The sequence below is a fragment of the Malikia spinosa genome, from assembly GCF_002980625.1.
Classification (GTDB): domain Bacteria; phylum Pseudomonadota; class Gammaproteobacteria; order Burkholderiales; family Burkholderiaceae_C; genus Malikia; species Malikia spinosa.
Map to the genome: position 1 here is coordinate 110,676 of NZ_PVLR01000007.1, position 88,910 is coordinate 199,585.

The 88,910-nt window shown below is 67.2% G+C and carries 89 protein-coding genes (1 of these 89 only partly in view); 49 read left to right on the top strand and 40 right to left on the bottom strand.

The genetic code is table 11. From position 1 onward, the window contains the following. Positions 1-412 carry the 3' portion of an amino acid ABC transporter ATP-binding protein gene (locus C6P61_RS02750; protein WP_425319730.1) on the top strand. 356 nt of this gene lie to the left of the window's left edge, so only the last 412 of its 768 coding nucleotides appear in the window; the start codon falls outside the window, past its left edge; it ends in the stop codon at positions 410-412. Position 413: 1 nt separating this feature from the next. Here C6P61_RS02750 and C6P61_RS02755 read toward each other — a convergent pair whose 3' ends face one another. From C6P61_RS02755 to rpmB, 6 genes are all read right to left on the bottom strand, one after another. Then, a complete protein-coding gene (locus C6P61_RS02755) occupies positions 414-2,315 on the bottom strand; it encodes a transthyretin-like family protein (RefSeq protein WP_105728399.1) in 1,902 nt (633 codons plus the stop codon). Between the two features lie 90 nt (positions 2,316-2,405). Beyond that, entirely contained in the window at positions 2,406-2,942 is a 537-nt protein-coding gene (locus C6P61_RS02760) for a hypothetical protein (protein ID WP_105728400.1), read from the bottom strand. 13 nt (positions 2,943-2,955) lie between these two features. After that, a complete protein-coding gene (locus C6P61_RS02765; RefSeq protein WP_105728401.1) occupies positions 2,956-3,828 on the bottom strand; it encodes an MbnB/TglH/ChrH family RiPP precursor modification enzyme in 873 nt (290 codons plus the stop codon). Next, positions 3,809-4,072, bottom strand: a complete 264-nt coding sequence (locus tag C6P61_RS02770) for a hypothetical protein (RefSeq protein WP_105728402.1) — start codon at positions 4,070-4,072, stop codon at positions 3,809-3,811. Before C6P61_RS02770 ends, C6P61_RS02765 begins: the two co-directional genes overlap by 20 nt. Before the next feature lie 214 nt (positions 4,073-4,286). Next, positions 4,287-4,457: a 50S ribosomal protein L33 gene (gene rpmG, locus C6P61_RS02775; RefSeq protein WP_105728403.1), complete on the bottom strand. Its 171-nt coding sequence runs from the start codon at positions 4,455-4,457 to the stop codon at positions 4,287-4,289. A gap of 19 nt (positions 4,458-4,476) precedes the next feature. Next, positions 4,477-4,710, bottom strand: a complete 234-nt coding sequence (gene rpmB / locus C6P61_RS02780; RefSeq protein WP_105728404.1) for a 50S ribosomal protein L28 — start codon at positions 4,708-4,710, stop codon at positions 4,477-4,479. A 264-nt stretch (positions 4,711-4,974) separates the two neighbouring features. Between rpmB and C6P61_RS02785 the strand changes: the two genes are divergently transcribed. Beyond that, complete coding sequence (locus C6P61_RS02785) at positions 4,975-5,898, top strand: bestrophin family protein (protein ID WP_105728405.1); 924 nt, start codon at positions 4,975-4,977, stop codon at positions 5,896-5,898. Positions 5,899-5,928: 30 nt separating this feature from the next. Here the strand turns inward: C6P61_RS02785 and trxB are convergent, their stop codons facing one another. After that, complete coding sequence (gene trxB / locus C6P61_RS02790; protein WP_105728406.1) at positions 5,929-6,876, bottom strand: thioredoxin-disulfide reductase; 948 nt, start codon at positions 6,874-6,876, stop codon at positions 5,929-5,931. Positions 6,877-6,972: 96 nt separating this feature from the next. Between trxB and C6P61_RS02795 the strand changes: the two genes are divergently transcribed. The 4 genes from C6P61_RS02795 to C6P61_RS02810 all read left to right on the top strand — a co-directional run bounded on the left by C6P61_RS02795 (position 6,973) and on the right by C6P61_RS02810 (position 13,485). Then, the gene (locus C6P61_RS02795; RefSeq protein ID WP_105728407.1) at positions 6,973-9,555 is read left to right on the top strand and encodes a DNA translocase FtsK; all 2,583 of its coding nucleotides are present in this window, start codon (positions 6,973-6,975) and stop codon (positions 9,553-9,555) included. A gap of 149 nt (positions 9,556-9,704) precedes the next feature. After that, positions 9,705-10,373, top strand: a complete 669-nt coding sequence (gene lolA / locus C6P61_RS02800) for an outer membrane lipoprotein periplasmic chaperone LolA (protein ID WP_105728485.1) — start codon at positions 9,705-9,707, stop codon at positions 10,371-10,373. A gap of 121 nt (positions 10,374-10,494) precedes the next feature. Then, a complete protein-coding gene (locus C6P61_RS02805; RefSeq protein ID WP_105728408.1) occupies positions 10,495-13,026 on the top strand; it encodes an ABC transporter permease in 2,532 nt (843 codons plus the stop codon). A 39-nt stretch (positions 13,027-13,065) separates the two neighbouring features. Further along, a complete protein-coding gene (locus C6P61_RS02810) occupies positions 13,066-13,485 on the top strand; it encodes a group II truncated hemoglobin (RefSeq protein WP_105728409.1) in 420 nt (139 codons plus the stop codon). Positions 13,486-13,541: 56 nt separating this feature from the next. Here the strand turns inward: C6P61_RS02810 and C6P61_RS02815 are convergent, their stop codons facing one another. From C6P61_RS02815 to C6P61_RS02835, 5 genes are read right to left on the bottom strand one after another with little or no spacing between them, the layout of a single operon-like run. Beyond that, entirely contained in the window at positions 13,542-13,886 is a 345-nt protein-coding gene (locus tag C6P61_RS02815) for a copper-binding protein (protein WP_105728410.1), read from the bottom strand. Positions 13,887-13,919: 33 nt separating this feature from the next. Further along, on the bottom strand, positions 13,920-14,390 hold the full coding sequence (locus C6P61_RS02820) for a DUF411 domain-containing protein (protein WP_105728411.1): 471 nt from the start codon (positions 14,388-14,390) through the stop codon (positions 13,920-13,922). 22 nt (positions 14,391-14,412) lie between these two features. Beyond that, positions 14,413-14,931: a cupredoxin domain-containing protein gene (locus C6P61_RS02825; protein WP_105728486.1), complete on the bottom strand. Its 519-nt coding sequence runs from the start codon at positions 14,929-14,931 to the stop codon at positions 14,413-14,415. A gap of 37 nt (positions 14,932-14,968) precedes the next feature. Then, positions 14,969-16,366 (bottom strand): multicopper oxidase family protein, encoded by a 1,398-nt coding sequence (locus tag C6P61_RS02830; RefSeq protein ID WP_105728412.1) that lies wholly within the window; start codon positions 16,364-16,366, stop codon positions 14,969-14,971. Between the two features lie 11 nt (positions 16,367-16,377). Beyond that, the gene (locus C6P61_RS02835) at positions 16,378-17,481 is read right to left on the bottom strand and encodes a hypothetical protein (protein WP_146114957.1); all 1,104 of its coding nucleotides are present in this window, start codon (positions 17,479-17,481) and stop codon (positions 16,378-16,380) included. Positions 17,482-17,625: 144 nt separating this feature from the next. Here C6P61_RS02835 and C6P61_RS02840 point away from each other — a divergent pair, with 144 nt between their 5' ends. Both C6P61_RS02840 and C6P61_RS02845 read left to right on the top strand, forming a co-directional pair. Continuing rightward, a complete protein-coding gene (locus tag C6P61_RS02840) occupies positions 17,626-18,312 on the top strand; it encodes a heavy metal response regulator transcription factor (RefSeq protein ID WP_105728414.1) in 687 nt (228 codons plus the stop codon). Continuing rightward, positions 18,309-19,688, top strand: coding sequence for a heavy metal sensor histidine kinase (locus tag C6P61_RS02845; RefSeq protein ID WP_105728415.1), 1,380 nt, complete (start codon positions 18,309-18,311; stop codon positions 19,686-19,688). The genes C6P61_RS02840 and C6P61_RS02845 overlap by 4 nt, the downstream gene beginning before the upstream one ends. Here C6P61_RS02845 and C6P61_RS02850 read toward each other — a convergent pair. Continuing rightward, the gene (locus C6P61_RS02850) at positions 19,663-20,502 is read right to left on the bottom strand and encodes an alpha/beta hydrolase (RefSeq protein ID WP_105728416.1); all 840 of its coding nucleotides are present in this window, start codon (positions 20,500-20,502) and stop codon (positions 19,663-19,665) included. The two genes, C6P61_RS02845 and C6P61_RS02850, sit on opposite strands and share 26 nt — an antisense overlap. A 223-nt stretch (positions 20,503-20,725) precedes the next feature. Here C6P61_RS02850 and C6P61_RS02855 point away from each other — a divergent pair, with 223 nt between their 5' ends. Further along, the gene (locus C6P61_RS02855; protein WP_105728417.1) at positions 20,726-21,625 is read left to right on the top strand and encodes a hypothetical protein; all 900 of its coding nucleotides are present in this window, start codon (positions 20,726-20,728) and stop codon (positions 21,623-21,625) included. Here the strand turns inward: C6P61_RS02855 and C6P61_RS02860 are convergent. The 3 genes from C6P61_RS02860 to radC form a co-directional block, all read right to left on the bottom strand. After that, positions 21,537-22,199, bottom strand: a complete 663-nt coding sequence (locus tag C6P61_RS02860; RefSeq protein WP_105728418.1) for a Smr/MutS family protein — start codon at positions 22,197-22,199, stop codon at positions 21,537-21,539. The genes C6P61_RS02855 and C6P61_RS02860 overlap by 89 nt on opposite strands. 97 nt (positions 22,200-22,296) lie before the next feature. Continuing rightward, entirely contained in the window at positions 22,297-23,757 is a 1,461-nt protein-coding gene (locus C6P61_RS02865) for a methyl-accepting chemotaxis protein (RefSeq protein ID WP_170067311.1), read from the bottom strand. Positions 23,758-24,151: 394 nt separating this feature from the next. Further along, a complete protein-coding gene (radC, locus tag C6P61_RS02875) occupies positions 24,152-24,826 on the bottom strand; it encodes a RadC family protein (RefSeq protein ID WP_105728487.1) in 675 nt (224 codons plus the stop codon). A 135-nt stretch (positions 24,827-24,961) separates the two neighbouring features. Between radC and C6P61_RS02880 the strand changes: the two genes are divergently transcribed. The 4 genes from C6P61_RS02880 (at position 24,962) to C6P61_RS02895 (ending at position 28,246) form a co-directional block, all read left to right on the top strand. Then, complete coding sequence (locus tag C6P61_RS02880) at positions 24,962-25,408, top strand: FKBP-type peptidyl-prolyl cis-trans isomerase (RefSeq protein WP_105728421.1); 447 nt, start codon at positions 24,962-24,964, stop codon at positions 25,406-25,408. After that, positions 25,408-26,358 carry a 4-hydroxy-3-methylbut-2-enyl diphosphate reductase gene (gene ispH / locus C6P61_RS02885; RefSeq protein ID WP_105728422.1) on the top strand — a complete coding sequence of 317 codons (951 nt, stop codon included), beginning with the start codon at positions 25,408-25,410 and terminating at the stop codon, positions 26,356-26,358. Before C6P61_RS02880 ends, ispH begins: the two co-directional genes overlap by 1 nt. Positions 26,359-26,408: 50 nt before the next feature. Then, complete coding sequence (gene serS / locus C6P61_RS02890; RefSeq protein ID WP_105728423.1) at positions 26,409-27,740, top strand: serine--tRNA ligase; 1,332 nt, start codon at positions 26,409-26,411, stop codon at positions 27,738-27,740. 245 nt (positions 27,741-27,985) lie between these two features. Continuing rightward, positions 27,986-28,246 (top strand): hypothetical protein, encoded by a 261-nt coding sequence (locus tag C6P61_RS02895; RefSeq protein ID WP_105728424.1) that lies wholly within the window; start codon positions 27,986-27,988, stop codon positions 28,244-28,246. A 35-nt stretch (positions 28,247-28,281) separates the two neighbouring features. Here the strand turns inward: C6P61_RS02895 and C6P61_RS02900 are convergent, their stop codons facing one another. Both C6P61_RS02900 and C6P61_RS02905 read right to left on the bottom strand, forming a co-directional pair. Next, positions 28,282-29,142 (bottom strand): EamA family transporter, encoded by an 861-nt coding sequence (locus C6P61_RS02900; protein WP_105728425.1) that lies wholly within the window; start codon positions 29,140-29,142, stop codon positions 28,282-28,284. Positions 29,143-29,169: 27 nt separating this feature from the next. Next, entirely contained in the window at positions 29,170-29,874 is a 705-nt protein-coding gene (locus C6P61_RS02905) for an FCD domain-containing protein (protein ID WP_105728426.1), read from the bottom strand. A 183-nt stretch (positions 29,875-30,057) separates the two neighbouring features. On the opposite strand from C6P61_RS02905, the gene C6P61_RS02910 reads away from it, so the two are divergent. From C6P61_RS02910 to C6P61_RS02930, 5 genes are all read left to right on the top strand, one after another. After that, complete coding sequence (locus C6P61_RS02910) at positions 30,058-31,089, top strand: putative 2-aminoethylphosphonate ABC transporter substrate-binding protein (protein ID WP_105728427.1); 1,032 nt, start codon at positions 30,058-30,060, stop codon at positions 31,087-31,089. 97 nt (positions 31,090-31,186) lie between these two features. Next, positions 31,187-32,254, top strand: coding sequence for a putative 2-aminoethylphosphonate ABC transporter ATP-binding protein (locus tag C6P61_RS02915; RefSeq protein WP_105728428.1), 1,068 nt, complete (start codon positions 31,187-31,189; stop codon positions 32,252-32,254). Continuing rightward, positions 32,251-33,954 (top strand): putative 2-aminoethylphosphonate ABC transporter permease subunit, encoded by a 1,704-nt coding sequence (locus C6P61_RS02920; protein WP_244908744.1) that lies wholly within the window; start codon positions 32,251-32,253, stop codon positions 33,952-33,954. Before C6P61_RS02915 ends, C6P61_RS02920 begins: the two co-directional genes overlap by 4 nt. Positions 33,955-33,997: 43 nt before the next feature. Then, the gene (gene phnX, locus C6P61_RS02925; protein WP_105728430.1) at positions 33,998-34,810 is read left to right on the top strand and encodes a phosphonoacetaldehyde hydrolase; all 813 of its coding nucleotides are present in this window, start codon (positions 33,998-34,000) and stop codon (positions 34,808-34,810) included. Positions 34,811-34,837: 27 nt separating this feature from the next. Then, the gene (locus C6P61_RS02930) at positions 34,838-35,962 is read left to right on the top strand and encodes a TIGR03364 family FAD-dependent oxidoreductase (protein WP_105728431.1); all 1,125 of its coding nucleotides are present in this window, start codon (positions 34,838-34,840) and stop codon (positions 35,960-35,962) included. A gap of 4 nt (positions 35,963-35,966) precedes the next feature. Here the strand turns inward: C6P61_RS02930 and gloA are convergent, their stop codons facing one another. From gloA to C6P61_RS02945, 3 genes are all read right to left on the bottom strand, one after another. Further along, the gene (gene gloA / locus C6P61_RS02935; RefSeq protein ID WP_105728432.1) at positions 35,967-36,380 is read right to left on the bottom strand and encodes a lactoylglutathione lyase; all 414 of its coding nucleotides are present in this window, start codon (positions 36,378-36,380) and stop codon (positions 35,967-35,969) included. 72 nt (positions 36,381-36,452) lie between these two features. Continuing rightward, positions 36,453-37,814, bottom strand: coding sequence for a sensor histidine kinase (locus C6P61_RS02940; protein WP_105728433.1), 1,362 nt, complete (start codon positions 37,812-37,814; stop codon positions 36,453-36,455). Next, positions 37,811-38,488, bottom strand: a complete 678-nt coding sequence (locus C6P61_RS02945; protein ID WP_105728434.1) for a response regulator transcription factor — start codon at positions 38,486-38,488, stop codon at positions 37,811-37,813. Before C6P61_RS02945 ends, C6P61_RS02940 begins: the two co-directional genes overlap by 4 nt. 321 nt (positions 38,489-38,809) lie before the next feature. Between C6P61_RS02945 and C6P61_RS02950 the strand changes: the two genes are divergently transcribed. Together C6P61_RS02950 and mepK are read left to right on the top strand one after the other, a co-directional pair. Further along, entirely contained in the window at positions 38,810-40,540 is a 1,731-nt protein-coding gene (locus C6P61_RS02950) for a L,D-transpeptidase family protein (RefSeq protein WP_105728435.1), read from the top strand. 10 nt (positions 40,541-40,550) lie between these two features. After that, positions 40,551-41,099, top strand: a complete 549-nt coding sequence (gene mepK, locus C6P61_RS02955; protein WP_105728436.1) for a peptidoglycan L,D-endopeptidase MepK — start codon at positions 40,551-40,553, stop codon at positions 41,097-41,099. A 137-nt stretch (positions 41,100-41,236) separates the two neighbouring features. On the opposite strand, the gene C6P61_RS02960 is transcribed toward mepK, so the two are convergent. Continuing rightward, positions 41,237-43,027, bottom strand: coding sequence for a DEAD/DEAH box helicase (locus C6P61_RS02960; RefSeq protein ID WP_105728437.1), 1,791 nt, complete (start codon positions 43,025-43,027; stop codon positions 41,237-41,239). A gap of 268 nt (positions 43,028-43,295) precedes the next feature. Here C6P61_RS02960 and ettA point away from each other — a divergent pair, with 268 nt between their 5' ends. The 4 genes from ettA to C6P61_RS02980 all read left to right on the top strand — a co-directional run bounded on the left by ettA (position 43,296) and on the right by C6P61_RS02980 (position 46,861). After that, complete coding sequence (gene ettA / locus C6P61_RS02965; protein WP_105728438.1) at positions 43,296-44,960, top strand: energy-dependent translational throttle protein EttA; 1,665 nt, start codon at positions 43,296-43,298, stop codon at positions 44,958-44,960. A gap of 91 nt (positions 44,961-45,051) precedes the next feature. After that, positions 45,052-45,615 (top strand): DUF1415 domain-containing protein, encoded by a 564-nt coding sequence (locus C6P61_RS02970; RefSeq protein ID WP_105728488.1) that lies wholly within the window; start codon positions 45,052-45,054, stop codon positions 45,613-45,615. A gap of 182 nt (positions 45,616-45,797) precedes the next feature. Beyond that, entirely contained in the window at positions 45,798-46,514 is a 717-nt protein-coding gene (locus C6P61_RS02975) for a response regulator (RefSeq protein WP_105728439.1), read from the top strand. An 8-nt stretch (positions 46,515-46,522) separates the two neighbouring features. Further along, entirely contained in the window at positions 46,523-46,861 is a 339-nt protein-coding gene (locus C6P61_RS02980; protein WP_170067312.1) for an Hpt domain-containing protein, read from the top strand. Positions 46,862-46,915: 54 nt separating this feature from the next. Here the strand turns inward: C6P61_RS02980 and C6P61_RS02985 are convergent, their stop codons facing one another. Next, positions 46,916-47,422 carry a YqaA family protein gene (locus tag C6P61_RS02985; RefSeq protein WP_105728441.1) on the bottom strand — a complete coding sequence of 169 codons (507 nt, stop codon included), beginning with the start codon at positions 47,420-47,422 and terminating at the stop codon, positions 46,916-46,918. A 165-nt stretch (positions 47,423-47,587) separates the two neighbouring features. Here C6P61_RS02985 and dusB point away from each other — a divergent pair, with 165 nt between their 5' ends. The 4 genes from dusB (at position 47,588) to C6P61_RS03005 (ending at position 52,176) form a co-directional block, all read left to right on the top strand. Continuing rightward, entirely contained in the window at positions 47,588-48,598 is a 1,011-nt protein-coding gene (dusB, locus tag C6P61_RS02990; RefSeq protein WP_105728442.1) for a tRNA dihydrouridine synthase DusB, read from the top strand. Next, positions 48,595-48,837, top strand: coding sequence for a helix-turn-helix domain-containing protein (locus tag C6P61_RS02995; protein ID WP_105728443.1), 243 nt, complete (start codon positions 48,595-48,597; stop codon positions 48,835-48,837). The genes dusB and C6P61_RS02995 overlap by 4 nt, the downstream gene beginning before the upstream one ends. 46 nt (positions 48,838-48,883) lie before the next feature. Then, a complete protein-coding gene (purH, locus tag C6P61_RS03000) occupies positions 48,884-50,479 on the top strand; it encodes a bifunctional phosphoribosylaminoimidazolecarboxamide formyltransferase/IMP cyclohydrolase (protein WP_105728444.1) in 1,596 nt (531 codons plus the stop codon). A gap of 353 nt (positions 50,480-50,832) precedes the next feature. Further along, complete coding sequence (locus C6P61_RS03005; RefSeq protein ID WP_105728445.1) at positions 50,833-52,176, top strand: flavin-containing monooxygenase; 1,344 nt, start codon at positions 50,833-50,835, stop codon at positions 52,174-52,176. Positions 52,177-52,289: 113 nt separating this feature from the next. Here the strand turns inward: C6P61_RS03005 and C6P61_RS03010 are convergent, their stop codons facing one another. The 6 genes from C6P61_RS03010 to C6P61_RS03035 form a co-directional block, all read right to left on the bottom strand. Then, entirely contained in the window at positions 52,290-54,665 is a 2,376-nt protein-coding gene (locus C6P61_RS03010; protein ID WP_105728446.1) for a trimethylamine N-oxide demethylase, read from the bottom strand. After that, positions 54,665-55,003 carry a P-II family nitrogen regulator gene (locus tag C6P61_RS03015; RefSeq protein ID WP_105728447.1) on the bottom strand — a complete coding sequence of 113 codons (339 nt, stop codon included), beginning with the start codon at positions 55,001-55,003 and terminating at the stop codon, positions 54,665-54,667. The genes C6P61_RS03010 and C6P61_RS03015 overlap by 1 nt, the downstream gene beginning before the upstream one ends. 46 nt (positions 55,004-55,049) lie before the next feature. Next, complete coding sequence (locus C6P61_RS03020; protein WP_202428137.1) at positions 55,050-56,360, bottom strand: ammonium transporter; 1,311 nt, start codon at positions 56,358-56,360, stop codon at positions 55,050-55,052. Between the two features lie 305 nt (positions 56,361-56,665). Continuing rightward, positions 56,666-58,348 carry an electron transfer flavoprotein-ubiquinone oxidoreductase gene (locus tag C6P61_RS03025; protein ID WP_105728449.1) on the bottom strand — a complete coding sequence of 561 codons (1,683 nt, stop codon included), beginning with the start codon at positions 58,346-58,348 and terminating at the stop codon, positions 56,666-56,668. 51 nt (positions 58,349-58,399) lie between these two features. Next, positions 58,400-59,209, bottom strand: coding sequence for an N-formylglutamate deformylase (gene hutG / locus C6P61_RS03030; RefSeq protein WP_105728450.1), 810 nt, complete (start codon positions 59,207-59,209; stop codon positions 58,400-58,402). After that, entirely contained in the window at positions 59,206-60,228 is a 1,023-nt protein-coding gene (locus C6P61_RS03035) for a LysR family transcriptional regulator (RefSeq protein ID WP_105728451.1), read from the bottom strand. The genes hutG and C6P61_RS03035 overlap by 4 nt, the downstream gene beginning before the upstream one ends. A 153-nt stretch (positions 60,229-60,381) precedes the next feature. Here C6P61_RS03035 and C6P61_RS03040 point away from each other — a divergent pair, with 153 nt between their 5' ends. The 4 genes from C6P61_RS03040 to C6P61_RS03055 are packed head-to-tail and all read left to right on the top strand — an operon-like array spanning position 60,382 to position 63,894. Then, positions 60,382-61,566 carry an NAD(P)/FAD-dependent oxidoreductase gene (locus C6P61_RS03040; protein WP_105728452.1) on the top strand — a complete coding sequence of 395 codons (1,185 nt, stop codon included), beginning with the start codon at positions 60,382-60,384 and terminating at the stop codon, positions 61,564-61,566. Between the two features lie 19 nt (positions 61,567-61,585). Further along, on the top strand, positions 61,586-62,341 hold the full coding sequence (locus C6P61_RS03045; protein WP_105728489.1) for an electron transfer flavoprotein subunit beta/FixA family protein: 756 nt from the start codon (positions 61,586-61,588) through the stop codon (positions 62,339-62,341). 27 nt (positions 62,342-62,368) lie between these two features. Beyond that, entirely contained in the window at positions 62,369-63,319 is a 951-nt protein-coding gene (locus C6P61_RS03050; RefSeq protein WP_105728453.1) for an electron transfer flavoprotein subunit alpha/FixB family protein, read from the top strand. Next, entirely contained in the window at positions 63,316-63,894 is a 579-nt protein-coding gene (locus C6P61_RS03055; RefSeq protein WP_105728454.1) for a HutD/Ves family protein, read from the top strand. Before C6P61_RS03050 ends, C6P61_RS03055 begins: the two co-directional genes overlap by 4 nt. Positions 63,895-63,912: 18 nt before the next feature. Here the strand turns inward: C6P61_RS03055 and C6P61_RS03060 are convergent, their stop codons facing one another. Next, complete coding sequence (locus tag C6P61_RS03060; RefSeq protein ID WP_105728490.1) at positions 63,913-64,512, bottom strand: helix-turn-helix domain-containing protein; 600 nt, start codon at positions 64,510-64,512, stop codon at positions 63,913-63,915. Between the two features lie 226 nt (positions 64,513-64,738). Here C6P61_RS03060 and glnT point away from each other — a divergent pair, with 226 nt between their 5' ends. Genes glnT through C6P61_RS03115 form a run of 11 tightly spaced genes read left to right on the top strand, consistent with a single transcriptional unit; the run spans position 64,739 to position 75,139 of the window. After that, positions 64,739-66,085, top strand: coding sequence for a type III glutamate--ammonia ligase (gene glnT, locus C6P61_RS03065; RefSeq protein WP_105728491.1), 1,347 nt, complete (start codon positions 64,739-64,741; stop codon positions 66,083-66,085). A gap of 10 nt (positions 66,086-66,095) precedes the next feature. Next, positions 66,096-67,004, top strand: coding sequence for a class II glutamine amidotransferase domain-containing protein (locus C6P61_RS03070; protein ID WP_105728455.1), 909 nt, complete (start codon positions 66,096-66,098; stop codon positions 67,002-67,004). Then, positions 66,992-67,681: a GltB/FmdC/FwdC-like GXGXG domain-containing protein gene (locus tag C6P61_RS03075; protein ID WP_105728456.1), complete on the top strand. Its 690-nt coding sequence runs from the start codon at positions 66,992-66,994 to the stop codon at positions 67,679-67,681. Before C6P61_RS03070 ends, C6P61_RS03075 begins: the two co-directional genes overlap by 13 nt. Position 67,682: 1 nt before the next feature. Then, complete coding sequence (locus C6P61_RS03080) at positions 67,683-69,056, top strand: FMN-binding glutamate synthase family protein (protein ID WP_105728457.1); 1,374 nt, start codon at positions 67,683-67,685, stop codon at positions 69,054-69,056. 15 nt (positions 69,057-69,071) lie between these two features. Continuing rightward, positions 69,072-69,656 carry a dimethylamine monooxygenase subunit DmmA family protein gene (locus tag C6P61_RS03085; protein WP_105728458.1) on the top strand — a complete coding sequence of 195 codons (585 nt, stop codon included), beginning with the start codon at positions 69,072-69,074 and terminating at the stop codon, positions 69,654-69,656. After that, the gene (locus C6P61_RS03090) at positions 69,653-70,606 is read left to right on the top strand and encodes a PDR/VanB family oxidoreductase (RefSeq protein WP_105728459.1); all 954 of its coding nucleotides are present in this window, start codon (positions 69,653-69,655) and stop codon (positions 70,604-70,606) included. The genes C6P61_RS03085 and C6P61_RS03090 overlap by 4 nt, the downstream gene beginning before the upstream one ends. Before the next feature lie 30 nt (positions 70,607-70,636). Beyond that, positions 70,637-71,716, top strand: coding sequence for a heme-dependent oxidative N-demethylase family protein (locus C6P61_RS03095; RefSeq protein ID WP_105728460.1), 1,080 nt, complete (start codon positions 70,637-70,639; stop codon positions 71,714-71,716). Between the two features lie 43 nt (positions 71,717-71,759). Next, positions 71,760-72,890 carry an aminomethyl transferase family protein gene (locus C6P61_RS03100; RefSeq protein ID WP_105728461.1) on the top strand — a complete coding sequence of 377 codons (1,131 nt, stop codon included), beginning with the start codon at positions 71,760-71,762 and terminating at the stop codon, positions 72,888-72,890. A gap of 8 nt (positions 72,891-72,898) precedes the next feature. Then, the gene (gene purU, locus C6P61_RS03105) at positions 72,899-73,762 is read left to right on the top strand and encodes a formyltetrahydrofolate deformylase (protein WP_211296915.1); all 864 of its coding nucleotides are present in this window, start codon (positions 72,899-72,901) and stop codon (positions 73,760-73,762) included. Positions 73,763-73,772: 10 nt separating this feature from the next. Next, positions 73,773-74,678, top strand: a complete 906-nt coding sequence (folD, locus tag C6P61_RS03110) for a bifunctional methylenetetrahydrofolate dehydrogenase/methenyltetrahydrofolate cyclohydrolase FolD (protein ID WP_105728462.1) — start codon at positions 73,773-73,775, stop codon at positions 74,676-74,678. A gap of 14 nt (positions 74,679-74,692) precedes the next feature. Further along, a complete protein-coding gene (locus tag C6P61_RS03115; protein WP_105728493.1) occupies positions 74,693-75,139 on the top strand; it encodes a dihydroneopterin aldolase in 447 nt (148 codons plus the stop codon). Positions 75,140-75,190: 51 nt separating this feature from the next. Here C6P61_RS03115 and C6P61_RS03120 read toward each other — a convergent pair whose 3' ends face one another. The 3 genes from C6P61_RS03120 to C6P61_RS03130 form a co-directional block, all read right to left on the bottom strand. Beyond that, the gene (locus tag C6P61_RS03120; protein WP_105728463.1) at positions 75,191-75,457 is read right to left on the bottom strand and encodes a hypothetical protein; all 267 of its coding nucleotides are present in this window, start codon (positions 75,455-75,457) and stop codon (positions 75,191-75,193) included. A gap of 279 nt (positions 75,458-75,736) precedes the next feature. After that, positions 75,737-76,513 (bottom strand): SAM-dependent methyltransferase, encoded by a 777-nt coding sequence (locus C6P61_RS03125; RefSeq protein ID WP_105728464.1) that lies wholly within the window; start codon positions 76,511-76,513, stop codon positions 75,737-75,739. After that, complete coding sequence (locus C6P61_RS03130; RefSeq protein ID WP_105728465.1) at positions 76,510-77,100, bottom strand: Maf family nucleotide pyrophosphatase; 591 nt, start codon at positions 77,098-77,100, stop codon at positions 76,510-76,512. Before C6P61_RS03130 ends, C6P61_RS03125 begins: the two co-directional genes overlap by 4 nt. Positions 77,101-77,168: 68 nt before the next feature. Here C6P61_RS03130 and C6P61_RS03135 point away from each other — a divergent pair, with 68 nt between their 5' ends. Genes C6P61_RS03135 through C6P61_RS03155 form a run of 5 tightly spaced genes read left to right on the top strand, consistent with a single transcriptional unit; the run spans position 77,169 to position 82,356 of the window. Then, positions 77,169-77,555, top strand: coding sequence for a Rieske (2Fe-2S) protein (locus tag C6P61_RS03135; protein WP_105728466.1), 387 nt, complete (start codon positions 77,169-77,171; stop codon positions 77,553-77,555). An 8-nt stretch (positions 77,556-77,563) separates the two neighbouring features. Beyond that, positions 77,564-78,562 carry a S49 family peptidase gene (locus C6P61_RS03140; RefSeq protein ID WP_105728467.1) on the top strand — a complete coding sequence of 333 codons (999 nt, stop codon included), beginning with the start codon at positions 77,564-77,566 and terminating at the stop codon, positions 78,560-78,562. Between the two features lie 47 nt (positions 78,563-78,609). Beyond that, positions 78,610-79,818 carry an FAD-dependent oxidoreductase gene (locus tag C6P61_RS03145; protein WP_105728468.1) on the top strand — a complete coding sequence of 403 codons (1,209 nt, stop codon included), beginning with the start codon at positions 78,610-78,612 and terminating at the stop codon, positions 79,816-79,818. A gap of 43 nt (positions 79,819-79,861) precedes the next feature. Beyond that, positions 79,862-81,478 carry a thymidine phosphorylase family protein gene (locus C6P61_RS03150; RefSeq protein ID WP_105728469.1) on the top strand — a complete coding sequence of 539 codons (1,617 nt, stop codon included), beginning with the start codon at positions 79,862-79,864 and terminating at the stop codon, positions 81,476-81,478. Beyond that, a complete protein-coding gene (locus C6P61_RS03155) occupies positions 81,478-82,356 on the top strand; it encodes a ribose-phosphate diphosphokinase (protein ID WP_105728470.1) in 879 nt (292 codons plus the stop codon). The genes C6P61_RS03150 and C6P61_RS03155 overlap by 1 nt, the downstream gene beginning before the upstream one ends. Positions 82,357-82,406: 50 nt before the next feature. Here the strand turns inward: C6P61_RS03155 and C6P61_RS03160 are convergent, their stop codons facing one another. The 7 genes from C6P61_RS03160 to C6P61_RS03190 all read right to left on the bottom strand — a co-directional run bounded on the left by C6P61_RS03160 (position 82,407) and on the right by C6P61_RS03190 (position 88,138). After that, entirely contained in the window at positions 82,407-83,333 is a 927-nt protein-coding gene (locus C6P61_RS03160) for a hypothetical protein (protein WP_105728471.1), read from the bottom strand. A gap of 15 nt (positions 83,334-83,348) precedes the next feature. Next, complete coding sequence (locus tag C6P61_RS03165; protein WP_105728472.1) at positions 83,349-83,924, bottom strand: LemA family protein; 576 nt, start codon at positions 83,922-83,924, stop codon at positions 83,349-83,351. Positions 83,925-84,043: 119 nt separating this feature from the next. After that, positions 84,044-84,679 carry an arylformamidase gene (gene kynB, locus C6P61_RS03170; RefSeq protein ID WP_105728473.1) on the bottom strand — a complete coding sequence of 212 codons (636 nt, stop codon included), beginning with the start codon at positions 84,677-84,679 and terminating at the stop codon, positions 84,044-84,046. Between the two features lie 8 nt (positions 84,680-84,687). Beyond that, on the bottom strand, positions 84,688-85,002 hold the full coding sequence (locus C6P61_RS03175) for a YkgJ family cysteine cluster protein (protein WP_105728474.1): 315 nt from the start codon (positions 85,000-85,002) through the stop codon (positions 84,688-84,690). After that, the gene (locus C6P61_RS03180) at positions 84,999-85,931 is read right to left on the bottom strand and encodes a class I SAM-dependent methyltransferase (protein ID WP_105728475.1); all 933 of its coding nucleotides are present in this window, start codon (positions 85,929-85,931) and stop codon (positions 84,999-85,001) included. The genes C6P61_RS03175 and C6P61_RS03180 overlap by 4 nt, the downstream gene beginning before the upstream one ends. 25 nt (positions 85,932-85,956) lie before the next feature. Beyond that, complete coding sequence (gene argF, locus C6P61_RS03185; protein WP_105728476.1) at positions 85,957-86,928, bottom strand: ornithine carbamoyltransferase; 972 nt, start codon at positions 86,926-86,928, stop codon at positions 85,957-85,959. 10 nt (positions 86,929-86,938) lie between these two features. Next, positions 86,939-88,138 carry an aspartate aminotransferase family protein gene (locus C6P61_RS03190; protein WP_105728477.1) on the bottom strand — a complete coding sequence of 400 codons (1,200 nt, stop codon included), beginning with the start codon at positions 88,136-88,138 and terminating at the stop codon, positions 86,939-86,941. A 266-nt stretch (positions 88,139-88,404) separates the two neighbouring features. On the opposite strand from C6P61_RS03190, the gene C6P61_RS03195 reads away from it, so the two are divergent. Then, complete coding sequence (locus C6P61_RS03195; protein ID WP_105728478.1) at positions 88,405-88,722, top strand: DUF3579 domain-containing protein; 318 nt, start codon at positions 88,405-88,407, stop codon at positions 88,720-88,722. Positions 88,723-88,910 lie beyond the last annotated feature (188 nt).

Sequence of the window (88,910 nt, forward strand, 5' to 3'; positions counted from 1 at the left end):
GGTCAAGGGCCTGAGCCGCGACGCCATGCTGCCGCTGGCCGAGGAGCTGCTGCGCAAGGTCGGCCTGTTCGACAAGCGCGACAGCTACCCGTCGCGCCTGTCGGGCGGGCAGAAGCAGCGGGTCGCGATCGCGCGCGCGCTGGCGATGCAGCCTGACATCCTGCTGTTCGACGAGCCGACCTCGGCGCTCGACCCCGAGCTGACCGGCGAGGTGCTGCGCACCATGCGCGCGCTGGCTGAGGAGCACATGACCATGGTGGTGGTTACGCACGAGATGGGCTTTGCCCGTGAGGTGGCCAGCCGCGTGGTCTTCATGGACGGTGGCCAGGTGGTCGAGGCGGGTACGCCGCAGCAGCTGTTCGGGGCCCCGCAGCAGCCGCGCACCCGCGCCTTCCTGGCCAACCTGCTCTGAGTCAGCCCTTGCAGAAGGCGATGTGATCCCAGGTCGTGGCGTGGGCAATGCGGCCCCAGCCCGAGGTCAGGTTCAGCGTCGCTTCCAGCCACAGCACATAGGCGCAGGGCGCCTGCGCCGAGATGTCGATCAGCAGCCCGCCCGCTGGCGAGACCGCCTCGCCCGCCACCAGGCTCAGCGCCGTGGCGGCCGGCAGCGGCGGGTTGCCCTCGAAATAGACCCGGGCGTTGCCGACGAAGGGGTGGTAGACCGTGTAGAGCGCGTGCAGCTCGGTGTCGAGCTTGCCGCAGCCCGCCGCACCGGGTCCGACCAGCTCCGCGATGTCTAGCGACACCACCGCGCTGCTGTTGACGATGCTGCCGGCCCATGACGGGTGGCGCTGGTAGCGGTATTCGGTGTTGCTGAACACGATCTTGTCGAGCGCGTTGCTGTCGGGCAGCGGCGCCAGGCTGACGGCATCGCGCGCCTCGAACCAGAGCTTGAAGGCATGGGCGCGCGACTTGGCTGGCGCCGGCAAGCCCTGGCCGGCTGCCAGGCCGGGCGCGGGCAAGGTCAGGTCATGGGCCTCGTGGGTCAGTTCAGCGGTTTTCAACACGGCCAGATTGCCGAGCGGAATGAAGCGCCCGCGTCCGCCCGGAATCAGGTTGTCCTCGCGCGGGACCTTGATCCAGCCCTGGGCGTCGATGTCCTGGTTGATGCTGACCGACAAGGCCGGGCCCGAGGGCTGGGGGATGCTGAGGGTCGCACCGGGGTGGTTGACCCAGTAGTCGGCGGCCCGGATCGTCCAGGCACTGTGCAGCGTGCTCCAGCCCCAGTATTCAAGCTTGCCGATCAGGGTCGGCTGCACCAGGCCTGCCGTCACGTCGACGGTGGCGCCCAGCGTGGTGCCGGTGCTGTCGTATTCGGCGACCCGGAACCGGTACTCGACCGCCTGGCTCGAGCTGCCGTCGGGCAGGATGCCGATCAGCGGGATGTTGCCGGTGAAGGCGTAGCTGGCGTCGCTGATCGTGGCCGTCGTCAGGCCCTCGGTGGTGAAGTCGCCGTAGGACGAGTCGACATGGTACTGGCCGACATTGGTGAACAGCGGCTGGGTCGGCGGATGCTGCGGATGCGGGGCCTCCTTGATGCAGAGCTTGACGCAGTGGCAATGCCCGATGTTCTCGCGTGCCGGCGTGCGCGCCTGCGCCCTGGCCTCGATCAGCAGCGGCGTGCCGTCAGCGGCCTCGATGCGGAAGTAGAGGTCCGGGCCGCCGCTCCATTCCAGATTGATCGAGGGCGAGAACGGGGTGCGCCGGAAGCTGGCGCCGCTGTAGTCGATCCTGAAATGTCCGTCCGAATCGGTCATGCCGCTGCCGAGCGGGTCGTCCTGTATCCAGTCGGCGTCGAAGGCCAGCACGCGCACCCCCATCACCGGGTCCTTGCGGTCGCAGACCGTGACCTGGCCGCAGATGGCCCAGGCGTCGAAGCGCGCGCGCACCGCGCACCAGTGGCGCTGCGGAATGCCGTATTCCCAGGCCGCGACCAGGCCGTTGTCGGTCTGGCGCCACAGCGGCTGCAGCGTCGTCAGCGTGCATTGCAGCGGGCTGGCCCCGGCCGCGGCGCCGCGCACCGTTTCACAGCGCAGGTCGAGCTCGAACGCCTCGCCGGCATATTTCTGCCGCTCGCCGAGCTCGAAGACGAAGTCGCCCTTCGCATCGGTCCTGACCTCGGCCAGCAGGCGCCCGGCCTTGGCCGTGACTGCCGGCTCGGACAGGATCGCGAAGCTGTCCTTGGCGGGTGCGACCGCCTGCGCCGTGACGTCGCTCCGTTCCGGCCGGTACAGGCGCACCAGCACGCCGGACAGCGCTTCCGGGCATTCCGGACAGATCAGGCCGCTCAGGCGGCCCTTGAAAAGATAGTTCATGGTTTTCTCTCCCTGTTGTCGATTGCCCTGGCGGGCGGGTGGTGGCCAGGTCCCCGCTTGGGGTCTGGCTTCTGCTGCTCGTGGTGTCATTCAGCCGGAGCCTGGCTCTGGCAGCGCTGTGCAGGCATAGCCTCCCGGCAGCGCGCGGCTGACCGTGACCCGGTGCGGGCCGGGTTGGCCAGTGATTTCGGGCTCGTGGCCGTCGAGGATGGCGGCCAGGATCGGCTCCGGGTCGCAGGGCCAGTCCACGCTCCGGTATTGGCCGGGATCGGTTCGGGTTTCGTGCAGCGCGATCTCGAAGCGGGCCAGCGCCTGCAGCAGCGGGTCGCTGTCGCGGCTGAGCTGGCGCATGAACTGCTGGCCGGCCTCGGCGACATCGGGCGAGAACTCGCCGCTCGCGATGAAGCGGCTGATCTCGTGCTCGAACCGGCCCTGGCGCTTGAGCCAGCCCGCGCTCAGCACGCAATAGCGCTCCAGCGCATGGGCGCGCCAGAAGCCGATCACCTCGCGCACGACCGCCAGCCCGGTCGATCCCGTCAGGCCCTGGGCGTAGGGCGGGTCGTCAGGCGTGGCAGTGCCGCCGATCACGAGCCGGCGCAGGCTGCGTTGGTAGCTCTGCAGGTCCATGGCGTGGCTCGGTTCAGGCGGCCATCAGCTGGTCGAGCCGTTCGACTTCGTCGGCCCAGGCCTGATGCCCGAGCACCGGCAGCGCCTCGGGCATGACTTCGTAGATGACGGCCTCGACCGCGGGCGCGCGCGCCAGCACCTCGGGCAGCAGCTGGCGCGTGCTGTCGCGCGTGAGCCGCGAGTGGATGTCGAGCATCAGCCCGCGATGCTCGGTGCCGCCGGCCAGATGGAGTTCGCGCACCGGGGCGAGGTCGAGTTCGGCCAGGAAATCAGCCGCCGCCCAGCCCTGGTTGTGCGCGTTGCACTCGAGGTTGTAGAGGTCGAGCAGCAGGCCGCAGCCGCTGTCATGCGCGAGCCGGTTCAGGAACGCTGCTTCGCTGAACTCGGCGGGCGGATCGGGCAGCAGGTTGACGGTGTTCTCGAGCAGGAAGGGCAGCGGGTAGCGCGCCAGCAGGTGCCGCGTGCGTTCGGCCACCAGGTCCAGCGCTTGCTGGGTGCGTGGCAAGGCCAGCATGGTGCCGGTGAAATGACCGTCGACATGGGTAAAGGCCAGGTGTTCGCTGTGCCAGGCGACCGGAACGACCTCCAGGATCTGGTCCAGCAGCCGGAAATAGTCATCGTTCCAGCTATCGGCCGAGCCGATCGAGAGTCCGACACCGTGCACGATCACGGTCGCCTGGGCGGCGATCAGCTCGAGCTGGCGCAGGGTCTGGGCCGGGATCTTGCTGCGCCGGCCCTCCCTGACGGCCAGCGTGTCGGGTATCACCTCGACGAAATCGAGCCTGGGCAGCAGGGCCTCGATGAAGGTCGGATCGAGCGCTTCATAGCTGGTCCCGATGCCGACCCGCGGGCCTGGGCCCGCTCGTTTACTGGTGGAAGCTGACATCGGCCACGGCCGGTATCTTTTTGAAGGCTTCGGCCAGGCGGGGGTCCTGCTGGCGGATCAGGATGTCGAGCCCACCGAGGCCGCAGGGTGCGCAGCCATGCAGGTGGATGATCGCGTCGACGATGTCGTGCAGCGACGCGCGCGTGACCGACGGGTTGACCGTGAGCTGCAAGGTGCCCGGACGCAGTTTGCCAGCGCCGAGCTGGGACGCGCTGATCGTTTCAGCTTTCTCGAGTTCCGACATGGATTGATCCCCCTGATGTTGTGAATGGCTATCGAAGTCATCATCCCGCAGTGGGAGTGACCGATCCAGTCTAGGTTCATTCAATCCGGAGTGTCAATTTTTCTTTTTATCTATTGGGTTGTCGTGGGAGGTGGCCGGATCGAACCCTGTGCCGCCCAGGGACGAAAAAAAACCGCCGGGGATACCAGCGGTTCTTTTCAGACAAGGGGCTGAATTACTTCAGCTTGATTTCCTTGTAGTCGACATGCTTGCGAGCCTTGGGGTCGAACTTCTTGATCAGCAACTTTTCAGGAGTGGTCTTTTTGTTCTTGTCCGTGGTGTAGAAGTGACCAGTGCCGGCTGTGGATTCCAGCTTGATCTTTTCGCGTCCGCCTTTGGTTGCCATGGTTCAGCTCCTTCAGTGATTAGGCTTGGCCACGTGCGCGCAGGTCGGCGAGCACAGCATCGATACCGTTCTTGTCGATCAGGCGCAGGGCAGCGCCGGAGACGCGCAGGCGAACCCAACGGTTCTCGCTCTCGACCCAGAAACGACGGGATTGCAGGTTCGGCAGGAACCGGCGCTTGGTTTTGTTGTTGGCGTGGGAAACGTTGTTCCCGACCATGGGCTTCTTGCCCGTGATTTCGCAGACGCGTGCCATGAGGACACTCCAGTGAAAAAATTAACGGCTGACGCCGCACCTCGCCCGTGTCCTGTGTTGTGCCGCCTGCCACTTCATCTGGTGTTGTGTGGACGGCTCCGGCTCGCGGGCGGTGAATTTTTACCGGACCGATGCACTGGCAAGCCAGCGGATAGATCCAGCAAACCGAGCATTATACCCATCGCGTCGGGAGCTGGGAACAGGCCCTTGTTTCGATCGGTTGGGCTCCGCTAACATCGGGCTTTACCCGACGCGCGTGACCCCATGATTGTTCGTCCCAAGCAGCATTGGCTGCGTCTCATCTTCGTCTGGCATGGTTCGGTGCTGCACCAGATCCTGTTCCGGCTGCTGCTGAACTTCGCCATGGCCGTGCTGGCGGTGCTGGGCATGTCGCAGTTCGCGGCCTGGGGCCTGCACATGTCGACGGCGCCGTTCAGCCTGATCGGCATCGCGCTGGCGATCTTCCTAGGTTTTCGCAACAGCGTCAGCTATGACCGGTTCTGGGAGGCGCGCAAGCTCTGGGGCATGCTGCTGGTGACGGCGCGCTCGCTGCTGCGCCAGGCCCAGACCCTGACCGGGCGCCGGCCCGACGATCCGGCCGTGCGCGAGTTCGCGGCGCTGCTGATCGCCTTCGCCTACCAGCTCAAGCACCAGTTGCGCCATACGCCGGCCCAGGCCGACCTGGCCCGGCTGCTGCCACCGGCACTGGTCCAGCGCCTGGATCAGGCCAGCTACCCCTGTGTGCTGCTGCTGCGCGAGATGGGGCTGTGGCTGCAGGCGCAACATGCCTCGGGTCATCTGTCGGATATCCGCTGGCAGGCGATGGATGCCAACCTCAACGAGTTGACGGCCTATCACGGCGGCTGCGAGCGGCTGGCCAGCACCCCGATTCCCTATGCCTACAGCGTGCTGCTGCATCGGACGGTCTATGTCTACTGCACGCTGCTGCCGTTCAGCCTGCTCGATTCGGTCGGGGTGCTGACCCCGCTGATCTCGGTCTTCATCTCCTACGCCTTCATGGCGCTCGATGCGATCGCCAGCGAGCTCGAGGAGCCGTTCGGCACCGAGCCCAACGACCTGGCGCTCGATGCGATCTGCATCACGATCGAGCGCAGCCTGCTCGAGCTCGACGACATCGCGCCGCTGCCCCAGCCGCACCAGCCGACCGAGGACCATGTGTTGACCTGAGGCAGCCCGCGCTGCCTGCCGGGCTTGGATTTAGCCGGCGTGTTGTTCCAGGAAGCGCTGCGCGTCGAGTGCCGCCATGCAGCCGGTGCCGGCGCTGGTGATGGCTTGGCGGTAGATATGGTCCTGCACGTCGCCGGCGGCGAACACGCCCGGCACGCTGGTCTGGGTCGCGAAGCCGTCCTGGCCGCCGTGGGTGCGCAGGTAGCCGTCCTTCATCTCGAGTTGGCCTTCGAAGATGGCGGTGTTGGGGCTGTGGCCGATCGCGATGAAGCAGCCCATCAAGGCCAGCTCCTCGGTGGCGCCGCTCTGGACGTTCTTGAGTCGCACGCCGGTCACGCCCGAGGCGTCGCCCAGCACTTCGTCGAGCACGCTGTGCAGCTTGAGCTCGATGTTGCCGTTCTTGACCTTGTCCATCAGCTTGTCGATCATGATGGCTTCAGCCTTGAACGTGTCGCGCCGGTGCACCAGCGTGACCTTGCGCGCGATGTTGGACAGGTAGAGCGCTTCCTCGACCGCGGTGTTGCCGCCGCCGACGACGCAGACATCCTGGCCGCGGTAGAAGAAGCCGTCGCAGGTGGCGCAGGCGCTGACGCCACGGCCCATGAAGGCTTCCTCGCTCGGCAGGCCCAGGTAGCGTGCCGAGGCGCCGGTCGCCAGGATCAGGCTGTCGCAGCTGTACTGGCCCGAGTCGCCGGTCAGCACGAACGGGCGCTTGGACAGGTCGACCGCGTTGATGTGGTCGAACACCATTTCGGTGTTGAAGCGCTCGGCGTGCTGCAAGAAGCGCTGCATCAACTCGGGGCCCTGCACGCCCATGACGTCGGCCGGCCAGTTGTCGACTTCGGTGGTGGTCATGAGCTGGCCGCCCTGGGCCATGCCGGTGATCAGCAGCGGGTTGAGGTTGGCGCGCGCGGCGTAGATGGCGGCGGTGTAGCCGGCCGGGCCGGAGCCGAGGATCAGGACTTTGGCGTGTTTCATCTGGGTGTTCTCTAATAGGAGCCGCTATTGTAGAAAAGCGGCCATGTCCTTGCCCAGCCATCGTGATCGCTCGGTTAAGCTTGCGCACCTGCATTTATGACATATTCACTCAATACCCTCAACGCCGACAGTGAAGGCCGGGGTCCTAGCGGCCTGGTCCGTTTTGTCCAGGATTCGAGCCTGCTGCTGGCGGCGGCCGGACTGCTGTTCTGGCTGATTGCCATGCTGAGCCACAACCTGGCCGATCCGGCCTGGTCGACCTCGGGCTCGCTCGGCGTGACCCACAACTGGGGCGGCCGCTTTGGTGCCTGGTTGTCCGATCTCAACTTCACCCTGTTCGGCCTGTCGGCTTGGTGGCTGCTGCTGGCCGCGCTGCGGGCCTGGCTGGCTGCGCTGGCGGTCTCGCTGCGTGGCGCCGCTCCGAAAGCCGAGTCGGCTGTCACTTGGCCCCAGCGTATCTGGCGCCAGTTGGGCCCCTGGTCCGGTTTCCTGCTGCTGATGGGCGCCAGTTGTGCGCTGGAATGGGCCTGGCTCTACCGCTTCGATCCGGTGCTGCCGGCGGGCGCTGGTGGTGCGCTCGGCGCCCAGCTCGGGGCCTGGAGCCTGCGCTGGTTCGGCGCCACCGGCTCCGTGCTGCTCGGACTGCCGCTGTGGCTGGCGGCTTCATCCCAGGTGTTCCGTTTCTCCTGGGCCACGCTGGCCGAGGGCGTCGGCGAGCGGCTCGAACGCGGCTTCCTGCGCGTGCGCCAGCGGCTCGCCGCCGGTGCGGACCAGCGCATTGGCCAGCAGGCGACGCGCCAGCGCGAGCGCGAGGAGGCGGCCTACCAGGCACAGACGCAGGCGCAGGTTCAAGCGCCCACGCCGCGTGCGCCGCGCGCCAGGACCGAGCCCGAACCCGATCCCGTGCCCTGGGATGACGGACTCGATCTCATGCCCGAGTCGGCGCCCGCTGACAAGCCCGGCAAGCTCGCGCGACTGGCGCAGCTGGTGCCGCGCATGCCGGCCCAGGAAAAGAGTCGCGAGCCGCTTGCCGCCCGGCTCGAGCCGGGGGCAGCGCAGTCCGGCTTCGACGCTGTGTCTGCCGAGCCGCCCAGGCCCGCCAGCCGTCCCGCCCAGGAGCGCCAGCCAGCCAAGCCAGCGCAGGAGGCGCAGCATCTGCAGGCCATCCCGTCGCACAAGCCCGCCGATTCCAGCCTGCCCCAGGTCGATCTGCTCGATCCGGCGCAGCGCCAGTCCTCGACCGTCTCGCACGAGACGCTCGAGATGACCAGCCGCCTGATCGAGAAGAAGCTCGGCGACTTCGGTGTCGAGGTCCATGTCATCGCGGCCCAGCCTGGCCCGGTCATCACGCGCTACGAGATCGAGCCGGCCACCGGCGTCAAGGGCTCGCAGGTGGTCAATCTGGCCAAGGACCTGGCGCGTTCGCTGTCGCTGGTGTCGATCCGCGTCATCGAGACCATTCCGGGCAAGAACCTGATGGCGCTCGAACTGCCCAATGCCAAGCGCCAGACCATCAAGCTCAGCGAGATCCTGGGCTCCTCGGTCTACCAGGACGCCAAGAGCCTGCTGACGATGGGACTCGGCAAGGACATCGCCGGCCAGTCGGTGGTGGCCGACCTGGCCAAGATGCCGCATTGCCTGGTCGCGGGCACTACCGGCTCGGGCAAGTCGGTCGGCATCAACGCGATGATCCTGTCGCTGCTCTACAAGGCCGACGCCAAGGATGTGCGGCTGATGCTGATCGACCCCAAGATGCTCGAGCTCAGCGTCTACGAGGGCATCCCGCATCTGCTGTGCCCGGTCGTGACCGACATGAAGCAGGCCGCCAACGGCCTGAACTGGTGCGTGGCCGAGATGGAAAAGCGCTACCGCCTCCTGAGCAAGGTCGGCGTGCGCAATCTGGCCGGCTACAACGCCAAGATCGCCGAGGCGCGCGAACGCGACGAGTCGATTCCGAATCCCTTCAGCCTGACGCCCGAGGCACCCGAGCCGCTTGAGCGGCTGCCGCACATCGTGGTCGTGATCGACGAATTGGCTGACCTGATGATGGTGGTCGGCAAGAAGATCGAGGAGCTGATCGCACGGCTGGCACAGAAGGCGCGCGCCGCCGGCATCCACCTGATCCTGGCGACCCAGCGCCCGAGCGTGGACGTGATCACGGGCCTGATCAAGGCCAACATCCCGACCCGCATCAGCTTCCAGGTCAGCAGCAAGATCGACAGCCGCACCATCCTGGACCAGATGGGGGCCGAGGCGCTGCTCGGCATGGGCGACATGCTCTACATGCCCAGCGGCACCGGCTATCCGACCCGGGTCCATGGTGCCTTCGTCAGCGATGACGAGGTGCACCGGGTGGTGAGCTACCTCAAGGAGCAGGGCGGCGAGCCCGACTACATCGACGGCATCCTCGAAGGCGGCAGCTCGGAAGGCGAGGGTGGCGATTTAGCCGCCGACGGCGAAGGCGGTGGCGACGGCGAGAAGGACCCGCTCTACGACCAGGCGGTTGCGGTGGTGCTGCAGGACCGCAAGGCCAGCATCAGCTATGTGCAGCGCAAGCTCAAGATCGGCTACAACCGTTCGGCACGATTGCTGGAAGACATGGAGAAGGCCGGCCTGGTCAGCGCGCTGACCACCAGCGGCCAGCGCGACATCCTGGTCGCGGCGCGCGGCGGCGACTGATCCTGCCCCCCGGCCCGGGCCCGGGCCCGGGCCCGGGTCGTAGGGGGGGGCCGGCTGGTCGCCAGCTGGCCGGTGTTACCCAGTTTTACATTCATGTCGCGGCTCGGCCGGAACCTGCTGGTATCGTGTGTGCTCACAGACCTATGCTCATGCTCAAATCCCTGTTGCGCTTCACCCGTCCCCTGGCTCCGCTGGCCCTGCTGGCCGCTGCCCTGAGCTGGACTCTGCCGGCGCGTGCCGACGGCCTGTCAGACCTCGAGTCCTTCCTGCGCCAGGCCCGCCAGGGCCGCGCCAGCTTCACCCAGGTCGTGAGCGCGCCCCGGCGCGACGGCGAGGCGGCCCCGCGCAGCAAGACCAGCAGCGGCAGCTTCGAGTTCCTGCGGCCGAGCCGCTTTCGCTTCCACTACCTCAAGCCGTTCGAGCAGCTGATCGTCGCCGACGGCCAGACCCTCTGGCTCTATGACGCCGACCTGAACCAGGCCACCGCCAGGCGCCAGCAGGAGGTGCTGGGCAACACGCCGGCGGCGCTGATCGCGACCGCGTCCGACCTCAAGGGCCTGTCCGCCCTGTTCACGCTGGCCAATGCGCCCGACGCCGACGGCCAGCAATGGGTGTTGGCGACGCCGAAGTCGCGCGACGGCCAGCTGCAGTCGGTCCGGCTCGGCTTCCGGCAGGGCCAGCTCGCGACGCTCGAGATGCTCGACAGCTTCGGCCAGCGCTCGGTGATGCAGTTCGGCCCGCTCGATACCCAGTCCGGCTTCAAGCCCGGCCATTTCGCCTTCCAGCCGCCAGCCGGCGCCGACGTGCTGCGCCAGTGAGCCTGGGGCGGCGCCAGCGTCTGCGCTGCCGGCCCTGATTGCCGGCCTTGATTGCGGCCTTGACGGCGCCACCATGACCCGCCACCCTGTGGGACCGATCGCCTTGCGCTAAGCTGGGCCCATGATCCGCAAGTTTTCTCCTTCTGTCTGGGCGCTGGCCTGGCGCTCGCTCTGGCGCGACTGGCGCGCTGGCGAATTGACCCTGCTGCTGCTGGCCGTCACGCTCGCGGTCGCCGCGCTGAGCGCGGTCGGTTTCTTTGCCGACCGGCTGCAGGGCGGCTTCAAGCGCGATGCCGGGGCGCTGCTCGGCGGTGACCTGGTGGTGCGCAGCGACCAGCCCTTGCCGGCCGATTTTCTGCAGCAGGTGCAGGCGCGCGGCCTGCAGAGCACGGCGCATCTGAGCTTTCCGACCATGGCGCGCGCGCCGGACGAACTGGGTGGCGCGGCCCGCCTGGTCGCACTCAAGGCGGTCGCGGCCGGCTATCCGCTGCGCGGCGAGTTGTTGCTGGCCGATCAGGCCGGTACGCCCGGTCGCCCGGTGCAGGCGCTGCCTGTACCGGGATCGGTCTGGGTCGAGCCGGCGCTGCTCGACACGCTGGGCCTGCAGCTCGGCCAGGAGCTGCTGCTGGGCGAGCACAGCCTGCGTATCGCGGGCCTGCTGCTGCAGGAGCCCGATCGCGGCGCCGGCTTCATGAGTTTTTCACCGCGGGTGCTGATGAACCAGGCCGATCTGGCCGCGACTGCCCTGGTCCAGCCAGCCAGCCGGATCAGCTACCGGCTCGCGCTCGTGGGCGACGAGGCGTCAGTGAAGTCCTATCGCGCCTGGGTCGAGGCCCGACTGGCCCGCGACGGCCTGCGCGGCATCGGGCTTGAGTCGCTTGAGAGCGGCCGGCCCGAGATGCAGCAGACGCTGGAGCGGGCCGAGAAATTCCTCAACCTGGTGGCCCTGCTGGCGGCGCTGCTGAGCGCGGTCGCGGTCGCGATGTCGGCCCGGCTCTATGCCTTGCGCCATCTCGATGACTGTGCGCTGCTGCGCGTGCTCGGGCTGTCCCAGGGCCTGATGGCACGCTCCTATGCGCTGGCCTTCGGCCTGGCCGGGCTGCTGGCCGGCCTGCTCGGGGTCCTGCTGGGTTATCTGGCGCATTACGGCTTTGTCTGGCTGCTGGCCGAGCTGATCCAGACCAGTTTGCCGGCGCCGAGCGCCTGGCCGGCCATCTTCGGTCTCGGCGTGGGCCTGACGCTGATGCTGGCGTTCGGCTTGCCGCCGGTGCTGCAGCTGTCCCAGGTGCCGCCGCTGCGTGTGATCCGGCGCGAGCTCGGGGCGCCGAAGCCGGCCTCGCTCGCGGTGCTGGGCCTGGGCGCGCTGGGCTTTGCCGGCCTGCTGCTGCTGGCCAGCCGCGACCTCAAGCTGGGCTTGATTGCGGTCGGTGGCTTTGCGCTGGCGCTGCTGCTGTTCGCGGCGCTGGCCTGGCTGGCCGTGCGGCTGCTGCGCCGCCTGCCGGGGCGGACCGGCACGCCGTCCTGGCTGTCGCTGGCGGTGCGGCAGTGGACTGCGCGCCCGGGCTATGCGGTGGTGCAGGTCAGCGCGCTGTCGGTGGGCCTGCTGGCGCTGGTGCTGCTGGTGCTGTTGCGCACCGACCTGATCGCGAGCTGGCGCGCCGCCACGCCGGCCGATGCGCCCGACCGCTTCGTCATCAGCATCCAGCCGGCGCAGGCCGATGCCTTCCAGCGCGAGCTGCGCCAGCAGGGCGTCGCGCGCTACGACTGGTATCCGATGATCCGCGGCCGGCTGGTCTCGATCAACGGCCGCCCGGTCAGCGCCCAGGACTACCGCGACGAGCGCGCCAGCCGGCTGGTCGAGCGCGAGTTCAACCTCTCGCACAGCACCGAGCTGCCCGGACACAACCCGTTGCTGGCGGGGCGCTGGCAGCCGAACGAGGCCGACGGCATCAGCCTCGAGAGCGGTCTGGCCGAGACCCTGGGGCTCAAGCTCGGCGACCGGCTCGGCTTCGACATCGCGGGCATGACGCGCGAATCGGTCATCACCAGCCTGCGCCAGGTCGACTGGAGTTCGATGCGGGTCAACTTCTTCGCGATCTATCCGGTCGCTGAGGTGCCCGGTGCGCCGCTGAGCTATATCAGCGCTTTCCGTGCGCCTGAGCAGCCCGGTTTCGATTCGGCGCTGCTGCGCGCCTTTCCCAATGTCACGCTGATCGACCTGAGCCGCACGCTGGTACAGCTGCAGCAGGTGCTGAACCAGGTGATTCGTGCCGTCGAGGCGCTGTTCGGCTTCACGCTGCTGGCCGGGTTGGTGGTGCTGTTTGCGGCGATCGCGGCCACGCGCGGCGAGCGCGAGCGCGAGTTCGCGATCCTGCGCGCGCTTGGGGCCCGCTCCAGCCTGCTGCGCCGGGTGCAGCGCGCCGAGCTGCTGGGCGCCGGCCTGCTGGCGGGCACGCTGGCGTCCTTGGTGGCGCTGGTGGTGAGCTGGGTGCTGGCGCGCCAGGTGTTCAACCTGGCCTGGAATCCGACGCCCTGGGTGCCGCTGGGCGGCGCGCTGGCCGGCGCCTTGCTGGCGCTGGCTGCCGGCTGGTGGGGATTGCGCGGCGTGCTGCGCACGCCGGTGGCGCAGACGCTGCGCCGCGCCAGCGACTGAGCGCCGCAGCAACAGTCGGTTCAGGTTATAAACGCCGCCATGCAGACCGACAACAGCAACGGGGCGGCCCAGCCGCCCGCGACCCCTTTCGACTGGATTGGCGGCGAAAGCGCCGTCCAGACCCTGGTCGAGCGCTTCTATGACCTGATGGAGCTCGATCCGGCCTACCGCGAGCTGCGCGCCAGCCATGGCGCCAGCCTGGACGAGGCGCGGCAGAAGCTGGCCTGGTTCCTGACCGGCTGGCTGGGCGGGCCGCAGCATTACGTCGAGCGCTTCGGCCACCCGCGGCTGAAGATGCGGCACATGCCGTTCAAGATCGGCATCGTCGAGCGCGACCAGTGGCTGGCCTGCATGGACCAGGCCATGGCCGAGACCGGCGTGCCCGAGCCGCTGCGCCAGCGCCTGCAACAGAGCTTTTTCCAGACCGCCGACTGGATGCGCAATCAGCCCGGGGCCTGAACCCGTCCCCGCGCGGCATCGCTCCGCGCCATCCGCCCGCGCTCAAAGGGCGGTGATCACTGCGCTGGCTGGATCTCGCTCACCAGGTATTTGCCGCCTTCGTTGCTGGCGACGAAGCGGATCCGATCGCCGACCTTGAGGTCGGCCAACTGGGACTTGTCCCTTGCCGTGAACACCATGGTCATCGGCGGCATGTCCAGGTTGCGGATCTCGCCATGGCGGATCGTGAGCTTGCCGGTCTCCGGGTCCAGCCGGCGGATCTCGCCTTCGCTCAAGGCGGTGGCCGGCCTGGCTTCAACCGTGCTGGGCGGCAGGCTGTTCGCCTGCGCAAAGCCCGACGCTGGCCAGATCACGCCCAGCGCGAGTGCGGAAATGGTCAGGAATTTCTGCTGGTGGTTCATGGGTGTCTCGGTGGAATTTGCGGGGCTGGAGCTTCAGGCGTGGCGCTGGAAGACCCGGGTGCTGCCGTCCTTGAGCACCAGCAGCACCTCGTAGCGGTCGCGCCGGCCGCCATAGGCCGGACCGTCCATGCCGGGCGAGCCGATCGGCATGCCGGGTACGGCCAGGCCCAGCGCCTTGGGTTTTTCCTTCAGCAGGCGCTGGATGTCTTTGGCCGGCACATGGCCTTCGATCACATAGCCCTGCACCAGCGCCGTATGGCAGGAGCCGAGCGGTTGCGGCATGCCGAGCCGGGCGCGGACCGCATTGTTGCCGGTCTCAAAGACCTTGGCCTTGAAGCCGTTCTGCTCCAGGTGGCTGATCCAGTCCTGGCAGCAGCCGCAGTTGGGGTCCTTCCAGACCTCGATGCCCTGTGCTGCCTGGGCACGGACCAGGCCGCTGGCTGCCAGCCCGAGCGCGGCAGCGCCAGTCAAGAGCAGACGACGCTGACGGTTGATGCTTTCCATGGCCTTGCTCCTGGTCGAATGATTACTTGCCGACGCTGACCTGGCCCTTCATGCCGGCTTCGTAATGGCCCACATGCAGGCAGGCGAAGTCGACCTTGCCGCTCCGGGTGAACTGCCAGATCACCTCGCCTTGCTGGCCCGGTTCGAGCGAGACCTTGTTCGGCTCGTCGTGCACCATGTCCGGGAACTTCTTCATCTGTTCGTAATGCTCTTCGAGCTCCTGCTTGGTGCCGAGGCTGAATTCATGCCGGATCTGGCCGGCATTGCGGACCAGGAAGCGCACCGTCTCGCCGCGCCTGACCTGGATGTTGGCCGGCGTGAAGCGCATGTCGTCGCTCATGACGACCTCGATGCTGCGCTTGACCCGGGCGGCGTCGCCGGGCTTGCCGTAAGACGTTTCCATGCTGGCGTGATGGTCCTGGTGGTCCGCGTGGCCGTGACCGCTGGCATGGGCGCCAGCCGCCCAGCTGCCGCTGGTGCTCAATGCCAGCAGGGCCGCCAGGCCCAGGGCGGGAAGGGAGCGGAATTTGTTCGAAGTCATGTCGTTTTTGGATCGGATGAAGGAAAAGGGCAGGGTATCAATGCCCGGCATGCGGGTTCGGCTTGCGGGCTTTCAGCACCGTGGCGTTGCCAGCCGGCTGCGATGTCGGGGTCGACGGCGGTCTGGTCGCTTCGGCTACCGGACCGGTGTATTCGCGCGCCACGGTGCCCACCGGATGCTTGAACCAGCCCGGGTCCTGGTAGTCGCCGGGCTGCTGGTCCGCCCGCACCTTGAGCACGCTGAACATGCCGCCCATCTCGAGCGGGCCGTAGGGGCCGCTGCCGGTCATCATCGGTGCGGTGTTGTCGGGCAGTGGCATTTCCATCTCGCCCATGTCGGCCATGCCGCGCTCGCCCATCACCATGTAGTCGGGCACCAGCTGCTGGATCTTGCCGACCAGGCCACGGTGGTCGACACCGACCATGGTCGGGACCGAGTGGCCCATCGCGCCCATGGTGTGGTGGCTCTTGTGGCAGTGGAAGGCCCAGTCGCCGAGCTCGTCGGCGATGAACTCGACCTGGCGCATCTGGCCGACCGCGACATCGGCCGTGACCTCGGGCCAGCGGCTCGCGGGCGGGGTCGGACCGCCGTCGGTGCCGGTGACGGTGAACTCATGCCCGTGCAGGTGGATCGGGTGATTGGTCATGGTCAGGTTGCCGACCCGGATCCGGACCCGGTCATTGAGCCGCACATTCAGGCTGTCGATGGCCGGGAAGGCCCGGCTGTTCCAGCACCAGATGTTGAAGTCGGTCATGGTGTTGACCTTGGGTGTGCGGCTGCCGGGCTCGACATCGAAGGCGTTGAGCAGGAAGCAGAAATCGCGCTCCACCTCGCTGATCTGCGGGTGCCTGGTCTTCGGGTGCGTGACCCAGAAGCCCATCATGCCCATCGCCATCTGCACCATCTCGTCGGCATGCGGGTGGTACATGAAGGTGCCGGGGCGACGCGCCTCGAACTCGTAGACATAGGTCTTGCCGACCGGGATCTGCGGCTGGGTCAGTCCGCCGACGCCGTCCATGCCGTTGGGCAGGCGCTGGCCATGCCAGTGGATGGTGGTGTGCTCGGGCAGCTGGTTGGTGACGAAGATGCGTACCCGGTCGCCCTCGACCACCTCGATGGTCGGTCCCGGGCTCTGGCCGTTGTAGCCCCACATATTGACCTTGAAGCCGGGTGCGACCTCGCGCAGCACCGGCTCGGCCACCAGGTGGAACTCCTTGACGCCGTCCTTCATGCGCCAGGGCAGGGTCCAGCCGTTGAGCGTGACGACCGGGTTGTAGGGCCGGCCGGTATTGGGAATCAGTGGCGCGGCGGTAGCGGCCGAGCTCTGGATCACCGGCTCGGGCAGGCCGGCCAGCGCGGAGCGCGACACGGCCAGGCCGGCGACGGTCGCCAGCGTGCCGGCAAAGAATTGTCTTCTGGAATGGGTCGGGTTCATGGGGGATTCCTTCAATGGCCGGCCGACTGGGGCGCGTCGCTGCCGCCAGCGCCGAGCGCGAGCGGACTGGCAATCTCGGCGCCCAGCAGCACCGATTGCAGGTCGATGTTGGCAAGCTCGAAGTCGCGCCGGGCTGCCAGCGCGCCGGCCTGGGCCTGCGCCTGGTTCTGCACCTCGGCCAGCAGGTCCCAAGTACTCTTGAGCATGCCGTTGTAGTGCAGCACGGTTTCCTCGCTGATGTATTGGCGCAGCGGCAGCAGCTCGTCCTGGCTGGCGCGGGCCAGCGCCAGGCTGGCCTGGTAGGCCACGAAGGCGAGCGGGGCATTGGCCTGGTTGCGCAGCCGGTTGCCGCGCGGCAGCTCGGACTGGATCGCGGCCAGGCGGCGCTGGAATTGCATCTCGGTCATGACGTCAGCTGGTAGCTCCGGCAATTGCGCGGGCAGGCCGACCGCGGCATGCAGGCCGCTGAGTCCCAGCGTCTTGAGCAGCCGGGCCTGGGTCTGGGCTGCCGCGTACTGGGCCCGGCGCAGGTTCATCTGGGCCTGGGTGCGGGCCAGCTGCACCGGGGTCTGCTGCAACCGGCTCCAGTTGCCGACGCTGACCATGCGCTGGCCGAGCTCGTGTGCCGCCTCGGCGGCCGCCAGCGCCTGGCGCAGCGGTGCCAGGGCTTGCTGGCTCAGCACGGCCTCGGTCCAGGCCTTGCGCGCCTGCACGGCGACTTCCAGCAGTTCGCCGAAATCATGGATGCGCCAGTTCAGGCTCGGGTCGAGTTCGAGCCAGCGCCCGCCTGCCAGCCGGTCGAGGTCTTGCGCGCCGAGCCGGGCCAGCGGACGGGCTAGCTCCCGGTGCGCGCGCCAGGCCTGGCGCACGGCCTGTTCGGCGGTTACCAGCGCCAGCTCAGGCACAGCCGGAGCTACCGGTGCGGCGGCCGGGGCCTGTTGTTGCTCCCACTTGAGCAGATCGGCATGTCCGCGCGGGAACTGGCCGACCGCCGCGTTAGCGTCGCGCCAGGCCGATTCGGGGCTGGTGGCCTGCGCCATGGCCCAGGCCGGCAGGATGAGCAGACCCGCTGCCAGGCAGAGCCGGGACGCGTTGAACAGAGAGGGGGGGATCACGGGCGCCGCTCCAAGGGAAATTGATCGGTAAGGCTGGATTCTGCGGTGGCGATGCCGTCAATCGGCTGTCGGGAAGATTACAAATCTGTCATCTGGCGGCGGCCTGGTCCGCCAGCGGCGAGAATTCTGGCCAGGAGAGCCAGCGTGAAGATATTGATCGTCGAAGACGAGCCCAAGACGGGCGACTACCTGAGGCAGGGACTGCGCGAGGCCGGTTTTGGCGTTGAGCTGGCCAGCGACGGCCTGGCCGGGCTGCAGTTGGCGCAGCAGCAGGATTTCGACCTGCTGATCCTCGATGTCATGCTGCCGGGGCTCAACGGCTGGCAGCTGCTGCAGCGCCTGCGCGAACAGGGCCATCTGGTCCCGGTGCTGTTCCTGAGCGCGCGCGACCAGGTCGAGGACCGCGTCAAGGGGCTCGAGCTCGGTGCCGACGACTACCTGGTCAAGCCGTTTTCCTTCGCCGAACTGCTGGCCCGGGTCCGCACCATCCTGCGGCGCGGGCGCTCGGGCGTGGAAGCGACTGCCCTGCAAGTGGCCGACCTCGAGCTCGACTTGCTGCGCCGGCGCGTCAGCCGGGCCGGCAAGCGCATCGAGCTGACCGCCAAGGAGTTCGCGCTGCTCGAGCTGCTGATGCGCCGCCACGGCGAGGTGCTGCCGCGCTCGCTGATCGCATCCCAGGTCTGGGACATGAACTTCGACTCCGACACCAATGTGATCGAGGTCGCGATGCGGCGCCTGCGCGCCAAGGTCGACGAGGGCTTCGAGCCCCGGCTGATCCAGACCGTGCGCGGCATGGGCTATGTGCTCGAAATCCCGGAACCGGCGCCGTGATCGAGCGCCTGTCGCTGACCACGCGGCTGACGCTGCTCTACAGCCTGGTGTCGGCCCTGCTGCTGCTCGGCATGGCGGGCCTGACGGCTGTCGCGGTGGATCGGCATTTCGAGGTGCTCGATCGCGACACCCTGCACGACAAGATCGAGCTGATCCAGGACAGCGTGGCCAAGGCGGGCTCGGCGACCGATCTGCAGCGTCGGCTCGACGATGCGCTGCAGAACCACCCGGGCCTGTTCGTGCGGGTCGACGACGCGGCCGGCAGCGTGCTGTATGCCAGCGCCCAGTTCAGTTTTCCCTCCGAGCTGGTCAGGGCGCACGGCATCAACGCCGGGCCGGCATTCTTCACCTGGCTGCAGGGCGAACGGGAATTCCGGGCCCTGTCCGCGGCCGCGCCCGCTCACGCTGGACTGCGCCAGGACATGCGGATCTGGGTCGCCCTCGACACCCTGCACCACGCCCATTTCATCAGCGCGCTGCGGGCGGCACTCTGGCTCTATGCGGGCCTGGCCGCCGGCCTGAGCGGCATGCTGGGCTGGTGGGCGGCGCGCACTGGTCTGGCGCCGCTGCGGGCCATGAAGGCCAGGGCGCAGGCGGTGACCGCGCACAAGCTCGACCAGCGCATGCCGGCCGAGGCCGTGCCGGTGGAAATGGCCGATCTGGCCCATTCGCTCAACGAGATGCTCGAGCGGCTGCAGCGCGATTTCCAGCGCCTGTCGGAGTTCTCGTCCGACCTGGCGCATGAGCTGCGCACACCGATCAGCAATCTGCTGACCCAGACCCAGGTCGCGCTGGCCCAGCCGCGCGACGCCGCCGCCTACCGCGAGATCCTGGCCTCGAATGCCGAGGAGTTCCAGCGCCTGGCGCGCATGGTGTCGGACATGCTGTTGCTGGCCAAGGCCGAACATGGCCTGCTGCTGCCGCGCACCGAGCCGATCGACCTGGCCGACGAGGTCCGGGCCCTGTTCGACTTCTACGAGGCGCTGGCGGAGGAAAAGCAGATCGAGTTGCACTGCTCGGGCACCGCCGTGCTGAGCGGCGACCGGCTGATGCTGCGCCGCGCGATCAGCAACCTGCTGTCGAATGCGCTGCGCCACACGCCGCCCTGCGGCCAGGTCGAGGTGGTGATCGAAAGCCGGCCCAGCGCGATCAGCCTGCAAGTCGGCAACAGCGGCAGCACCATAGCCCCCGAGCTGCTGCCACGCCTGTTCGACCGCTTCTTTCGCGCCGACAAGTCGCGCGCCCACCCCGATACCGAGGGCGCCGGCCTGGGCCTGGCGATCACCCAGGCCATCGTCCAGGCCCATGGCGGGCAGGCGGCGGTGACCTCGGCCGCTGGCTGGACCTGCTTTACGCTGCGGTTTCCGCTGTCCTGACGTGGCCCGGCGCAGGCCGGTCGGAGCTATCCGGGCGGCAGAATTCGGCAATCGCCCGCTGCACCTCGGGCCGCTTGAGCAGGCCACGGTGCCCGCTGTGCGCGATCGAGCATTCGCTCAGTTCGCCCGGCCAGGCGCGAAACAGGCGGCGCGAGGCCGCTGCCGGCACGGTCTGGTCGCGCTCGCCCAGCACCAGCAGGGTCGGGCAAGTCACGCGCTCGATATGCTCGACCGAGCGAAACTGGTCCTTGAGCATCCATTCCCGCATCAAGGGCAGTGCCGCGCGCACCGGCTCGATCAGCCGGGCGTAGGGCGAGACCAGCACCAGTCGGCGTACGGGGCGCAAGGCGCAGACCTGGATCGCGATGCCGGAGCCCAGGCTGCGCCCCGCGATCGCGAGTTCTGACGGGTCCAGCCCCAGGGTCGCAGACAGCCAGTCGAGCATGGCCACTCCATCGGCGACCAGGCGCGCCTCGTCGGGCTTGCGCAGCGAAGGCCCCAGCTTCTCGTAGTGGAAGCAGAGCAGATGCTGGTCGGGCATCTGGCCCAGGCAGCGGAAGATCGAGGTCGGGTGTTCGCGCCGGCCGTTGAAGTAGAGCAGGCCGCTGGGGCGGGCAGGCGCGTCGATCGGACTGGCCAGATAGGCGCGCAGCGACCGCTCGCCGACCGGGATCGCGAACTCCTCGATCCGGTGCGAGCTGGAGGCCAGCACCGCATTCTTCTTCGGTGCCGGAAACAGCAGGTTTCTCTGCAAGGCCAGCGGCAGCGTCAGCAGGGCGAGGGCAATGGCAAGCAGGAGCAATGGCAGCAGCAAGGGGATTTCAGCCTGGGCAGGCCATCCCGCCCGATGTCAGGCGCCGAGCCTAGCGGCTCGCGATGGCAGCCTGATGACTGGTGCGATCCGTGCGCCGGCCCTTGCCGACCCGGTCAAGCGCCAGTCACAATGTTCAACTGGAGTCGGCCCGGCTCGTTGCACCGCGTCGGCAGTCGCGCCCGCCATCGGGCTCGCAATCGGTCTACACTCACCCCAATCAGCCATGTCCCTGTCTGCCGAGATTTTCTCGTGGTGGTTGCTGCTCTGCGGGGTCAGCGCGGTCAATGTCATGGCCCTGCTGTGGTCGGCCCGCCTGCTGCGCCAGCGCCAGGCCCTGTTGCCGGCTCCGGTCTATGCCGCGCGCCGCTGGCAGCTGATCCTGTCGGCGGCCTATGTGCTGGGCTGCGCCTACCGTTCGGCCTTGCCGGTGTTCGACGTGCCGCGCTTTTGCCTGTTCGATTCCTGGTTCTCGAGCGTGATCGTCGGGCGTTCGGTCGCGACCCTGGCCGAGCTCTGCTTCGTCGCCCAGTGGGCACTGTTGCTGTGCGAGATCGCCCAGGTGACCGGCAGCCGGGTCGGCAAGGCCGTCTCGCAGTCGGTGATTCCGCTGATCGCGCTGGCCGAGTGCTTTTCCTGGTATTCGGTGCTGACCACCTCCAACCTCGGTCATGTGGTCGAGGAGACGCTCTGGGGCATGACGGCGGCGCTGCTGGTCGCGACGCTGGTGACGATCTGGCCGCGCTTTCCGGCCGCGCTGCGCCCCATCCTGGCCGGCACCTGCCTGGCCGGCCTGGCCTATGTGGCTTTCATGTTGCTGGTCGATGTGCCGATGTACTGGCAGCGCTGGCTTGCCGACGAGGCCAGCGGTCGGCGCTACCTGAGCCTGGCACAGGGCTTCTTTGACGCCTCGGGCCGCTGGGTGGTCTCGCACCGCTGGCAGGACTGGCAGAGCGAGATGGCCTGGATGACCCTGTACTTCAGCATTGGTGTCTGGTTCAGCCTGGCGCTGGTCCATGCGCCGGTCCTGACGCCGGTCAGTGATGCGGGTGGGGCGAAGGCCGCAGCAGCACGACCAGCGCGCCGGCTCCGCCCTCGGCCGGGCGTGCCTGCACGAAGGCCATGACCTCGTTCTTCTGCGCCAGCCAGCTGTGCACCCGGCTCTTGAGCACCGGTGTCTTGCCGGGCGAGCCCAGCCCCTTGCCGTGTACCACCCGCACGCAGCGCAGGCCGCGCTTGTGCGCCTCGCGGATGAAGTGACCCAGGGTCTCGCGCGCCTCGTCGGTGCGCAGGCCGTGCAGATCGATCTGCGCCTGCAGGCTCCAGTCGCCCTGGCGCAGCTTGCGCGCGACTTCGGGGCCGACGCCGGGGCGGCGAAAGCTCAGGTGTTCGTCGGTGTGCAGCAGCGTCTCGGCATCGAACAGGTCGCTGAGCGCTTCGCGCATCACGGCCTGTTCGTCGAGTTCGCGCTGCTGCGGCCGCGGCAGCGGCGGGTGCGGCCGGGCCAGGTGGCGGCCATGGTGCGGCAGGCGCTGCACTGCGCCGACCGTGCGCTCGAACAGCAGCCGGTCCTTGTGCAGGCGCTCCTCGGCCTCGCGCCGCGCCGCCTCGGCCGCGGCTCGCTCGGCGGCCAGGCGCGCAGCCTGCTCCGCCAGCGCCTTGCGCAGGGTCTTGAGTTCGGGCAGCGAGCGCACTTTCATGAGCCGGATTGTCGCGCACCGCCGCGTGCCATGCCGGGCTAGTGGCTTGTCATCAGGGCAGATTTCGCCCTGCCCAACCCAGCAGGGCTGGGGGGATTCAGAATCCCATGCGCTTGACCGTGGAGAGGACGTGCACCACGCTGCGCGTGGCGTTGCTGAACGGCGTGCCCGGTGCCAGGGCATCCTCGGCGTCGATGAAGCGCTGCGCGTTGATTATCTCGGCCACGCCGCCAGCCACCCGATGGAAGTCGCGGTGCTGCGACAACAGGTCGACAAAAGAGGGCCTGCCGCCAAAACGCCGCTCCCCGTCTCCGTAGATCCATTGACCCAGCGCACAGCAATCGTCGCGCTTGAGGGTCTCGGTATCGACCTTGTCGCGATTCTCGATCGCTTCGCGCAACTTGACTTTCCACTGTCTGTGCGCGTCGATGAAGGCGTCCATGTCCAGGCCCTCGACTTTCGAGCTGGAACTGACCCCGCCTGGCAGCCGGAATTCGTCCACCATCGCGGCCATCCTGATCGCGGCCGCCTGCTGGCTGCTCGCGGCGGCGGCGGTTTCCTCGACCAGCGCCGCGTTGGCCTGGGTGCTCTGGTCGAGCCCCTGGATCGCCATGCCGATTTGCGCAATGCCCTGGCTTTGCTCGCGCGCCGCCCGTGCCACCTCCTCCATCAGCTGGCGCACGTGATCCGCATTGGTCACGATCTCCTGCATCTCGTTCCCGGCCCCGCGCACCACATTGACCCCGTGGTTGATCTCGCCGACGCTGGCGTTGATCAGGTCCTTGATTTCGCGCGCGGCTGTCGCGCTGCGTTGTGCCAGACTGCGCACTTCTCCGGCGACCACGGCAAAGCCTCGGCCCTGCTCGCCGGCACGTGCGGCTTCCACGGCCGCGTTGAGCGCCAGGATATTGGTCTGGAAGGCGATGCCGTCGATCACGCCGATGATGTCGTTGATCTTGCTCGAGGAGAGCTGGATATGCTCCATGGTGCTGACCACGTCTGCCATCACCTGTCCGCCTCGCTGCGCGACCACGGCGTTGTTGAGCGCCAGCTCGGATGCCTTGGCCACCGATTCCGCGGTATGCGCCGTCACGGAGCTCGACTCATCGAGCGCGGCCGCCAGTTCCTCGAGCGCCGCCGCCGCCGATTCGACCCGGCTCGACAGATCCTGCGCACCTCCCGCGATTTCGGTGCTCGACTGGACCACCTCCGAGCTGCTGGACTGGACCAGCACCACGGTCTCGCGCAATCCGATCTGCATATTGTTCAATTCATGCATCAGCCGGGTGAACTCGTCCTTGCCCTTGGCCTGGATATCGTTGCGCAATTCACCCATCGAGATGTTGATCATGTGGCGCCGCAAGGCCTTCACGCCGCCGAGCACCGACAAGTGGAAACAGGTTCCCAGGTAGGCCGAGAGCGTCAGTCCCAAGCCGAGGCAGCCCCAGGCCAGCGGCGCTCCGACGACAGCGCTTGCCTGCCCGGCCAACCAGGCCGCAATCAGGACAATCGGAGCGAGCGTCAGGCCCATCTTGGCCGGAAACCTGAGCCCCAACATCAATTGCTTTGTTAATGAGAACATGTTCTAGAAGATTGCCCGTGGCGATGGTGCGATCGCGTTGATTTGTTGATCCAATGAAAACTGTGCTGGCGTTCTCGGTGCAAGACCCGTGGCGACCGACGCCGGTGCTCGACGACTCGGCAGCCAAGTCCAGCCGCGTACCGGCATGAAACTCCGAGAGTTTTTGCCATGACGAGAGCAATGTCCAGTTTTCTCGTGGGCAAACTGCAGCCCTTATTTACGAAGCAGTTTTGCTACAACATCTATATTAAACATTTTTCTCGGCGATTGTTCGAGACTCGCTCTGCATTTGACATTGATCAGAAGTGCCCTCGCGAGGCGTTCGCCGTTTCCACGCTCAAGGCGTGCGCCACCGTCTGATTGCGCAACTTCAGACCAGGCCGAGTTCGGCCATCGAGCGGCAGGCCGATGCGGTGACGACGAAATGGTCGAGCACGCGCACATCGACCAGCGACAGCGCGGACTTGAGCGTCTGCGTCAGCATCTCGTCGGCGCGCGAGGGCTCGGCGGTGCCGCTCGGGTGGTTGTGCGCCAGCACCACGGCCGCCGCGTGGTGGTGCAGCGCACGCAGCACGACCTCGCGTGGATAAACCGAGGTCTGTGCCAATGTGCCCCTGAAAAGTTCTTCGAGCGCCAGCAGCCGGTGCTGGCTGTCGAGAAACAGCACCGCGAACACCTCGTGCGGCTTGTGGCCGAAATGCAGCTGCAGGTAATGCGCGACCGCCTGCGGGCTGTCGAACAGCGGCTTTTGCCGGATTTCCTGCGCCAGCGCGCGGCGCGCGAGTTCGACCACCGCCAGCAGCTCGGCGCGCTTGGCCGGCCCCAGGCCCTTGACGCGCCCGAGCTCGTCGGCGCCGCTGTGCAGCAGGCCGGCAACGCCGCCGAAACCGTCGACCAGTTCCTGCGCCAGCAGCAGCACGTTCTTGCCCGCTGTGCCGGTGCGCAGCAGCAGCGCGAGCAGTTCGGCATCGCTGAGCGCCGAGGGGCCGCGCTGCAGCAGCTTCTCGCGCGGGCGCGAGTCGCTGGGCAGTCCTTCGAGTGCAATGCGCTTGCCGGCCATGCGGGGACCCTCCCTTTCCTACAATAGGGGTCTGGCGCCCCTGCCCGGGGCGTGCCTTGACGCACGCCTCCCGGTTTGTGCGGTGTTTTTACCATTTTTGCGTCCGCAGGTGTCAATCCCATGGCTCAAGTCGAATCCGATTCCTTCCTCACCTTGCATTACCGCCTCTCGGGTCCGGACGGGCGCGACTTCATCAATACCTTCGAGGCCCAGCCGGCCACGCTGAGCCTGGGCAGCGGCGAACTCTCGCCCGCGATCGAGGCGCGCCTGCTCGGCCTGGAGGAGGGCACGCAGACCGTGATCGAGCTCGCTGCTGGCGAGGCCTTCGGCGAGCGCCAGCCCGAGATGGTGCAGTGGGTCGCGCGCAAGCTGCTCGACCAGCTCGGCGACCGCAGCGAGCAATATGTGACTGGCGACGTGGTGCAGTTCCCGACCCCCGACGGACTCGGCAGCTATGCCGGCACCGTGCTCGAGGTCAACGCCGACGGCGCGGTGCGCTTCGACTTCAACCACCCGCTGGCTGGCCAGCCGGTGCGCTTCGAAGTCCAGCTGATCGGGGTGCTGTGATGACTGCCCCGCAGGAAATTCTGCTGGCCGAGCCGCGCGGCTTTTGCGCCGGCGTCGATCGCGCGATCGAGATCGTCGAGCGCGCGTTGGAGAAGTTCGGTCGTCCGATCTACGTCCGGCACGAGATCGTGCACAACACCCATGTCGTCAACGACCTGAAAGACCGCGGCGCCATCTTCATCGAGGAACTCGACGAAGTGCCGCCCGGCGCGACGCTGGTCTTCAGCGCGCACGGCGTGAGCCAGGCGGTGCAGCGCGAGGCCAAGGCGCGCGGATTCCGCATCTTCGACGCCACCTGCCCGCTGGTGACCAAGGTCCATGTCGAGGTCGCCAAGCTGCACAAGGAAGGCTACGAGTTCATCATGATCGGCCACAAGGGGCATCCGGAGGTCGAAGGCACGATGGGCCAGCTCGACAGCGGCATCCACCTGGTCGAGGATGTCGAGGATGTCGCCAAGGTGCAGCCGTCGCAAACCGACCGGCTCGCAGTGGTTACCCAGACCACCTTGAGCGTGGACGACGCGGCCGCGATCATGGCGGCGGTCAAGGCGCGCTTCACCCATATCCAGTCGCCCAAGCAGCAAGACATCTGCTATGCGACACAGAACCGTCAGGATGCGGTCAAGCTGCTGGCGACCCAGGTCGATGCGGTGGTCGTGGTCGGCAGCCCGACCAGCTCGAACACCAATCGCCTGCGCGAACTCGCCGAGCGGCTGGGCGTGCCGGCCTACATGGTTGATGACGCCAGCGAGCTGCAGGACTCCTGGTTCGAGGGCCGCCAATGCGTCGGCGTGACCGCCGGCGCGTCCGCCCCGGAAGACCTGGTGCAGGGCGTGGTCCAGCGCCTCAAGGCCCTCGGCGCGGTTTCGGTGCGCAGCCTCGACGGCGTGCGCGAGACCACCAAGTTCCCCTTGCCCAAGGGACTCAAGATCGAAGCCGATCCGGCCTGAGCGCTGCTGCGCCTGCCTCGGCTCCCCATATTTCATCAGGATCAGAACCCATGCTAGACATCACCCTGCTGCGCAAGGACCTCGACGCCGTCGTCGCCCGCCTGCAAACCCGCAAGAACCCGCAAGCCTTCCTCGACGTCGACGCCTTCCAGTCGCTCGAGCACGAGCGCAAGTCGCTGCAGATCCGCACCGAGGAACTGCAGTCGCGCCGCAACACCTTGTCCAAGCAGATCGGCATGCTCAAGGGCAAGGGCCAGCATGCCGAGGCCGATGCCGTGATGGCCGAGGTCGGCCAGTACAAGGCCGAGCTCGAGCATTCCGCCGCCCGGCTGGACCAGATCCAGGGCGAGCTGCTGGCGCTGCTGCAGGCGGTGCCGAATCTGCCGCACGAAAGCGTGCCGGTCGGTGCGGACGAATCCGGCAACGTCGAGCTGCGCCGCTGGAGCCCGCAGGGCGGTTTCGGCGCCAACCCGCCCGAGCTCGGCTTCGCGGCCCAGGACCATGTCGCGCTGGCCGAGCCGCTGGGCCTGGACTTCGAGACCGCGGCCAAGCTGTCGGGTTCGCGCTTTGCCGTCATGAAGGGTCCGGTTGCCCGCCTGCACCGCGCGCTGGCCCAGTTCATGCTCGATCTGCAGACCCAGCAGCATGGCTACACCGAGTGCTATGTGCCCTACATCGTCAACGCCGAGTCGCTGCGCGGCACCGGCCAGTTGCCCAAGTTCGAGGCCGACCTGTTCGCGGCCAAGAAGGGCGGCCAGGAAGGTGAAGAGGTGCCCGACACCCAGGCCCTCTACCTGATCCCGACCTCCGAGGTGCCGCTGACCAACTTCGTGCGCGACGAGATCGTGGCCGAGTCCGAACTGCCGATCAAGCTGACCGCGCACAGCCCCTGCTTCCGCTCCGAGGCTGGCAGCGCCGGTCGCGACACGCGCGGCCTGATCCGCCAGCACCAGTTCGACAAGGTCGAGATGGTGCAGATCGTCCATCCCGAGAAAAGCTATGAGGCGCTGGAGGAAATGACCGGCCACGCCGAGGCCGTGCTGCAGGCGCTGGGCCTGCCGTACCGCGTGATCGCGCTGTGCACGGGCGACATGGGCTTTGGTTCCGCCAAGACGCATGACCTCGAGGTCTGGCTGCCGGCGCAGAACACCTTCCGCGAGATCAGTTCGGTGTCCAACTGCGAAGCCTTCCAGGCCCGCCGCCTGCAGGCCCGCTTCAAGAACGCGCAGGGCAAGAACGAGCTCGTGCACACGCTCAACGGCTCGGGCCTGGCGGTCGGCCGCACCCTGGTCGCGGTGCTGGAGAACTACCAGAACGCCGACGGCAGCATCACGCTGCCGGTCGCGCTGCGGCCCTACCTGGGCGGCGCGGTCACGCTCTGATCGCGACCGGCTTGCCGGCCTGAACCACGCTCCCTGCTGCCGGGAGCGTTTTTTTTGGCTGCGCCCGCCATCGGCGCATTCCTGCGGGTGCAACGCTGGTGAAGCCGACTGAACGGTAGATTCGGCACCTATAACAAAAATGACATCAAATTCTGCATAGGGTTCCTTAGAATTGACAAGGTTAGTCCCCAGCAGCTGGCGTTTCATTCTCTCGGCCCAGCTGCAGCCGCCTTTAAAGGAAGACCATGCTCGCCATCAAGAAGGCCCGCAAGCTGATCGAAGCTGACCCCCAAGCCGCCAATGCCGTCACCCTGACCAATCTGGTGCTGGCCCTGCAGAACGACCACCCCTTCCAGCTTGGCAAGCTCTACGAACTCGAACCCAAGGACTTCGACCTGGCGGTCGAGATCATGCGGGAATGGACGCTCGACCGTCATTACGCGAAAAAGACGCGTTTGATCGATGTGGTCGTCAAGCTGGCCGAGGAACGCACGCAGGCCGACTGAGCCCCCCTCCAGCGGGCGGGCTGATGCCGCCCGCTTCAGCGCTTGAGCAGCAGCACCCCGGCCACGACGCAGAGGCCGGCCAGCAGGCCGGCACGCAAGCGCCCCTCCTTGAACCACAGGCTGCCGATCAGCACGGCAAAGATGACCGAGCTCTCGCGCATGGCCGCCACGACGGCGATCGGCGCCTGGGTCATGGCCCACAGCACGATGCAGTAGGCCGAGGTCGCCACTGCCGCACCCAGGAAACCGAGCGGCCAGTGCCGCCTGAAGTAATGCAGCACGGCGGGGCGGCGCCGGCGCAGCTGATGGGCCAGGATCACCAGCGGCTCGAACAGCGCCAGCGCCAGCACATAGCCGACCGGGTTGCCTGACAGCCGAGCCCCCTGGCCGTCGACCAGCGTGTAGGCCGCGATGATCGCGGCATTGAACAAGGCCGCCTGGCCCGAGGGATGGCGCAGCACCAGTCCGAGCGGCTGGCCCGAGGTCGAGGCGATGGTCAGCACCCCGACCAGGATGCAGGCGATTCCCAGCCAGGCCCCGAACGACAGGGTTTCGCCCAGCAGCGGCGTCGACAGCAGGCAGACCAGCAAGGGCGCCAGTCCGCGCATCAGCAGATAGCTGACCGCGAGCTGCCCGCCTTCGTAGGCCCGCATCAGACACAGGATGTAGGCGGTGTGCAGCAAGGCCGACAGGCCCAGGAAGGGCCAGCTTGCCGGGTCCGGTCCGCCCACGAACAGCAGTCCGACGCTGGCCAGCAGCGCGCTGCAGACATGGAGCAGCAGGGTGTAGAGCCCCTTGTCCGGCGCGCCACGGATCAAGGCGTTCCAGCTCGCGTGCATCAGCGCGGCGGCCAGCACCGCCAGCACCACGTTGGCGGGGATCTGGCTCAGCACCATGGCGGACCTGCCTCGCCGGGTCCGTTTTCAGCGGCCATCCGGCACCCCGGCCAGTTCGCCGTCTCTGAGCATGCGCGCGCGTCCGCCCCGGGCATGCTCGAACAGCGCTTGCGCGCAGCCCGCCCCGTCGCGCGCGGCCAGCAGGTCGACGATTGCGCTGTGCTCGTCGGCGAAATGCGGAATCGCCATCGGCGCCATCAGGTTGCGGCGCCGGAACAGCGTCAGCAGCTTGCTGAGCTTGCGGTAATGCGAGGTCAGCACCGGATTGCCGGCCATGGCCACCAGGCAGTCGTGAAAGCTCAGGTTGAGTTCGTGGAAGCGCTCGACCTCGTCCGGGCGCACGGCCTTCATGGCCTCGGTCAGCTCGCGCAGGGTGTGCAGCTGTTCCGGCGTCAGGCGCTCGGCCAGCAGGCGGCCCGCGGTGGCGTCGAGGCCGGCGCGCAGGTCGTAGATGTCAGCGGCTTCCGACAGCTTGATCTCGCGCACATGGGCGCCGCGGTTCTTTTCCTGGCGGATCAGGCCCGACTCCTCGAGCGCGTGGAAGGCTTCGCGCAGCGGTCCGCGCGAGACCCCGAAGCGCTGGGCCAGCGCGGCTTCATTGAGCTTGGTGCCTGGCGGTAGCTCGCCGGAAAAGATCATTTCCTCGATCGATTCGAGCACCAGGCGCGTGAGCGAAGTGCTCTGGACCAGGGCCAGCGCTTTCTCGGCGGGTTGGGCAAGCAGGGTGGACATCGGTTCGACCTCGGCAAATGAATGACTGTGACGCGATTGTAGCCAGTTGTGAAAACTGTAGATTGTCAACAATCTGACATTGTTGGGCTTTAAGCTGGGCGCAGTTGCAGTCCGGGTCAGCCGGTGAAACCGTCGTACCGGGACTGTGGCGATGAAGTTTTGATCCTCAACAGGAGTTATCTCATGAAGCTGAAACCACTCGCACAGTCCCTGGTCCTGGCCGTTCTGGCTGCCACCGCAGCCCTGCCGGCCATGGCGCAAAAAACCGTCCTCAATGTCTATACCGCGCTGGAGACCGACCAGCTCAAGGCCTACCAGGAGTCCTTCAACAAGTCCAACCCCGAGATCGAGATCAAGTGGACGCGCGACTCCACCGGCATCGTCACGGCCAAGCTGCTGGCCGAGAAGAACAAGCCGGTCGCCGACGTGATCATGGGCGTGGCCGCTTCCAGCATGGTGGTGTTCGAGCGCGAGGGCATGCTCCAGCCCTACGCCCCGGCCAACCTCAAGGCGATCAACCCGCGCTTCACCTCGGGCGGCGCCAAGCCGAACTGGGTCGGCATGGATGTCTGGGGCGCAGCGATCTGCTACAACGTCGCCGAGGCCGCCAAGCAGGGCCTGCCGCGCATCGAAAGCTGGAAGGACCTGCTCAAGCCCGAGTTCAAGGGCAAGATCGTGATGCCGAACCCGAACTCCTCGGGCACCGGCTTCCTCGACGTGACGGCCTGGCTGCAGATGTTCGGCGAGAAGGGCGGCTGGGACTACATGGACAAGCTGCACGAGAACATCGCGGTCTACACCCATTCGGGCTCCAAGCCCTGCGTGATGGCCGGTGCCGGCGAGTTCCCGGTCGGGATCGCGTTCGAATACCGCGCCAACACCGTGCGCGCCAAGGGCGCTCCGATCGATGTCGTGTTCCCGAAGGAAGGCCTGGGCTGGGACATCGAGGCGATCGGCATCGTCAAGGACACGCCGCGCCTGGAAGCTGCCAGGAAGCTGGCCGACTGGGCGTCCAGCCGCGAGGCCAACGAGCTCTATGCCAGGAACTTCGCCCTGGTCGCGATTCCGGGCATCGTCACCCGCCTCAAGCATGTGCCGACCGACTATGAGCAGCGTCTGGTCAAGAACGACTTCCAGTGGATGGGCAAGAACCGCGACGCGATCCTGACCGAGTGGCAGAAGCGCTATTCCGCCAAGTCCGAGCCGAAGAAGTAAATCGTCAGCTCCGCAGTTCCAGGCGCCAGGCCTTGAGTCGCTGGGCCGCCTGGGTGCGTCACGGTGATCGCATTCGCCCCCTTCCGAGGTATCTCATATGGCTCATCTTGAAATCAGAAGCCTGCACAAGCAGTTCGGCAGCTTCACGGCCCTGGACCACATCGAGCTCTCGGTCGAGCGCGGCGAATTCCTGGTCCTGCTCGGTCCCTCGGGCTGCGGCAAGACCACCTTGCTGCGCACGATTGCCGGCCTCGAACGGCAGGACCGCGGGCAGATCCTGCATGCCGGCCGCGACATCTCCAGGCTGTCGCCGGCCGCGCGCGACTACGGCATCGTCTTTCAGTCCTACGCCCTGTTTCCGAACCTGAACGTCGGCCAGAACGTGGCCTACGGACTCAATCAGCGGCGCGCCGGCCGCGAGGCCTTCCAGCAGCGCGTCGACGAGATGCTCCGGCTGGTCGGATTGCCCGGCAGCGAGAACAAATACCCGGCCCAGCTCTCGGGCGGCCAGCAGCAGCGCATCGCCCTGGCGCGCGCGCTGGCGACCCAGCCCGACTTGCTGCTGCTCGATGAGCCGCTGTCGGCGCTCGACGCGATCGAACGCGTGCGCCTGCGCTCCGAAATCCGGCAACTGCAGCAGAACCTGGGCGTGACCACCCTGATGGTGACCCACGACCAGGAGGAGGCCCTGGCGATGGCGGACCGCATCGTGGTCATGAAGAGCGGTCGCATCCAGCAAGTCGGTGATCCGCACGACATCTACCGCTTCCCGCGCAACGACTTCGTGGCCGACTTCATCGGTCGCAGCAACCTGATCGAAGCCGAGGCGATCGACCCGCAGCATGTCAGCCAGGGCCCGTTGCGCTTGCGCAGCGCGGCGGCACTGAGTCCGGGGCGCGCTTACCGCTTCAATGTCCGGCCCGAGGACATCCGCCTGCTCGACACCCTCGACCAGGCCGAGAACAGCTTCTTCGCCACGGTCGACAAATGCGAGTTTCTCGGCGCTTTCTCGCTCGTCACGCTGACGCCGGTCGGCCAGGGCAGCCGCCCGCTGCTGGCGCAGTTCTCCAGCAACTACCTGGCCGGTCGCCCGATCCATGCCGGCTCCACGGTGCGTGTCGGCATCCCGGCCGAACACCTTTTACCGATGCCGGAGTCAGCATGAACGCCATGTCCTCCCTGAGCTCCCGCTGGCGCCTGCCGGCTGCGGAGCGTGCGCCAGCGGGCGGCGTCCTGCTCGGCCTCGCCGCGCTGGCACTCTGTGTCTTCCTGCTGCTGCCGCTGGGCGCCCTGTTCAGCCACAGCCTGCTCGACGAGCAGGGTCAGACCAGCCTGGCCCGCTTCCGCGAATTTGCCGCCATACCCGGCATGGCCACGGCGCTCTGGAATACCTTCTGGGTGGCGCTGGTGGTCACGCTGATCACGGTGCCGCTGGCCTTCCTCTATGCCTATGCGATCCAGCGCTCCTGCCTGCCGTTCAAGGGCCTGTGGCGCCTGATCGGGCTGTCGCCCCTGCTCGGGCCGTCGCTGGTCGGTGCCATCTCCTTCATCCAGTGGTTCGGTACCCAGGGCCTGCTCAAGTCCTGGCTCGGCGAGACCAGCGTCTACGGCCCGGTCGGCATCGTCATGGCCACGGTGTTCTCGAGCTTCCCGCATGCCCTGATGATCCTGGTCGTCGCACTGGCCAGCTCGGACGGACGGCTTTACGAGGCAGCCGATGCGCTCTCGGCTACGCGCTGGCGCAAGTTCCTGACCGTGACCCTGCCCGCGGCCAAGTACGGCCTGATCAGCGCCGCGATGGTGGTGTTCTCGTACTCGGTCAGCGAGTTCGGCATCCCCAAGGTGATCGGCGGCAACTTCAAGGTGCTGGCGGTCGAGATCTATGTCCAGGTGGTCGGCCTGCAGAATTTCGGTCGCGGTGCCGTGGTGGCGCTGGTGCTGCTGCTGCCGGTGCTGTTCGCCTTCGTGGTCGACCGCCAGGTACAGCGGCGCCAGCAAGCCAGCCTGACGGCGCGCGCCGTGCCCTATCGGCCCCGGCCCGACTGGCGCCGCGACGGCCCGCTGCTGCTGTTCACCCTGCTGCTGGCCGGTGCCATGCTCGAGGTGCTGGGCATGGCGGCCTATACCTCGGTGATCACCTTCTGGCCGTACAACCTCGAGCTCACGCTGGGCCACTACCGCTACGGCCTGGTCGAAGCCGGCGTGCTGGGCGCCTATCTGAACAGCCTGCAGATCGCGCTGCTGACCGCGTTGCTCGGCACGCCCTTCATCTTCGTGACCGCCTATCTGCTCGAGAAGACCGGCGCGCGCCAGTCGGCCCTGCATGCGCTGGTCCAGGGCATGGCTTCGCTGCCGATGGGGGTGCCGGGACTGGTGCTGGGCATCGGCTACATCCTGTTCTTCAATCATCCGGACAACCCGCTCAACGGCCTGTACCAGACCTTCGCGATCCTGGTGATCGTCAACGTGGTGCATTACTACAGCTCCTGCCACCTGACCGCGCTGACCGCGCTCAAGAGCCTGGACCGCGAGTTCGAAGCGGTATCGGCCTCGCTCAAGGTGTCGCAGTTCGTCACCTTCTGGCGCGTGACCCTGCCGGTCTGCCTGCCGGCGGTGCTCGAGATCTTCCGCTATCTGTTCATCAACGCGATGACCACGGTCTCGGCGTTGGTCTTCCTGTATTCGCCTGACACGCTGCCGGCTTCGGTCGCGATCCTGAACCTCGACGAGGCGGGTGAACTGGGACCGGCCGCCGCCATGGCCAGCTTGATCATCGTGACCACGGCCGCTTTCAGCCTGCTGTACTCGGCCCTCACCCATCTGCTGCTGCAACGCCACCAGGCCTGGCGCAGCGCCAAGCATTAACTCCTGGCCCAGGCCAGACCCTCAACTCAACAGGACATCCATCATGCGCCATCAACTGGAAGCCGTCATCTTCGACTGGGCCGGCACCATCGTCGATTTCGGCTCCTTCGCTCCGACCCAGATCTTTGTCGATGCCTTCAAGGCTGCCTACGACTTCGACCTCACGCTGGCCGAGGCCCGCGGCCCGATGGGCCTGGGCAAGTGGCAGCATATCGAGGCGCTGGGCCGGGACCCGGTCGTGGGTGCGCGCTGGGCGGCCCAGTTCGGTCGTCCGATGAACGACGCCGACATCCGGCATATCTACGACACCTTCATCCCGCTGCAGGTCGAGCGCGTCGGTCTGCACGCCGACCTGATCCCCGGCGCCCTGGAGACCGTGGCCCAGCTGCGCGAACAGGGCTATCGCGTGGGTTCGACCACCGGCTACCCGCGCCAGGTCATGGCAAGGCTGATCGAGATTGCCGCGGCCAGCGGCTATGCCCCGGATTGCACCGTCTGCGCCGACGACCTGGAGGCCGGCGCCCGTCCCGGTCCCTGGATGGCGCTCGACTGCGTGCGCCAGCTCAAGCTCGGCGCGGTCTCGCATTGCGTCAAGGTTGACGACACCCTGCCGGGCATCGCCGAAGGGCTGAACGCCGGCATGTGGACGGTCGGACTCGCGCTCTCGGGGAGTCCGGCCGGCTGGACCCTGGCCGAATACCAGGCCGCCTCCGACAGTGAGCGCGCCGTGGTGCGCCAGCGCGTGGGCACCGAGTTCCGGGCCGCTGGCGCCCACTATGTGATCGACAGCGTGGCCGATCTGCTGCCGGTGCTCGAACTGATCGAGCAGCGGCTGGCCCGCGGCGAACGTCCCTGAAGCCCTGCACAACATCTGGAGCAAGCTATGAAGAGCGAAAAACATTACGACCTGGTGGTGGTCGGCGCTGGCGTGATCGGCCTGGCCACCGCCTATGCGGCGCGCCAGCGCGGGCTCAGCGTGGCGGTGCTGGAGCGCAATGCCCAGTGCGTCGGCGCCTCGGTGCGCAATTTCGGTTTCGTCACGGTGACCGGCCAGCGCCGCGGCGAGCATTGGCGCCGCGCCATGCGCACGCGCGACATCTGGCAGCAGGTGGCGCCGCAAGCCGGCATCGACGTGGTGCACCAGGGCCTTTACCTGCTGGCGCAGCGCCCCGAGGCCCTCGATCTGCTCGAGGCCTTCATGCAGACCGAGATGGGGCAGGGCTGTCGGCTGCTGAGCCGGTCCGAGGCCGCCCATGAGCTGCCGCAGTTGCAGGACGGCGTCGGCGTCCTGCACAGTCCGCACGAGCGCCGGGTCGAGTCACGCGACGCGATTCCGCTGTTGAGCCGCTGGCTGCAACAGTCGCTCGGCGTGGATTTCTACTGGAACACCCCGGTCCAGCAGATCGAACTGCCGCGCATCCACACCAGTCAAGGCCTGTTTCATGCCGAGCATTGTGTGGTCTGCCCCGGCCATGACCTCAACACCCTCTATCCGGAACTGATCGCCCAGGCCGGCATCACCCTGTGCACGCTGCAGATGATGCGGGTGCGTCCGGCCCAGCCACTGCAGCTGCCCGGTTCGGTGATGTCGGACCTGAGCCTGGTGCGCTACGAGGGCTATGCCGATCTGCCGGAAGCGGCGCCCTTGCGTGCCAGACTGCAGGCCGAACAGGCCGAGCATCTGAAATGGGGCATCCACCTGATCGCCGTCCAATCGGCCGACGGCTCGCTGGTGGTCGGCGACAGCCATGTCTACGGCCAGGCCGAAGCCCCGTTTGCCCGCGACGACATTGACGCGCTGATCCAGGATGAACTCCAGCGCGTGCTCAAGCTGCCGGGCGCCAGCGTCGAGCAGCGCTGGACCGGTACCTATGCCTCGGCCTCCGATGTGGTCTACAAGGCGCAGCCGGCACCGGGCGTGGCGGTCGGCATCGTGACCGGCGGCACCGGAGCCTCGACCTCGTTTGCCTTTGCCGAGGAGCTGGTCGCGCTCGCCCTGGGCGATTGAGGCTTCAGCGCAGGCCGACGCCGGCCTGGTCTTCGGCGCGCTGGATCAATTCGATCTTGTAGCCGTCCGGGTCGGTCACGAAGGCGATCACGGTGCTGCCGCCCTTGACCGGGCCGGCCTCGCGCGTGACCTGGCCACCGGCGGCCTTGATCGCCGCGCAGGCCGCGTAGGCATCGGGCACGCCGATCGCGATATGGCCGTAGGCCGTGCCCATGTCGTACTGATCAGTGTCCCAGTTGAAGGTCAGTTCGAGCTCGGCCTGGGCCGGATTGCCGCCTTCATAGCCCAGGAAGGCCAGCGAATAGCGGTACTCGGGGTTCTCGGAGCGGCGCAGCAGGCTCATGCCCAGCACCTGGGTGTAGAAGGCGATCGAGCGCTCGAGGTGGCCGACGCGCAGCATGGTATGCAGGATTTTCATGCTCATGATTGTGCGATATCAGCTGGCCAGCCCCGCCGCTACGCCAAAAATTCCCTGCGCGCCTGCCGGACTTCAGACCTGCCCGCCAGCGGGCCACTTGACCCGCACCGTCAGGCCGCCGCCCGGGGTGTCGAGCAGGCTCAAGCTGGCGTGATGCTGTTCGACGATCTGGCGCACGATCGCCATGCCGAGCCCGCTGCCCGTGGTGTCGGCCGGGCGCAGGCGCACGAAGCGCTGCAGCACCCGGGTCTTGTCGGCCTCGGCGATGCCGGGGCCGTCGTCGGCCACCTCGAGCACCGTGCGGCCGGCTTGCCTGCGCAGCCGGACATCGATGCGTGCGCCCCTGGGGCAGTAGCGCAGCGCGTTGTCGATCAGGTTGTCGACCAGCACGCGCAGCTGCTGCGGGTCGCCCTGGACCTCGAGCGGGCCCTCGGACTCCAGCCCGAGGTCGATGTCCTTTTGTTCGGCCTGCGCCAGGAAGGCCAGCACGCGCTCGCGCGCCAGCCGTTCGAGTGCGACCGGCTGCAGCTCGAGCGGGCGCGCGTCGGGCTCGAGCCGGGCCATCTGCAGCAATTGCGCGACCAGGTGCACCGCGCGCTCGATGCCGGCCTCCAGGTCGTCGAGCGACACCGGCTGGCCCGTGGCCTGTGCCTGCTGTGCCAGCTGGACCTGCAGCTTGATCGCGGCCAGCGGCGTGTTGAGCTCGTGCGCGACATCGGCCAGGAAGGCGCGCTGCGTTGCCAGCAGCCGGTCGACCTTGGCCAGCAGCTGGTTCAGTGTGTCGACCAGCGGCTGCACTTCGTCGGGCATCTCGTCCGGCGCCAGCGGGCTCAGCAGCGCGACATCGCGCGTGCCGATCTCGTCGCGCAAGCGGCGCAGCGGCTGCAGCGCCCCGCTGACGGCCGCGCTGATCAGGAAGCCCAGCAGCAGCAGCAGCAGCGCCAGTGGCGCCAGCAGGCTGGGTACATATTCAAGGAAGGCGTGCCAGCGGCGCTCGGCCGGGTTGGCGACCTGGATCACGCGCTCGCGGTCGTGCAGCGTGTAGGTGCGCCAGTGCGTGCCGTCCCATTCGACCTGATGCAGGCCGGGCTCCTGCAGCGGCGGGCCGGTGTCGGTCAGCGAGGAATAGATCAGCCGGCCGTTGCTGGTCCAGATCTGGCTCACGAACTGGCCATCGTCCTGGGCCTGCTCCTGGCTGGGTTCGGCCGCGACCTGTTGATCGCTCGGCGCAGTCGGCTCCGGATCGGGCTGGTCGGTCAGCCAGTCCTGGGTGTCATGGCGCACGATCGAATAGGCGATCTGTTCGAGCCCGTAGTCACGCAGCGTGTTGAAGCCGCGCCAGGCCATCTCGTAGGTCAGCGCGCTGGCCAGCAGGCTGCTCAGCAGCAGCGCGCCGATCAGCCAGACCAGCAGGCGCGAGTGGATCGAGTTCATGGCGCGGGTCGCGCTGCCGAGGCATCGACCAGCTTGTAGCCGACGCCGCGCACGTTCTTGATCCAGTCGCTGCCGAGCTTGCGGCGCAGATGGTGCAGGTGGACCTCGATCGCATTGCTCGCGACTTCCTCCTGCCAGCCGTAGAGCCGGGCCTCGAGCTGCTCGCGCGACAGCACCGTGCCGGGGCGTTCCATCAGGTGTTCGAGCAGGTCGAACTCGCGCTGCGAGAGTTCGAGCCCCTGGCCGGCGAGCCAGGCTTCGCGCCGGATCGGGTCGAGCTGCAGCGTGCCGAAGTTGAGCACCGGCTGGCTGCGGCCCTGGTTGCGCCGGATCAGCGCGTGCAGACGCGCAATCAGCTCGTTGAGGTCGAAGGGCTTGGTGATGTAGTCGTCGGCGCCGCGGTTGAGGCCGCCGATCCGGTCTTCCACCGTCTGGCGCGCTGAAACGATCAGCACCGGCAGATGCTGGCCGCGCTGACGCAGGGCCTGGAGCACTTGCAGCCCGTCGAGCTCGGGCAGGCCGAGGTCGAGCAGCAGGGCGTCGTGGCTGTCGGCCACCTGGCTCAGGACGGCAGCGCCGTCCTTGACCCAGTCAACCTGGAACCCGGCCAGTTTGAGGGCTTTTTGCATGCTGGAGCCCAGCATGTCGTCGTCTTCGGCTAATAACAGTCGCATGGCATCGTCAACAGTAGATGCCTGGATTGTCGATAAAAAGTGGAGCGCCTGGCCGGATGCGTCCACCTACAGGGCCCGAAAACCCTGCAAGATCTTCAGGCAGCGGCCTGGGTCTGGACCGGACGGACGGTGACGGCAGCGGCGGTCAGGATGGCGAACAGGGACTTTTTCATCTCGGACTCCTAGTGTCTGGGGGGGCAGTGGCTGGGTCATCCCAGTCACCATGTAGGCAATTCTGCGCGGCCAGACTTAGGGAAAACTTATGGCGAATAATTTGTGGTGAACTGTCCGAGAATCACTGCAAAGCGGGAGTCACCAGACATGAATGAATCCGAGTTCAGAACCCTGTCCGCTGCTGTACCGGCCGCCGGCGCAGCTGACGAGCATTGCCCCGTCAGGCGTCGCCTGCTGCTGGCGGCCCTGGCTGCTGCGGTGGCCGGTCCGCTGCAGGCGTTGGAAACGACGGCTACAGTGCAAGCCGTTACCGTCAGCTACGGCCGGCTCTGGCTCGACGAGTCCGGCCGGGTTCTGCCGCAGGCGCGCGCGGCATTGTCCTTGTTGGCTGATGCTGCCAGCCATGGCCTGGAGCCGCAGGATTACGACGCTGCCGGCCTGGCGCTGGTCTTTGCCCGCCCGTTCCCGTCGCCGCGCGAGGCCGACGCGGCGGACCAGGCGCTGACGCGCGCCTTCGAGCGCTACCTGTCCGAGCTGCACCGGGGCCGGGTCGATCCGGCCTCCTTGCGCCATGACTTCCAGGTGGCTCGATCCGACCCCTTCGATCCGGCCCAGGCCTTGCGCCTGGCCCTGGAGCGGCAGGACCCGGCTGCGGCGGTGGCCGCGGCCGTGCCGCAGCTGCCGCTCTACGGCCGCCTGCGGCTGGCGCTTGCGCGCTACCGCCAGCTGGCCGGCCACCCGGCCTGGGCCAGCCCGCTGCCGCCCTTGCCGCGCGCGCCCAAGAGCCGCTCGGCCAAGCTCGAGCCCGGCCAGTCCTGGGCCGGGCTGGATCTGCTGGCGCAGCGGCTGCGGGTGCTGGGGGATCTCGCCCCGGCGGCGGCGGTATCTGCTCAGGCCGCAGCGGCGCCCACCGTCCAGACGGCGGCGTTGCTGCCAGGCGCGCTGGCTCCGGCGGCGAACGAGCTGCCGCGCTACCAGGGTGATCTGGTCGAGGCGGTGCGCCGCTTCCAGCTCCGCCATGGCCTTGAGGCCGACGGCGTGATCGGCAGCACCACCTGGACCCAGCTCGGGATCGAGCCGGCCGCGCGCGTGCACCAGATCGAGCTTGCGCTCGAGCGCCTGCGCTGGACGCCTTTCCTGCAGTCGCGCCGCATGGTGGTGGTCAATCTGCCTGAATTCGTGCTGCGCGCCTACGAGGTCGCCGACGATGGCCGCGTTCAGCTCGCGCTCGAGTCCCGGGTGGTGGTCGGCCGCGCGCTCGACACCCGCACGCCGCTGTTCGACGAGGACATGCGTTTCATCGAGTTCAGCCCGTACTGGAACATCCCGCCCTCGATTGCCCGCAGCGAGACCGTGCCCAAGCTGAGGCGCGATCCGGGCTACTTCGATCGCATGGGCTTCGAGTTCGTCGGCGCTGATGGCAGCGTCCAGCGCGGCCTGTCGTCGGCCCATCTCGATGCCGTGCTGGCCGGCAGGATGCGGATTCGCCAGCGCCCCGGCGAGCACAACGCGCTGGGCGACATCAAGTTCGTCTTCCCGAATGCGGACAACATCTATCTGCACCACACGCCCGCGGTCGATCTGTTCGGGCGCGCGCGGCGCGACTACAGCCATGGCTGCATCCGGGTCGAGAAACCGGTCGAGCTGGCTGAATTCGTGCTGCAGGGCATGCCGGGCTGGGACCGGGCCCGGATCGAGGCGGCAATGGCGCAGGGCAAGTCGAACACGCTCAAGCTGGCCGAACCGGTGCCGGTGCTGCTGAGCTACGGAACTACTCTGGTCAAGGGCGATCAAATCTTCTTTTTCAACGACATTTACGGCCATGACCGCGTGCTGACGCAAGCCTTGCAGCAGCGGTCGCGTAGCCGTGCCAAATGAGCCGCCCTACATGACCCCACCACAGACTCCCGCCCGCCGCCGTTTCCTGTTCCAGGGCGCCAGCCTGCTCACCGCCACAACATTGCCTGCCTGGGCGCATGCCAGTACCGCTGGCGGTCGCCAGCTCGACCTGCGCCACACCCATACGCAGGAGCGGCTGGACCTGGTCTATGCGGTCGGCGGCGACTACCTCGATCCCTCGCTGAGCCGGCTCAACCGTTTCCTGCGCGACCATTACACCGGCGAGGTCGGTTCGATGGACCCCTTGCTGTTTGATCAGCTGCACCAGGTGCGCACGCTGCTCGGCGCGCGCATGCCCTACGAGGTGATTTCAGGCTACCGCTGTCCCGAGACCAATGGTCGGCTGCGCCAGAAGGGCAGCGGTGGCGTGGCCAAGAAGAGCCTGCACATGGAAGGGCGCGCGATCGACGTCCGCCTGCCCGGCGTGCCGCTGGCCGAGTTGCGCGATGCCGCGCTGTCGCTGCAGGCCGGCGGCGTCGGCTTCTACCCGGAGTCGCAGTTCGTCCACATCGACACCGGGCGCGTGCGTCGCTGGTGAATCCATGCTGGGGCGCCGTGGGCGCGTCGTAGCCCGCGGGCTGCACCCCCTTATGCCCCTATGCCGCCCGCCAATGAAAAAAACGGCGTGGACCCCAAAAGGTCCACGCCGTTTCACTTATCGCTTGGCGCTAAGGCTTACTTGATACGGCCGTAGCTGGTGCGCAGCGGGTCGATGCCACCGCCACCACCACCCTGGCGGCCCGGGCCGCCATTGCCCGGACGACCGGCGCCACCACCCGGACGACCACCGCGGCCACGGCCGCGCTCGCCGAGCGCATCGATGCCGGTGCGCAGCGGATCGGGCTGACGCGCGGCGCCGCCCATGCCGCCTTGAGCGCCCTGGCCCTGGCCCGGACCGCCACGACGGCCTTCGGCGCCGCCACGGAATTCGCCGCGCGCGTCAGCGCTGCGGCCTTCGCCGCGCGGTGCACCCGGACGGGCACCTTCCTGGCGCGGACGGTTGCGGCCCTGACCCTGGCCCTGGCCCTGGCCTTGGCCCTGACCGAATCCGCCGGCGGCGCCCTGGCCACCCGGACCACGACGGCGCTGACCGTCCTGGCGCGGCGGCTGGCTGTCGCTGCCGACATCGCCATCGGCGCGTGCGGCGCGCGGCTTGCTGGCGCGCGGTGCCTTTTCCGGGCTCTTCTTGTCGCGGATGCGTTCCATCATCTCCGAGCGCGCGGCCTTGGCGGCCGCGGCCATGACCTCGCGGCTCGGCGGCTTGCCGGCACCACCCCAGATGGTCTGGCGACCCATGGCGATCGGCTCGGCCTGCTCGCCCGGCTCCGGCATGAACTCGTCGAAGATCTCGACCGGGATCTGCTGCTTGGTGAACTTCTCGATCGCCATCATGAAGCCTTCTTCGTCCAGGCTCACCAGGCTGACCGCTTCGCCCATGGCGCCCGCGCGACCGGTACGGCCGATGCGGTGCACATAGTCTTCGCAGACGTTGGGGATCTCGTAGTTCACGACATGCGGCAGCTCGTCGATGTCGATGCCGCGTGCGGCGATGTCGGTCGCCACCAGGGCGCGCAGCTCGCCGGTCTTGAAGCCGGCCAGCGCCTGGGTGCGCGCGGTCTGGCTCTTGTTGCCGTGCAGCGCCATGGCGCTGATGTTGTTCTTGTTCAGGAAGTCGGCGACATTGTTGGCGCCGAACTTGGTGCGCGTGAACACCAGCACCTGGCTCCAGTTGTGCTGGTTGATGATGTGCGCCAGCAGCGCCTTCTTCTTGCCGCGGCCGACCGGGTGGATGGTCTGCTTGATGCGCTGCACCGTGGTGTTGGGCGGCGTGACCTGGATGCTCTTGGGGCTGTTGAGCAGGCCGTTGGCCAGTTCGCGGATCTCGTCGCTGAAAGTGGCCGAGAACAGCAGGCTCTGCTTGTTCTTGGGCACCAGCCTCAGCACCTTCTTGACGTCATGGATGAAGCCCATGTCGAGCATGCGGTCGGCTTCGTCGAGCACCAGGATCTCGACCTGGGACAGGTCGATATGGCCCTGGTCGATCAGGTCGAGCAGGCGGCCCGGAGTCGCGACCAGGATGTCCACGCCTTTTTGCAGCGCGTTGATCTGCGGGTTCATGCCGACGCCGCCGAAGATCACGGCCGACTTGAGCTTGAGGTGCTTGCCGTAGCTCTTGACCGATTCCTCGACCTGGGCCGCGAGTTCGCGCGTCGGTGCCAGCACCAGGGCGCGCACCGGACGGGCCTTGCCCTTGACGGCTTCCGGCGCGTTTTCCTGCAGGCGGTGCAGCATCGGCAGCGTGAAGGCCGCGGTCTTGCCGGTGCCGGTCTGGGCGCCAGCGAGCAGGTCGTGGCCTGCGAGCACGGCAGGGATGGCCTCGGCCTGGATCGGGGTCGGGTGTTCGTAGCCCTGCTCGCGCACGGCTTCGAGGATGGCCGGGGCCAGCTTCAGTTCTTCAAATGTCATGTTGTTGGGGGCGCAAGTCCGTTGCGCTTGGGACATCGGCCATTCCAGCGCCCGGTTTGATGCGGGCGACCGGCCAGTCTAGCGGGCTGATGCGAATCGAAGGCGGGCTCCGTAGCCGACCGGACAGGTCGGGCGGTAAGCCCCAGCAGGGCGCTGGCGTGGCACTGACTGCAGGTGCACACGCTGACATTGTCGCATAAAGGGATAATGTGGTGTTGCACGCAAGTGGCTTTGCGTTTTTGCCGATTTATCACCTACTACCTTCTCCATGGCCCAATACGTTTTTTCCATGAACCGTGTCAGCAAGACCGTGCCGCCCAAGCGGCAGATCTTGAAGAACGTTTCCATCAGCTTCTTCCCCGGCGCCAAGATCGGCGTGCTGGGCCTGAACGGCTCCGGCAAGTCGACCCTGCTCAAGATCATGGCCGGCATCGACAAGGACATCGAGGGCGAAGCCATCGCGATGCCGGGCATCAAGATCGGCTACCTGCCGCAGGAGCCGCAGATCGACCCCGAGCAGACCGTGCGCCAGGCGGTGGAAGAGGGCATCGGCGGTTCGCTGAAAGCCAAGGCCCGTCTGGAGGAGGTCTACGCCGCCTACGCCGAGGAAGACGCTGACTTCGACGCGCTGGCCGCCGAGCAGGCCGAGCTCGAAGCCATCATCGCCGCTGCCGGCTCCGAGAACACCGACCTGCAGCTCGAGCTGGCCGCCGACGCCCTGAACCTGCCGCCCTGGGACGCGCTGATCAAGAACCTGTCGGGTGGCGAGAAGCGCCGCGTCGCGCTGTGCCGCCTGCTGCTGTCCAAGCCCGACATGCTGCTGCTCGACGAACCGACCAACCACTTGGACGCCGAATCGGTCGAGTGGCTCGAGCAGTTCCTGAGCCGCTTCCCCGGCACCGTGGTCGCGATCACCCACGACCGCTACTTCCTCGACAACGCCGCCGAGTGGATTCTCGAACTCGACCGTGGCCAGGGCATCCCGTACAAGGGCAACTACTCCGACTGGCTGGACCAGAAGGAAAGCCGCCTGGAGACCGAGCAGCGCACCGAGGACGCCCGCACCAAGGCGATGAAGGAAGAACTCAAGTGGGTGCGCAGCAACGCCAAGGGTCGCCAGGCCAAGAGCAAGGCGCGTCTGGCCCGCTTCGAGGAACTGTCGGACGTCGACTACCAGAAGCGCAACGAGACCAACGAGATCTTCATCCCGGTCGCCGAGCGCCTGGGCAACCAGGTCATCGAGTTCAACAACGTCAGCAAGTCCTTCGGCGAGCGTCTGCTGATCGACAACCTGAGCTTCTCGGTGCCGCCGGGCGCCATCGTCGGCATCATCGGCCCCAACGGCGCCGGCAAGTCGACCTTGTTCCGCATGATCCAGGGCGTCGAGACGCCGGATGCCGGCCAGGTCGTGATCGGTCAGACCGCCAAGCTGGCCTTCGTCGACCAGAGCCGCGAGAGTCTGGACGCCAGCAAGACGGTCTGGGAAGATGTCTCGGGCGGCCTCGACAACATCGTGGTCGGCAAGTTCGTGATGCCGAGCCGTGCCTACATCGGTCGCTTCAACTTCAAGGGCAATGACCAGCAAAAGCTGGTCGGCAACCTGTCGGGTGGTGAGCGCGGCCGTCTGCACCTGGCCAAGACCCTGGCCCAGGGTGGCAACGTGCTGATGCTCGACGAACCGTCGAACGACCTCGACGTCGAAACCCTGCGCGCGCTCGAAGAGGCGCTGCTCGAGTTCGCCGGCTCGGCCATGGTGATCTCGCACGATCGCTGGTTCCTCGACCGCATCTGTACCCATATCCTGGCTTGCGAGGGCGACTCGCAGTGGAAGTTCTTCGACGGCAACTTCACCGAATATGAAGCCGACAAGAAGAAGCGTCTGGGCGAAGAGGGTGCGCGTCCGAAGCGCGTGCGCTTCAAGGCCCTGAAGTAATCTGCCACCGATCCCGGTTCCATGAATGGATGCCGCCGCGCCAGGGCCCGATCAGGCCCGGGTGCGGCGGCATCGTCACGAAAGCTATTCCATGTCCACCATTCCCCAGGCCCCGAGCGACGAGCAGGTGCAAGCCGACATGCGGCGCTGGATCGAGCAGGCCGTCATCGGCCTGAACCTCTGTCCGTTCGCCAAGTCGGTCTATGTCAAGGACCAGGTCCGCATCGTGGTCAGCCACGCGCGCAACATCGACGCCTTGCTCGATGACCTCGACCGCGAGCTCGAGCTGCTCAAGACCACGCCGGCCGAGCAGGTCGACACCACGCTGCTGGTGCACCCGACGCTGTTCCCCGACTTCTTCGTCTTCAACGATTTCCTCAACGTGGTCGACGAGGTGCTCGAAGAGCATGAGCTCGAGGGCATCATCCAGGTCGCGCCGTTCCACCCGGCGTTCCAGTTCGAGGACACCGAGCTCGATGACGCCGACAACCTGACCAACCGCGCCCCCTACGCCACGCTGCACCTGTTGCGCGAGGACAGTATCGACCGCGCCGTCGAGTCGGGCGACAGTGCCGAGGACATCGTCGAGCGCAACCTCAAGACCGTGCGCGCGCTCGGGCTCGAGGGCTGGAAGCGCCTGCTCTCGGGGCAATGATCCGGGGCTCACGCGCTGCCAGCGGCCTGGCTTTGCACAGTCCTGGTGAAAAAATGCGCTTCAATTAGTCATTTGGGGACGTATTTTCTTGTAGCTGCAGGAATATTTAATAAAATAGCTAAATAAGCTTCCTGTAGTGCTCACCTAGCTGAGTCTTGTCCTGTCGATTTGCGAGCTCCACCATGTCCAACACCGAGATGTCCTCGTCCAACTACTACACCACGCTGGAGGTGGCCAAGATCCTGGGCATGGCGGTGCGATCCGTTCAGCTGATGGTTGATCGCGGCGACCTGCAAGCCTGGAAGACCCCGGGCGGCCACCGTCGCATCACGCGCGAGTCGCTCGAACGCTGGATCCAGGGCAGCCGCGCCGGTGTCACTGGCGTGGCCAGCTTCACTGGACACACCGGCGAGATCCGTGGCCCGGGCCGTCGCCGCGCCATCGTGCATGTGCCGCGCGTGCTGCTGATCGAGGACTCCTCGCATTTCCAGAATCTGGTCACGATGCTGGTCAAGCAGAAGTTTCCGGCGGTTGATCTGCATGTGGCCAACGATGGCATTTCCGGTCTGGTTTCCTTCGGCCACCTGCAGCCGGACCTGATCATCGTCGACATCCTGCTGCCGGGCATCGATGGCGCGACCATGATCACGGGTCTGCGCCGCCACGCGCTGTTTGGCAACTGCAAGCTGATCGTGCTGACCTCGCTCGACGAGGACCAGCGCGCGCCCTATGCCTTCGCGCTGCAGGGGGCCGACGTGGTGCACAAGCCCAAGCTGGTCAGCGAGCTGCCGGCGCTGATCGACAAGGCGCTGGGCCATCTGTTTGCGCCTGCGGTGTCTGCCGATGAGGGCGCTGATGAAGCGCTCGCGGCTGATGTAGAAGCCGCCGAAGCCGAATGAGCCAGCCCATGGCAGCGATCGATCAGCTCCCCGCGCACGAGCAGGAGGCCATTGCCGTCTACTTCGATGGCGATGCCGAGTTCTACCGCGTCTTTCTCGCCTCCGCGGTGCAGCAGTTCCCTGCCGACTTGCGCGAAGGCGATGCGGCGGTACAGGCTGGCGATGTCCAGGCCTTGCGTCGCGCCGCGCACACGCTCAAGGGCGTGCTGTTGACGCTGGGCCATGCCGATCTGTCGGCCTTCGCCAAGACGGTGGAGCTGGCCGCCCAGCAAGCCCCCTGGGATGAAGCGGTCGCCGGCTGGCGCGAGCTCAGCGCCCGTCTGATCGCGGCTTTCAGCCTGGTCTGAACTCCCAACGGCCACGGCCTGGCCGGCCCTTGTTGGCTGGCTGCCTTAGCAGGCTTAGCCAGCTGCCTTGAGCAGCCAGCCCGGCAGCTGCATGCCTTGCGAGGCCCAGAGCAGGCCCCAGGTCAGCATCAGGTAGCGCAGGAACTTGCCGATCGCCATGTAGCAGGCGCAGGCCAGCGGCGGGAACTTGAGCCAGCCCGCGACCAGGCACAGCGGGTCGCCGACGACTGGCAGCCAGGCCAGCAGGCAGGCCTTGGGGCCGAAGCGTTCGAGCCAGTCCACCGCCCTCAGGTGGGTCGGATGGCCGCGTTCGCGGTCGATCAGCGCATGCGCCCCCCAGCCCATGGCCCAGCTGACCATGCCGCCCAGGGTGTTGCCGAGCGTGGCGACGCCGATCGCGGGCCAGAACAGTTCGGGGTTGAGCTTGACCAAGCCGAACACCACCGGTTCCGAGCCCAGCGGCAGCAGCGTGGCCGAGACAAAAGCCACCACGAAGGCCGTGCCGAGCCCATACTCGGGCAGGCTCAGCGTCTGCAGCAGCGTCGTGATCCAGGCTTCCATCGGCACAGTATAGGGGGCGGTCGTGACGGCAATCGATCGCTCCGGTTTGCCCCCGGCGCCCGCTAGCGGCTACAATAGATGCCTTCTTTTTAAGCATCCGCTGTCCGGCGCTCACTCGCGTCGTCCGGCGGGTTTTTATTTTCATCTCCCGAAGTCCCTGTCCGCATGCGCATCGGTCCCTATGAGCTTTCGAACCAGCTGTTCGTTGCCCCCATGGCGGGGGTGACGGACCGGCCGTTCCGCCGTCTGTGCAAGCAGCTCGGCGCCGGCTATGCGGTCAGCGAGATGGTGACCTCGCGTCCCGACCTGCGCGACAGCCTGAAGACCTCGCGCCGTGCCGACCATCGTGGCGAGCCGGGTCCGATCGCGGTCCAGATCGCCGGCACCGATGCCGAGATGATGGCCGACGCGGCGCGCTACAACCTCGAGCGCGGCGCCCAGATCATCGACATCAACATGGGTTGCCCGGCCAAGAAGGTCTGCAACAAATGGGCCGGCTCGGCGCTGATGCAGGACGAGGCGCTGGCACTGCAGATCGTCGAGGCCGTGGTCGCCGCCTGCGAGCCGCATGGCGTGCCGGTCACGCTCAAGATGCGCACCGGCTGGTGCCAGTCGGTCAGGAACGCGCCGGCGCTGGCGCTGGCGGCCGAGCGCGCCGGCGTGCAGATGCTGACCGTGCATGGCCGCACCCGCGAGCAGGGCTACAAGGGCGTTGCCGAGCACGACACGGTGGCCGCGATCAAGGCCAGCGTGCGCATCCCGGTGGTGGCCAATGGCGACATCGACAGCCCGGAAAAGGCGCGCGAGGTGCTGAGCCGCACCGGCTGCGACGCGGTCATGATCGGCCGCGCCGCCCAGGGCCGGCCCTGGCTGTTTCGCGAGATCGGACATTTCCTGGCCACCGGCACCCAGCTGGCGCCGCCGACCGCGTCCGAGCTGCGCGCGCTGATGCTTGAGCATCTGCAGGAGCATTACGAGCTCTACGGCGAATACACCGGCGTGCGCAGCGCGCGCAAGCACCTGGGCTGGTATGCGCGCGCGCTGCCGGTCGACCCGCTGGCCGTGGAGCGGTTTCGCACCCGTATCAACGCGATCGAGGATTGCGCGGCGCAGCTCGACTGCGTGCGCGAGTTCTTCGACGCCACCCCCTTTGAACCCTGGAAACTGGCTGCATGAGCACCGAAAAGCAATCCCTGCAAGACTGCGTGCGCGAGAACGTTGAAACCTATTTCGCCGACCTTGACGGCACCGAGCCGGCCAACCTGCACGACATGCTGATGCGTGCGGTCGAAAAGCCGATGCTCGAAGTCGTGATGGCGCGCGCCCAGTTCAACCAGTCGCGTGCCGCGGTCTGGCTGGGCCTGAACCGCAACACCCTGCGCAAGAAGCTGCTCGAGCACGGCCTGATCGCCTGAGCCCGCAGCCGTCCGCGCCCCACCGTTTATTCACTCTGGAAAAGCCATGAAAGCTCTCCTTTCCGTCTCCGACAAAACCGGCGTGCTCGAACTCGCGCGCGAACTCAACGCCCTGGGCGTGCAGCTGATCTCGACCGGCGGCACGGCCAAGCTGCTGGCCGACAACGGCCTGCCCGTGACCGAGGTCGCCGAGGTGACCGGCTTCCCCGAGATGCTCGACGGCCGCGTCAAGACCCTGCACCCGATGGTGCATGGCGGCCTGCTGGCACGCCGCGACTTCCCCGAGCACATGGCGGCGCTGAAAGCGCACAACATCGGCACCATCGACATCCTGGTGGTCAACCTCTATCCGTTCGAAGCCACCGTCGCCAAGCCTGGCTGCACGCTGGCCGACGCGATCGAGAACATCGACATCGGTGGCCCGGCCATGGTGCGCTCTGCCGCCAAGAACTGGAAGGATGTCGCGGTCCTGACCGACGCCGGCCAGTACGCCGAAGTCGTGGCCGAGCTCAAGGCCGGCGCCATCAGCACCCAGACCCGCTTCAAGCTGTCGGTCGCTGCCTTCAACCGCATCAGCAACTACGACGCCGCGATCAGCAACTACCTGTCCTCGGTCGACCTGAGCGCCGGCGTGCCGGGCGACGAGGCCGAGCCGCCGCGCCTGGCCTTCCCGGGCCAGAGCAATGCCAACTACGTCAAGCTGCAGGACCTGCGCTATGGCGAGAACCCGCACCAGAGCGCGGCCTACTACCGCGACATGAACCCGGCCGCCGGCTCGCTGGTCACCGGCGTGCAGCTGCAGGGCAAGGAACTGTCGTACAACAACATCGCCGACGCCGATGCGGCCTGGGAATGCGTCAAGAGCTTCGACGTGCCGGCCTGCGTGATCGTCAAGCATGCCAACCCCTGCGGCGTGGCCGTCGGCAAGGACGCCCATGAGGCCTACAGCAAGGCCTTCCAGACCGACCCGACCAGCGCCTTTGGCGGCATCATCGCCTTCAACCGTCCGCTCGACGGCGTGGCGGCCCAGGAAGTGGTCAAGCAGTTCGTCGAAGTGCTGATCGCGACCGACTTCACGCCCGAGGCGCTGGCGGTCTTCAAGCCCAAGACCAATGTGCGCCTGATGAAGATCACGCTGCCCGCCGGCGGCGTCAGCGACTTCGAGCAGGGCCGCAATGCGGTCGACATCAAGCGCATCGGCTCGGGCCTGCTGCTGCAGAGCGCCGACAACCACGACCTGACGCTGGCCGACCTCAAGGTCGTGACCACCCTGCAGCCGACCGCACAACAGATGGAAGACCTGCTGTTCGCCTGGAAGGTGGCCAAGTACGTCAAGTCGAACGCGATCGTGTTCTGCAAGGACGGCATGACCATGGGCGTCGGCGCCGGCCAGATGAGCCGCCTGGATTCGGCTCGCATCGCCAGCATCAAGGCCGAGCACGCCAAGCTGACGCTGCAGGGCACGGCGGTCGCCAGCGACGCTTTCTTCCCGTTCCGCGATGGCCTGGACGTGGTGGTGGACGCCGGCGCGACCTGCGTGATCCAGCCGGGCGGCTCGATGCGCGACCAGGAAGTGATCGACGCGGCCAACGAGCGCGGCGTGGCAATGGTGTTCACGGGCGTGCGCCACTTCCGTCACTGATCTGCGCCTGAGCGGCTCCGCCAAGCGGTTGCCAGCTTCGCGATCGGGCTGAGTTGAGCCCTGTTCAAACCCCTCCTGCTTCGGCAGTGAGGGGTTTTTTCTTGTGGGGGCCAGCACAGGCCAGGCGGTCCACGGCGCCACACCGTCACGCTGGATGCGACAGCACCCATTCCCGCTTCATGCACCGCCATCGCGCTGCACGGCGCGCTTGCACTCACCTTTTTGGCGCAGGACAGCCGCGTTTCCTGTGCTTTGCCCGTCCTGGCGGCCCGCTCCTGCTGGCATGTCTTATGCTTCATATGGGGAATCAAAGTTTCACTGTGTTTAACCATGTCATCAATAGGAGTACTTGCATGAAGAAGCGTGTTGCCATCATTGGCGCGGGCCCCAGCGGCCTGGCGCAGCTGCGGGCGTTCCAGTCCGCCCAAGCCCAGGGAGCCGAGATTCCGGAGCTGGTCTGTTTTGAAAAGCAGTCGGACTGGGGGGGCATGTGGAACTACACCTGGCGCACCGGCCTGGACGAGCACGGCGAGCCGGTGCATGGCAGCATGTACCGTTACCTCTGGTCGAACGGTCCGAAGGAATGCCTGGAGTTCGCCGACTACACCTTCGACGAGCATTTCGGCCGGCCGATGGCTTCCTACCCGCCGCGTGAAGTGCTGTGGGACTACATCAAGGGCCGGGTCGAGAAGGCTGGCGTGCGCAAGCACATCCGCTTCAACACCGCGGCACGGGATGTGAGCTTTGACGAGACCAGCCGCAAGTTCACCGTCACCGTGCACAGCTACGATCAGGACCAGACCTACTCGGAACAGTTCGACTGGGTGGTGGTGGCCAGCGGGCATTTCTCGACACCGAACGTGCCTTATTTCCCTGGCTTCGAGTCCTTTGGCGGCCGTGTGCTGCACGCGCATGACTTCCGTGACGCGCTGGAATTCAAGGACAAGGACGTGCTGGTGGTCGGCGCCAGCTACTCGGCCGAGGACGTCGGTTCGCAATGCTGGAAGTACGGCGCGCGCTCGATCACCAGCTGCTACCGCAGCAGCCCGATGGGCTACAAGTGGCCAGCCAACTGGGAAGAGAAGCCGCAACTGCTGCAGGTCGAGGGCAACACCGCGCATTTCGCCGATGGCAGCAGCAAGCATATCGACGCCATCATCCTGTGCACCGGTTACAAGCACCACTTCCCCTTCCTGCCGGAAGCGCTGCGCCTGAAGACCAGCAACCGGCTGTGGCCGCTGAACCTGTACAAGGGCGTGTTCTGGGAAGACAACCCGCAGTTGGTCTACCTGGGCATGCAGGACCAGTGGTACAGCTTCAACATGTTCGACGCCCAGGCCTGGTACGCGCGCGACGTCATCCTTGGCCGCATCCCGCTGCCCGCGCGAGAAGCCATGCACGCGGAGAACCTGGCGTGGCGCGAGGAGGAACTGGCGCTCGAGGATGCGCAGCAGATGTTCGAATTCCAGGGCAAGTACATCGGCCAGCTGATCGACGCCACCGACTACCCGAGCTTCGACATTGCCGCGGTCAACAAGACCTTCCTGGAATGGAAGAAGGACAAGTACGAGGACATCATGGGCTACCGCAACAAGTGCTATCCCTCGCTGATGACCGGTACCATGGCGACGCCGCACCACACGCCGTGGCAGGATGCACTGGACGATTCGCTGGAAAACTACCTCGCGCAACCCTGATCAGGTCGCGCTGATGCCAAAAGGCCCGGGGCGCCAACTGCGCCCCGGGCCTTTTTGGGTCAACGACCTGTGATGACTGATCCGTACCGGCCGCTTGCGGCCGGGGGGAGGCTTCAGGCGCGCACGCGGCTCTTGTCGGGATCGTAGAAGATCGGCGCCGACACGCAGGCGGGCAGGCGCTTCTGGTGTCCGTCGAGCTTGCCGACCTCGACCCGGGTGCCTGCTGTGGCGTTGGACACGCTGATGCGGCACAGCGCGATGTTCTGCCCCGTCAGCGGCGAGCGCGTGGCGCTGGTGACCACGCCGACCTGGGCATGGCCGACATAGACGCCGTCACCGTGAGCGGCCATTTCGTTGCCATCGAGCTGCAGTCCCACCAGCTTGTGCTGCGGGTGCGCGCTGCGCTCGATCAGCGCATCGCGGCCGATGAAGTCGTCGGCCTTGCTCTTGAGCGGGACACAGAAACCGATGCCGGCTTCGAAGGGGTCGGTCTGGTCGGAGAACTCGTGGCCGGCGAACACCAGACCGGCCTCGATGCGCAGGGTATCGAGGGCGTCCAGGCCCAGCGGCGTGAGGCCGAGCGGCTGGCCCAGCTCCCACACACGTGCCCAGACGCGCGGCGCGTCGTCGGGGTGGCACCAGACCTCGTAGCCGAGCTCGCCGGTGTAGCCCGTGCGTGAGACCATGATCGGGCAGCCGTTGTGGTCGTCGAGCCGGCCGACCAGAAAGCGGAACCAGCCCAGCTTGTCCAGCACCGGCTGCGTGCCGGGCGACCAGACCATCTGACGCAGCAGCTCGCGCGCATGCGGGCCCTGCACGGCGATGTTGTGGATGTGGTCGCTGGCCGACTTGACCCAGACCTTCATGCCCAGCTTGTCGGCCTGCTCGCGCAGCCAGATGCCGCTGTAGTCCTCGCCGCAGATCCAGCGGAAGTTGTCCGGGCCCAGCCGCAGCAGGGTGCCGTCGTCGAGCATGCCGCCGTGCGGATAGCACATGGCCGAATACACCACCTGGCCTACCGCCAGCTTCTTGATGTCGCGTGTCAGGCAGTATTGCAGCAGGGCTTCGGCGTCGGGTCCGATGATCTCGAACTTGCGCAGCGCCGACAGGTCCATCACCACGACCTGCTCGCGGCAGGCGTGGTATTCGGCCACCGTACCGAAGCCGTCGTAGCGCATCGGCGTCCACCAGCCGCGGTAGTCGCTGAACTGTCGCGTCAGTGTCGAGGTGGCGCTGTGGAAGCCGCTTTCGCGGGTCATCACCGCTTCGGCATCGGGGGTGGGTCGGTGGGCAATGGACATGCTGAAGCGCTCCTGGGCGGCGTAGAGGCGGACATGGATCTCGGTCGGCATCCAGCCGTTGGCGGGGTCGATGTCGTCCGGACAAGAGGTATTGGCACAGACCAGATCGTCGAGCGCGCGCAGCAGCACATGGTCGCCCGGCCTGGACCAGGGTTCGTCCATGGTCAGCTGGTCATGGGCATCAACGCCGGTGTTGTAGAAGAAGTTGATCGCAGGCCAACCCGGCCGCGCACGCACGCCGTAGGGCGCGAGTTCGCGCGAGAGGTTGTCGCTGCAATTGGCGTGGCCGAAGTAGCCCATGCCTTCGTAGTAGCGCGCCGCGCAGGCCAGGCCGAAGGTGTCGTGCCGGCCGACGGTGTCCTGCACCAGCTCGAGCATCGGCTGCATGTCGCGATCGAAGAAGCGCGAGTGCAGGCCGGGCCCCGGGTAGGCGCGCCCGCCGAGCGTGCGCGTGACCGTGGGATCGAGCTCCTGTTCGATGCCGCGCTCCAGCGCCTGGCGGTTGAAGGCCACGAAGTCGGAGCACTGGCGCCCGGCGACATCGATGATCTGGATGTACTGGCCCTTGGCGACGGTGTAGCTGCGCGCCGTGCCCGGCGCGATGGTGAACTCGTCGACCACCTCGCCCAGCGGCTCGGGCAGGGGCGGGGCGCTGAGGAGGTGGTTGCCTTGGTGATGCACCTGCAGCGCCAGCGGTGTCGGGGCGTTCTGCTCGTGCACGTTGCTGTCGCCGCCCGGTGCCGCCACCAGCACCAGCAGCTCGGCGCTTGCGGTGCAGCGCTGGCGCTGACCCGCCAGACCGCCCGCGGGCCAGAGCAGACAGGGAGCCGGCAGCTGGTCCAGGTCAATACCGCGCCGTTGCAGCCCGAGCTGCACCGGGCGCAGCAGGGGATGCTGACGCTGCAGCAGACCGGCCGTGCCAACGGCGCCGGGCGAAGCCTGCAGACCGAGCGCCGCCAGGGCCTCGCGACCCTGGGCGTCCCAAGCCATCAGCTCGCAGGCCTGCAGGCCTTCGGGGTCGATCACCTCCAGCGTGTCGCCTGCGGCCAGCACCACCACGGTCAGGCCGCCACCGCTGACGCGGTAGCGTTCCAGTGTCGGCGTGCGCAGGGACAGCGCGGGCTCGCGCACGCGGGTTGCCACCGGAGGCCGGGCCGTGGTGGGCCGTGCGTCATCAGGCGCGGTCATCAGAGCGCCTCGTTGCCGTCTTCACCGGTGCGGATGCGCACGACCTGATCCAGGGCGGAAACAAAGATCTTGCCGTCGCCGATCTTGCCGGTGCGCGCTGACTGCTCGATGGCCTCGATCACCAGCGGCACATGCTCGTCGGCCACCGCGGCCTCGATCTTGATCTTGGGCAGGAAGTCCACGATGTATTCCGCGCCGCGGTACAGCTCGGTGTGGCCCTTCTGGCGCCCGAAGCCCTTGACCTCAGTGACCGTGATGCCTTGCGTGCCCAGGTTCGACAGGGCCTGGCGCACTTCGTCGAGCTTGAAGGGTTTGATGATGGCAGTGACAAGTTTCATGTTGAACCTCGAAGGAAGGAAAGCAGGTTGAGAACGAGGGTATGGCTCAAAGCTTGTAGCCCGGCTCGCCGTGCGAAGTCAGGTCCAGGCCCTCGACTTCATCGTCCTCTGCCACCCGCAGGCCACCGCAGACCATCGACGTCAGCTTGAACGCCACGAAGCTGCTGACGGCCGAATACAGGATGCTGAAGCCGATCACAGTGAGCTGTGCCGACATCTGCGAAGACAGGTCACGTCCCTCGGCGAAGCCCAGGCCACCGAGTGCGGGCAAGGCAAAGATCGGAGTCAGGATGCCGCCAGCAATGCCGCCGACACCGTGCACGCCAAACACGTCGAAGGAGTCGTCCAGCCCGATCATGGGCTTGAGTTTTTCCACCGCCCAGATGCAGATCGGCGAGACGATCAGGCCCAGCACGATCGCGCCCATCGGGCCGACAAAGCCGCAGGCCGGCGTGATGGCAACCAGGCCGGCGATCGCACCCGAAACCGCACCCAGCATGCTGGGCTTGCCGCGGTGCAGCCACTCGATCAGCATCCAGGACACCGTGCCGGCCGCAGCAGCCAGCATGGTGTTGACGACCACCAGCATCGCAAAGCCGTTGGCCGCCAAGGCGCAGCCACCGCAGAATGCCAGCCAACCGACCCAGAGCATCGAGCCACCGGTCATCGTCATGGTCATGTTGTGCGGAGACATGGCCGAGGTGCCCACGCCCTTGCGAGCGCCCACCAGCCAGGCACCCACCAGTGCGGCGATGCCCACGTTCACGTGCACCACGTTGCCGCCAGCGAAGTCCTGCGCGCCGAGCGCGAACACCCAGCCCCCGCCCCAGCCCATGTGCGCCATCGGCACGTAGTTGATCGTGAACCAGATCGTCATGAAGACCAGCACGGCGGCGAACTTGATGCGCTCGGCGAAGGCACCCACGATGATGGTCGGCGTGATGGCGGCGAACAGCAGCATGAAGAAGAAGTACAGCAGCTCGGGTATGGTGCCCTGCAGCGAGTCCTGGGTCACCCCGCGCAGAAAGAGCTTGTCCAGACCACCGATCACCGACTGCATCGAGCCGCCATCGGTGAAGGTCAGGGAATAGCCGTAGAGTGCCCACAGCACCGAGACCAGGGAGGAGACCGTGAAGACCTGCATCAGAATGGACAGGACGTTCTTGGTGCGTGCCAGTCCACCGTAGAAGAGCGCCAGGCCGGGAATCGTCATGAGCCAGACCGCGATGCAGCAGGCAAAGATGAAAGCCGTGTCGCCCGTATTGAGCGTGGGCGCAGCGGCCTGGGCCCAGAGGGATGAGGTCGAGAGGGTGAGGCAGGCCGGGATGATCCAGCGCAGGGAGTGGAACGTTTTCAAGGGGAGCTCCATAAGGCGGTTGTGGACGGTCTCAAGCGTGCAAGGAATGTGCCAAAGTTTCCCCTTGTTAATATTGGATTCACTGCAAGAAACTGGTGCGCAGAATGCTGCAAATCCAGGCTATGCACCGCCATCGCGCGGCAACTCGCGCCTTTCTTCACCTTTTTGGCGCGGTGCTCGGTGCCGCTCCGATTTCGCCCTGGCCCGGAAAGCCGAAGGCCGCCTGCGGGCGGCCTTCCTGGGTGCATGCCGCACCGGGAGCGCGCTTGCGGCTGCAAGTCGCGCCCCCGGCGCGGGATGCCGGCTCACATGCCGGCGTAGTTGGGGCCGCCACCGCCTTCGGGCGTGACCCAGACGATGTTCTGCGTCGGGTCCTTGATGTCGCAGGTCTTGCAGTGCAGGCAGTTCTGCGCGTTGATCACCAGTTGATCGGCGCCGTCCTTGTTGACGAACTCGTAGACGCCGGCCGGGCAGTAGCGGCTCTCGGGGCCGGCGAACCGGGCCAGGTTGATGCCGACCGGCACGCTGGCGTCCTTCAAGGTCAGGTGCGCCGGCTGGTTTTCCTCGTGGTTGGTGTTGCTGATGAAGACCGAGCTCAGGCGGTCGAAGCTGATCACGCCGTCGGGCTTGGGGTAGCTGATCGGCGGCATCTCGGCGGCCGGGCGCAGCTTGCTGTGGTCCTTGACCCGGTTGTGCAGGGTCCAGGGCGGCTGGGCCACGCCCACCCTGGGCAGCAGCCAGTGTTCGACCCCGGTCATGAGCTTGCCCAGCAGCGGGTTCAGCTTGAACCAGTTCTTGAAGTTGCGGTAGGTCCAGAGCTCCTCGTGCAGCCAGCTCGCCTTGAAGCCGGCCTCAAACCCGGTCAGTTCATCGTTCTGGCGTCCGGCCGTCACGGCCTCGAACGCCGCTTCGGCGCACAGCATGCCGCTCTTGATGGCGGCGTGGCTGCCCTTGATGCGAGCGGCGTTCAGGAAGCCGGCATCACAGCCGACCAGCGCGCCGCCCGGGAACACCGTCCTGGGCAAGGCCTGGGGCGTGCCGTTGTTCAGCGCGCGCGCACCGTAGCCCAGGCGCTTGCCGCCTTCGATATGGGCCTTGATGCTCGGGTGGGTCTTCCAGCGCTGCATTTCCTCGAACGGGCTCAACCAGGGATTCTGGTAGTCCAGGCCGATGACATAGCCCAGCGTGACCTGGTTGCCTTCCAGGTGATAGAGGAAGCCACCGCCGAAGGCGTCGTCGTTCAGCGGCCAGCCCGCGGTGTGCACCACCAGGCCGGGCCTGGCCTGCTCGGCCGGGATTTCCCACAGCTCCTTGATGCCGATGGCAAAGGTTTGTGCATCCTTGCCTTGGTCGAGCTTGAAGCGGGTGATCAGCTGTTTGCCCAGGTGGCCGCGCGCGCCCTCGGCAAACACCGTGTATTTCGCGTGCAGCTCCATGCCGATCTGGAATTGCTCGCCCGGCTCGCCATCCTTGCCCAAGCCCAGGTTGCCGGTGGCCACGCCCTTGACCGAACCATCGTCGTGGTAGAGCAGTTCGGCCGCGGTGAAGCCGGAGAAGATTTCAACGCCCAGGGCCTCGGCCTGTTCACCGAGCCACTTGGTGACGGCGCCCAGGCTGATGACGTAGCAGCCATGGTTGTCGAAGTTGCGCGGCATCAGCCAGTCGGGGGTGCGCCGGGCGCCGGTTTCGCTGAGCAGCAGCAGCTCGTCAGCGGTCACGGGCTGATGCAGCGGGGCGCCGAGTTCGCGCCAGTTCGGCAACAGCTCGGTGATGGATTTCGGGTCCATGACTGCGCCGCTCAGGATATGGGCACCGGGTTCCGAGCCTTTTTCCAGCACGCAGACGGTGACCTCGCGGTCTTTTTCGGCTGCCAGCTGCTTGAGTCGGATGGCGGTAGACAGGCCGGCGGGGCCGCCGCCGACCACCACCACGTCGTATTCCATTGCTTCGCGCGGGCCGTAGCGGCTGAGGATGTCTTCTGGGCTCATGGGGACTGATCGAATAGGAGAGGGGGCAGGCGGTTGGTACAGGCGGGTGAATCAGGCGCTCAGGCGTTTCAGCTCGGTCAGCGCCTGCAGCAGCATCTTCTGCAGCAGCGGCTGGACCGAGGTGGCCTTGTATTCCAGGTAACTGAAGGGCGGGTCCTCGAGCATGTAGAGGTCCTGGCCCATCTCGAGCTGGATCGCATGCACCCGGTCGGCGGGCGAGCCGTAATGGCGCGTGATGTAGCCGCCCTTGAAGCGGCCGTTGAGCACATGGCTGAAGCCGGTGGCGCCGACCTCGGCGACTACGCGCTCGATGATGGCCGGGGCGCAGCTGCGACCGTCGGCGGTGCCGAAGTTCAGGTCGGGCAGCTTGCCGTCGAACAGCCGCGGCAGCACGCTGGCGATCGAGTGGGCATCCCACAGCAGCACCGCGCCGTGCAGCGCCTTGAGGCGGTCGAGCTCGGCACGCAAGGCATCGTGGTAGGGCTGCCAGTAGCGCGCCAGCCGATCGGCCTGCTGCACCGCATCGGGTGCCTGCGCCTGTTCATAGAGCGGTTCGCCACGGAAGGTCTCGGTCGGGCACAGGCCGGTGGTGGTCTGGCCGGGGTAGAGGCTCTCGCCGCCGGGCGGGCGGTTCAGGTCGATCACGTAGCGCGAGACCTTGGCCTGCAGCACCGAGGCGCCCAGGCCGGCGGCAAAACCGTAGAGCCGGTCGAGGTGCCAGTCGGTGTCCTGCTTGATCGGCGCGCTGTCGCTCATGCCGGCGGCGAACTCGGGCGGCAGCTCGGTGCCCAGATGCGGGATCGAGATCAGCAGCGGCAGCTGGCCCTGCTGCAGGGAATAGGTGGGGGTGTCTAGGGTCATGGCGTCTCTTCTTGGGGGCAGAACAGGGCGTCCGGCGGCAGGCCGGGCATGGAACGGTGGATGGCGGTGCTCGTGTCCTGGCGGATCACGTCACGCGTGATGCGGGCGATATGCTCGTCCAGGCCGGCCCATTCGTCTTCGCGCGAGAGCAGGAAGAAATGGCGCTGGCCGAGCCGGGTGGCGGGGATCGGGACCACCACCACCTCTTCGAGGTACTGGCGCGACTGCCACAGGCACAGCGGCGTCGAGAGCGCCCAGCCCAGGCCCGAGGCCACCAGGCTGAGCAGCGGGTCGGTGGCATCGAACTCGTAGCTGCGCGGGGCCTGGACGCCGATATGGCGCAGGAAACGCTCGATCTGCTGGCCGATCACCGAGCGCTGGCTGTAGCGGATCAGCGGCAGGCCACCGGGCAGGGCCGACAGCTCGCGCGCCGATGCCAGGGCACGGACCGGATGCGCCTTCGGGAACACCGCGACCCAGGATTCGGAAAACAGCAGGCGCTGCACGATGCGCGGGTCGTCGATGGCCGAATCGGTGCAGATCGCGAAATCGAGCTCGCGTCCGCGCAGCTGCTCGGTCAGTGTCGGCGTCAGGCCTGACCACATCAGGATCTGCTGCGCCGAGCCCGACAGCGCGCGGATCAGCCGCGGTCCCACGGTGGCCGCGAACGAATCGACGCAGCCCAGGTGGATCTGCGTGTGTTGCTGGCGTGCGCTGGCGCGTACCTGCTCGACCATGGCGCGGGCCTGGCCGAGCAGTCGGGTGGCGCGCTCGCGCAGCACGCGCCCGGCGTGGGTGGTGACGGCGGGACGTACCTCGCGGTCGAGCAGTTGCAGGTCGAGCTCGCTCTCCAGCGTCTTGATCGCCTGGCTGACCGCGCTCTGGCTCAGGCCCAGTTGCTGGGCGGCCAGCGCCATCGAGCCCGCATCGCAGACGGCGACGAAGGCCTCGAGCAGCTGCAGGTCGGGCAGCAGGCGCGAGCGGCGGGATTGACGGGTACCGGGAACAGTCGGTGACATGGTGATGGATGGTAGAGGGGAGGGCCGGCATTGGCCGGAGCATTCGATAAACCAAAACATAGCATCAGATTTGCTTCAGTTGCGCGGCGACCGGCCAGCGGCTCCTAAGCTCAACTCCATTGCCAACCCATCCCAAGCCCAGAAAGGTCTCCCATGCAGAGTTATGACGCCATCGTGATCGGTGCCGGTGTGATCGGAAGTTCGGTCGCGTACCACCTCGCGCGCCTAGGGGCCGCCAAGGTCCTGGTGCTGGACCGGCTGCAGATCGGCTCGGGCACCAGCACCCAGTCCTCGGGCATCCTGCGTACCCACTATTCGGTGATCGAGAACGTGGAACTGGCCAAGCACTCCTGGTCGGTGTTCAACGACTTCGCCGGCTACCTCGGCGACGAGGAAGCGTCGGCCGGCCTGGTCAAGTGCGGTTACCTGATCTGCGCGCCTGACGGCCCCAAGCTCGAACCCCTGCGCGCGGCGCTGGCCGGCCAGGAGCGCATGGGCGTCGAGGTGCGGCTGCTCGACCAGGCCGCCGCGCGCGAGCTGCTGCCGATCGCCCAGTTCGACGATGCGGCCCTGATCGGCTACGAACCCGAGGCCGGTTTTGCCGATGCCTATCTGGTGGCGACCGGGTTTGCCCGTGCCGCGCGCCGCCAGGGCGTCAAGATCATGGAAGGCGTCAATGTCGAGCGCCTGCTGATGGAGAACGGCCGCGTGGTCGGCGTCGAGACCAACCAGGGCCGCTTCCACAGCCAGACCGTGATCAGTACCCAGAACATCTGGGCCGGCGACATCGAACGCTGGACCGGCGTGCCGACTCCGGTCAAGGCCGAGCGCCATGCCGTGCTCGCACTCGAAGGGCCCGAGGCCTACAGCTTCAAGATGCCGGTGTTCAAGGACCTGGGTTCGCCGGGCATGCTGTACTGCCGCAGCTACGGCGGCAACCAGATGCTGGTCAGCGAAGGCACGGTGGGCGAGACCCTGGCGCTGCCCGACAACGAGCAGGGTGATATCTCGATGGACTATGTGGTCGAGGTCGGTGGCCAGGTGGCCGAGCGTTTCCCCTCGTTCGGCGAGGCCGGGTTGGCCTCCTCCTGGACCGGTGTCTACGACGTCACGCCCGACTGGAATCCGGTGCTCGGCCGCCTGCCCGACGTGCCCGGCCTGGTGGTCGGCTACGGTTTCTCGGGCCACGGCTTCAAGCTCTCGCCCGGCGTCGGCCTGGTGCTGGCCCAGGAAGCGCTGGGCCTGCCGACCGAGGTCTCGCTGGCACCCTACGCGCACGAGCGTTTCCGCAGCGGCCAGCTGCTCACCGGCCGCTACGGCCTGGGCGCGGTGTCCTGAGCTGCAGAAGGAGATGGACATGCACATACTGGTACCAGTCAAGCGCGTGGTCGATTACAACGTCAAGGTGCGCGTGCGCAGCGACGGCTCCGGGGTTGACACCAACGGCCTCAAGATGTCGCTGAACCCGTTCGACGAAGTCGCCGTGGAGCAGGCCGTGCGCCTGCGCCAGGCCGGTCAGGCGAGCCGGGTCACGGTGGTCGGCTGCGGCGCCCCGGTGGCGCAGGACGTGCTGCGCACGGCGCTGGCGATGGGGGCGGACGCGGCGATCCTGCTCGATCCGGGTCCGGGCGAGGGCGATGCCCCGGCGCTGCTCGAAGCGCTGAGCCGGCTGGTGCAGCGCGAAGGCGTGGACCTGGTGCTGTGCGGCAAGCAGGCGATCGACGATGACCTGGGCGACCTGGCGCCGATGCTGGCCGCGCTGCTCGACTGGCCGCAGGCGATGTCGGTCAACCGGCTGGAGTTGATCGATGCCGGCCTGCGGGTGCACTGCGATGGTGATCTGGGCCTGGAGCAGTGGCGCCTGCCGCTGCCCGCCGTGCTCGGTGTCGATCTGCGCCTGTGCGACCCGCGCGCGATCAGCCTGCCCAACATGATGAAGGCGAAGAAAGCCACCATCACGACGCTGGCGCTGGCCGAACTCGCGGCTGATCAAGCCGCCAGATTCCGCGTCACCGGTTGCGCCACGCCACCCGCTCGTACCGCTGGCGTGCGCGTCGATGGCATTGCGCAGCTGCTCGACCGCCTGCGCGGCCTGCCCGCGTTCGGCGCCTGACCCCATCACCCTGGAAGCTCCCGCACCATGACCACCCTCGTCATCGCCGAACACGACGGCACCCAGCTCGATCCCTCCACCCTGAACCTGCTCGGCGCCGCCCTGCAAATCGGCGACCCGGTGCATCTGCTGGTGCTGGGGCAGGACTGCGCGGTCGTGGCGCAGACCGCTGCCACCCTGGCCGGCGTATCGCGGGTGCTGCTGGCGCAGCACCCGCAGTGGGCACTGCCTTCGGCCGAAACCCTGGCGCTGCAGATCGGCGTGCTGATGCCGGACTACGACACCCTGCTGGCCGCGCACCGCGTGCTGCACCGGGGCGCTCTGCCGCGCGCCGCAGCCCGTCTGCAGGCGGCCTACCTGAGCGATGTGGTGGCGATCGAGGCCGGCCCCCGCTTTCTGCGCCCCCTGTACGCCGGCAGCGTGCTCGCCTGCGTGGAGAGCCAGGCTGACAAGACCCTGCTGACCCTGCGTCCCGCCGGCTTTGCCGCCGCGTCCGGCACCCAGCTCGCCTGTCCCGTGGTGACGCTGGCCTCGGTCAGCGCCGACAGCCGCAGCCAGCTGGAAAGCCGCGAGTCGATCGACAGCGGCCGCCCCGACCTCAGCCGCGCCCGCGTGGTGGTGGCGGCCGGGCGCGGTGTCGGCGCACGCGAACACATGGCCCTGGTCGAGCAGCTGGCCGACCACCTGGGGGCTGCCGTCGGGGCCTCGCGCGCGGCAGTCGATGCCGGCTTCGCGCCGAATGCGATCCAGGTCGGCCAGACCGGCAAGACCGTGGCGCCCGATGTCTACTTCGCTTTCGGCATTTCGGGCGCCATCCAGCATCTGGCCGGCATCAAGGACGCCGGCGTGATCGTGGCCGTCAACAAGGACCCCGATGCGCCGATCTTCTCGGTCGCCGATCTGGGCCTGGTCGGTGATCTGTTCGAGGTCCTGCCCGCGCTCAGCGCTGGCCTGCCGCGCGCGGCGACTGGCGCATGAGCCGCAATCCCTCGCTGCGGCGCTTTGCCATCGAGGCCTTGCCGCGCGAGGCCTGGAAGAACGGTGGCGGCTGGACACGCACGGTCGCCAGTCATGGCCCGGCTGATCAGCCGTACTGGCGCGTCAGCGTGGCCGACATCGGCGCCGCCGGGCCGTTCTCGCGTTTCGACGGCATGGACCGCACCGCGGTCATGGTCCGCGGCGGCGGGCTGTGCCTGAGCGGCAAGACCGAGGCCTGGCACTTCGACGGGCCGGGTTCCTTCGCGCAGTTTCCCGGCGAACTGGCTCTGCAGTGCGCGGCACCGCAGCAGCCGACTCAGCTGTGGAACGTGATGGTGCGGCGCGGTCAGGCCCAGGCCGATCTGCTGATCGTCGAGGACGACACGGTGCCGCTGCCGTCCGCGCCCGATCTGCTGCTGCTGGTCCTGCGCGGTCGATTCGAGCTGACCCGGTCCGGGACCGAGCCGCTGGTCCTGGCCGAAGGTGAAGGCCTGCACCTGCAGGACCTGGTGGCACCAGGCCAGCTGACGCCGAGCGAGGCGAACAGCCTGCTGCTGGTCACGGCCCTGCGCTGACCGCCGGCGCCGGGCTGCCTACTCCGCGCTGCGCGGGTAGACGATGAACGACAGGAACTTGATCGGGAACTTCACCAGTTTCTCGGGGCCGTGCGCCACCTCGCCCGGGAAGGTCAGCGAGTCACCGGGTTCCAGCAGATAGGTATCCGTTCCGCAGCGGTATTCCAGCCTGCCTTCGAGCATGTAGAGCAGCTCGGTGCCCGGATGCTGGAACGTGGGGTACTGCTCGGTGTCGTCTTCCATCGTGATCAGGAAGGGCTCGAACAGCTTGACCGGGCCCTGGTCATAGGCGAGCAGATGGTAGGTATGCCCGCTTTTGGTGCCACGACGCACCACCTCCATGCCCTTGCCCTTCTTGATGTGCTGCGCGGTGCTCGCCGTCACGTCGTATTTGCTGAACAGCATCGACATCGATACGCCCAGCGCCCGCGCAATGCGCGCCAGCGTCTCCATGCCGGCCGCCGTCTGCCCGTTCTCGATCTTCGAGAGCATGCCGCGGCTGATGCTGGCTTGCTCCGACACCTGCGCAATGGTCAGTCCGTGGCGCTGGCGCAGCTCCTTGATGGCCGATCCGACCGATTCCTCGATCGAAACCGCCGGCTTGTCACCCTGCTTGATCAAAACCTGCTCCTTGTTCTTGGTAGGGAAAAAAGTGTACGTGGCGCGAAAGCTGAAATATTCATATCAGGCACAAATGTTGCATAAGAAGAAACATGGACGTTGACCTCGCACCACGATCGACGCCACCGAGCCCAGTAGCCGAACCCTGATTGCCAACCTAAGGAGCTTTCTCTTGAACACACTCGCAGTCCCATTGGTCAACCCGCCCGAGTCGGGCGGGTTGGTGCCCCCGAAACGCTTTGCCCGTGTCGAGGAAACCCAGGCCTACCTCAAGTCCCAGGGCGTCCGCTATGTGCTGGCGCAGTTTGTCGACATCCACGGCGTGGCCAAGGCCAAGTCGGTGCCGGTGGACCATTTGAACACCATCATGACCGACGGTGCGGGCTTTGCCGGCTTCGCGATCTCCGGCGTGGGCATCGAGCCGCACGGTCCTGACTTCATGGCGGTCGGCGATCTGCAGACCGTCTCGCTCGTGCCCTGGCAGCCTGGCCTGGCGCGCATCATCTGCGAGGGCCATGTCGAAGGCGAGCCCTGGAAGTTCGACAGCCGCGTCGTGCTCAAGACTCAGGTCGCGCGTCTGGCCGAACAGGGCCTGACCATGTTCACCGGTCTGGAGCCCGAGTTTTCGCTGCTGCGTCGCAACGAGGATGGCGCCATCGTGCCGCACGACGCCAGCGACAACCTGGCCAAGCCCTGCTACGACTACAAGGGTCTGTCGCGCACCCGGGTGTTCCTGGAAAAACTCTCCGACGCCATGCGCGGCACTGGCATCGATGTCTACCAGATCGACCACGAAGACGCCAACGGCCAGTTCGAGCTCAACTACACCTACACCGATTGCCTGACTTCGTGTGACCACTTCATCTTCTTCAAGATGGCGGCCAGCGAGATCGCCAACGAGCTCGGCCTGATCTGCTCCTTCATGCCCAAGCCCTTCGCCAACCGCCCTGGCAACGGCATGCACATGCATCTGTCGATCGGCGACGGCAAGCGCAACCTGTTCCAGGACAAGAGCGACCCGAACGGCCTCGAACTCTCGCCGATGGCCTATCAGTTCATGGCCGGCCTGCTGCATCACGCTCCCGCGTTGACCGCCCTGTGTGCGCCCACCGTCAACTCCTACAAGCGTCTGGTGGTCGGCCGTTCACTGACTGGCGCCACCTGGGCCCCGGCCTACATCAGCTACGGCGACAACAACCGCTCGACGATGGTGCGCATCCCGAAGGGCCGGCTCGAGCTGCGCCTGCCCGACGGCGCCTGCAACCCCTACCTGGCCACGGCTGCCGTGATCGCGGCTGGCCTGGACGGCATCGCCAAGAAGATGGATCCGGGCGCGCCGCGCAACGTGAACCTCTACCAGTGGAGCGAGGCCCAGCTCAAGGAGGCTGGCATCGGCCTGCTGCCGCAGAACCTGGATGCCGCACTCGATGCCCTGGAAGCCGACAGCGTGATTCGGGATGCCCTGGGTCCGGTCACGGGTGAGTTCCTCAAGTTCAAGCGCATGGAGTGGATCGAGTACATGCGCCATGTCTCCGAGTGGGAAGTCAAGCAGTACCTCGAGTTTTTTTAAGGAAGCAATCATGTGTGGAATTGTTGGACTTTTGTTGAAAAAACCCGAGCTGTACAGCCAGCTCGGCGAGCTCATGGTGCCGATGCTGATCGGCATGCACGACCGTGGTCCGGACTCGGCCGGCATGGCCGTCTTTGGCCAGCCGCTGCCCGAGGGCCAGCGCAAGATCAGCCTGTATTCGGGTCTGACCGAAGCCGGTGCGGGCTACGACTGGGTCGCCCTGGTCGACGCGTTGAACGCCGAGCTGAAGGTCAAGGCCCATATCCAGACCAAGGGCAATCACGCGATCTTCACGTTTGAGGGTCCGGCCGATCCGGTCAAGGCCTTCATCAAGGCGTTCGAGGACAAGCTGCACATCCTCTCGACCGGCCGTCGCATTGACCTCTACAAGGACATCGGCACGCCGGCCCAAGTCGCCGAGCGCTACGACTTCAGCAAGCTGGTCGGCAGCCACCTGGTGGGTCACACCCGCATGGCCACCGAATCGGCCGTGACCCCGGATCGCGCCCACCCCTTCACCGCGGGCGAGGACTTCTGCCTGGTGCACAACGGCTCGCTGTCCAACCCCAACGGCGTGCGCCGCATGCTGGAGCCGCGCGGCATCAAGTTCGAGACCGACAACGACACCGAGGCCGCTTGCCGTTTCCTGGAATGGCGGCTGCGCGAAGGCGACGACCTGCACACCGCGCTGCAGAAGGCCTTTGAAGCGCTGGACGGTTTCTACACCTTCCTGATGGGCACCTCCACCGAGTTGGCCCTGATCCGCGATCCGTTCGCCTGCAAGCCCGCCGTGGTCGCCGAGACCGACGACTACGTCGCCATCGCCTCCGAATTCCGTTCGCTCGCCCACCTGCCGGGCATCGAGCACGCGACCGTCTTTGAACCCGCCCCCGAGGAGATGTACGTATGGAAAATCTGACTTTCGATCTGAGCCGCCAGAGCGTGCGCGAGCTCAATCAGCACCTGCACGGCAGCCCCGAATCCCTGGCCGGCCAGCATGTCGAGGTGTTGCACCCTGACGGTGCGCACAACATCGCGGTCGGCATCAACGCCCCGGTCAGCGTGACCATCAAGGGCCATGCCGGTTATTACGCCGCCGGCATGAACAAGTTCGCCGACGTGACGATCGAAGGCAGCGCCAGCACCGGCGTCGCCGAAAACATGATGAGCGGCAAGGTGCACGTGAAGGGCTTTGCCTCCAACGGCGCCGGCGCTTCGGCCCATGGCGGCCTGCTCGTGATCGACGGTGACGCCGGCCTGCGCTGCGGCATCTCGCTCAAGGGTGGCGACATCGTGGTCGGCGGTTCGGTCGGCAGTTTCTCGGGCTTCATGGCCCAGGCTGGCCGGATGGTGATCTGCGGCAACGCCGGCGATGCGCTCGGCGACTCGCTGTACGAGGCCGTGATCTACGTCAAGGGCGAGATCAAGAGCCTGGGCGCCGACGCCCAGCTCGAACCCCTGACCGAAGCCGACACCACGGCACTGGCCGATCTGCTGGCCAAGGCCGGCCTGGCCCATGCCCCGACGGACTTCAAGCGCGTGGCTTCGGCCCGCAGTCTCTACCACTGGAATGCCGACGCCGATCAGGACTATTGACATGTCAAACAGCACCGAACACCCCATCCATTTCAAACGCCTGCAACGCGAGGAATCGGCCAGCTTTGACCGCAGCACGCTGGACTACATCCACCGTGCCTCCAGCACCGGCCTGTACGAGATCCGCGGCCTGGGCGCCAAGCGCAAGCTGCCGCACTTCGACGATCTGGTGTTCCTGACCGCTTCGCTCTCGCGTTACCCGCTCGAGGGCTACCGGGAAAAATGCTCGACCAGGACCGTGCTGGGCACGCGCTTCGCCAAGAAGCCGGTGGTGCTCGACACCCCGATCACGATCGCCGGCATGAGCTTTGGCGCCCTGTCGGCCAACGTGAAGGAAGCCCTGGGCAAGGCCGCGACCGCCATGGGCACCACCACCACCACCGGCGACGGCGGCATGACCTCGGAAGAGCGCCAGTCGTCCAAGACCCTGGTCTACCAGTGCCTGCCCTCGCGCTACGGCTTCAACCCCGACGACGTGCGCCGCGCCGATGCGATCGAGATCGTGCTCGGCCAGGGCGCCAAGCCGGGCGGCGGCGGCATGCTGCTGGGCCAGAAGGTCAACCCGCGTGTGGCCCAGATGCGCACCCTGCCGCAAGGCGTGGACCAGCGTTCGGCCAGCCGTCACCCCGACTGGACCGGCCCGGATGACCTGACGATCAAGATCCAGGAGCTGCGTGAACTCACCGACTGGGAAAAGCCGATCTATGTCAAGGTCGGCGCGACCCGGGTCTACAACGACGTCAAGCTGGCGGTGCACGCCGGCGCCGACGTGGTGGTGGTCGACGGCATGCAAGGTGGCACGGCTGCCACGCAGACCTGCTTCATCGAGCACGCCGGCATTCCCACGCTGGCGGCGGTGCGCCAGGCCGTGGCCGCGCTGCAGGACCTGGACATGATCGGCAAGGTGCAACTGATCGTCTCGGGCGGCATCCGCAGCGGCGCCGACGTGGCCAAGGCCCTGGCCCTGGGCGCCGATGCCGTGGCGATCGGCCAGGGGGTGCTGATGGCCCTGGGTTGCAACCGCGACTCCTACCAGCAAGGTGGCCAGACCCATAGTGCCGAGGCCGACTACACCGCGCTCGGTACCCAGGCCGGTTACTGCCACCACTGCCACACCGGCAAATGCCCGGTGGGCGTGACCACGCAAGACGCCATCCTGGAGCAGCGCCTTGAGCCCGACAACGGCGCCAAGCATGTCAAGAACTACCTCAAGACCTTGACCATGGAGCTGACCACGCTGGCGCGCGCCTGCGGCAAGCAGGACGTGCACCATCTGGAGCCGGAAGACCTGGTGGCCCTGACGGTGGAAGCCGCCGCCATGGCCAAGGTGCCACTGGCCGGCACCCAGTGGATTCCTGGTCACAACCTCGGCTGAGCCCAGGAGCGCACCATGAAGCTACCGCCCTCCGAGGTCACAAGCCGGCCGGTCTATCTGCCGCTCGCACCCGAGCTGGCCGCCGGTCGCCACTGGCTGGTGCTCGACGCACCGTCCATGGACGAGGTCTTGCTGGCCGAGCTGGCCAGCGCCTTCGCCCCGGTGGCCGAACGCCTGCAGGTCTGGTCGATCGGGTCGCTGCAACCGGCCATGGGCCTGGGTCCGGTCACGCGGCTGGCCGACCTCAAGGCCGCGGCCAGCGCACTGGCCGGCCAGTGGCCGCTGCGCGTGAGCGACCGGCTCTGCGTGCAGGGCAGCGAGCCCTTTGTCTGGTCGGTGTTCCTGGCCGCGCGCGAGCTGGGTCTGGCCGAGAGCCAGATCCAGCTCGCCCATGCGGGCAGCCAGCGCCGGCGCGTCTGGTGTACCCATTGCCATGGTTTCACCGAGGGCGTGAGCAGCTCCACCGTGGCTTGCGCGGGCTGCGGACGCGAGCTTCTGGTGCGCGATCATTTTTCCCGTCGCCATGGCGCCTTCATGGGCGTGATGGTCGACGCCGAGGTGCCGGGCCAACGGCCCGTGCGTGAGGAGCTGTTTCCATGATCTCGAGCGGTTTGAAACTCAAGGTGGTGGCGGTCAATGACATCGCCCCCAGCCTGCGCCAACTCAGCCTGGCCAGTGTCGACGGATCGGCGCTGCCACCCAATGGCGCGGGCTCGCATGTGCTGTTCAACCTGCCCGGCCAGGGCCGTGTGCACCGCAACGCCTATTCGCTGATCAACCCGCCGGGCAGCCGCAGCCAGTACGACATCATCGTGCGCCGCGTGCCGACCTCGCGCGGTGGCTCGGCGGCGGTGCATGAGCGCTTGCAGCTGGGCGACGTGATCGAGGCTCAGCTGCCGGCCAACCTGTTCCCGCCGCAACGTCGCGCGCGTCAGCACCTGATGATCGCGGGCGGCATCGGCATCACGCCGTTCCTGTCCTACCTCCAGGATGCGGGCGTCAAGGCCAGCGGCTATGCGCTGCACCTGTGCTGCCGCGAATCCGAACGCGAGGTGTTCGCGCCCTGGCTGCCGGCAGGCGATCCGCAGGTGTTCTTCCACTGGGATGCCGAGGGCCATCGCCTCGACATCCCGGCGCTGCTGGCCCGGCAGCCGGCCGGCACCCATCTCTATGTCTGCGGCCCGGCCGAGCTGAACCAGGCCGTGCTGGACGCGGCCCAGGCCCAGGGCTGGCCCGCCAGCCAGGTGCACAGCGAGCTGTTCGGCGCTGCGAGCAGCGGCGGCGTCCCGTTCGAGGCGGTGCTGAAAAAGAGCGGCCAGAGCGTGCGGGTGGGCGAAGACGAAAGCCTGCTCGAAGCGATCGAGCGCCTGGGGGTGGCCGCGCCCTGTCTGTGCCGCGGCGGCGCCTGCGGCGTGTGCGTGACGCCACTGCTCGAAGGCGAAGCCGAGCACCGCGACCACTACCTGAGTGCCAGCGACAAGGCACAAGGCCGGCTGATCATGCCCTGCGTCTCGCGCGCCCGCGGAGCGCGCCTCGTGCTCGATCTCTGAAGGTTTTCCTCTTTCAAGGCCCAGACCACCATGTCCATCGTTTTCAAACCCGACGAGACCTTTCGCGGCGACTACAGCTACCGCAACAGCGACGAGGCCATCCTGCGCTTCCCGTTCCCCTTTCCTGACGACCAGTACATGTACAGCGTCAACATGGAGCCGCATCAGCCCAAGGGCGCGAGCGCGGTCTATGAGCACGGCTTTGACGTCGACGAGCACTACATCGCTGAATGCCGCGACAAGGCGATCACGCTCGAGCGCGACCCGGGCCGCTGCCAGGTGCTGCCTCACATGCAGATGGCCGAGTGGGACACGCTGGAACTGCTGATGGACAGCCTGAGCGCTGACTACCCCGAGCATTTCTCGCTCAGCAAGACCGGCACCGACTTTGGCGCCCACTGGACCTGGATCAACCGCCCGCTGGGCATCGAGCAGAGCTTCGTGTTCGGCGACGCCGCCACCTTGCCTTGCGGCTCGTTCGAATACATCACGCGTCAGGCCCAGGGTGATTTCGCGATCTGCGACCAGCGCGAAGACAACCTGTTCCTCGACGCTGGCATGGTGACCTCGCAGGCCGACTGGTCGCTCGACTTCAACGTCGGCATGAGCTTCATGCAGTGGCATGGCCCGGTGCCGCTGGCGCACCAGGCCGGCGTGTTCGAGCGCGCCCTGAAATACCTGCTGATGATCCGCCAGGGCCAACCGGTGCGCCGCCTGAACTGGACCATGACGGTGAACCCGCGCCTGGATACCGCGCCCGAGACCTTCCCCGAATGGGGCCCGGACCGCGCCTCGCTCACGCCCGAGAACATCGGCCGCAAGCTGCACCTGCGCGTCGAGCTGCAGACCCTGTGGCGGCTGCCGCGCAGCAACGCCTTGCTGTTCCCGATCCGCTGCTACCTGGCCTCGCTCGACGAACTGGTGCGGGTACCCAAGTGGGGCAAGCGCCTGTCGCGCGTGCTCGCCACGCTGCCGCCGCCGCTGGCCGAATACAAGGGCCTGAGCCGCTTCCTGCCCACTGCCGTGGCGTATCTCGCCGCGTTTGACGACGGCAGCGCGATCAGCAAGGGCACCGAGGCCGAGACCGCCGAGCTGGCCGCCGCCATCTGAATTCCTTCCTTCCTCTTTGTTCACCTTCTGACTGGAGCATCACATGACCTCTTGGCGCATCACAGCCCTGGCCGATCGACATCGCGCACTCGGCTCTACCCTGGGCGACTGGAACGGCCTGGGCACGCCCTGGACCTATTCCACCGACCTGGCCGACGAACACGAAGCCATCCGCACCAAGGCCGGCCTGATGGACGTGTCGGGCCTGAAGAAAGTGCACCTGGTCGGCCCGCACGCCGAAGCCCTGCTGAACCAGGCCACCACGCGCAACGTCAGCAAGCTCTACCCGGGCAAGTCGGTCTATGCCTGCATGCTCAACGAGGCAGGCAAGTTCATCGATGACTGCGTGATCTACCGCATCTCGCCCAACGCCTTCATGGTGGTGCATGGCGCGGGCCAGGGCCACGAGATCCTGACCCGCGGTGCGCTCGGCCGCAACGTGGCGATCCTGTTCGATGACGACCTGCACGACCTGTCGCTGCAAGGCCCGTTGGCGGTGGATTTCCTGGAAAAGTTCGTGCCCGGCCTGCGCCAGCTGCCGTATTTCCACCACATGCACACCACGCTGTTCGGCGCACCGATCATGCTCTCGCGCACCGGCTACACCGGCGAGCGCGGCTACGAGATCTTCTGCAAGGCCGCCGATGCGCCCGCCATCTGGGACAAGGTGCTGGCCGAGGGCAAGGCGATGGGCATCATGCCCTGCTCGTTCACGACGCTGGACTGGCTGCGCGTGGAGAGCTCGCTGATGTTCTACCCCTACGACAACTCCGACATGTACCCGATGGAGGGCGAACCGATCGGCGACACGCTGTGGGAGCTCGGGCTGGACTTCACCGTCTCGCCGGGCAAGACCGAGTTCCGCGGCGCCGCTGAACATTACCGCCTGCAGGGCAAGGAGCGCTTCAAGATCTTCGGCGTCGAGCTGCAGCAGCTCGAAGCCGCGCAAGCCGGCGACGGCCTGTGGGACGGCGACCAGAAGGTGGGCTTCGTGACCTGCGGCATGGTGTCGCGCCTGACCCAGCGCTCGATGGCCATCGCCCGCCTGGACCCGGCCTATGCCGTGCCCGGCCGCGCACTCGAGCTGCGCGGCGCCGCGCTGACCTGCGCCGCCACGACGGCCAGCCTGCCGTTCGACGATCCCCAGAAAACCAAACGCACGGCCAAGGACTGATTCACGCCATGACTACCACTACCCGCCGCTATACCCTGTCCCTGTCCTGCCCCGACCGTGTCGGCATCGTTGCCGCCGTCAGCGATTTCCTTGCCACGCACAGCGGCTGGATCACCGAGGCCAGCCACCACGCCGATACCGAGTCGCAGCGCTTCTTCATGCGCCAGGAGCTGCTGGCCGACTCGTTGACGCTGGACATCGATACCCTGCGTGCCGAGTTCGCCAAGATCGCCGCGCCCTTTGACATGAAATGGCGCATCTCGGACAGCGCGCGCAAGAAGCGCGTCGTGATCCTGGTCAGCAAGCAGGAGCATTGCCTCTACGACCTGCTGGGACGCTGGCAGTCGGGCGAGCTCGACATCGACATCCCCTGCGTGATCTCCAACCACGAGACCTTCCGCGGCCTGGTCGAGTGGCACGGCATCCCGTTCCACCATGTGCCGGTCACGCCCGACACCAAGGCCGAGGCCTACGCCAAGGTCGAGCAGCTGTATGTCGAGGCCGAGGCCGACGTGATGGTGCTGGCGCGCTACATGCAGATCCTGTCGCCCGGGCTGTGCGACAAGTTCCCGGGCCAGATCATCAACATCCACCACAGCTTCCTGCCCAGCTTCGTCGGGGCCAAGCCTTACCACCAGGCCTTCAAGCGCGGTGTCAAGCTGATCGGCGCCACCTGCCACTACGTGACCTCCGACCTCGATGAGGGCCCGATCATCGAGCAAGACGTGATCCGCATCGATCACTCCGACGTGCCCGAGGAGCTGGTGCGCAGCGGCAAGGACGTCGAGAAGGCGGTGCTGGCCCGAGGCCTGCGCTACCACCTCGAAGACCGCGTGCTGATCGACGGCAACAAGACCGTGGTGTTTCGCTGAAGGATAGGCCATGACCGCACAGATCATCGACGGCAAGGCCCTGGCCAAACAGCTGCGCATCGGCTTTCGACAGCGCGTCGAGCAGCTCAAGGCCCGGGGCGTCTCGCCCGGTCTGGCCGTGATCCTGGTCGGCGACAACCCGGCCTCCCGGGTCTATGTCGGCAACAAGATCAAGGCCTGCGAGGAGTGCGGTGTGCGCTCCCTGCACCTGGGACTGGCTGCCGATGTCAGCGAGGCCGAGGTGCTGCGCACGATCGAGCAGCTGAACCAGGACGACAGCATCCACGGCATCCTGATCCAGCTGCCGTTGCCGCCGCATATCCAGCTGGCACGGGTGCTGGAGGCGATCTCGGTGCACAAGGATGTGGACGGCTTTCACCTCTACAACGTGGGCGCCCTGGTCAGCGGCAACAGCATCTTTCCGCCTTGCACGCCCTATGGCGTGCAGCTGCTGCTCGACACGACAGGCATCGACGTGGCCGGCAAGAACGCGGTGGTGGTGGGTGCGAGCAACATCGTCGGCAAGCCCATGGGCCTGATGCTGCTGCAGCGCGAAGCCACGGTGACGATCTGCCACGCCAAGACGCGCGACCTGGCCCAGCACACCATCCTGGCCGACATCCTGATCGTCGCCGCCGGCAAGCCCGGGCTGATCGTGCCGCAGATGGTCAAGGAAGGGGCCATCGTGATCGACGTCGGCATCAACCGGCTGCCGGATGGCCGCATCGTCGGCGACGTGTGTTTCGACGCGGTGAAGGAAAAGGCGTCCTGGATCACGCCGGTGCCTGGCGGCGTCGGACCGATGACGGTCACGATGCTGATCGAGAACACCTTGCGTTCGGCCGAGCGCGCCTTCCAGGCAGCCGGCGAGGTGGCGTTCCAGCCCTGGGAAGCGCCTACCGTCAAGTCACCATGACGGCCGACACCGTCATGGCACCGAACTGCCCGGCGGTCGAGATCGGTCAGCACCTGGCGCCCTTGTGCGGGCGCCAGGTGCTGAGCTTTTCGGGGCTGCGCATCGAGGCGCCGATCGGCATCCTCGCGCACGAGAAGACCGCTCCGCAAGCGATCCGGGTCGATGTCGAGCTCAACCAGGGTCTGCAGCCGCTGCGCCCGGGCGACCATATCGAGCAGGTGCTGGACTACCGCGAGGTGCGCCAGCTCATCGTGAGCGAATGCACGGCCGGCCACGTGAACCTGCTCGAAAGCCTGGTCGGTCAGCTCGCGCTGCGCCTGGGACGCCTGCCCGGCATCCTCGGCGTGCGCTTGAAGGTCGCGAAGCTGCACATCTTCGACGACTGCGAGGTTGCCATCTGCATGGAAACCGGCAACTGGCATTCGCAGCCAGCCAGAAAATCCCAGCCAGGATTCAACTGACTGGCATTTCCCGCGTGCCGGAGTTGTGCCGGGTCGCCGTTGCGACGGCGCTCAGTCGGCTTGCTTGCTGGCCGAGGCGCGGATCGCGGCGGCCAGGTTCTTGACGCGCTCGACCGCATTCTGTGCCGAGTCGAGCACTTCCTGCTTTTCCTCGGGGTCCAGGAACTCGATCGCATCGAGCAGATTGGAGTGGATCAGCGACTGGCTGATCTCGGTCAGCGCCGCGGAGTCGATCTTGTCTTGCGACGCGAACAGCACTGCGAGGATCATTTCATGGCCGATGGCCTCGCCGACGGTCTGGTTGTTGAGGGAGCGCATTGGTTGTTTCCTGAGGTTGGGGGGATCGAATTTTTTTGCGGACAACTTGGCCTTCACGGCGGGGCAGGGCGGGCCGGCGGTCAGGCCATGCCTGGCCGTCCCGGATCGAGCGGCAGCCCCGATTCACCGTGTCCTATCAGCTTAACATTGCTTGTTGACGGGTTTTTTGTTTTGTGCTGAATGATTCGCTGATGGTTGCGTCCCAGCCTCAGATCGATCAGGCGCACGCGCTGGCGCTGGTTGGCTCCAGCGCGCTGGGCGTGCTGCTGCGCTTACCCGTCACTTCCCGATCAGGAACACCGCCGGCAGCTCCAGCGGCAGCGTGGCGGCGCGCTGCTTCCAGTCCGCCACCAGCCCGCTCTGGACGCGCTGCTGCGGCAACGTGATGCCGCAGCAGACCGCCAGCCGGCTCGTGCCCTTGAGCGTCTGCAGCAGGCCCTGCAGCAGCGCGGCGTTGCGGTAGGGGGTCTCGATGAAGAGCTGGGTCTGGCCGGTCTTCTGCGCCAGCGCCTCGAGCTCGCGGATGCGCTGCGCGCGACCGCTGGCGTCGGCCGGCAGGTAGCCGACGAAGGCGAAGTTCTGGCCATTGAGTCCGCTGGCGGCCAGTGCCAGCATCAGCGAGATCGGCCCGACCAGCGGCACCACTTCAATGCCGAGCGCGTGCGCGGCACGCACGACCGAACTGCCTGGGTCGGCGATCGCCGGCATGCCGGCCTCGCTGACCAGGCCGATGTCCTGTCCCTGCAGCGCAGCGGCCAGCAGCGGTTTGGCATCGAAGCCGCCGCCGGTGTCATGGTCGCCCTTCTTGTGCACCTCGCGCGGCAGTTCGGTGATGCGCTGCTCCTGCAGCGCTGCGGCCAGCGGCTGTTGCGTGCCGACCCGCTTGAGGAAGGCGCGCGTGCTCTTGGCGTTCTCGGTGACCCAATGCGTGATGCGGGCGGCAATCGCGATGGTCTGCTCGGGCAGGGCAGCGCCGAGTCCGGCATCGACCTCGCAGCCGAAGTCGAGCGGCGTCGGCACCAGATACAGCTTGCCGCGCGGCTGTGGCGCGCTCATGGCAGCTGCAGCCCGGCCTGGCGCAGCAGGCGGGCGGTGTGGATCAGCGGCAGGCCGATCAGCGCGGTCGGGTCGTCGTTGTCGATGCGCTCCAGCAGCGCGATGCCCAGCCCCTCGCTCTTGGCGCTGCCGGCGCAGTCGTAGGGTTGTTCGGCGCGCAGGTAGCGCTCGATGGTGGCGTCGTCGAGCGGGCGGAACACGACCTTGACCACGGCGAGTTCGCTTGCCTCGAAGCCGGTTTCCAGGCAGACCACGGCCAGCGCGGTCTGGAACAGCACGGTCTGGCCGCTCATGCGGCGCAGCTGGGCCACGGCGCGCTCATGGTTGCCGGGCTTGCCGAGCGGCTCGCCGTCGAGGTCGGCGACCTGGTCGCTGCCGATCACGATCGCGTCGGGGCGCTGCGCGGCGACGGCACGCGCCTTGGCCAGCGCCAGGCGCTGCGCCAGCGCGGCCGGGGCTTCGCCGGCCAGCGGGGTTTCGTCGACTTCGGGGGCCAGCACCTCGAACGGCTGGCGCAGCCGCTCGAGCAGTTCGCGCCGGTAGCGCGAGGTCGAGCCCAGCACCAGCGCACGCTTGCCTTGGGACATTGGGTGTAGTTGCATCATGGCCGCTATTGTCAGGATTTTTCACCGTTGATCGGTTAAGGTCAGCGGCCATGAAGCCGTCCACCGACCTCGATCCCTGCTGGCAGCTGCTCTGTGCCGGTGAATCGCTGCAGGAAGGAGGCTTGGCTCGGAGCTTCGAGCTGCTGCATCAGGGTCGGCCCTGCCGGGCCTTCGCGCTGCGCCATCAAGGCCGGGTGCAGGCCTATCTGAACCGCTGCAGCCATGTCGCGCTCGAGCTGGACTGGCTGCCTGACCGCTTTTTTGATGCGGCGGGCCAGTATCTGGTCTGCGCGGCACATGGAGCGTTGTTTTTACCCGACACTGGGGCCTGCATCGGCGGTCCCGGTCGCGGTCCGCTGGTGAAAATACCTCTATTGGAGCGGGATGGGATCGTGTACTGGCAGTCAGGACAGGATTTCGTGCCCGCCGCTACCTGACTCCCCCCATGCAAGACCCCCTACAGGATTCCGCCGGCAGCGTCAGCCCGCCCGCGTCCAGCCCCCAAGCTCCTGCCGATGCCTCCTGGGAGCGCAAGACGCTGGAACGGCTGGCATTTGCCGCACTCGAGGAACAGCGCACCGCGCGGCGCTGGAAGGTCAGGATCCGCCTGCTCTGGCTGGCCTTGTTCGCAGTGCTGCTCTGGATGGCCTACCGCGAGATGCCCGACAGCGCCTCGATCAGCACGCCGCATACCGCGCTGATCGAGATCCGCGGCGAGATCGCGGCCGATACCGAGGCCAGCTCGCAGTTCCTGCTCGGCTCGCTGCGCTCGGCCTTCGAGGACAAGGGCGCCAAGGCGGTGGTGTTGCTGATCAACTCGCCGGGCGGCAGCCCGGTGCAGGCCGGCATCATCAACGACGAGATCCACCGGCTCAAGAAGCTGCACGACAAGCCGGTCTATGCCGTGGTCGAGGAGACCTGCGCCTCGGCCGCCTATTACATCGCGGCGGCGGCCGACCAGATCTATGTCGACAAGGCCAGCATCGTCGGCAGCATCGGCGTGCTGATGGACGGCTTCGGCTTCACCGGGCTGATGGACAAGGTCGGCGTCGAGCGCCGGCTGCTGACGGCCGGCGTCAACAAGGGCTTCCTTGACCCCTTCAGTCCGCAGAACGCGACCCATCGCGCCTATGCGCAGGACATGCTCAACGAGATCCATGCCCAGTTCATCGACGTGGTCAGGACCGGGCGCGGCGACCGGCTCAAGGAAACCCCCGAGCTGTTCAGCGGTCTGGCCTGGAGCGGCCAGAAGGCGATCGCGCTCGGACTGGCCGATGATTACGGCAGCCTCGACCAGGTCGCGCGCGAGGTGGTCAAGGCCGAGGACATCGTCGACTACACCCAGCACGAGAACGTGGCTTCGCGCCTGGCCAAGCGCTTTGGCGCTGGCGTCGGCGAAAGCGCCATGCAGCTGATGCAGCGCGCGACGCCGGTGTTGCGCTGAAGCTGGCAGCGCTCGGACCCCCAGTCCCGATCCGGCACAATCGGTCCATGGATGATTTGTTGGTGATCGGTGGCGGCATGGCGGGCCTGAGCGCGGCCCTGGTGGCGCAGCGTGCCGGGCTGCAGGTGACGCTGCTGGAACAGGCCGAGGCCTTCTCCGAGGTCGGGGCCGGCATCCAGCTCGGCCCCAACGCGGTGCGCGTGCTGCATGACTGGGGCCTGCTGCCGGCGCTGCGCGAGGTGGCGGCATTTCCCGAGCGCCTGGCCGTGCGCGACGCCCGCTCGGGGGCCCAGCTTGGCGGCCTGACACTGGGTGCCGCGATGCAGCAGCGCTACGGCCAGCCCTACGCGACCATCCACCGCGCCGACCTGCACCAGATCCTGTTGCGCCAGCTGCAAGGCAGCAGCCAGGTTGATTGCCGGCTGCGCCAGCGCCTGCAGGCTTTCGAGCAGGATGCCGACGGCATCCGGCTGCAGACCGAGGACGGCAGCCGCTATCAGGCCAGTGCTTTGCTGGGCTGCGACGGTCTCTGGAGCCGGGTGCGTGGCCAGCTGCTGGCCGATGGCGCGCCTATCTTCAGTGGCGACCTGGCCTACCGCGGCCTGGTGCCGATGGCCGACCTGCCGCCCGAGCTGCGCCGCAACCAGGTCACGGCCTGGCTCGCGCCGGGGCTGCACGCGGTGCATTACCCGGTGCGTGCCGGCGCCGCGATGAACGTGATCGTGGTGGTCGAGGGCCCGATCCCGCCTGATCCCGAGAGCTGGGACCACGCGGCGCAGGCGTCGCAGCTGCGCCGGGCGCTCGGGTCCGTGCATGGCGACTTCGACCGGCTGCTGCAGGCCGTGCCCGACTGGCGCCTCTGGCCGCTCAATGCCCGTGCGCCGATGCGTGGCCCGCACGAACATGCGCAGGGCCGGGTGGCGCTGCTTGGGGATGCGGCGCACCCGACCCGGCCCTATCTGGCCCAGGGCGCCGCGATGGCGCTCGAGGATGCCTGGACGCTGGGCCGGCTGCTGGCGCAGCCAGACTGGCGCCATGGCGCTGCCGGCCAAGGCATAGCCTGGCCCGGCCTGCTGCAGACGCTGGCCCGCAAGCGCTGGCGCCGCAATGCCTGGATTCAGCAGCGCTCGCGCCGCAACGGCCAGATCTTCCATGCCGCGGGCCCGCTGCGCTGGGGCCGCGACCTCGGCATGGCGCTGCTGGGCGAGAGCCTGGTCGACCTGCCCGAGCTCTACCGCGGGCCGCCAGCACCCTGACCAGGAGTATCGTGTCGCCATCACCTGCGCCACCGATTCCGCCATGAAGCCTGCCGAACCCGCTGCCCACGCCGCCCCTGCCGCCCCCGAGGTCACGCCGCCTGTCGCCCCCGAGGCCGCCACTGCCCCCTTGCGCCTGCGCCGCGTCGCGATCGACACCTACCGCGAGAACGTCGCCTACCTGAACCACGATTGCGCGGTCTACCGCGCCGAGGGCTTCCAGGCCCTGTCCAAGGTCGAGATCCGGGCCAATGGTCGCCGCATCCTGGCCACGCTCAATGTCACGAGCGACCCGCGCATCGTGCAGTGCCACGAGGTCGGGCTGTCCGAGGACGCCTTCGACCAGCTCGGGGTGCCCAAGGGCCATCCGGTGACGATCGCGCAGGCCGAACCGCCAGCCTCGATCGCGGCGCTGCACCGCAAGATCGATGGCGAGCGACTCGGGCGCGCGGAGTTCGAGGCTATCGTGCGCGACATCGCCGAGCACCGCTATTCCAAGATCGAGCTGTCGGCCTTCGTGGTGGCGACCAACCGCGGCGAGCTCGATCGCGAGGAGGTCTATTTCCTGACCGAGGCCATGATCGCCTCCGGCCGTCGCATCGACTGGCATGAGCGCCTGGTGGTCGACAAGCATTGCATTGGCGGCATCCCGGGCAACCGGACCTCGATGCTCGTGGTGCCGATCGTCGCGGCCCACGGTCTGGTCTGTCCCAAGACCAGTTCGCGCGCCATCACCTCGCCGGCTGGCACCGCCGACACGATGGAGGTGCTGGCCGATGTCGAACTGCCGCTGGCGCGGCTGCAGGAAATCGTGCGCGAGCATCGCGCCTGCCTGGCCTGGGGCGGCACCGCCGACCTGTCGCCAGCCGACGATGTGCTGATCTCGGTCGAGCGCCCGCTCTCGCTCGATTCGCCGGGCCAGATGGTGGCCTCCATCCTGTCGAAGAAGATCGCGGCCGGCTCGAATCACCTGGTGCTCGACATCCCGATCGGACCGACCGCCAAGGTGCGCTCGATGCCCGAGGCGCAGAAGCTGCGCCGGCTGTTCGAATATGTGGCGCGCCGGCTCGACCTGTCGCTCGATGTCGTGATCACCGATGGCCGCCAGCCGATCGGCAACGGCATCGGCCCGGTGCTGGAAGCGCGCGATGTCATGCGCGTGCTCGAGAATCACCCGCTGGCGCCGCAGGACCTGCGCCAGAAGGCGCTGCGCCTGGCTGGTCGGCTGCTCGAGTGCGACCCCGACATCCGGGGCGGCGACGGTTTCGCGATCGCACGCGACATCCTCGATTCGGGCCGCGCGCTCGAGAAGATGCACGCCATCATCGAGGCCCAGGGCGCCAGGCCGTTCGAGCACGAGCGGCCCGGGCTCGGCGCCTTGAGTTTCGAGGTCCGGGCCGACCAGGCTGGCGTGGTGACGGGCATCGACAACCTGCAGATCGCGCGCATTGCGCGGCTGGCGGGCGCGCCCAAGGTGGGCGCCGCCGGGGTCGATCTGGCGCGCAAGCTCGGCGATGCGGTGGCGGCGGGCGATCTGCTCTATCGCGTGCACGCCAGCTTCCAGTCCGACCTCGACTTCGCGCGCCAGGCCAGCGCCAAATCCAGCGGCTACCAGCTCGGCCAACCGGGCCAGCTGCCGCATGTCTTTGTGGAATTCTGATGCTTTTATATTTCGAAGACGAGGCCCTGATGGCCTCGCGCCTGGCCGCTGAATCCGGCCTGACTCCGGTTGCCGTGGTGCGGCACCGCTTTCCGGACGGCGAGCTCAAGCTCAAGCTGCCGCCGCAGCTGCCCGAGCGCGTCGTGCTGCTGCGCGGCCTGCAGCAGCCCAACGAGAAGCTGGTCGAGCTGCTGCTGGTGGCGCGCAGCGCACGCGAGCTCGGCGCGCGCCACCTGACGCTGGTCACGCCCTATCTGGCCTATATGCGGCAGGACATGGCGTTTTCGCCGGGCGAGGTGGTCAGCCAGCGCGTCATAGGCGCCTTCCTGGCCGAGCTGTTCGATGCCGTGATCACGGTCGACCCGCACCTGCACCGGGTCGCGACGCTGGGCGAGGCGATTCCTATCCCTGACCCGATCTGGATCAGCGGTGCGCCGGCGCTGGCCGACTGGATCGCGCGCGAGCGCCCGGGCGCCTTGCTGCTGGGTCCCGACGAGGAGGCCGGCCAGTGGGTCAGCCAGGCCGCCGAGCGCATCGGCCACGACAGCGCCGTCTGCCGCAAGGTGCGCCATGGCGACCGCGCGGTGGCGGTCGAGCTGCCCGAGGTCGAGCTGCACGGCCGCTCGGTCGTGATCCTGGACGACATGGCCAGCACCGGCCAGACGGTGGCGCAGGCCGCGCGTCTGGCGCGGGCGGCCGGCGCGGCCTCGGTCGATGTCGCGGTCACGCATGCGCTGTTCGTCGCCGGCGCCGAGCAGGCGTTGCATGAGGCCGGCGTCGGGGCGGTCTGGAGCACCGACTGCGTCCCGCATGCCAGCAACGTGGTGGCAATGGCGCCGCTGCTGGCGCAGGCTCTGCACCGGTTGACGGCCGGCTGACGGTCGATTGACGGCCGATTGACCGAGGCGGACAAGGGGGCAGGCGCCGGCTAGAGCTGGCCGAGCTGCACCAGATGGCCCAGCGCCGCTGCGCTGCCCAGCAACAGCAGCAGGTGAAAACCGGCCCAGAGCTTGAAGCGGCGCGCGATTTTTTCGGGCTCCAGGTCCGAGATCAGGAACAGCCGGCCGTCGCTGGCCGCGCCGACGACATGGAGTTCCGCTGCCGCCGCGACCTCGGCTTGTTGCTGGCGCAGTTGCTGCCTGGCCTGGTGGCGCGCCAGCTCCCACTCCTTCAGATCGATCTCGCGGTTGCCATCGAGGTCGAAGCGCGCCAGCAGTCCGGCCTGGTCCGCTTTCCAGTGCTCCAGCAGTTCGGCCAGTCGCCGCGATTCGCTGATTGGGCCGTCCAGCGCGCCATCCAGCGCGCCATCCAGCGGGCCCAGGGTGCGGAAGTCGCCCAGCACATAGACCGGGTCATGCGGCAGCAAGGTCCAGAGCGTGTAGCGCCGGCCGTCCCGCTCGGTGACCTCGCGCCGCTGTACCAGTATCTCGGCCGCTTCCGGGTCGACCAGGCAACTGCCGCTGCCGTCGTCGAGCAGGAAGCTGGCCTGGCTTTGCTCCAGGCTCTCCTGTTGCCATTTGCCTTTCTCGTTCTGCTTTTCGGTCAGCAAGCGCCACCAGAGCACGGGCAGCCCGTTCAGCGGCGACAGCAGGGGCAGTCCGGCCAGCGGCTGCCCCCGCCCGCGCAGCTCGGCATAGCCCTGCGCGGCCGAAGCGATGCGCGCGGTCGGTGTGTCATCGACCAGCCTGGCTTGGCGCAGCGAGCGCCAGAAGCCGAACAGCGCGCTGCACAGCAGCAGCGTCAGCGGTGGCCAGGCGGGCCGACCCAGTTCCGGGTGCAAGGCCCAGGCCAGCAGTGCGAACTGCAGCCCGGGCAGGCTCAGCCCCAGGCGGTCGCGCAGCAGGAGCGGTGACATCGCGCGCCAGCCAGTTCAGCCCTTGAACAGGGCCTTGAGGTCGACATCGGCCGTCTGCTGCGGCGTGAACTCCAGCAGCGGACTGGCCTTGAAGCCGAAGCCGCGCGCCAGCAGCAGGTCGGGGAACTGCTCGATGCGGGTGTTGTTGAGGTTGACCGCCTCGTTGTAGAGCTCGCGCCGGTCGGCGATGCCGTTCTCCAGCGCGCTGATGCGCGTCTGCAACTGCATGAACTGTTCGTTGGCACGCAGCTCGGGGTAGGCCTCGGCGACCGCGAAGATCTGTCCCAGGCCGGCCCGCAGCAGGCCTTCTGCCGCGCCCAGTGCCGGCAGGTCCTGCTGTTCGCGCGCGGCCGCGACGCTGGCGCGTGCTTCGGTCACCCGCGTCAGCGTCGCCGTCTCGAACTGCTGGTACTGGCGGCAGGTCTCGACCAGCTTGGGCAGTTCCTCGTGGCGCTGGCGCAGCAGCACGTCGATGTTCGACCAGGCGCGCGCCACCCCATGCTTGAGCCCGACCAGCCCGTTGTAGGCGACGACGGCGTACAGCGCGACTGCCGCCAGCAGGCCGAGCGCCACGGCGGACATGATGTTCATTCGATTGCTCCTTTTGTCAGTTGTCAGCCCCATCATAGGAGCGGACCGGCCTCGCGCCTAGCCGCCGGCGCTCCCGGCGGGGGCGCTGCACTGCGCTGGCTCAGGCGGGCTGCTGCTGGCTACGGCCAGGGCCGCAGCACCGCGCGCACCGGGCTGGCCTCGCAGTCCATCAGCTTGAGCGGCAGCGCGATCAGCTCGTAGTCGCCCGCATCGACCGCGTCGAGGCAGAGGTTCTCGAGTACGCGCAGGCCATGGCGGCGCAGTGCCTGGTGGCTTTCCAGCAGCACGCTGTCGGCCGGGTCGACGCTGGCGCTGTCGATGCCGATCAGCAGCACGCCGAGCGCGGCCAGGTGCTCGATCACTTCGGGTGCGATGCCGGCCAGATCCGGGTCCCATTGCCGGGGTTGCCGCCGGTAGGTCCGGATCAGGACCCGTGCCGGAACGGCCTGGTCAGCGGGCAGCGCATGCGCGATGTCCTGCCATTGCACGCGCGGGCCGCAGCCGATGGCATGGATCACGCGGCAGTGGCCGATGAAGGGTTCCAGCGCCATGGCGCCGGCGGCCTGGCCCGCCGGGTCGTAATGCAGCGGCGCGTCGGCATGGGCGCCGACATGGGGCGAGAGCCGGATCTGGCTCAGGTTGACCGCGCCGTCCGCTCCGATGCGGGCCTGCCAGTCGCGGCGGTAGGGTGCATCGCCCGGATAGACCGGGCTGGCGGCATCGAGCGGTGGCGAGATGTCCCACAGCCGCAGCATGGCGCAGTTCAGAACAGGCTGTCGAGCGCCGCCAGGCCATGGCGGGCGCGGGCGCGGTTGCAGGCATCGCTGCCTTCCTCGAACTCGCGGCAGGGCGAGGGCCGCCATTCGTAGATGCCGCAGCCGATCTTCTCGCCGACCTTGCCGCACAGCGCGGCACAGCGGATCGGCACATGGTCGGTGCCGCGCATGCGCGCGGTGTTGCCATTGACCTCGACCGTCAGGCCGGCGGGCACGGCACCGCCCTCGGTATCGAGTTCGTAGATCGAGAAATCGACCCGGAAGTTGGCGCAGCAGGCGCCGCAGCTCTGGCATTGGCTCATGGTGAGGGCAGGTCGGGTGCGCGGTAGACCAGCACCTTGAGTGCGCGGTCGGGCGAGACATCGGCAAACGCGGCCGGGTTCGGCAGCCGCTGCTCGAAGATCAGTTCGGGTGCGGCCTCGGCCATCTGCTGCTGCAGGAAGGCCGGGCTCAGCTCGGGCGCGTTGAGGCAGAGCAGCGCATGGCCGCCCGGAATCAGCAGGTCGGGCAGGCGCCGCATCAGCTTGAGGTAGTCCTTGGTCGCGACGAAGCTGCCCTTCTGGTAGCTCGGCGGATCGACCACCACCAGGCCGTAGGGGCCACCGCGCGTGATCTTGCCCCAGGTCTTGAAGATGTCATGCGCCAGGAAGCTGGCCTTGCCCTGCAGTTCGTTGAGCGCATGGTTCTGCTGGCCCAGGCTGATCGCACCCGCGCTCATGTCGACGTTGACGACCTGGCGCGCACCGCCTTGCAGCGCCGCGATCGAGAAGGCGCAGCTGTAGGCGAACAGGTTGAGCACTTTCAGGCGCGGCTGGCTGGCCGCGTGGGCGCGCACCCAGGCCCGGCCCTCGGCCATGTCGAGGAACAGGCCGTGGTTCTGGCCCTTGAGCACATGGACGAGGTAGCGCGCGCCTTGCTCGCTGACCAGATGCGGCTCGGGCACGCTGCCGGCCATCAGCCGGGTGTCGGTCCGGCCCTCGAAGCGGCACTGGTAGACCCAGTTCAGCGGCTCGCCCGGCGCGATCTGCTGCCAGCGCGCCGTCAGCGCCTGGCCGACCTGGGCCAGCTCGGCGTCGTCGAGCGGCTTGAAGCTGGTCAGCAGCCAGACCGGCGGGTAGGCGTCGAGCGCCAGATGCTCGCAGCCCGGGTAGAGGCCGCCGCGGCCGTGGAACAGGCGGATCGCCTCGGCGGGTTTTTCGGCTTGTGCAATCGCGTCGAGTAGAGCCTGCATGGGTGGGGGTGCCAATCGGCTGCGCTCAGGCCAGTCGGCCCAGCAGCAGATACTCCATCAGCGCCTTTTGTACATGCATGCGGTTCTCGGCCTCGTCCCAGACCACGCTTTGCGGGCCGTCGATCACGTCGGCCGTGACTTCCTCGCCGCGGTGCGCCGGCAGGCAATGCATGAACAGCGCATCGGGCTGCGCCATCGCCATCATTTCGGGTGTCACGCACCAGGCGGCGAAGGCCTGCATGCGCTTCTCGTTCTCGGCCTCCCAGCCCATGCTGGTCCAGACATCGGTCGTGACCAGGTCGGCGCCGCGGCAGGCCTGCATCGGATCGTCGAACACCTGCCAGAACTCGCCCTGACCGACACCGGCCACTTTCGGGTCGACCTCGTAGCCGCTCGGCGTGCTGACATGGACCTTGAAGCCCAGCAGCTCGGCCGCCTGCAGCCAGGTGTTGGCCATGTTGTTGCCGTCACCGACCCAGGCCACGGTCTTGCCGCGCAGTGCGCTCGGGTCGATGCTGCCGTCGGCGCGCTGGCCGTGGTATTCGAGCCAGGTGAACAGGTCGGCCAGGATCTGGCAGGGGTGGAACTCGTTGGTCAGGCCGTTGATGACCGGCACCCGCGAATGCGCGGCGAAGCGCTCGATCTTCTCCTGGCCGAAGGTGCGGATCATCACGATGTCGGTCATGCGGCTGATCACGCGCGCGCTGTCCTCGATCGGCTCGGAACGGCCCAGCTGGCTGTCGCCGGTGGTCAGGTGCACCACGCTGCCGCCGAGCTGGTACATGCCAGCCTCGAAGCTGACGCGGGTACGCGTGCTGGCCTTCTCGAAGATCATGGCCAGCGTGCGGTCGGTCAGCGTGTGGTGCTTCTGGTAGGTCTTGAACTTGCGCTTGATCAGCCAGATGCGTTCGAGCAGGTAGGCATATTCATCGGCGCTGAAGTCCTTGAACTGCAGGTAATGCCTGACCGGCACCGGAGGAGTGATGGACGCGTTCATGAGAGGTGACTCAGGCTTGTTCGGCCAGGAAGGCCTTGATCAGCGGGACCAGCTTGGCGACGATCTCGTCGGCTTCGGCCGTGGACAGGATCAGCGGCGGCACCATGCGGATCACGCTGTCGGCAGTCACGCTGAGCAGCAGGCCGGCTTCGGCGCAGCGATTGACCAGCACGCCGCAGGGACGGTCGAGCTCGATGCCCAGCATCAGGCCCTTGCCGCGTACCTGCTTGACGCCGGCCACGCCCATCAACTGCGTGATCAAAGCGGTCTGCAGGTGCAGGCCGACCTTGGCGGCGTTCTCGAGCAGGCCGTCTTCCTCCATGATCCGGATCGTCTCCACGCCAGCGCGCACCGCCAGCGGGTTGCCGCCGAAGGTGGTGCCGTGGTTGCCGGGCTGGAAGATGTTGGCGGCCTTGGGGCCGACCACGACTGCGCCGATCGGCACGCCCGAGCCCAGGCCCTTGGCCAGCGGCATCACGTCGGGCTGGATGCCGGCCCACTGATGCGCGAACCATTTGCCGGTACGACCCATGCCGCACTGCACCTCGTCGATCATCAGCAGCCAGTCGTTGGCATCGCACAGCGCGCGCACTTCGCGCATGTAGTCGGCATCGACCGGGTTGACGCCGCCTTCGCCCTGGATCGCCTCGAAGAACACCGCCACCACGTTCGGGTTGCCGGCGGTCGCCTTCCTGATCGACTCGATGTCGTTCAGCGGCACGCGGATGAAGCCCTCGACCAGCGGGCCGAAGCCGGCTTGCACCTTGGGGTTGCCGGTCGCGCTCAGCGTGGCGATCGAGCGGCCGTGGAAGGCCTTCTCGTAGACTACGATCTCAGGCTTGTCGATGCCCTTGTCATGGCCGAACTTGCGCGCCAGCTTGAGCGCGGCTTCGTTGGCCTCCAGGCCGCTGGAGCAGAAGAAGACCTTGTCCAGCCCCGAGCGCTCGCACAGCATGGCGGCCAGTCGCTCGGCGTTGGGCGTGTAGTAGTAGTTGCTGGTGTGGATCAGCTTGGCGATCTGCTCCTGCAGCGCCGGAACCAGCTTGGGGTGGGCGTGGCCCAGGGTGTTGACCGCGATGCCGCCGAGTGCATCCAGGTATTCCTTGCCGTTGACGTCCCAGACGCGGCAGCCGTGACCGTGCGAGAGCGCGATCGGCAGGCGGCCGTAGGTGTTCATGACATGCGGTTCGACCGGAGCAGCGTTGGACATGGCGAGGTTTCCAAAAACGTGAAAAACGAGGTGTCTGTGTTGGGCGGGCCGGACCCGGGCAATGACCGGGTGGCGTCTGTTGGCATTTTAGGTCCAGTCCTGGCAGGCTTTGATGACGCCGCAGTCCGGCTCCCCATATCGCGCCGGCATAAGTGCTATCGATTGTCCTGAGTCTTATATAAGATAAAATTTCGTCCATTCCTCACGCGGAATTGAGCGATCCTCAGCGCCGTCTTTTTCGTCCGTCTCCAGAGGACTCTTCCCCGATGCTTTCTCCCTCCGCCAAAGAAGTCTTCATCCAGGGCCTTACCCACAGCGGCAGGACCTTCCGTCCCAGCGACTGGGCGGAGCGGCTGGCGGGCGTGATGAGCCAGTTCAGGCCGGGCGGCAACCTGCCGGGTGCCCACCTGAGCTACTCGCCCTGGTGCATCCCGAAGGTCATCAACGGCGTCAAGTGCGTCGTCGTGCATACCGACCTGCGCGACTTCGACCAGATGGCCTGGAACTTCGTGATGGGCTTCGCGCGCGACAACGACCTGCAGGTGGTCGAAGCCTGCCTGCTGCCCGACGTTCCCAAGCCCTGAGTCCCGCTGCAGGGCAGCGCTGACGCGGTCCTGAAAGTGCAAAAAGCCGCATCCGGCAACGGAAGCGGCTTTTTGCTGCCCGCTTCCCGGCTCAGAACATCTCGACTGCCATGCGCTCGACCGTGGCACCGCTGGTCTGCACCGACGCCGCCAGCGCCTGGGCCTGCGGCAGCAGCGCCTCGGCGTAG

Bases quoted from the DNA above. Each gene is read 5' to 3' on its own strand.
- C6P61_RS03145 (WP_105728468.1), top strand. From the start codon at position 78,610: ATGGATGATTTGTTGGTGATCGGTGGCGGCATGGCGGGCCTGAGCGCG.
- C6P61_RS03075 (WP_105728456.1), top strand. From the start codon at position 66,992: ATGGAAAATCTGACTTTCGATCTGAGCCGCCAGAGCGTGCGCGAGCTC.
- C6P61_RS02865 (WP_170067311.1), bottom strand. From the start codon at position 23,757: ATGTTGGGGCTCAGGTTTCCGGCCAAGATGGGCCTGACGCTCGCTCCG.
- C6P61_RS02980 (WP_170067312.1), top strand. From the start codon at position 46,523: ATGGCAGCGATCGATCAGCTCCCCGCGCACGAGCAGGAGGCCATTGCC.
- C6P61_RS02755 (WP_105728399.1), bottom strand. From the start codon at position 2,315: ATGAACTATCTTTTCAAGGGCCGCCTGAGCGGCCTGATCTGTCCGGAA.
- C6P61_RS03040 (WP_105728452.1), top strand. From the start codon at position 60,382: ATGCAGAGTTATGACGCCATCGTGATCGGTGCCGGTGTGATCGGAAGT.
- trxB (WP_105728406.1), bottom strand. From the start codon at position 6,876: ATGAAACACGCCAAAGTCCTGATCCTCGGCTCCGGCCCGGCCGGCTAC.
- C6P61_RS03025 (WP_105728449.1), bottom strand. From the start codon at position 58,348: ATGAGCCCAGAAGACATCCTCAGCCGCTACGGCCCGCGCGAAGCAATG.
- ispH (WP_105728422.1), top strand. From the start codon at position 25,408: ATGACTGCCCCGCAGGAAATTCTGCTGGCCGAGCCGCGCGGCTTTTGC.
- lolA (WP_105728485.1), top strand. From the start codon at position 9,705: ATGCTCAAATCCCTGTTGCGCTTCACCCGTCCCCTGGCTCCGCTGGCC.
- C6P61_RS03095 (WP_105728460.1), top strand. From the start codon at position 70,637: ATGTCCATCGTTTTCAAACCCGACGAGACCTTTCGCGGCGACTACAGC.
- C6P61_RS03100 (WP_105728461.1), top strand. From the start codon at position 71,760: ATGACCTCTTGGCGCATCACAGCCCTGGCCGATCGACATCGCGCACTC.
- C6P61_RS03160 (WP_105728471.1), bottom strand. From the start codon at position 83,333: ATGTCACCGCTCCTGCTGCGCGACCGCCTGGGGCTGAGCCTGCCCGGG.
- phnX (WP_105728430.1), top strand. From the start codon at position 33,998: ATGCGCCATCAACTGGAAGCCGTCATCTTCGACTGGGCCGGCACCATC.
- hutG (WP_105728450.1), bottom strand. From the start codon at position 59,209: ATGACCCTAGACACCCCCACCTATTCCCTGCAGCAGGGCCAGCTGCCG.
- purH (WP_105728444.1), top strand. From the start codon at position 48,884: ATGAAAGCTCTCCTTTCCGTCTCCGACAAAACCGGCGTGCTCGAACTC.
- C6P61_RS02830 (WP_105728412.1), bottom strand. From the start codon at position 16,366: ATGAACCCGACCCATTCCAGAAGACAATTCTTTGCCGGCACGCTGGCG.
- purU (WP_211296915.1), top strand. From the start codon at position 72,899: ATGACTACCACTACCCGCCGCTATACCCTGTCCCTGTCCTGCCCCGAC.
- C6P61_RS03115 (WP_105728493.1), top strand. From the start codon at position 74,693: ATGGCACCGAACTGCCCGGCGGTCGAGATCGGTCAGCACCTGGCGCCC.
- C6P61_RS02880 (WP_105728421.1), top strand. From the start codon at position 24,962: ATGGCTCAAGTCGAATCCGATTCCTTCCTCACCTTGCATTACCGCCTC.
- C6P61_RS02760 (WP_105728400.1), bottom strand. From the start codon at position 2,942: ATGGACCTGCAGAGCTACCAACGCAGCCTGCGCCGGCTCGTGATCGGC.
- C6P61_RS03150 (WP_105728469.1), top strand. From the start codon at position 79,862: ATGAAGCCTGCCGAACCCGCTGCCCACGCCGCCCCTGCCGCCCCCGAG.
- C6P61_RS03130 (WP_105728465.1), bottom strand. From the start codon at position 77,100: ATGTCCCAAGGCAAGCGTGCGCTGGTGCTGGGCTCGACCTCGCGCTAC.
- C6P61_RS02930 (WP_105728431.1), top strand. From the start codon at position 34,838: ATGAAGAGCGAAAAACATTACGACCTGGTGGTGGTCGGCGCTGGCGTG.
- C6P61_RS03005 (WP_105728445.1), top strand. From the start codon at position 50,833: ATGAAGAAGCGTGTTGCCATCATTGGCGCGGGCCCCAGCGGCCTGGCG.
- C6P61_RS03190 (WP_105728477.1), bottom strand. From the start codon at position 88,138: ATGTCCAACGCTGCTCCGGTCGAACCGCATGTCATGAACACCTACGGC.
- C6P61_RS02915 (WP_105728428.1), top strand. From the start codon at position 31,187: ATGGCTCATCTTGAAATCAGAAGCCTGCACAAGCAGTTCGGCAGCTTC.
- C6P61_RS03175 (WP_105728474.1), bottom strand. From the start codon at position 85,002: ATGAGCCAATGCCAGAGCTGCGGCGCCTGCTGCGCCAACTTCCGGGTC.
- dusB (WP_105728442.1), top strand. From the start codon at position 47,588: ATGCGCATCGGTCCCTATGAGCTTTCGAACCAGCTGTTCGTTGCCCCC.
- C6P61_RS02765 (WP_105728401.1), bottom strand. From the start codon at position 3,828: ATGTCAGCTTCCACCAGTAAACGAGCGGGCCCAGGCCCGCGGGTCGGC.
- C6P61_RS03045 (WP_105728489.1), top strand. From the start codon at position 61,586: ATGCACATACTGGTACCAGTCAAGCGCGTGGTCGATTACAACGTCAAG.
- serS (WP_105728423.1), top strand. From the start codon at position 26,409: ATGCTAGACATCACCCTGCTGCGCAAGGACCTCGACGCCGTCGTCGCC.
- C6P61_RS02770 (WP_105728402.1), bottom strand. From the start codon at position 4,072: ATGTCGGAACTCGAGAAAGCTGAAACGATCAGCGCGTCCCAGCTCGGC.
- C6P61_RS02985 (WP_105728441.1), bottom strand. From the start codon at position 47,422: ATGGAAGCCTGGATCACGACGCTGCTGCAGACGCTGAGCCTGCCCGAG.
- C6P61_RS02905 (WP_105728426.1), bottom strand. From the start codon at position 29,874: ATGTCCACCCTGCTTGCCCAACCCGCCGAGAAAGCGCTGGCCCTGGTC.
- C6P61_RS02945 (WP_105728434.1), bottom strand. From the start codon at position 38,488: ATGCGACTGTTATTAGCCGAAGACGACGACATGCTGGGCTCCAGCATG.
- C6P61_RS03010 (WP_105728446.1), bottom strand. From the start codon at position 54,665: ATGACCGCGCCTGATGACGCACGGCCCACCACGGCCCGGCCTCCGGTG.
- C6P61_RS02910 (WP_105728427.1), top strand. From the start codon at position 30,058: ATGAAGCTGAAACCACTCGCACAGTCCCTGGTCCTGGCCGTTCTGGCT.
- C6P61_RS02860 (WP_105728418.1), bottom strand. From the start codon at position 22,199: ATGAAAGTGCGCTCGCTGCCCGAACTCAAGACCCTGCGCAAGGCGCTG.
- C6P61_RS03055 (WP_105728454.1), top strand. From the start codon at position 63,316: ATGAGCCGCAATCCCTCGCTGCGGCGCTTTGCCATCGAGGCCTTGCCG.
- C6P61_RS03015 (WP_105728447.1), bottom strand. From the start codon at position 55,003: ATGAAACTTGTCACTGCCATCATCAAACCCTTCAAGCTCGACGAAGTG.
- C6P61_RS02975 (WP_105728439.1), top strand. From the start codon at position 45,798: ATGTCCAACACCGAGATGTCCTCGTCCAACTACTACACCACGCTGGAG.
- rpmB (WP_105728404.1), bottom strand. From the start codon at position 4,710: ATGGCACGCGTCTGCGAAATCACGGGCAAGAAGCCCATGGTCGGGAAC.
- mepK (WP_105728436.1), top strand. From the start codon at position 40,551: ATGACCCCACCACAGACTCCCGCCCGCCGCCGTTTCCTGTTCCAGGGC.
- C6P61_RS02950 (WP_105728435.1), top strand. From the start codon at position 38,810: ATGAATGAATCCGAGTTCAGAACCCTGTCCGCTGCTGTACCGGCCGCC.
- C6P61_RS02995 (WP_105728443.1), top strand. From the start codon at position 48,595: ATGAGCACCGAAAAGCAATCCCTGCAAGACTGCGTGCGCGAGAACGTT.
- C6P61_RS02785 (WP_105728405.1), top strand. From the start codon at position 4,975: ATGATTGTTCGTCCCAAGCAGCATTGGCTGCGTCTCATCTTCGTCTGG.
- C6P61_RS02810 (WP_105728409.1), top strand. From the start codon at position 13,066: ATGCAGACCGACAACAGCAACGGGGCGGCCCAGCCGCCCGCGACCCCT.
- kynB (WP_105728473.1), bottom strand. From the start codon at position 84,679: ATGCTGCGGCTGTGGGACATCTCGCCACCGCTCGATGCCGCCAGCCCG.
- C6P61_RS02815 (WP_105728410.1), bottom strand. From the start codon at position 13,886: ATGAACCACCAGCAGAAATTCCTGACCATTTCCGCACTCGCGCTGGGC.
- C6P61_RS02820 (WP_105728411.1), bottom strand. From the start codon at position 14,390: ATGGAAAGCATCAACCGTCAGCGTCGTCTGCTCTTGACTGGCGCTGCC.
- C6P61_RS03135 (WP_105728466.1), top strand. From the start codon at position 77,169: ATGAAGCCGTCCACCGACCTCGATCCCTGCTGGCAGCTGCTCTGTGCC.
- C6P61_RS03090 (WP_105728459.1), top strand. From the start codon at position 69,653: ATGATCTCGAGCGGTTTGAAACTCAAGGTGGTGGCGGTCAATGACATC.
- gloA (WP_105728432.1), bottom strand. From the start codon at position 36,380: ATGAAAATCCTGCATACCATGCTGCGCGTCGGCCACCTCGAGCGCTCG.
- C6P61_RS02805 (WP_105728408.1), top strand. From the start codon at position 10,495: ATGATCCGCAAGTTTTCTCCTTCTGTCTGGGCGCTGGCCTGGCGCTCG.
- C6P61_RS03085 (WP_105728458.1), top strand. From the start codon at position 69,072: ATGAAGCTACCGCCCTCCGAGGTCACAAGCCGGCCGGTCTATCTGCCG.
- C6P61_RS02960 (WP_105728437.1), bottom strand. From the start codon at position 43,027: ATGACATTTGAAGAACTGAAGCTGGCCCCGGCCATCCTCGAAGCCGTG.
- C6P61_RS03050 (WP_105728453.1), top strand. From the start codon at position 62,369: ATGACCACCCTCGTCATCGCCGAACACGACGGCACCCAGCTCGATCCC.
- folD (WP_105728462.1), top strand. From the start codon at position 73,773: ATGACCGCACAGATCATCGACGGCAAGGCCCTGGCCAAACAGCTGCGC.
- C6P61_RS02825 (WP_105728486.1), bottom strand. From the start codon at position 14,931: ATGACTTCGAACAAATTCCGCTCCCTTCCCGCCCTGGGCCTGGCGGCC.
- C6P61_RS02895 (WP_105728424.1), top strand. From the start codon at position 27,986: ATGCTCGCCATCAAGAAGGCCCGCAAGCTGATCGAAGCTGACCCCCAA.
- C6P61_RS03080 (WP_105728457.1), top strand. From the start codon at position 67,683: ATGTCAAACAGCACCGAACACCCCATCCATTTCAAACGCCTGCAACGC.
- C6P61_RS02940 (WP_105728433.1), bottom strand. From the start codon at position 37,814: ATGAACTCGATCCACTCGCGCCTGCTGGTCTGGCTGATCGGCGCGCTG.
- C6P61_RS03195 (WP_105728478.1), top strand. From the start codon at position 88,405: ATGCTTTCTCCCTCCGCCAAAGAAGTCTTCATCCAGGGCCTTACCCAC.
- C6P61_RS02970 (WP_105728488.1), top strand. From the start codon at position 45,052: ATGTCCACCATTCCCCAGGCCCCGAGCGACGAGCAGGTGCAAGCCGAC.
- C6P61_RS03070 (WP_105728455.1), top strand. From the start codon at position 66,096: ATGTGTGGAATTGTTGGACTTTTGTTGAAAAAACCCGAGCTGTACAGC.
- rpmG (WP_105728403.1), bottom strand. From the start codon at position 4,457: ATGGCAACCAAAGGCGGACGCGAAAAGATCAAGCTGGAATCCACAGCC.
- ettA (WP_105728438.1), top strand. From the start codon at position 43,296: ATGGCCCAATACGTTTTTTCCATGAACCGTGTCAGCAAGACCGTGCCG.
- C6P61_RS02920 (WP_244908744.1), top strand. From the start codon at position 32,251: ATGAACGCCATGTCCTCCCTGAGCTCCCGCTGGCGCCTGCCGGCTGCG.
- argF (WP_105728476.1), bottom strand. From the start codon at position 86,928: ATGAACGCGTCCATCACTCCTCCGGTGCCGGTCAGGCATTACCTGCAG.
- C6P61_RS03120 (WP_105728463.1), bottom strand. From the start codon at position 75,457: ATGCGCTCCCTCAACAACCAGACCGTCGGCGAGGCCATCGGCCATGAA.
- C6P61_RS02900 (WP_105728425.1), bottom strand. From the start codon at position 29,142: ATGGTGCTGAGCCAGATCCCCGCCAACGTGGTGCTGGCGGTGCTGGCC.
- C6P61_RS03155 (WP_105728470.1), top strand. From the start codon at position 81,478: ATGCTTTTATATTTCGAAGACGAGGCCCTGATGGCCTCGCGCCTGGCC.
- C6P61_RS03125 (WP_105728464.1), bottom strand. From the start codon at position 76,513: ATGAGCGCGCCACAGCCGCGCGGCAAGCTGTATCTGGTGCCGACGCCG.
- C6P61_RS02795 (WP_105728407.1), top strand. From the start codon at position 6,973: ATGACATATTCACTCAATACCCTCAACGCCGACAGTGAAGGCCGGGGT.
- C6P61_RS03180 (WP_105728475.1), bottom strand. From the start codon at position 85,931: ATGCAGGCTCTACTCGACGCGATTGCACAAGCCGAAAAACCCGCCGAG.
- C6P61_RS03140 (WP_105728467.1), top strand. From the start codon at position 77,564: ATGCAAGACCCCCTACAGGATTCCGCCGGCAGCGTCAGCCCGCCCGCG.
- C6P61_RS03165 (WP_105728472.1), bottom strand. From the start codon at position 83,924: ATGAACATCATGTCCGCCGTGGCGCTCGGCCTGCTGGCGGCAGTCGCG.
- C6P61_RS03035 (WP_105728451.1), bottom strand. From the start codon at position 60,228: ATGTCACCGACTGTTCCCGGTACCCGTCAATCCCGCCGCTCGCGCCTG.
- C6P61_RS02855 (WP_105728417.1), top strand. From the start codon at position 20,726: ATGTCCCTGTCTGCCGAGATTTTCTCGTGGTGGTTGCTGCTCTGCGGG.